This is a genomic window from Enterobacter sp. Cy-643 (genome assembly GCF_011752815.1).
Taxonomy (GTDB): Bacteria; Pseudomonadota; Gammaproteobacteria; order Enterobacterales; family Enterobacteriaceae; genus Cedecea.
This window is the reverse complement of record NZ_VWWV01000001.1, coordinates 511,335-626,677: the sequence shown is the minus strand read 5'-3', so window position 1 is coordinate 626,677 and position 115,343 is coordinate 511,335. Positions and strand designations below refer to the sequence as shown.

General features: G+C 55.9%; 94 protein-coding genes, 2 pseudogenes and 2 riboswitches (1 of these 98 only partly in view). Of the genes and pseudogenes, 43 read left to right on the top strand and 53 right to left on the bottom strand.

Annotation, left to right across the window (positions count from 1 at the left end; translation table 11 throughout):
* Nucleotides 1–289 precede the first annotated feature (289 nt).
* Nucleotides 290–3,622 (top strand): diguanylate cyclase, encoded by a 3,333-nt coding sequence (locus F3J29_RS02870; RefSeq protein WP_166862842.1) that lies wholly within the window; start codon nt 290–292, stop codon nt 3,620–3,622.
* A gap of 111 nt (nt 3,623–3,733) precedes the next feature.
* Here F3J29_RS02870 and F3J29_RS02865 read toward each other — a convergent pair whose 3' ends face one another.
* From F3J29_RS02865 to alkA, 4 genes are all read right to left on the bottom strand, one after another.
* Nucleotides 3,734–5,632, bottom strand: a complete 1,899-nt coding sequence (locus tag F3J29_RS02865; RefSeq protein ID WP_166864892.1) for a polysaccharide biosynthesis protein — start codon at nt 5,630–5,632, stop codon at nt 3,734–3,736.
* A 122-nt stretch (nt 5,633–5,754) separates the two neighbouring features.
* The gene (locus F3J29_RS02860; RefSeq protein WP_166862840.1) at nt 5,755–6,783 is read right to left on the bottom strand and encodes an MraY family glycosyltransferase; all 1,029 of its coding nucleotides are present in this window, start codon (nt 6,781–6,783) and stop codon (nt 5,755–5,757) included.
* Nucleotides 6,783–7,727 (bottom strand): NAD-dependent epimerase/dehydratase family protein, encoded by a 945-nt coding sequence (locus tag F3J29_RS02855; protein WP_166862838.1) that lies wholly within the window; start codon nt 7,725–7,727, stop codon nt 6,783–6,785. The genes F3J29_RS02860 and F3J29_RS02855 overlap by 1 nt, the downstream gene beginning before the upstream one ends.
* Nucleotides 7,728–7,883: 156 nt before the next feature.
* Nucleotides 7,884–8,726: a DNA-3-methyladenine glycosylase 2 gene (gene alkA, locus F3J29_RS02850; RefSeq protein ID WP_166862837.1), complete on the bottom strand. Its 843-nt coding sequence runs from the start codon at nt 8,724–8,726 to the stop codon at nt 7,884–7,886.
* A 161-nt stretch (nt 8,727–8,887) separates the two neighbouring features.
* Between alkA and yegD the strand changes: the two genes are divergently transcribed.
* On the top strand, nt 8,888–10,240 hold the full coding sequence (gene yegD / locus F3J29_RS02845) for a molecular chaperone (protein WP_166862836.1): 1,353 nt from the start codon (nt 8,888–8,890) through the stop codon (nt 10,238–10,240).
* A 47-nt stretch (nt 10,241–10,287) separates the two neighbouring features.
* On the opposite strand, the gene F3J29_RS02840 is transcribed toward yegD, so the two are convergent.
* Nucleotides 10,288–10,584: a helix-turn-helix domain-containing protein gene (locus tag F3J29_RS02840; RefSeq protein ID WP_166862835.1), complete on the bottom strand. Its 297-nt coding sequence runs from the start codon at nt 10,582–10,584 to the stop codon at nt 10,288–10,290.
* Nucleotides 10,568–10,932, bottom strand: a pseudogene (locus F3J29_RS22680) (type II toxin-antitoxin system RelE/ParE family toxin). Before F3J29_RS22680 ends, F3J29_RS02840 begins: the two are co-directional and overlap by 17 nt.
* Nucleotides 10,933–11,205: 273 nt before the next feature.
* On the opposite strand from F3J29_RS22680, the gene F3J29_RS02830 reads away from it, so the two are divergent.
* The 9 genes from F3J29_RS02830 to yegS all read left to right on the top strand — a co-directional run bounded on the left by F3J29_RS02830 (nt 11,206) and on the right by yegS (nt 25,198).
* Entirely contained in the window at nt 11,206–12,459 is a 1,254-nt protein-coding gene (locus tag F3J29_RS02830) for an MdtA/MuxA family multidrug efflux RND transporter periplasmic adaptor subunit (protein WP_166862834.1), read from the top strand.
* Nucleotides 12,459–15,581 (top strand): MdtB/MuxB family multidrug efflux RND transporter permease subunit, encoded by a 3,123-nt coding sequence (locus F3J29_RS02825; RefSeq protein WP_166862833.1) that lies wholly within the window; start codon nt 12,459–12,461, stop codon nt 15,579–15,581. The genes F3J29_RS02830 and F3J29_RS02825 overlap by 1 nt, the downstream gene beginning before the upstream one ends.
* Complete coding sequence (gene mdtC, locus F3J29_RS02820) at nt 15,582–18,665, top strand: multidrug efflux RND transporter permease subunit MdtC (protein WP_166862832.1); 3,084 nt, start codon at nt 15,582–15,584, stop codon at nt 18,663–18,665.
* Entirely contained in the window at nt 18,662–20,077 is a 1,416-nt protein-coding gene (locus F3J29_RS02815) for an MFS transporter (protein WP_166862831.1), read from the top strand. Before mdtC ends, F3J29_RS02815 begins: the two co-directional genes overlap by 4 nt.
* Nucleotides 20,074–21,468 (top strand): envelope stress sensor histidine kinase BaeS, encoded by a 1,395-nt coding sequence (gene baeS / locus F3J29_RS02810; protein ID WP_166862830.1) that lies wholly within the window; start codon nt 20,074–20,076, stop codon nt 21,466–21,468. The genes F3J29_RS02815 and baeS overlap by 4 nt, the downstream gene beginning before the upstream one ends.
* Nucleotides 21,465–22,187, top strand: a complete 723-nt coding sequence (gene baeR, locus F3J29_RS02805; protein ID WP_166862829.1) for an envelope stress response regulator BaeR — start codon at nt 21,465–21,467, stop codon at nt 22,185–22,187. The genes baeS and baeR overlap by 4 nt, the downstream gene beginning before the upstream one ends.
* Before the next feature lie 112 nt (nt 22,188–22,299).
* The gene (locus F3J29_RS02800; protein WP_166862827.1) at nt 22,300–22,557 is read left to right on the top strand and encodes a hypothetical protein; all 258 of its coding nucleotides are present in this window, start codon (nt 22,300–22,302) and stop codon (nt 22,555–22,557) included.
* A 129-nt stretch (nt 22,558–22,686) separates the two neighbouring features.
* Entirely contained in the window at nt 22,687–24,048 is a 1,362-nt protein-coding gene (trhP, locus tag F3J29_RS02795; RefSeq protein ID WP_166862825.1) for a prephenate-dependent tRNA uridine(34) hydroxylase TrhP, read from the top strand.
* A gap of 250 nt (nt 24,049–24,298) precedes the next feature.
* Nucleotides 24,299–25,198: a lipid kinase YegS gene (yegS, locus tag F3J29_RS02790; RefSeq protein WP_166862823.1), complete on the top strand. Its 900-nt coding sequence runs from the start codon at nt 24,299–24,301 to the stop codon at nt 25,196–25,198.
* Between the two features lie 233 nt (nt 25,199–25,431).
* Here yegS and fbaB read toward each other — a convergent pair whose 3' ends face one another.
* Complete coding sequence (fbaB, locus tag F3J29_RS02785; protein ID WP_166862821.1) at nt 25,432–26,484, bottom strand: class I fructose-bisphosphate aldolase; 1,053 nt, start codon at nt 26,482–26,484, stop codon at nt 25,432–25,434.
* 258 nt (nt 26,485–26,742) lie between these two features.
* Here fbaB and F3J29_RS02780 point away from each other — a divergent pair, with 258 nt between their 5' ends.
* From F3J29_RS02780 to F3J29_RS02770, 3 genes are read left to right on the top strand one after another with little or no spacing between them, the layout of a single operon-like run.
* The gene (locus tag F3J29_RS02780) at nt 26,743–28,035 is read left to right on the top strand and encodes a nucleoside permease (RefSeq protein ID WP_166864889.1); all 1,293 of its coding nucleotides are present in this window, start codon (nt 26,743–26,745) and stop codon (nt 28,033–28,035) included.
* Nucleotides 28,036–28,037: 2 nt separating this feature from the next.
* The gene (locus tag F3J29_RS02775; RefSeq protein ID WP_166862819.1) at nt 28,038–29,051 is read left to right on the top strand and encodes an ADP-ribosylglycohydrolase family protein; all 1,014 of its coding nucleotides are present in this window, start codon (nt 28,038–28,040) and stop codon (nt 29,049–29,051) included.
* Nucleotides 29,038–30,018 carry a PfkB family carbohydrate kinase gene (locus F3J29_RS02770; protein WP_166862818.1) on the top strand — a complete coding sequence of 327 codons (981 nt, stop codon included), beginning with the start codon at nt 29,038–29,040 and terminating at the stop codon, nt 30,016–30,018. Before F3J29_RS02775 ends, F3J29_RS02770 begins: the two co-directional genes overlap by 14 nt.
* On the opposite strand, the gene F3J29_RS02765 is transcribed toward F3J29_RS02770, so the two are convergent.
* The 3 genes from F3J29_RS02765 to thiM form a co-directional block, all read right to left on the bottom strand.
* Nucleotides 29,992–30,738: a GntR family transcriptional regulator gene (locus F3J29_RS02765; RefSeq protein ID WP_166862816.1), complete on the bottom strand. Its 747-nt coding sequence runs from the start codon at nt 30,736–30,738 to the stop codon at nt 29,992–29,994. The genes F3J29_RS02770 and F3J29_RS02765 overlap by 27 nt on opposite strands.
* A gap of 86 nt (nt 30,739–30,824) precedes the next feature.
* On the bottom strand, nt 30,825–31,625 hold the full coding sequence (gene thiD, locus F3J29_RS02760) for a bifunctional hydroxymethylpyrimidine kinase/phosphomethylpyrimidine kinase (RefSeq protein WP_166862814.1): 801 nt from the start codon (nt 31,623–31,625) through the stop codon (nt 30,825–30,827).
* Entirely contained in the window at nt 31,622–32,410 is a 789-nt protein-coding gene (gene thiM / locus F3J29_RS02755) for a hydroxyethylthiazole kinase (RefSeq protein WP_166862812.1), read from the bottom strand. The genes thiD and thiM overlap by 4 nt, the downstream gene beginning before the upstream one ends.
* A 38-nt stretch (nt 32,411–32,448) precedes the next feature.
* Nucleotides 32,449–32,545, bottom strand: a riboswitch (TPP riboswitch).
* Between the two features lie 781 nt (nt 32,546–33,326).
* On the opposite strand from thiM, the gene F3J29_RS02750 reads away from it, so the two are divergent.
* The 4 genes from F3J29_RS02750 (at nt 33,327) to lpxO (ending at nt 36,916) form a co-directional block, all read left to right on the top strand.
* The gene (locus tag F3J29_RS02750) at nt 33,327–34,172 is read left to right on the top strand and encodes a DUF3289 family protein (protein WP_166862810.1); all 846 of its coding nucleotides are present in this window, start codon (nt 33,327–33,329) and stop codon (nt 34,170–34,172) included.
* Nucleotides 34,172–34,561, top strand: a complete 390-nt coding sequence (locus tag F3J29_RS02745; RefSeq protein ID WP_205246628.1) for a DUF943 family protein — start codon at nt 34,172–34,174, stop codon at nt 34,559–34,561. The genes F3J29_RS02750 and F3J29_RS02745 overlap by 1 nt, the downstream gene beginning before the upstream one ends.
* Before the next feature lie 287 nt (nt 34,562–34,848).
* On the top strand, nt 34,849–35,874 hold the full coding sequence (locus F3J29_RS02740; RefSeq protein WP_166862808.1) for a YadA C-terminal domain-containing protein: 1,026 nt from the start codon (nt 34,849–34,851) through the stop codon (nt 35,872–35,874).
* A 139-nt stretch (nt 35,875–36,013) separates the two neighbouring features.
* On the top strand, nt 36,014–36,916 hold the full coding sequence (lpxO, locus tag F3J29_RS02735) for a lipid A hydroxylase LpxO (RefSeq protein WP_166862805.1): 903 nt from the start codon (nt 36,014–36,016) through the stop codon (nt 36,914–36,916).
* Nucleotides 36,917–36,981: 65 nt separating this feature from the next.
* Here lpxO and F3J29_RS02730 read toward each other — a convergent pair whose 3' ends face one another.
* Entirely contained in the window at nt 36,982–37,593 is a 612-nt protein-coding gene (locus tag F3J29_RS02730; protein WP_353620529.1) for an FMN-dependent NADH-azoreductase, read from the bottom strand.
* Between the two features lie 254 nt (nt 37,594–37,847).
* Between F3J29_RS02730 and F3J29_RS02725 the strand changes: the two genes are divergently transcribed.
* On the top strand, nt 37,848–38,783 hold the full coding sequence (locus F3J29_RS02725) for a LysR family transcriptional regulator (protein WP_166862802.1): 936 nt from the start codon (nt 37,848–37,850) through the stop codon (nt 38,781–38,783).
* Here the strand turns inward: F3J29_RS02725 and F3J29_RS02720 are convergent.
* Both F3J29_RS02720 and hopBF1 read right to left on the bottom strand, forming a co-directional pair.
* Nucleotides 38,770–39,225, bottom strand: coding sequence for a GNAT family N-acetyltransferase (locus F3J29_RS02720; RefSeq protein ID WP_502706544.1), 456 nt, complete (start codon nt 39,223–39,225; stop codon nt 38,770–38,772). The genes F3J29_RS02725 and F3J29_RS02720 overlap by 14 nt on opposite strands.
* Before the next feature lie 11 nt (nt 39,226–39,236).
* Complete coding sequence (hopBF1, locus tag F3J29_RS02715) at nt 39,237–39,848, bottom strand: T3SS effector protein kinase HopBF1 (RefSeq protein ID WP_166862800.1); 612 nt, start codon at nt 39,846–39,848, stop codon at nt 39,237–39,239.
* Nucleotides 39,849–40,037: 189 nt separating this feature from the next.
* Here hopBF1 and F3J29_RS02710 point away from each other — a divergent pair, with 189 nt between their 5' ends.
* Together F3J29_RS02710 and F3J29_RS02705 are read left to right on the top strand one after the other, a co-directional pair.
* Nucleotides 40,038–41,168, top strand: a complete 1,131-nt coding sequence (locus F3J29_RS02710; protein ID WP_166862798.1) for an ABC transporter substrate-binding protein — start codon at nt 40,038–40,040, stop codon at nt 41,166–41,168.
* Between the two features lie 191 nt (nt 41,169–41,359).
* Nucleotides 41,360–43,492 (top strand): TonB-dependent receptor family protein, encoded by a 2,133-nt coding sequence (locus tag F3J29_RS02705; RefSeq protein ID WP_166862796.1) that lies wholly within the window; start codon nt 41,360–41,362, stop codon nt 43,490–43,492.
* 252 nt (nt 43,493–43,744) lie between these two features.
* Here the strand turns inward: F3J29_RS02705 and F3J29_RS02700 are convergent, their stop codons facing one another.
* Together F3J29_RS02700 and ascF are read right to left on the bottom strand one after the other, a co-directional pair.
* A complete protein-coding gene (locus F3J29_RS02700; protein ID WP_166862795.1) occupies nt 43,745–45,175 on the bottom strand; it encodes a 6-phospho-beta-glucosidase in 1,431 nt (476 codons plus the stop codon).
* Between the two features lie 12 nt (nt 45,176–45,187).
* Complete coding sequence (ascF, locus tag F3J29_RS02695; protein WP_166862793.1) at nt 45,188–46,645, bottom strand: PTS cellobiose/arbutin/salicin transporter subunit IIBC; 1,458 nt, start codon at nt 46,643–46,645, stop codon at nt 45,188–45,190.
* Between the two features lie 192 nt (nt 46,646–46,837).
* Between ascF and F3J29_RS02690 the strand changes: the two genes are divergently transcribed.
* Nucleotides 46,838–47,860 (top strand): LacI family DNA-binding transcriptional regulator, encoded by a 1,023-nt coding sequence (locus F3J29_RS02690; protein WP_166864882.1) that lies wholly within the window; start codon nt 46,838–46,840, stop codon nt 47,858–47,860.
* 39 nt (nt 47,861–47,899) lie between these two features.
* Here the strand turns inward: F3J29_RS02690 and F3J29_RS02685 are convergent, their stop codons facing one another.
* The 3 genes from F3J29_RS02685 to F3J29_RS02675 all read right to left on the bottom strand — a co-directional run bounded on the left by F3J29_RS02685 (nt 47,900) and on the right by F3J29_RS02675 (nt 50,620).
* Nucleotides 47,900–48,316, bottom strand: coding sequence for a GlcG/HbpS family heme-binding protein (locus F3J29_RS02685; protein WP_166862791.1), 417 nt, complete (start codon nt 48,314–48,316; stop codon nt 47,900–47,902).
* A gap of 9 nt (nt 48,317–48,325) precedes the next feature.
* On the bottom strand, nt 48,326–49,549 hold the full coding sequence (locus tag F3J29_RS02680) for an MFS transporter (RefSeq protein ID WP_166862789.1): 1,224 nt from the start codon (nt 49,547–49,549) through the stop codon (nt 48,326–48,328).
* A gap of 69 nt (nt 49,550–49,618) precedes the next feature.
* A complete protein-coding gene (locus F3J29_RS02675) occupies nt 49,619–50,620 on the bottom strand; it encodes an aldo/keto reductase (RefSeq protein ID WP_166862787.1) in 1,002 nt (333 codons plus the stop codon).
* 71 nt (nt 50,621–50,691) lie between these two features.
* Here F3J29_RS02675 and F3J29_RS02670 point away from each other — a divergent pair, with 71 nt between their 5' ends.
* Nucleotides 50,692–51,621 carry a LysR family transcriptional regulator gene (locus F3J29_RS02670; RefSeq protein ID WP_205246627.1) on the top strand — a complete coding sequence of 310 codons (930 nt, stop codon included), beginning with the start codon at nt 50,692–50,694 and terminating at the stop codon, nt 51,619–51,621.
* 176 nt (nt 51,622–51,797) lie between these two features.
* Nucleotides 51,798–52,808, top strand: coding sequence for an alpha/beta hydrolase (locus tag F3J29_RS02665; RefSeq protein ID WP_205246626.1), 1,011 nt, complete (start codon nt 51,798–51,800; stop codon nt 52,806–52,808).
* A 57-nt stretch (nt 52,809–52,865) separates the two neighbouring features.
* Here the strand turns inward: F3J29_RS02665 and F3J29_RS02660 are convergent, their stop codons facing one another.
* On the bottom strand, nt 52,866–53,339 hold the full coding sequence (locus F3J29_RS02660) for a YehS family protein (protein WP_008455188.1): 474 nt from the start codon (nt 53,337–53,339) through the stop codon (nt 52,866–52,868).
* 167 nt (nt 53,340–53,506) lie between these two features.
* Between F3J29_RS02660 and F3J29_RS02655 the strand changes: the two genes are divergently transcribed.
* Nucleotides 53,507–53,932 carry a GNAT family N-acetyltransferase gene (locus F3J29_RS02655; protein WP_166862785.1) on the top strand — a complete coding sequence of 142 codons (426 nt, stop codon included), beginning with the start codon at nt 53,507–53,509 and terminating at the stop codon, nt 53,930–53,932.
* A gap of 73 nt (nt 53,933–54,005) precedes the next feature.
* Here the strand turns inward: F3J29_RS02655 and apbC are convergent, their stop codons facing one another.
* On the bottom strand, nt 54,006–55,118 hold the full coding sequence (apbC, locus tag F3J29_RS02650; protein WP_166862783.1) for an iron-sulfur cluster carrier protein ApbC: 1,113 nt from the start codon (nt 55,116–55,118) through the stop codon (nt 54,006–54,008).
* Between the two features lie 163 nt (nt 55,119–55,281).
* Here apbC and metG point away from each other — a divergent pair, with 163 nt between their 5' ends.
* Nucleotides 55,282–57,318: a methionine--tRNA ligase gene (metG, locus tag F3J29_RS02645; RefSeq protein WP_166862781.1), complete on the top strand. Its 2,037-nt coding sequence runs from the start codon at nt 55,282–55,284 to the stop codon at nt 57,316–57,318.
* 37 nt (nt 57,319–57,355) lie between these two features.
* Here metG and F3J29_RS02640 read toward each other — a convergent pair whose 3' ends face one another.
* Nucleotides 57,356–58,588 carry an MFS transporter gene (locus F3J29_RS02640; protein ID WP_166862779.1) on the bottom strand — a complete coding sequence of 411 codons (1,233 nt, stop codon included), beginning with the start codon at nt 58,586–58,588 and terminating at the stop codon, nt 57,356–57,358.
* Between the two features lie 316 nt (nt 58,589–58,904).
* Here F3J29_RS02640 and F3J29_RS22825 point away from each other — a divergent pair.
* The 3 genes and pseudogenes from F3J29_RS22825 to deoR form a co-directional block, all read left to right on the top strand.
* Nucleotides 58,905–59,039 (top strand): annotated as a pseudogene (locus F3J29_RS22825) (phosphatase PAP2 family protein); the annotation flags it as partial.
* On the top strand, nt 59,036–59,644 hold the full coding sequence (ybjG, locus tag F3J29_RS02630) for an undecaprenyl-diphosphate phosphatase (RefSeq protein ID WP_166862778.1): 609 nt from the start codon (nt 59,036–59,038) through the stop codon (nt 59,642–59,644). The pseudogene F3J29_RS22825 and the gene ybjG, both read left to right, overlap by 4 nt.
* 73 nt (nt 59,645–59,717) lie before the next feature.
* Nucleotides 59,718–60,482 (top strand): DNA-binding transcriptional repressor DeoR, encoded by a 765-nt coding sequence (gene deoR / locus F3J29_RS02625; protein WP_166862776.1) that lies wholly within the window; start codon nt 59,718–59,720, stop codon nt 60,480–60,482.
* A gap of 10 nt (nt 60,483–60,492) precedes the next feature.
* On the opposite strand, the gene dacC is transcribed toward deoR, so the two are convergent.
* Nucleotides 60,493–61,683 carry a serine-type D-Ala-D-Ala carboxypeptidase gene (dacC, locus tag F3J29_RS02620; protein WP_166862774.1) on the bottom strand — a complete coding sequence of 397 codons (1,191 nt, stop codon included), beginning with the start codon at nt 61,681–61,683 and terminating at the stop codon, nt 60,493–60,495.
* 264 nt (nt 61,684–61,947) lie between these two features.
* On the opposite strand from dacC, the gene F3J29_RS02615 reads away from it, so the two are divergent.
* Nucleotides 61,948–62,574 carry a glutathione S-transferase family protein gene (locus F3J29_RS02615; protein WP_166862772.1) on the top strand — a complete coding sequence of 209 codons (627 nt, stop codon included), beginning with the start codon at nt 61,948–61,950 and terminating at the stop codon, nt 62,572–62,574.
* Here the strand turns inward: F3J29_RS02615 and F3J29_RS02610 are convergent.
* Together F3J29_RS02610 and F3J29_RS02605 are read right to left on the bottom strand one after the other, a co-directional pair.
* Nucleotides 62,543–63,697 (bottom strand): PQQ-dependent sugar dehydrogenase, encoded by a 1,155-nt coding sequence (locus F3J29_RS02610; RefSeq protein ID WP_166862770.1) that lies wholly within the window; start codon nt 63,695–63,697, stop codon nt 62,543–62,545. The two genes, F3J29_RS02615 and F3J29_RS02610, sit on opposite strands and share 32 nt — an antisense overlap.
* A gap of 111 nt (nt 63,698–63,808) precedes the next feature.
* A complete protein-coding gene (locus F3J29_RS02605; protein ID WP_166862768.1) occupies nt 63,809–64,192 on the bottom strand; it encodes a biofilm formation regulator BssR in 384 nt (127 codons plus the stop codon).
* 243 nt (nt 64,193–64,435) lie between these two features.
* Here F3J29_RS02605 and rimO point away from each other — a divergent pair, with 243 nt between their 5' ends.
* Nucleotides 64,436–65,761: a 30S ribosomal protein S12 methylthiotransferase RimO gene (gene rimO / locus F3J29_RS02600; protein WP_008455208.1), complete on the top strand. Its 1,326-nt coding sequence runs from the start codon at nt 64,436–64,438 to the stop codon at nt 65,759–65,761.
* Between the two features lie 679 nt (nt 65,762–66,440).
* Here rimO and F3J29_RS02595 read toward each other — a convergent pair.
* From F3J29_RS02595 to F3J29_RS02565, 7 genes are all read right to left on the bottom strand, one after another.
* Nucleotides 66,441–67,181 (bottom strand): MipA/OmpV family protein, encoded by a 741-nt coding sequence (locus tag F3J29_RS02595; RefSeq protein WP_166862766.1) that lies wholly within the window; start codon nt 67,179–67,181, stop codon nt 66,441–66,443.
* 36 nt (nt 67,182–67,217) lie between these two features.
* Nucleotides 67,218–68,129 (bottom strand): glutathione ABC transporter permease GsiD, encoded by a 912-nt coding sequence (gsiD, locus tag F3J29_RS02590; protein WP_166862764.1) that lies wholly within the window; start codon nt 68,127–68,129, stop codon nt 67,218–67,220.
* Between the two features lie 2 nt (nt 68,130–68,131).
* A complete protein-coding gene (gene gsiC / locus F3J29_RS02585; RefSeq protein ID WP_166862762.1) occupies nt 68,132–69,052 on the bottom strand; it encodes a glutathione ABC transporter permease GsiC in 921 nt (306 codons plus the stop codon).
* Between the two features lie 124 nt (nt 69,053–69,176).
* The gene (gene gsiB, locus F3J29_RS02580) at nt 69,177–70,715 is read right to left on the bottom strand and encodes a glutathione ABC transporter substrate-binding protein GsiB (RefSeq protein ID WP_166862760.1); all 1,539 of its coding nucleotides are present in this window, start codon (nt 70,713–70,715) and stop codon (nt 69,177–69,179) included.
* 12 nt (nt 70,716–70,727) lie between these two features.
* Nucleotides 70,728–72,602, bottom strand: coding sequence for a glutathione ABC transporter ATP-binding protein GsiA (gene gsiA, locus F3J29_RS02575; protein WP_166862758.1), 1,875 nt, complete (start codon nt 72,600–72,602; stop codon nt 70,728–70,730).
* Entirely contained in the window at nt 72,602–73,555 is a 954-nt protein-coding gene (gene iaaA, locus F3J29_RS02570) for a beta-aspartyl-peptidase (protein ID WP_166862756.1), read from the bottom strand. The genes gsiA and iaaA overlap by 1 nt, the downstream gene beginning before the upstream one ends.
* 214 nt (nt 73,556–73,769) lie before the next feature.
* Nucleotides 73,770–75,713, bottom strand: a complete 1,944-nt coding sequence (locus F3J29_RS02565) for an autotransporter outer membrane beta-barrel domain-containing protein (RefSeq protein ID WP_502706552.1) — start codon at nt 75,711–75,713, stop codon at nt 73,770–73,772.
* 243 nt (nt 75,714–75,956) lie between these two features.
* Here F3J29_RS02565 and moeA point away from each other — a divergent pair, with 243 nt between their 5' ends.
* The gene (gene moeA / locus F3J29_RS02560; RefSeq protein ID WP_166862752.1) at nt 75,957–77,189 is read left to right on the top strand and encodes a molybdopterin molybdotransferase MoeA; all 1,233 of its coding nucleotides are present in this window, start codon (nt 75,957–75,959) and stop codon (nt 77,187–77,189) included.
* Nucleotide 77,190: 1 nt separating this feature from the next.
* Complete coding sequence (gene moeB / locus F3J29_RS02555; protein ID WP_166862750.1) at nt 77,191–77,937, top strand: molybdopterin-synthase adenylyltransferase MoeB; 747 nt, start codon at nt 77,191–77,193, stop codon at nt 77,935–77,937.
* A 35-nt stretch (nt 77,938–77,972) separates the two neighbouring features.
* On the opposite strand, the gene F3J29_RS02550 is transcribed toward moeB, so the two are convergent.
* Both F3J29_RS02550 and F3J29_RS02545 read right to left on the bottom strand, forming a co-directional pair.
* Nucleotides 77,973–79,019, bottom strand: coding sequence for a magnesium transporter (locus tag F3J29_RS02550; protein WP_205246625.1), 1,047 nt, complete (start codon nt 79,017–79,019; stop codon nt 77,973–77,975).
* Nucleotides 79,020–79,091: 72 nt separating this feature from the next.
* Nucleotides 79,092–79,264, bottom strand: a riboswitch (M-box (ykoK) riboswitch).
* A gap of 91 nt (nt 79,265–79,355) precedes the next feature.
* Complete coding sequence (locus F3J29_RS02545) at nt 79,356–80,426, bottom strand: LacI family DNA-binding transcriptional regulator (RefSeq protein ID WP_166862748.1); 1,071 nt, start codon at nt 80,424–80,426, stop codon at nt 79,356–79,358.
* Nucleotides 80,427–80,721: 295 nt separating this feature from the next.
* On the opposite strand from F3J29_RS02545, the gene F3J29_RS02540 reads away from it, so the two are divergent.
* Nucleotides 80,722–82,023 (top strand): MFS transporter, encoded by a 1,302-nt coding sequence (locus F3J29_RS02540; protein ID WP_166862746.1) that lies wholly within the window; start codon nt 80,722–80,724, stop codon nt 82,021–82,023.
* Nucleotides 82,024–82,037: 14 nt separating this feature from the next.
* The gene (locus F3J29_RS02535) at nt 82,038–84,401 is read left to right on the top strand and encodes a glycoside hydrolase family 31 protein (protein ID WP_166862744.1); all 2,364 of its coding nucleotides are present in this window, start codon (nt 82,038–82,040) and stop codon (nt 84,399–84,401) included.
* Between the two features lie 153 nt (nt 84,402–84,554).
* Here the strand turns inward: F3J29_RS02535 and F3J29_RS02530 are convergent, their stop codons facing one another.
* Entirely contained in the window at nt 84,555–86,150 is a 1,596-nt protein-coding gene (locus tag F3J29_RS02530) for an ABC-F family ATPase (protein ID WP_166862742.1), read from the bottom strand.
* Nucleotides 86,151–86,388: 238 nt separating this feature from the next.
* Between F3J29_RS02530 and ldtB the strand changes: the two genes are divergently transcribed.
* From ldtB to sanA, 5 genes are all read left to right on the top strand, one after another.
* Entirely contained in the window at nt 86,389–87,303 is a 915-nt protein-coding gene (ldtB, locus tag F3J29_RS02525; protein ID WP_039304872.1) for a L,D-transpeptidase, read from the top strand.
* A gap of 170 nt (nt 87,304–87,473) precedes the next feature.
* Nucleotides 87,474–87,875, top strand: a complete 402-nt coding sequence (locus F3J29_RS02520) for a CidA/LrgA family protein (protein ID WP_166862740.1) — start codon at nt 87,474–87,476, stop codon at nt 87,873–87,875.
* Nucleotides 87,872–88,567: a CidB/LrgB family autolysis modulator gene (locus tag F3J29_RS02515; protein ID WP_166862738.1), complete on the top strand. Its 696-nt coding sequence runs from the start codon at nt 87,872–87,874 to the stop codon at nt 88,565–88,567. The genes F3J29_RS02520 and F3J29_RS02515 overlap by 4 nt, the downstream gene beginning before the upstream one ends.
* A 128-nt stretch (nt 88,568–88,695) precedes the next feature.
* Complete coding sequence (gene cdd / locus F3J29_RS02510) at nt 88,696–89,583, top strand: cytidine deaminase (RefSeq protein ID WP_166862737.1); 888 nt, start codon at nt 88,696–88,698, stop codon at nt 89,581–89,583.
* Between the two features lie 131 nt (nt 89,584–89,714).
* Nucleotides 89,715–90,434 carry an outer membrane permeability protein SanA gene (sanA, locus tag F3J29_RS02505; RefSeq protein WP_166862735.1) on the top strand — a complete coding sequence of 240 codons (720 nt, stop codon included), beginning with the start codon at nt 89,715–89,717 and terminating at the stop codon, nt 90,432–90,434.
* Nucleotides 90,435–90,503: 69 nt separating this feature from the next.
* Here sanA and mglC read toward each other — a convergent pair whose 3' ends face one another.
* The 6 genes from mglC to folE all read right to left on the bottom strand — a co-directional run bounded on the left by mglC (nt 90,504) and on the right by folE (nt 97,554).
* Nucleotides 90,504–91,514 carry a galactose/methyl galactoside ABC transporter permease MglC gene (gene mglC / locus F3J29_RS02500; RefSeq protein ID WP_008455248.1) on the bottom strand — a complete coding sequence of 337 codons (1,011 nt, stop codon included), beginning with the start codon at nt 91,512–91,514 and terminating at the stop codon, nt 90,504–90,506.
* A 20-nt stretch (nt 91,515–91,534) separates the two neighbouring features.
* Entirely contained in the window at nt 91,535–93,055 is a 1,521-nt protein-coding gene (mglA, locus tag F3J29_RS02495) for a galactose/methyl galactoside ABC transporter ATP-binding protein MglA (RefSeq protein WP_166862733.1), read from the bottom strand.
* Nucleotides 93,056–93,257: 202 nt separating this feature from the next.
* The gene (gene mglB / locus F3J29_RS02490) at nt 93,258–94,253 is read right to left on the bottom strand and encodes a galactose/glucose ABC transporter substrate-binding protein MglB (RefSeq protein ID WP_008455250.1); all 996 of its coding nucleotides are present in this window, start codon (nt 94,251–94,253) and stop codon (nt 93,258–93,260) included.
* Nucleotides 94,254–94,534: 281 nt separating this feature from the next.
* A complete protein-coding gene (galS, locus tag F3J29_RS02485) occupies nt 94,535–95,590 on the bottom strand; it encodes an HTH-type transcriptional regulator GalS (protein WP_166862731.1) in 1,056 nt (351 codons plus the stop codon).
* A 122-nt stretch (nt 95,591–95,712) separates the two neighbouring features.
* Nucleotides 95,713–96,870, bottom strand: coding sequence for a DUF418 domain-containing protein YeiB (yeiB, locus tag F3J29_RS02480; protein ID WP_166862728.1), 1,158 nt, complete (start codon nt 96,868–96,870; stop codon nt 95,713–95,715).
* Nucleotides 96,871–96,888: 18 nt separating this feature from the next.
* Nucleotides 96,889–97,554, bottom strand: coding sequence for a GTP cyclohydrolase I FolE (gene folE / locus F3J29_RS02475; RefSeq protein WP_061277918.1), 666 nt, complete (start codon nt 97,552–97,554; stop codon nt 96,889–96,891).
* Between the two features lie 238 nt (nt 97,555–97,792).
* Here folE and fghA point away from each other — a divergent pair, with 238 nt between their 5' ends.
* Complete coding sequence (gene fghA / locus F3J29_RS02470; protein ID WP_166862726.1) at nt 97,793–98,629, top strand: S-formylglutathione hydrolase; 837 nt, start codon at nt 97,793–97,795, stop codon at nt 98,627–98,629.
* Nucleotides 98,630–99,298: 669 nt separating this feature from the next.
* Here fghA and cirA read toward each other — a convergent pair.
* The 10 genes from cirA to yieE all read right to left on the bottom strand — a co-directional run bounded on the left by cirA (nt 99,299) and on the right by yieE (nt 110,114).
* Nucleotides 99,299–101,269: a catecholate siderophore receptor CirA gene (gene cirA / locus F3J29_RS02465; protein WP_166862724.1), complete on the bottom strand. Its 1,971-nt coding sequence runs from the start codon at nt 101,267–101,269 to the stop codon at nt 99,299–99,301.
* Between the two features lie 126 nt (nt 101,270–101,395).
* Complete coding sequence (locus tag F3J29_RS02460; protein ID WP_353620527.1) at nt 101,396–102,184, bottom strand: ABC transporter ATP-binding protein; 789 nt, start codon at nt 102,182–102,184, stop codon at nt 101,396–101,398.
* A complete protein-coding gene (locus F3J29_RS02455; RefSeq protein ID WP_008459946.1) occupies nt 102,181–103,257 on the bottom strand; it encodes a FecCD family ABC transporter permease in 1,077 nt (358 codons plus the stop codon). Before F3J29_RS02455 ends, F3J29_RS02460 begins: the two co-directional genes overlap by 4 nt.
* Before the next feature lie 15 nt (nt 103,258–103,272).
* A complete protein-coding gene (locus F3J29_RS02450) occupies nt 103,273–104,388 on the bottom strand; it encodes an ABC transporter substrate-binding protein (protein ID WP_166864871.1) in 1,116 nt (371 codons plus the stop codon).
* A 180-nt stretch (nt 104,389–104,568) separates the two neighbouring features.
* Complete coding sequence (locus F3J29_RS02445; protein WP_008459942.1) at nt 104,569–106,038, bottom strand: amino acid permease; 1,470 nt, start codon at nt 106,036–106,038, stop codon at nt 104,569–104,571.
* Nucleotides 106,039–106,227: 189 nt separating this feature from the next.
* Nucleotides 106,228–106,965: an amino acid ABC transporter ATP-binding protein gene (locus tag F3J29_RS02440; RefSeq protein ID WP_166862719.1), complete on the bottom strand. Its 738-nt coding sequence runs from the start codon at nt 106,963–106,965 to the stop codon at nt 106,228–106,230.
* Entirely contained in the window at nt 106,946–107,602 is a 657-nt protein-coding gene (locus tag F3J29_RS02435; RefSeq protein WP_166862717.1) for an amino acid ABC transporter permease, read from the bottom strand. Before F3J29_RS02435 ends, F3J29_RS02440 begins: the two co-directional genes overlap by 20 nt.
* Nucleotides 107,599–108,267: an amino acid ABC transporter permease gene (locus F3J29_RS02430; RefSeq protein ID WP_166862715.1), complete on the bottom strand. Its 669-nt coding sequence runs from the start codon at nt 108,265–108,267 to the stop codon at nt 107,599–107,601. The genes F3J29_RS02435 and F3J29_RS02430 overlap by 4 nt, the downstream gene beginning before the upstream one ends.
* A 10-nt stretch (nt 108,268–108,277) precedes the next feature.
* Nucleotides 108,278–109,063 carry a transporter substrate-binding domain-containing protein gene (locus F3J29_RS02425; protein ID WP_166864868.1) on the bottom strand — a complete coding sequence of 262 codons (786 nt, stop codon included), beginning with the start codon at nt 109,061–109,063 and terminating at the stop codon, nt 108,278–108,280.
* Between the two features lie 184 nt (nt 109,064–109,247).
* On the bottom strand, nt 109,248–110,114 hold the full coding sequence (gene yieE, locus F3J29_RS02420; protein WP_166862713.1) for a DNA-binding transcriptional regulator YeiE: 867 nt from the start codon (nt 110,112–110,114) through the stop codon (nt 109,248–109,250).
* Nucleotides 110,115–110,239: 125 nt separating this feature from the next.
* On the opposite strand from yieE, the gene F3J29_RS02415 reads away from it, so the two are divergent.
* Nucleotides 110,240–111,289: a YeiH family protein gene (locus F3J29_RS02415; RefSeq protein WP_166862711.1), complete on the top strand. Its 1,050-nt coding sequence runs from the start codon at nt 110,240–110,242 to the stop codon at nt 111,287–111,289.
* 85 nt (nt 111,290–111,374) lie between these two features.
* A complete protein-coding gene (nfo, locus tag F3J29_RS02410) occupies nt 111,375–112,232 on the top strand; it encodes a deoxyribonuclease IV (RefSeq protein WP_166862709.1) in 858 nt (285 codons plus the stop codon).
* 49 nt (nt 112,233–112,281) lie between these two features.
* Here the strand turns inward: nfo and fruA are convergent, their stop codons facing one another.
* The 3 genes in view from fruA to fruB are tightly spaced (at most 16 nt apart) and all read right to left on the bottom strand, a layout consistent with a single transcriptional unit that may run on beyond the window.
* A complete protein-coding gene (fruA, locus tag F3J29_RS02405) occupies nt 112,282–113,970 on the bottom strand; it encodes a PTS fructose transporter subunit IIBC (protein ID WP_166862707.1) in 1,689 nt (562 codons plus the stop codon).
* Between the two features lie 16 nt (nt 113,971–113,986).
* Nucleotides 113,987–114,925, bottom strand: a complete 939-nt coding sequence (gene fruK / locus F3J29_RS02400; protein ID WP_008459923.1) for a 1-phosphofructokinase — start codon at nt 114,923–114,925, stop codon at nt 113,987–113,989.
* Nucleotides 114,925–115,343, bottom strand: partial view of a fused PTS fructose transporter subunit IIA/HPr protein gene (gene fruB, locus F3J29_RS02395; RefSeq protein ID WP_166862705.1) — the end only. It continues 712 nt past the right edge of the window; 419 of the gene's 1,131 nt are visible here — the last part of the coding sequence; its start codon lies beyond the right edge, outside the window — the gene reads right to left on this strand; the stop codon is at nt 114,925–114,927. Before fruB ends, fruK begins: the two co-directional genes overlap by 1 nt.

Below are 115,343 nucleotides of genomic sequence, written 5' to 3'. Positions count from 1 at the left end.
AGGGACAACCGTCGTTTGATACCAGCCTCTTACCCACCGCAATCGTGAAATTACGCGGTAAACAGCCAACAAAGTGACAAAGGCATGACAGCGCGCCATCGCCAGCCAACAGGGCGAAATGGAATTATTTAATTACGTGATTTGACTACGCAATTTCTGACACTCTGTAGGTAAATTCTGACAACCGAGCATAGGAATTGTAAATTGTTTGTACTAGCATAAACCGATTCTTTATTTATATGCATCCGGGTATGGCTCCTGGCGGCAGCGTCCAGGTGGATTTGCGGTAATGATTATAAAAAACAGACAAACAGAAGCCGCCTTCCATCTACCGATTCTGCTGGCTGGCTTGGGGTTACTCAGCTTTGTTTTCACCCTCTACTCCCTGGAGCTGACGCTAAAGGGCACCGAGCTGGTGCCTATCTGGTTTACCACCTCGGTAATGATGGCGGCGTTTTTCCGTTCTCCTCTCCGTCAATGGCCGTTGATTGCCGCCGCCTGTGCGCTGGGCAGCATGGCAGCCAGTGCCGCCGTTTTTCCCTTTACCGGGCTGAATTTCTCGTTAACGGCGATAAACCTGATTGAAGCGCTGCTAGGCGCCCTGCTGTTACGCCGCTTCTTGCCGCGAAAAAATCCCTTACAAAACCTCAATAACTGGGCAAGACTTGCCTTGTGCAGTGCGGCAATTCCTCCGCTGGCAGGCGGCCTGCTAGTGACGCTATTGCCGATACCGGTTGACTCCTCGGCGCTGAAAACCTTCTTTATATGGGTGCTTTCTGAATCCATCGGGGCGCTGGCGCTGATGCCGGCCGGACTGCTGTTTAAACCTTATTATTTGCTCCGTCACCGCAAAGCAGCCCTGCTGTTTGAAACCGTGGCAACCTTCGCCGTCACGCTGGCGCTCAGCTATTTTTCATTAATTTATCTGCCGTGGCCGTTCACTTTTATCATTGTCATTCTGATGTGGAGCGCCATCCGGCTGCCGCGTCTGGAAGCCTTTATTATTTTCCTTGCCACGCTGATGATGGTTTCCGCGATGATAGCCATCGGCAAACTCTCGATGTCAACGCCCCACCCGCGCGTGCTGGAATATGCGCCGTGGCTGCCATTCCTGCTGATTTTGCTGCCGGCAAACGTCATCACAATGGTGATGTACTCCTCCCGCAAAGAGCGCAAACACATCACCGAAAGCGAAACGCGTTTTCGTAACGCCATGGAATACTCGGCTATTGGCATGGCGCTGGTCTCCACCGAAGGCAAATGGCTGCAGGTCAATAAGTCATTATGTAAGTTCCTCGGCTATTCCAGCGAAGAGTTGAGCTGCCTCACCTTCCAGCAAATTACCTGGCCGGAAGATTTGAATCTCGATCTTCAGCAGCTGAGCAAGCTCGAGGCCGGGCACATCAATAGCTATTCAATGGAAAAGCGCTATTACACCAGCGCGGGCAATGTCGTGTGGGCCATGCTCACGGCGTCCGTTGTGCGCCATACCGACGGCACGCCTCTCTACTACATCGCCCAGATTGAAGACATCAATGACCTGAAGCATACCGAATGGATCAACAAGCGGCTGATGGAGCGCATTACGCTTGCCAATGAAGCTGGCGGCATCGGTATCTGGGAGTGGGATCTGACTAACGATGTCATCAGCTGGGACAAGCGGATGTTTGAGCTTTACGACGTGCCGCCGCATACCAAACCTACCTACCAACTCTGGCTGGACAGGCTGGTAAAAGAAGATCTTGTTCACTCGGAAGCGGTCATTCGCGAATCATTAAAAAACCGCGTGCCATTTAAGCTTGAGTTTCGAATCCATGTGAAAGATGGCATCCGCCATATTCGCTCCCTGGCCAACCGCGTATTGAATAAGAACGGCGACGTGGAGCGGCTGCTAGGCATCAATATGGACATGACCGAAGTTAAGCAGCTCAACGAAGCGCTGTACCAGGAAAAAGAGCGGCTGCACATCACGCTGGACTCTATCGGCGAAGCGGTGATTTGTACCGATGTCGACATGAATGTCACCTTTATGAACCCGGTAGCTGAGAAACTCAGCGGCTGGGCGCAGGAAGCGGCCATCGGCCAGCACATTCTGGCGATCCTGCGCATCACCTTCGGCGACAACGGCCCGGTGATGGAAAATATACACAGCGGTGATTTTTCCCGGAGCGCTATAGAGCAGGATGTCGTGCTGCATTGCCGCAACGGCGGCAGCTACGACATCCACTACACCATTACGCCGCTGACCACGCTGGACGGTCAAAGCATTGGCTCCGTGCTGGTCATCCAGGATGTGACTGAGTCCCGGAAAATGCTCAAGCAGCTGAGCTATAGCGCCTCGCACGATAGTCTGACGCACCTGGCTAACCGGGTAAGTTTTGAAAATCACCTGAAGCGTTTACTGCAGGGCGCGATTGAACACCGCCAGCGCCACGCCCTGGTGTTCATCGATCTCGACCGCTTTAAAGCCGTAAACGACTCCGCGGGTCATGCCGCAGGTGATGCTTTGCTAAGGGAACTCGCGGCCATGATGCTAAGTATGCTGCGCACCGGAGATTTCCTTGCCCGCCTGGGCGGCGACGAGTTTGGTTTGCTGCTGCCGGATTGTTCCACTGAAAACGCACGCTATATTTCTGAGCGCATCATTCGCAGCATCAACGACTACCACTTTATGTGGGATGGCCGCCTGCACCGCATCGGCGCCAGCGCCGGGATCACCCACATTGACGGCGATAATGCTATCGCCTCTGAAGTGCTCTCCCAGGCCGATATTGCCTGCTACGCCTCGAAGAACAACGGTCGCGGCCAGGTTACTGTTTATGAGCCGCACCGCCACTACATGGAGCAAGGGCGAGACACCATGCCGCTCGACGAGCAGTGGCAGGTGATCAAAGACAATCCCATTCTGATGATAGCGATGGCGATTGCGCCGCCGCGCATCCCGGAATCCTCCTGTTTCTATCTCCTGACCCTGCGCTTCTGGGGCAATGAAGGGGACGTTATCAACGAACCCGCATTCCGGGCGGGCCTCGCCGACCCGGCACTTCATCATGCGCTGGATCGCCGCGTGTTTAGCGAATTTTTTGACAAGTATGCTGCACAGGTCGCAAGGAAAGGTTTTGGCGTCGCGCTGCCCGTTTCCGGTGCGGGTTTGGTCAGCGATAGCTTTGTCAATGCGCTGCTGGAACAGCTTTCCACAAGCAAAATGCCGGCCCGTCTGCTGCACCTGACGATTCAAAGCAGCGACTTGCTCACCGAACCTCAGCGCGCTTATGCCAGCCTGAAACGGCTGCGTAAAGCCGGTTGTCGCATGGTGCTTAGCCACGTTGGGCGCGATCTGGAGCTGTTTAATACCCTGAGCCATCATTTGTTCGACTACGTGATGTTAGATCCCGATCTGATCCTTAACGTGCACTGTAATCTGATGGACGAAATGATGGTGACGATTGTGCACGGTCATGCCCAACGTATGACGCTGCAAACGATCGCCGGCCCGGCAGATATGCCTCTGGTGATGGATACGCTGTCGGGCATTGGCATCGATTTAATCTATGGGGAAACTATCGCCCAGCCACAGCCGCTGGAGTTGCTGCTGGCTAATAGTTATTTTGGCATTAACTGACCGGCGCCACCCCAATAAAAAAACCCCTGTCCGGCTGACCGATTCAGGGGTTTTTATTTAGCGTCTGCCAGCCAGAACTGGCTTAGTCACCGCTGAGTTCAACTCGTGGCCTTAATTGGGCATATTGCAGGAAGCATTTTTCCATACGATATCGCAAATATCATCGCTAGGATTAAAGCCTGTAGGCGCCTTGAGCAAAATGGAACGAATGGTATCCATGTCATAGCGTCCACAGGCGTCATTCATGTCGGTGAGATAAACGTTAAGCTCCTCCCATGAAAGCTTCACTTCACTGGCGGCCATGATTCGTGGGTGCTGCGTGGTCATCACATTGTCACCAATGAGGAGTTCCTCAAAGAGCTTCTCACCCGGTCTCAATCCGGTGGTTTTAATCTCAATGTCACCCTCCGGATTCGAATCATCACGTAAGGTAAAGCCACTTAAAGAAACCATTCGCTCTGCCAGATCGATGATTTTTACCGGATCGCCCATATCGAGGACAAAAACGTCTCCGCCGTTACCCATAGCACCAGCCTGTATAACCAGCTGCGCGGCCTCTGGAATCGTCATGAAGTAGCGAATAATGTCCGGGTGTGTCAACGTAATTGGCCCCCCTTTAGCTATCTGCTTTTCAAAGAGTGGCACAACAGAACCTGAAGACCCCAGCACATTACCAAATCTCACCATGCTAAAGCAGGTACCTGACTGCTGTACCGCCAATGCCTGCAGCACGAGCTCCGCCATGCGTTTTGTTGCCCCCATAGTGTTGGTCGGGCGAACGGCTTTATCCGTAGAGATCAATACAAATTTCGGGACACCGCAGCGGATTGCTGCCTGCGCACAGGCCAGCGTACCAAAGACGTTATTTCTGACGCCATCGGCAACGTTATACTCAACTAACGGTACGTGTTTATAAGCCGCGGCGTGGTAGATAGTTTCGATACCGAAACTCCCGATAACCCGCTCCAGATGATCCTGGTTTTGCACATTACCCAGCACAGGATAAAGTTTGATCGTCAATCCCTTGCTCTTGATCATCTCAGATAATTCGCGTTCGATAGCGTAAAGCGAAAACTCAGAGATCTCATAGAGAACTAACGCTTTTGGCCCGTTCAGGATAATCTGGCGACAAAGTTCTGAGCCGATGGATCCTCCCGCCCCTGTCACCATGACCGACTTATCATGGATATTCCGGGCAATTAACTCAGGTACAGGCGCCACGGGGTCACGTCCTAACAGGTCGGTAATAGAGACTTTTTTCAGCGTAGCAATGCTGGCTTTCCCTTCCACTAGATCAACCATCCCGGGAATAGAAAGTACCTCACAGGGGAGACCTTCCAGCTTTTTCATCACTTCGCTTTTACGGGAGCGGCTCAAGCTTGGCATGGCCAACAAGATTTTTTTGACCTCGTACTTCTCGACTAACCAGGCCAGCTTTTCAGGCGAGTAAACCGTCACACCATGCATAACGGTTTTTTGTAGACGTGGGTTATCGTCAACAAAAGCAACCGGGTAATACTCAGACGCCTGGCTTAAGGCAGGCAGTAACTGACGACCTGATGCACCTGCGCCGTAGATAATGACCTTGGTTCCCAGTTTTAATCCATGGTTGACCAGCATTCTTAACGCCAGCCTGGAGCCTGTAACCAACAGTAAACCAAAGGAAAAATAGATAAATGGGATGGTGCGAGGCAAATAAATATTTGTATAAAACGCGGTCACAATAAGCAGGATGGACGACGCCACCATACCCATCGCAACCGAAACAAAAACTTTAGCCGTAATATATCGAATAACCGCACGATAGAGGCCAAGTCTGACAAAGAAGCCTAACGTAACCAGAATAATCGACAGAATCAGTAACCAGTGCGGCCCACTTGTCAGAGGTGTCAGGGCATCAATACGCACCCAGAAAGAGAACCAGAAAGCACACAACAGCAGCACAACATCAATTGCCAGCGTAATAATTCTTTTTATCGGTCTTGGTAAAGCAAGCAGAAACGTAAGCATATTTTCAATAGAACAGGACACCTGTCCACCAACCTGTTGTTATAGAGTGAAAATTTTTACTGAGCACCCTCTGGTACAACTAAATATATATCAGTGATGCCCGTAACCCTGCTTTATGGCTGTTAGCCCTTATCCTTTACGCCAGCTCCGCAGCGCCACGCGATAATCACAACCGGAGCCCAGGCTATCGCTAATCCTACCACTCCCGTAATGACACCCGCTGCAATCAACATGGCAAAAGGGGTTAGCCAGATAAGATTGATGCACAGTGCACCAAGAGTGACGGGCTTATGGCTACCATATTTTCTTGCAAGTATCTGGTAGCCATGGCTTGCGTGAGCTTCGTAGACCTTTTTGCCCGCCAGCAAACGGCGCAGTAACGTTAAGGTAGCATCTACGATAAAAACGCCAAGTAAACACATCTCGGCAAGGAAGAGTTTGCTGTCAAGCAGGCCAATATGAAGAGCCAGCAAGCCGATGGTTATTCCCAGAAAGCCACTTCCGGCATCGCCCATGAAAATTTTTGCGTTCGGGAAATTCCAGAAGATAAAACCGAGTGCGGCAGCCCCCAGCAGCAAAACGCTAAGCGATGCGTCTGAACCCAAAGCGTCAGGCACAGCAATCCAGACAATCAGCAGAGATGAAAGGGAAAAAACAATCGCCTCCATGCTCGCCAGCCCATTAATGCCATCCATAAAGTTATAAAGATTCAGCATCCATACCAGATAGACTAATCCGAAAACCATCCCAATCCATCCGGCTGAGAAGGTGTAGCCGAAAAGCTCGATCGCAGGAAAGTTTCCCAGGAAGAAAAGCCCTGCGGCGGCGGCCAGGAAGTGCATCAGTAATCGCCAGCGAGCCGCAATGTGCCCATGGTCGTCAAGAAAACCGACCACCGCGGTAATTCCGCCGGCAACAATCAACGACAACATCGTCGGGTATGAAATGAGCTGAAGGAGGGACAGCGTAATCAACCCAACCATAAGACTGATAACAATGGCCACACCGCCACCACGAGGCGTCGGTACAGAGTGAGAGCTGCGTTGATTCGGTATATCAATAACGTTGTTTTTTAACGCATAAGCTCGCAGGCACCAGGTCAGAATAAATGAGAGAATAAAAACGACTACGGCCACAATTAATGCCTGCATTACTGAGCGTCCTTTGAATAATATTTTGCTGTTTTTTCCATCGTTTCGGAAAGCGTCACGGGTTGCTGCCAACCCAACAGCTCGGAGGCGTAGGAGGCATCAATATCCAGTGAGCCATAGAGCTGCTCATAAATGCTTTGCTTTCCTGTTAGCATCAGTAAAACCTTCAATATAGCTGCTGGAAACCAAAAGACACGAGGAGATTTGTTCATTCCACTCGCGAAGGATCGAACAATATCTTCCGTGGTGGGTTTATCTTTATCGGCGAGAACAAAAAGCTGATTTTTTGAACGAGGATCGTTCAGGCAAGTGGCAATAAAGCTGACAACGTTTTCCAGAGAAACCATGCTTCGCTTGTTTTTTATTCCTTTGAAGGGAAGTGGCAGCCCGCTGGCAACCAGTTTTAACAAACGCCGAATATTTCCTGGTGCATTTTCGCCACAGATAAGCGCCGGACGAATCACCGTAATCGCCATTGGGCCTGAAGAAAATGCTTCGTTCAGCTTTTGCTCAGCTTCAAATTTAGATATCGCATAATCTGAAACAGGCTTAGGTATTGATTTTTCGGTAAATGGCGTATGAGTAGTGGCATTGCCATTTACGCCAATAGAACTGATGAAAATAAAATGGTTGACCCCTGCATTCAACGCGTCGTGAGCAAGCTTTAAGGTTGCATCACAGTTAACCTGCCGAAAAGCAGAGAGTTTATCTGCAGCTGAATCGTTTAAGATATGAGCCCGACCGGCCGTATGCACGACAGCATCACACCCTTCAAGCACCGAGGACCAGTCCGTTGTTGCCGAAATATCGCCGATATCAACCAGTCCGGCAGTATTCTGCGAGCCACGACGCGTTGTGCCGACGACTTCATACCCCAATTCCCTGAGCGTTTTAACTAAACGACTCCCCACGAAACCCGTGGCCCCTGTAACCAGAATTCTCACATTCGACCCTTATAATCCGTTCATCTGAATTAAAAATGAAACTCATTCAGTAATATTAATTTAAATATAAAATTCAGACACCACTTTTATATCGGGATTTTCTTACTAATAAAGGGCGGTTACAAGTTCAAATATCGTAGCATATAATCCGGTGAGTCAGTCTGGCGTCCAGCCATCGCTATACCAGATGTGTAGCAGCGCGTAGGAGCGCCACGGCTGCCAGCGCTCGGCGTAGCGGCGGATCTGTGCAGGTGTCATATCAGGAAAACGCTGTTTAATCAGGTAATCATCCGGCAGGAAAACATCGCTGGCCTGCCAGCCGCGCAGGGCGAAATAGTTGGCGGTCCAGCGCCCGATACCCGGTAATGCTATCAGGGTTTTTATTCCCTGCGCCAAATCATCGGGTAGCTGCAGCGGAAACTGTCCTTTCACGACCTCTCCGGCAAGATGCACGATAGCCTCTGCACGCTTAAGCGACATGCCCAAAGATTTCAGCTGTTGAATATCGCAGTTTGCCAGCGTCCCGGCATCCGGAAACAGATACCAGCCATCGTTATCTGCAAGCGTCTTCCCGTAAGTCTTTACTACTTTGCTGGTCAATTTTGCCGCCATCGTCACGCTGACCAGTTGCCCAAGAATGGCCCGAATGGCCTGTTCGAACGGATCCATACAACCCGGCAGACGCAGGCCGGGCCGGGCTGCCGCCAGCGCGCCCAGGCTGCTTAATACCTGCTGCGGATCCTTGTCCAAATCCAGTAAGTTCTTCACGCGCTGTAAAACGTCGCCTGCCACAGGCTGCAGGCCATCGCTTAGCGTCACATTGAGGCAAAGATTTTTCTCGTCTGGTTCAAGCGTCACCAGCCCGGCATATTCTCCCAGCGCGAAGCTGCGCTGATAGCGACTGGCGGTAACAACTTCCACGCCCTCCACGGCACGTCCCCGTAAAAAGCCGAGGATCCAGGACCAGTCATAGGGCGGTTGATAGCTAAGGGTGTACATAAATAATCCTGAAGAGAATGAGGGCATTAGGCAGACAACACTGCTTATTTAGCATACCGCCAAATGTGGATTTCTGCCTTGCTTTCATATTCAGTTGCCCACGGACCGGCATTCCGCTAAAGTCGCCCCCCTTCTCACTGGCATGGGGATAATCAACGAAAATGAAAATCGGTTTTGACTACGGGACGGCGAACTGCTCGGTCGCCATTATGCGCGACGGAAAACCACAGCTGCTGGAGATGGAGAACGGCTCATCGCTGCTGCCTTCTATGCTCTGTGCACCGACGCGTGAAGCGGTGAGCGAATGGCTCTTCCGTCACCACGAAGTTCCGGCGACGGGAAGTGAGACTCAGGCGCTGCTGCGCCGCGCGGTGAGCTACAACCGCGAAGAAGACATTGACGTGCTGCCCGGCAGCGTAAAGTTCGGCTTAAGTTCGCTCAGCCAGTACATGGAAGACCCGGAAGAGGTGTACTTCGTCAAATCACCGAAATCCTTCCTCGGCGCCACCGGCCTGAAACCTCAGCAGGTTGCGCTGTTTGAAGATCTGGTCTGCGCGATGATGCTGCACATTCGCAAACAGGCGGAGAACCAGCTGGACGGCACTATCGACCAGGCCGTGATTGGCCGGCCAATTAACTTCCAGGGTCTGGGCGGGGAAGAGGCTAACCGGCAGGCTCAGGGGATTCTGGAACGCGCCGCGCAGCGCGCTGGCTTTCGCGACGTGGTGTTTCAGTTTGAACCCGTAGCCGCGGGGCTGGATTTTGAAGCCACGCTGCAGGAAGAAAAACAGGTGCTGGTGGTCGACATTGGCGGCGGCACCACCGACTGCTCGGTGCTGCTGATGGGACCTGACTGGCACCAGCGTCGCGACCGTGAACAAAGCCTGCTCGGCCACAGCGGCTGCCGCGTGGGCGGTAACGATCTGGATATTATGCTGGCATTTAAACAGCTGGCTCCGCTGCTTGGCATGGGCGGCCAGACGGAAAAAGGTATCGCGCTGCCGGTATTACCCTGGTGGAACGCCGTCGCGATTAACGATGTTCCGGCACAAAATGACTTCTACAGCGCGGCGAACGGCCGTTCGCTCAACGAACTGGTACGGGACGCGCGCGAACCGGAAAAGGTGGCGTATCTGCAAAAAGTCTGGCGTCAGCGCCTGAGCTATCGCCTTGTCAGGGCGGCAGAAGAGAGCAAAATTGCGCTGTCCAACAGCCAGCAGGTTTCAGCTTTGCTGCCGTTTATAGCCAAAGACGTCGGCTGCGATATCAGCCAGGAAGCGCTGGAAACCGCTATCAGCCAGCCGCTGCAGCGCATTATGGAGCAAGTCACGCTGGCGATGGACAACAGCGAAGCGAAGCCTGAGGTTATCTACCTGACCGGCGGCAGCGCGCGTTCCCCGCTGCTGCGTCACGCACTCGCCCAGCAGCTGCCTGATATTCCGATTGCCGGAGGCGATGACTTTGGCTCGGTGACCCAGGGGCTGGCCCGCTGGTCAGACGTGGTGTTCAGATAACCGCGTTAAAGTATCACTAAACAAACCGCAGGCCTCCTGCGGTTTTTTTATATCTGAAAGCGCCTCTCCTTTTCGGGAAATTCCAGATGCAGAGAAAGTTTGCCGCCCAGCGCCTCAACATAGCGCTTCAGCGTAAGCACTTTGAGATCGTTACCTCGTTGCTCTATCGCGGCGATTGCTGGCTGGGAAACCCCCATTTTTTGCGCCACTTGTTTTTGAGATAGCCCCTGCTCTTCACGCACCAGCTGCAATCCCGTTTCCAGAATTAAGACTTCGGTCATTGCACGGATCTCGGCCTGCTCATCCGGCGAGAACTCTGCCATCACTTCAGTTAAGGTTTTCATTTTCATTCTCCAGTTCCGCCAGGTGATGTGCAAATTGCGTGTCGGCCACTTTTATCTGTGCCTGATAAAAACGCTTATCGTTCGATTTGTCTCCACCACACAGCACAACGGCTCTGCGATGCGGGTCAAATCAAAAAAGATCCGATAAGGGTTGCCGCGCCATAGCAAACGTAATGCCTTCATATTGGGATAGCGAGATCCCTTTACCGTGTCGGCCTGCGGGCGGCTTAAGGCAGGCCCCCAGAACTCAATATTGCCGAATGCCGCCACAAGCCGTTTGCGGAGCTCTTCAGGCTGAGCCTGATACTAAAAGTAGAAATAGTCGGTAAATATCACGTTCCATGTCATTACTCACCTCATAAACTATAGGTTATATTAAAAATATAAACCACAGTTTATTTTCCATTTCGTGATATGACTACTTTTGGGGCTGAAACTTGCGTAATACCTCGGAAAACGTTGTGCGAAAAAACAGTTTTATTTGGCCACGAAAACATCACTTACTTACTATATGTTGCTAATCTGACAGTACTTCATATTTCCTCCATCATTGCGGGGCTATCCGTTACTAAACTAGTAACATTACGCCTAAAATCGTTTCAGGAAGAGAACACGTCATCTATGAAAGGCACACAGACTTCCCGTTGGTTGTGGATTACAGCCTTTATTCTCGTGGTGATAGCCGCCGTCTGGTTCTGGCGCAGCCATAATGCATCTTCGGGGACTCAGCCCCAGGCTAAAACAGGCCAGACATCAGCCCAGGGCGGCCGACGCGGAATGCGTGGCGGGGCGCTGGCTCCGGTTCAGGCTGCAACGGCAACCAGTGAAGCCGTGCCGCATTACCTAACCGGCCTTGGCACGATCGTCGCGGCCAATACCGTGACGGTGCGTAGCCGCGTTGACGGGCAGCTTCTGGCCATTCATTTCCAGGAAGGCCAGCAGGTGAAAGCCGGTGATTTGCTGGCAGAAATTGACCCAAGCCAGTTTAAAGTCGCGCTGGCTCAGGCCCAGGGGCAGTTGGCTAAGGATCAGGCCACCCTGGCAAACGCTCGCCGCGACCTGGCCCGCTACCAACAGCTGGTAAAAACTAATTTAGTCTCCCGCCAGGATCTCGATACTCAGCTGTCGCTTGTGGAATCCACGCTCGGCACGGTTAAAGCCGATGAAGCAGCCGTGGCCAGCGCTCAGCTGCAGCTTAACTGGAGCCGCGTCACCGCCCCTATCGACGGCCGGGTTGGCCTGAAACAGGTTGATATTGGCAACCAGATTTCCACCGGCGACACCAACGGTATTGTCGTCCTGACGCAAACGCACCCGATTGACCTGGTGTTCACCCTGCCGGAAAACGACATCGCGACGGTGATTAAAGCGCAGAAAGCCGGTGAAACGCTGAGCGTTGAAGCCTGGGACCGCACCAACAGCGTAAAACTCAGCGGCGGTAAACTGCTGAGCCTTGATAACCAAATCGATACCACCACCGGCACCATCAAGCTGAAAGCCCGCTTTGATAATCTGGATGACGCGCTGTTCCCAAATCAGTTTGTGAACGCCCGTATGCTGGTGGACACCCAGCAAAATGCCGTGGTGATCCCAGCCGGTGCATTGCAAATGGGCAACGAAGGCCACTTCGTTTGGGTACTGAACGGCGATAACAAAGTCAGTAAACATCTGGTCACGCCGGGGATTCAGGACAGCCAGAAAGTCGTGATTGCCGCCGGCGTTTCCGCAGGCGATCGCGTGGTGACCGATGGCATTGACCGCCTGACGGAAGGCGCACAGGTTGAGGTTGTCGAACCGCACAGCGCGGCCGACGATAACGCGAAACCTGCCGCTCAGGCGAAACCCGGCCACAAACACAACGGAGCACGCTCCTGATGCAGGTGTTACCTCCTGGCTCCACGGGCGGCCCTTCCCGCCTGTTTATTCTCCGTCCGGTTGCCACCACGCTATTGATGGTGGCAATTCTGCTGGCGGGGATTATTGGCTATCGTTTTCTCCCGGTATCAGCACTACCGGAGGTGGACTACCCTACCATTCAGGTGGTCACGCTCTATCCCGGCGCCAGCCCGGATGTGATTACCTCGGCCATCACTGCCCCGCTCGAACGCCAGTTTGGGCAGATGTCTGGCCTGAAACAAATGTCCTCGCAAAGCGCCGGGGGGGCGTCGGTTATCACCCTTCAGTTTCAGCTGACGCTGGCGCTTGACGTTGCCGAACAGGAAGTGCAGGCGGCCATCAACGCCGCGACCAACCTCCTGCCCACCGACCTGCCAAACCCGCCGGTTTACAGCAAGGTCAACCCGGCGGATCCGCCTATCATGACGCTTGCGGTGACCTCAACCGCCCTGCCGATGACGCAGGTGGAAGATATGGTGGAAACCCGCGTAGCCCAGAAAATCTCCCAGGTTTCTGGCGTGGGCCTGGTCACGCTGGCGGGCGGCCAGCGCCCCGCCGTTCGCGTTAAATTGAACGCGCCGGCGATTGCCGCACTCGGCCTGACTAGCGAAACCATTCGTACCGCCATCACCAACGCCAACGTCAACTCCGCCAAAGGTAGCCTGGATGGCCCTGAACGTGCCGTCACGCTCTCCGCCAACGACCAGATGAAGTCGGCCCAGGAATACCGCGATTTAATCATTGCTTATCAGAACGGTGCGCCAATTCGCCTGGGGGATATCGCTACCGTTGAGCAAGGGGCAGAGAACAGCTGGCTTGGCGCCTGGGCGAACAAGCAGCAGGCCATCGTGATGAACGTCCAGCGCCAGCCTGGGGCCAACATCATTGAGACGGCAGACAGCATCCGCCAGATGCTGCCGACGCTGACCCAAAGCCTGCCGAAGTCGGTCGAAGTGAAACTGCTCAGCGACCGTACCACCAACATTCGCGCCTCCGTGACCGACACCCAGCACGAGCTGATGCTGGCCATTGCTCTGGTGGTGATGATCATTTACCTGTTCCTGCGCAACGTGCCGGCCACCATCATTCCTGCCGTCGCCGTGCCGCTGTCGCTCGTCGGCACATTTGCAGTGATGGTATTCCTTGATTTCTCCATCAATAACCTGACGCTGATGGCGCTGACCATCGCCACTGGGTTCGTGGTAGATGATGCCATCGTGGTGATCGAGAACATTTCTCGCTACATCGAAAAAGGCGAGAAACCGCTTGCCGCCGCGCTAAAAGGTGCCGGAGAAATCGGCTTTACCATTATTTCCCTGACCTTCTCGCTCATTGCGGTGCTCATCCCACTGCTGTTTATGGGCGATATCGTGGGGCGGCTATTCAGGGAGTTTGCGGTCACGCTGGCAATTTCTATTTTAATCTCCGCCGTGGTTTCACTGACGCTGACGCCAATGATGTGCGCCAGAATGCTGAGCCACGAGTCGCTGCGTAAACAGAACCGTTTCTCCCGCGCCAGCGAGAAGATGTTTGATAACATCATTGCCGCCTATGGCCGCCTGCTAAGCAAGGTGCTGAATCATCCGTGGCTAACGCTTAGCGTCGCTTTTGGCACATTAGCGCTCACCATTGTGCTGTGGATATTTATCCCCAAAGGCTTCTTCCCTATTCAGGATAACGGCATCATCCAGGGCACGCTGCAGGCTCCGCAGTCGGTCTCCTTCGCCAGCATGGCTCAGCGCCAGCAGCAGGTGGCCGACGTGATACTGAAAGACCCTGCGGTGGAAAGCCTGACGTCGTTTGTCGGCGTTGACGGCACCAATCCCTCGTTAAACAGCGCCCGCCTGCAAATTAACCTTAAGCCGCTCAGCGACCGTGATGACCGCATCCCGACGGTGATTGACAGATTGCAGCAGAATGTCGCCAGCGTCCCGGGCGTGCAGCTTTATCTGCAGCCGATCCAGGATCTGACCATCGACACCACGGTGAGCCGCACTCAGTACCAGTTCACTCTGCAAGCGACCTCGCTGGACGAACTCAGCACCTGGGTGCCGCAGCTGGAAGACAAGCTTAAAACGCTGCCTCAGCTCGCGGATATCAGCAGTGACTGGCAGGATCAGGGGCTGATGGCCTACGTCAACGTTGACCGCGACAGCGCCAGCCGCCTCGGCATCAACATGTCATCGGTGACCAGCGCCCTGTATAACGCCTTCGGCCAGCGTCTGATTTCAACCATTTACACCCAGGCCAACCAGTATCGCGTGGTACTCGAACATGACACCAGCACCACGCCAGGGCTGAGCGCGCTCGACAACATTCGCCTTACCAGCAGCACCGGCGGCAGCATTCCATTAAGCGCGATTGCAAAGGTGGAGCAGCGCTTTGCCCCGCTGTCGATCAATCACCTCGACCAGTTCCCGTCCACCACGTTCTCCTTTAACGTCCCAGAAGGGAAATCGCTGGGCGACGCGGTGAATGCCATTACCTCGGCGGAAAAAGAGCTGGCGATGCCGTCGGATATCACGACGCAGTTCCAGGGCAGCACTCTCGCCTTCCAGGCCGCGTTGGGCAGTACAATCTGGCTGATTATTGCCTCGGTCGTGGCGATGTATATCGTGCTTGGCGTGCTGTATGAAAGCTTCATTCACCCGATCACCATTCTGTCGACGCTGCCCACGGCGGGCGTTGGCGCGCTGCTTGCGCTGATGCTGGCTGGGGCCGAACTGGACGTTATCGCTATCATCGGCATCATCCTGCTCATTGGTATCGTGAAGAAGAACGCGATCATGATGATCGACTTTGCGCTGGCCGCCGAGCGTGAACAGGGCATGGCCCCTTACGAAGCGATTTACCAGGCCTGTCTGCTGCGTTTCCGTCCGATTCTGATGACCACGCTCGCCGCGCTGCTGGGCGCGCTCCCGCTGATGCTTTCAACCGGCGTTGGCGCAGAGCTTCGGCGCCCGCTGGGTATCGGCATGGTGGGTGGACTGCTGCTCAGCCAGGTGCTGACGCTGTTTACCACGCCGGTGATTTACCTGCTGTTCGACCGGTTGTCGCACTACACGCGTCGTCGCTTCGGCCGACAGCATGAGGAGGCGTAAGTGAAGTTTTTTGCCCTCTTCATTTACCGCCCGGTGGCGACGATTTTATTGACCGTCGCCATTACGCTGTGCGGCGTGCTGGGCTTCCGCCTGCTGCCGGTTGCCCCGCTGCCGCAGGTCGATTTTCCGGTGATCATGGTCAGCGCCTCGCTGCCGGGCGCGTCGCCGGAAACCATGGCGTCGTCCGTGGCCACGCCGCTGGAGCGTTCCCTGAGCCGGATTGCCGGGGTCAACGAAATGACCTCGTCCAGTTCGCTGGGCAGCACCCGCATCATTCTGGAATTTAATTTCGACCGCGACATCAACGGTGCCGCGCGGGACGTGCAGGCGGCGATCAACGCCGCCCAAAGCCTGCTGCCCAGCGGGATGCCTGGGCGGCCAACTTACCGCAAGGCCAACCCGTCCGATGCGCCGATCATGATCCTGACGCTCACCTCCGATACGCTTTCGCAGGGCGAGCTGTATGATTTTGCCTCCACGCAGCTCGCGCAAACCGTCTCGCAAATCGACGGCGTGGGTGATGTAGACGTCGGCGGGAGCTCCCTGCCCGCGGTGCGCGTGGACCTTAATCCTCAGGCACTGTTTAACCAGGGTGTATCGCTGGATGCTGTCCGCACTGCAATCAGCAATGCCAACGTTCGTCGCCCTCTTGGTTCGGTAGAAGACAGCGCGCGTCGCTGGCAAATTCAGACCAACGACGAGCTAAAAAAAGCGGCAAACTATATGCCGCTTATCGTGCATTACAATAACGGTTCGGCTGTGCGGCTTCAGGATGTCGCCAGCGTCACCGACAGCGTGCAGGACGTGCGTAACGCCGGGATGACCAACGCCAAACCTGCCATCCTGCTGATGATTCGCAAGTCGCAGGAAGCAAACATCATCGAAACCGTGGATCGTATTCGCGCCAAAATCCCCGAATTACGAGAAACCATTCCGGCTTCCATCGACCTTCAGGTGGCCCAGGACCGGTCACCGACCATTCGCGCCTCGCTGGCCGAAGTAGAACAATCGCTGGTGATCTCCGTGTCGCTGGTCATTCTGGTGGTATTTCTGTTCCTTCGCTCAGGGCGAGCGACCTTTATTCCGGCGGTGGCCGTGCCGGTGTCGCTGATCGGGACTTTTGCCGCCATGTATTTGTGCGGCTTCAGCCTCAATAACCTGTCGCTAATGGCGCTGACCATCGCCACCGGCTTTGTGGTCGATGACGCCATCGTGGTACTGGAAAATATTTCCCGTCATCTGGAAGCGGGCGTGAAGCCGATGCAGGCGGCGCTTCAGGGCGTGCGGGAAGTGGGCTTTACCGTGCTGTCCATGAGCCTGTCGCTGGTGGCCGTCTTCCTGCCGCTGCTGTTAATGGGCGGACTGCCGGGGCGCTTATTCCGCGAGTTTGCGGTCACGCTTTCGGTCGCTATCGGGATTTCGCTGGTGGTGTCGCTCACGCTCACGCCGATGATGTGTGGCTGGCTGCTGAAAAACCGGCCGCCGGAAAAGAGAAACAAAAACCGTGGATTTGGTCGCCTGCTGATTGCCATGCAGGGCGGCTACGCGCGCTCGCTGAAATGGGTGCTGAACCATACGCGGCTGGTGGGGTTGGTACTTCTCGGTACGATAGCCCTGAGCGTCTGGCTCTACATCGCTATCCCGAAAACCTTCTTCCCGGAGCAGGACACCGGCAGGCTAATGGGCAATATTCAGGCCGATCAGAGCATCTCTTTCCAGGCCATGCGCGGGAAGCTGCAGGACTTTATGAAGATCATCCGTGAAGATCCGGCGGTGGATAACGTCACTGGTTTTACCGGCGGTTCCCGGGTTAACAGCGGCATGATGTTTATCTCACTGAAGCCATTGAGCGAACGCAGTGAAACCGCCCAGCAGGTGATTGACCGGCTGCGCGGCAAGCTCGCAAAAGAACCCGGCGCCAACCTCTACTTAATGGCGGTGCAGGATATTCGCGTTGGTGGCCGTCAGGCGAATGCCAGCTACCAGTACACGCTGCTTTCCGATGAGTTAAGCGCCCTGCGAGAGTGGGAGCCGAAAATCCGTAAAGCGCTGGCGGCGCTGCCGGAACTGGCGGACGTTAACTCCGACCAGCAGGATAACGGCTCGGAGATGGATCTGATTTACGACCGTGAAACCATGTCGCGGCTGGGGATCAGCGTCTCGGATGCCAATAATCTGCTCAACAACGCCTTCGGTCAGCGCCAGATCTCCACCATCTACCAGCCGTTGAACCAGTATAAGGTGGTGATGGAAGTCGACCCGCGCTACACCCAGGACATCAGCTCGCTTAACCAGATGTTTGTGATTAACAGCGAAGGGAAGTCGATCCCCCTCTCCTACTTTGCCAGGTGGCAGCCAGCGAACGCTCCGCTGTCGGTTAACCATCAGGGATTGTCCGCCGCATCAACCATCTCGTTCAACCTGCCTGACGGGGTATCGCTTTCTGAAGCCAGCGACGCCATCGACAGAACCATGACTTCGCTGGGCGTACCGTCCACCGTGCGCGGCAGCTACGCCGGGACGGCACAGGTGTTCCAGCAGACCATGAACTCGCAGGTGATTCTGATTCTGGCGGCCATTGCCACGGTGTATATCGTGCTGGGTATATTGTACGAAAGCTATGTTCACCCGCTGACAATCCTCTCGACGCTGCCCTCTGCGGGCGTCGGGGCGCTGCTGGCGCTGGAACTTTTCAGCGCCCCCTTCAGCCTGATTGCGCTAATCGGTATCATGCTGCTGATAGGTATCGTGAAGAAGAACGCCATCATGATGGTGGACTTCGCGATAGAGGCGCAGCGTAAGGGTGATTTAACGCCGGAAGAGGCAATTTTCCAGGCCTGCCTGCTGCGTTTCCGCCCGATTATGATGACCACGCTGGCCGCGCTGTTTGGCGCGTTACCGCTGGTGCTGACCAGCGGTGATGGTGCAGAACTGCGTCAGCCGCTGGGGATCACCATCGTAGGCGGACTGGTGGTGAGCCAGCTGTTGACGCTTTACACCACGCCGGTGGTTTACCTGTTCTTTGACCGACTGAGATTGCGCTTTAGCCGCAAACCCCGTGAAAGTAAGGCTCTGTCCGTATGACCGATTTGCCCACCGCCGTTCGCTGGCAGTTGTGGATTGTCGCTTTTGGCTTCTTTATGCAGGCGCTGGACACCACGATTGTTAATACCGCCCTTCCCTCAATGGCGCATAGTCTGGGCGTAAGCCCGCTGCACATGCACTCGGTAGTGGTGGCTTACGTGTTAACGGTCGCGGTCATGCTCCCGGCAAGCGGCTGGCTGGCGGACAGAGTGGGCGTTCGCAATATTTTCTTCACGGCGATCGTTCTTTTTACTCTCGGGTCCCTGTTTTGCTCCAACGCCTCAACGCTCAATGAGCTTGTTCTGGCGCGCGTCGTGCAGGGCATTGGCGGCGCCATGATGGTGCCGGTGGGGCGCCTCACGGTAATGAAAATCGTGCCGCGGGCGCAGTATATGGCGGCGATGACCTTCGTGACGATCCCAGGCCAGGTTGGCCCCCTGCTTGGCCCTGCGCTGGGCGGCGTGCTGGTGGAGTACGCGTCATGGCACTGGATTTTCCTGATAAACATTCCGGTCGGCATTGTTGGAGCCATAGCGACCCTGTGGCTGATGCCTAACTACACCATGCAAACCCGTCGCTTTGATATTTCCGGCTTCCTGCTTCTGGCGTTCGGGATGGCGGCGCTGACCATTGCGCTGGACGGGCAAAAGGGCCTGGGTATTTCCAGCGAAACGCTCGGGTTGCTGATCCTCGGGGGGGTTATCGCCATTCTGCTTTATCTCTGGCATGCGCGCGACAACGAAAACGCGCTGTTCAATCTCAATCTGTTCAACACGAAAACCTTTTCGCTTGGCCTGCTGGGCAGTCTGTGCGGACGCATCGGCAGCGGTATGTTGCCGTTTATGACGCCGGTGTTTTTGCAGATTGGGCTCGGATTTTCTCCGCTCCATGCCGGCCTGATGATGGTCCCTATGGTGCTGGGCAGCATGGGCATGAAGCGTATCGTTGTGCAGGTCGTCAACCGCTTCGGCTACCGCAACGTACTGGTCGTCGCCACGCTCGGCCTGGCGCTGATCACGCTGATGTTTATGGGTACGGCCCTGATGGGATGGTTCTGGCTGCTGCCGGTCGTCCTGTTTGTGCAGGGCATGGTCAACTCTATGCGCTTCTCTTCCATGAATACGCTGACGCTAAAAGATCTGCCGGATGACCTCGCCAGCGGCGGCAACAGCATGCTCTCAATGGTCATGCAGCTTTCCATGAGTATTGGCGTGACCGTCGCTGGCCTGCTGCTGGGCATGTTTGGCCACCAGCAACTTCCGGCCGGTGGGGAACAGGCTCACAGTATCTTTATGTACACCTATTTCTGCATGGCGCTGGTCATTGCCCTTCCGGCATTGCTGTTTGCCCGCGTCCCAAATGACCGTTCAGAAAATACGGTAATCAGCCGCCGTAAAAGGAGCGAAACATGAAACTCTGCCGCTCCGGGATCACCGGGAAATTATTCCTCGCCATATTTTCCACCTGTCTGCTGGTGCTGGCCATCATGCACTGGGGCGTGAGATTAAGCTTTGAGCGCGGCTTTATCGACTACATCAAGCGCGGCAATACCCAGCGCATTGAGATGCTGAGTGATGCCCTGGGTGAGCAATATGCGCTTCACGGCAACTGGCGCTTCCTGCGGCACAACGACAGGTTTGTATTTCAGATTTTACGTTCGTTTGAGCGCGACGGTGATGAAGCACACGGCATGCCTCCGCAGGGCTGGCGCACCAAGTTTTGGGTGGTCGATCAAAACTATCAGGTTCTGGTTGGCCCGCGAGAAAAGCTCCCTCCAGACGGGATGCGCAAAGCGATTAACGTCAATGGTCAGGACGTTGGCTGGGTGATTGCCTCCCCCATTGAGCGACTGACCCGCAATACCGACATTAACTTTGACCGCCAGCAGCGGCGCACGAGTTGGATAATCGTTGCCCTGTCCAGTTTGCTGGCGGCGGCGGCCACCTTCCTGCTCGCCCGTGGCCTTTTGGCCCCGGTGAAACGCCTGGTTGATGGTACCCACAAGCTGGCCGCCGGCGATTTCTCCACCCGGGTCGCGGTTGGCAGCCAGGATGAACTGGGGCGACTGGCACAGGACTTTAACCAGCTCGCCAGCACTCTGGAAAAAAATCACAAGATGCGCCGGGCTTACATGGCGGATATCTCTCACGAGCTGCGGACCCCGCTTGCCGTCTTGCGCGGCGAACTGGAGGCCATTCAGGACGGCGTGCGCCAGTTTACGCCGGAGTCCGTCACCTCACTGCAGATGGAAGTCGCCACCCTGACCAAGCTCGTTGACGACCTGCACCAGCTTTCCATGTCCGATGAAGGGGCGCTGGCCTACCAGAAAAAATCGCTGGATATCATCGCGCTGCTGGAGGTGGTTGCCGGGGCATTTCGTTCCCGCTTCGACTCCCGGGGGCTGGCGATACGCCTGGCGCTACCGGAATCCGCTATCATTTTTGGGGACGGAGACCGCCTGATGCAGCTGTTCAATAACCTGTTGGAAAACAGCCTCCGCTATACCGACAGCGGCGGACAGCTGGTGATTAGCGGTAAAATCGTGAATCAGCAGTTTGTAATGAGCTTTGACGACAGCGAGCCCGGCGTCTCGGACGAGCAGCTAGGCCAGCTGTTTGACCGTTTTTACCGTGCGGAAGGATCCCGCAACCGCGCCAGCGGCGGCTCAGGACTTGGCCTGTCTATCTGCCAGAATATTGTGACCGCCCATGGAGGAACGCTAACCGCCTCCCATTCACGCCTTGGCGGCGTTAGTATTACCGTTGAACTTCCTCTGGAAACAGAAACGTCGAGGACACTATGACCGAGCTACCGATTGACGACAGTACGCCCCGTATTTTGATCGTAGAAGATGAACCTAAGCTTGGGCAGTTGCTCATCGACTATCTCCGCGCGGCAAGCTATGCGCCGACTCTCCTGAACCACGGCGATCTGGTGCTGCCGTACGTTCGCCACACGCCGCCGGATCTCATTCTGCTGGATTTGATGCTCCCCGGTACAGACGGCCTGACGCTGTGCAAAGAGATTCGACGTTTCTCCGAAGTGCCCATCGTGATGGTGACCGCGAAAATAGAGGAGATTGACCGCCTGCTGGGGCTGGAAATTGGCGCCGACGACTATATTTGCAAGCCCTACAGTCCGCGCGAGGTCGTCGCCCGCGTGAAAACTATCCTCCGCCGCTGCAAACGCCAGCTGGCCATTTCTGCCGGTTCGGAAGAAAGCCCGCTGGTGATTGATGAAGGCCGCTTCCAGGCCAGCTGGCGCGGTAAACTGCTGGATCTGACCCCCGCAGAGTTCCGTCTGCTAAAAACCCTTTCCCACGAACCGGGCAAGGTGTTCTCACGCGAAATGCTGCTGAATCATCTGTATGACGATTACCGCGTAGTCACCGACCGCACCATCGACAGCCACATTAAAAACCTGCGGCGTAAACTTGAATCGCTGGATATCGATCAGTCGTTTATTCGCGCCGTGTACGGCGTTGGCTACCGCTGGGAGGCGGACGCCGGGCGGGTGATTTAACTCGCCTTCGGGACGACTACTTTTAGTAGACTGCTCAGATAACTAAAAAAACTCTACGATAGAACGTAGGCCGGTCAACGTTGACCGGCGCCTTCCCGTCAAGGAGACCATCGTGGAAAAATATGTTTTCTATAGCAGAGACATTGCCTTCAATATCTACCCGAAGGCATCTCTTGGCGAGGAAGAGAAAAAACAGTTGACCGCTGATGGATTTAAAAAAATTGGCTTTGAGATATCGGCGACGGATGAAGTCGCCGCGCTCGACAAGTTTATCGCGCATTTCAAAGAAAATACCGACGCGCTGAAAGAGTACGCGGAGAATATTGCCTTCGCGTCGCTCCTGTTTGTCGGTATCCCGCTCATCGCCTGAATTCGCAAGACGGTTTACTCCCCAGCCTCACGGCGCTACAATTCCCGCCCTTAAATTGTGGTAATCCACTCGACTTTAGCCGCTTCACCAGGTGGAGCGGTTCTGACCTGTTATCAGACCGAGAACTTCATGTTTAAACCGGAACTCCTCTCCCCGGCGGGAACGCTGAAAAACATGCGTTACGCTTTCGCCTACGGCGCAGACGCCGTCTACGCGGGCCAGCCTCGCTACTCGCTGCGCGTGCGCAATAACGAATTCAACCACGAAAACCTCCAGCTCGGGATCAACGAAGCCCACGCGCTGGGTAAAAAATTCTACGTGGTAGTGAACATTGCCCCGCATAACGCCAAGCTGAAAACCTTTATTCGCGATCTTAAGCCGGTTATCGACATGGGCCCGGATGCGCTGATTATGTCCGATCCAGGGCTTATCATGATGGTGCGCGAGGCGTTCCCGGAGATGGATATTCATCTCTCGGTGCAGGCTAACGCCGTTAACTGGGCGACGGTGAAGTTCTGGAAGCAAATGGGGCTGACGCGCGTCATCCTTTCCCGCGAGCTTTCGCTGGAAGAAATCGCCGAAATCCGCGAACAGGTACCTGAAATGGAGCTGGAGATATTCGTCCACGGCGCGCTGTGCATGGCGTACTCGGGCCGCTGTCTGCTTTCCGGCTATATCAACAAACGCGATCCTAACCAGGGGACCTGCACCAACGCCTGCCGCTGGGAATATAAGGTTCAGGAAGGCAAAGAAGACGACATCGGCAATATCGTCCACGTGCACGAGCCGATTCCGGTACAAAACGTTGAGCCTACGCTGGGCGTCGGTGCGCCAACGGACAAAGTGTTTATGGTGGAAGAAGCCAAACGTCCGGGCGAGTACATGACCGCTTTTGAAGACGAGCACGGCACCTACATCATGAACTCAAAAGATCTGCGCGCCATCGAGCACGTGGAGCGCCTGACCAAAATGGGCGTGCATTCGCTGAAAATCGAGGGCCGCACCAAGTCCTACTACTACTGTGCACGCACCGCGCAGGTGTATCGCCGCGCCATTGACGATGCCGCTGCGGGCAAGCCGTTTGATCCTACGCTGCTGCAAACGCTGGAAGGCCTGGCCCACCGCGGCTATACCGAAGGTTTTCTGCGCCGCCATACCCACGACAGCCACCAGAATTACGAGTATGGTCACTCCATTTCCGAGAGCCAGCAATTTGTGGGCGAGTTTACCGGCGAACGCCGTGGTGACCTGGCTGCCGTGGCGGTGAAAAACAAATTCCTGCTGGGCGACAGCCTGGAAATGATGACCCCACAGGGCAACATCACCTTTACGCTGGAAACGCTGGAAAACGGCAAGGCCCAGCCGATAGAGGTGGCCCCGGGCGACGGGCATACCGTATGGATGCCTGTACCTCAGGAGATAGCGCTGGATTATGCTCTGCTAATGCGCAACCTCTCTGGTCAGACAACCCGTAAACCGCACGCAAACTAGTGAATTTGGGTTATTTTTCGCGCTAAGACCATTCTTAGAAACCGATCACATACGGTTACACAAGATAACGTTATTATACGCAAGCTGAAAAACATAACCCATAAATGCTAGCTGTACCAGGAACCACCTCCTTGGCCTGCGCAATCTCCCTTGCGCAGGCTTTCTTTTTTTCGCTGATTCAGCCAGTTCTTACTCCCCCGAACCAACTTTGCTCTACACTTTGATAATGCTCACTTTTCTGAGGTAAGTCATGGAGAGATCCCCGCATTCATTTTTAATTCTGAACGGCAAAGGTGCCGGAAACCCACAGCTGCGCGAGGCCGTGCATACGCTGCGTGAGGAAGGTTACACCCTGCATATCAGGGTGACCTGGGAAAAAGGTGATGCAGAGCGCTACATCCAGGAAGCTCTGACCCAGGGTGCAGAAACCGTGGTTGCAGGCGGTGGGGACGGCACCATCAATGAGATTGCCACCTGCCTCGCGAAACTTTCGCCGGACAGTCGCCCGGCGCTGGGTATTTTACCGTTAGGGACGGCCAATGACTTCGCCACCAGCGTCGGTATTCCGGAAGACTTTGAAAAAGCGCTGCGCCTCGCGCTGTTCGGCAAAGCCGCCAGTATCGACCTGGTGCAGGTCAACGAAGAAGCCTTCTTCATCAACATGGCGACCGGTGGATTTGGCACGCGCATCACCACCGAAACGCCGGAAAAACTCAAAGCGGCGCTCGGCGGCGTCTCTTACTTTATTCATGGGTTAATGCGCATGGATATGCTGAAACCGGATCGCTGCGATATTCGTGGGGAAGGCTTTAGCTGGCAGGGAGACGCGCTGGTGATTGGCATCGGCAACGGTCGCCAGGCCGGCGGCGGGCAACAGCTTTGCCCGGAGGCGCTGATCAACGACGGGCTGCTTGAGCTGCGGATATTCACCAGTGAAGACCTGTTTCCTGCGCTGCTAACGACGCTGACGCGCCCGGATGAAAACCCGAACATTATTGAAGGGAAATCGGCCTGGTTTGAGATTTCAGCCCCGCACGATATTACCTTTAACCTGGACGGGGAACCGCTGAGCGGACGGCATTTTCGCATTGAAGTGCATCCGAATGCGCTGGCCTGTCGTTTACCGCCTAATTGCCCGCTATTGGGGTAAGCCAGCACGAGGCTGTTTGTTTCCCCTTATCCCTTGGGGAGAGGCAGAAAACAGGTGACAGGGAATATGATTTTCTCTCTCCTCCCAAAAGGGAGAGGGAGTAAAAAAGCACTGGGGAATATTTTATCCTCTCTCCCTTCCAGGGAGAGGGTTAGGGTAATAATGCCACAGTATAAAAATTCGCATAAAAAAGCCCTCATAAAAGAGGGCTTTATAACCTTACTCAACAGAGCTTAAGCGATAGTCACTTTCTCATTCAGATAAACATCCTGCACGGCGTTGATCAGCTTCACGCCCTCGGGCATTGATTTCTTGAACGCTTTGCGCCCCAGAATCAGCCCCATACCGCCCGCACGTTTGTTGATCACCGCCGTACGCACCGCATCGGCCAGGTCAGTTTCACCGCCTGCAGCACCACCAGAGTTGATAAGGCCGGCGCGGCCCATGTAGCAATTAGCCAGCTGGTAGCGCACCAGGTCGATAGGGTTTTCGGTGGTCAGCTTGCTGTAAACTTTTTCGTCGGTGTAGCCAAAGTTTACCGCTTTATAGCCGCCATTATTCTCCGCCATTTTCTGCTTCACGATATCGGCCCCGATGGTCGCCGCCAGGTGGTTCGCCTGGCCGGTTAAGTCGGCGCTGACGTGGTAATCCACCCCGTCTTTTTTAAACGCGGAGTTACGCAGATAGGCCCACAGGACGGTGACCAGGCCTAGCTCATGCGCGCGCTCAAAGGCGGCGGAGATCTCTTCTATCTGGCGGCGGGATTCCGGCGAGCCAAAATAAATCGTGGCCCCGACAGCAACGGCGCCCATGTTGAAGGCCTGCTCAACGCTGGCGTACAACGTCTGGTCATAGGTGGTCGGGTAGCTGAGGGTTTCATTGTGATTAAGCTTCACGAGGAACGGAATGCGGTGGGCATAGCGGCGAGACACCGAAGCCAGCACGCCGTAAGTAGAAGCCACGCAGTTACAGCCCGCCTCGATGGCCAGCTCAACGATGTTTTTCGGATCGAAGTAGAGTGGATTTGCAGCGAAAGAAGCCCCCGCCGAGTGTTCAACGCCCTGGTCGACGGGAAGAATAGAAAGGTAGCCGGTGCCGGCCAGACGCCCGGTGTTGTACAGCGTCTGCATGTTTCGCAGCACCGCCGGCGGGCGATTGTTATCCACCATCACCCTGTCAACGTAGTCCGAGCCGGGCAGATAAAGCTGGTCTGCCGGAATAGTCATACAACGATGCTGTAACAAGCCGTCGGCATCTTTGCCAAGCAACTGCGCAATATCAGTCATAATACGCTCCCGTAAAGGCAGCGAGCCCCCTGCCCGCTGCGCATGAAAAATCCTGTTCTGCCGGGTCTAAAAAACCGGCCGCACTAAGCCTGGTACCGACGGCGTGGATTTGCCAGTTCGAGCGCACTTTTGCCTCCTTTCCAGGAGTAAAGCCAGGTGGCCACCCGGCTATTTTTGCAAGGGCGATCATAGAATCGACGCAAAGGTATTTAAAAGGTATTATTCATTGGTATGGTTAAGGCACACCCTACACCTGTCATGAAGGTCCTGAGCATGAAACGTACAACGATTAGCCTTTCGTTCATGATGTTTATGGAATGGTTTATCTGGGGCGCCTGGTTTGTGCCCCTGTGGCTGTTCCTCAACAAAAGTGGTTTTACAGCCGGAGAAATCGGCTGGTCCTACGCCTGCACCGCCATCGCTGCTATTTTGTCTCCTATCCTGGTCGGCTCGCTGACCGACCGCTTCTTCGCCGCGCAAAAAGTGCTGGCGCTGCTGATGTTTGTTGGTGCCGGACTGATGTATCTTGCCGCTCAGCAAACGGAGTTTGTTTATTTCTTCCCGCTGCTGCTGGCTTACTCGCTCACCTATATGCCAACGATTGCGCTGACCAACAGCATCGCGTTTTCCAACGTCGACGACGTGGAGCGTGATTTCCCGCGTATTCGCGTGATGGGTACCATCGGCTGGATTGCCTCCGGGATAGTGTGTGGCTTCCTGCCGCAGATGCTGGGCTTTAGCGATATCTCTCCGACCAACGTGCCGCTGCTGATCACTGCCATTAGCTCGGTTGTGTTAGGCATGTTCGCGTTCTTCCTGCCGAACACCCCGCCGAAAAGCACCGGCAAGCTCAGCCTGAAGGTGATGCTGGGCCTGGATGCCATCGTTCTGCTGAAGGACAAAAATTTCCTGGTCTTCTTCTTCTGTTCCTTCCTGTTCGCGATGCCGCTGGCGTTTTACTACATCTTCGCCAACGGCTACCTGACCGAAGTCGGGATGCACAACGCCACGGGCTGGATGACGCTCGGCCAGTTCTCAGAAATCTTCTTTATGCTGGCGCTGCCGTTCTTCACTAAGCGCTTTGGTATTAAAAAGGTTCTGCTGCTGGGCTTGATCACCGCCGCCATTCGCTACGGCTTCTTTGTGTACGGCGACGCCTCGCACCTGTTCACCTATGGCCTGCTGTTCCTCGGCATTCTGCTGCACGGCGTGAGCTACGACTTCTACTACGTCACCGCCTACATTTACGTAGACAAGAAGTCCCCGGTGTACATGCGTACGGCCGCGCAGGGGCTGATCACCCTTTGCTGCCAGGGCTTCGGCAGCCTGCTGGGCTACAGCCTCGGCGGAAAAATGATGGAAAAAATGTTTGCTTACCCCTCGCCGGTTAACGGCCAGACCTTTAACTGGGCGGGGATGTGGGGCTTTGGCGCAATAATGATTGCCGTCATCGCCGTGCTGTTCATGGTCTTCTTCCGCGAGTCGGACAAAGAGATTGCTGCCATCGCCGTGACCGGCGATGAATCTGAAAAAGTATTAAAGGAAGCGTAACAATGGAAAATCGTATTCTGGGAGCCTTTTACGGCCAGATGTTAGGTGACGCGATGGGAATGCCGTCCGAACTGTGGCCGCGCTCGCGGGTGAAGGCCCACTTCGGCTGGATAGACAAATTCCTGCCGGGCCCGGCAGAAAACAACGCCGCCTGTTATTTTGCCCGCGCTAAGTTTACCGATGACACCTCAATGGCGCTGGCGCTGGCGGACGCCATCATCGAGCACCACGGGGCTATCAACCCGGACGCCATTGGTCGCCATATTCTGGCGTGGGCAGAAGGGTTTGATGCGTTTAATAAAAACGTGCTCGGCCCGACGTCGAAAATAGCCCTGAATGCGATTAAACAAGGCACGCCGGTAAGCGAGCTGGAAAACAATGGCGTAACCAACGGGGCGGCGATGCGAGCCTCCCCGCTTGGCTGCCTGCTGCCCACGGCCAGTCTCGATGAGTTTGTGGACGAGGTCGCGTTAGCTTCGAGCCCGACGCACAAATCAGATCTGGCCATTGCCGGGGCGGTCGTTATTGCCTGGGCCATTTCCCGCGCTATCGACGGCGCAAGCTGGGCAATAATTTGCGATGAACTGCCGTCCATTGCCCGCCACGCGCAGGAAAAACGCATCACGACGTTTAGTGCTTCCCTCGCGGCACGCCTGGAATTAGCGCTGGGCGTGGCAAGAAAAGCGCGCGGTACAGAATCCGCCATGGAAGATATTTACCAGCTGGTCGGTACCGGTACCAGCACCGTTGAGTCGGTACCGGCGGCGATTGCGATGGTCGAACTGGCGAAAACCGACCCTAACCGCTGCGCCATCCTGTGCGCTAACCTCGGCGGAGACACCGACACCATCGGCGCGATGGCCACGGCTATCTGCGGAGCCCTTAACGGCGTGGAAAGCATCGATCCTGCGCTGAAACAGGAACTGGATGAAGAGAACCAGCTCGACTTCACGTGCTACAGCCGCATTTTTATAGCTTACCGCCAGCAAAGAGAGGCCAGCCATGAAGCCCAATGAGCTGCGGAGCAAACTGCCCCAGCTGCAGGCTCAGCGCCCGGTTTGCGTGCTCGGTTCGGCGGTGATTGACGTCATCGCCGACGCCTACGCCCTCCCGTGGCGCGGCTGCGATATCGAACTGCATCAGCAGGGCGTGAACATTGGCGGCTGCGCGCTGAACATCGCCATCACGCTTTCGCGCCTCGGCATTGACTCGCAGAACGCGCTGCCAATTGGCCAGGGCACCTGGGCCGATATTATTCGCAACAGCCTGGAAAAACAGCACATCCGCAGCGAGATCCACACCGATACGGGAGACAACGGCTGGTGCCTGGCGCTGGTCGAACCCGACGGCGAACGCACCTTTATGTCGTTTCGCGGCGTCGAGCATCAGTGGAATCAGGCCTGGCTTGACGGCCTGACCATCCCGCCAGGTAGCCTGCTCTCGCTCTCTGGCTACCAGCTTGCCGGGCCGGGTGCGGAGCTGCTCGTTGGCTGGCTGGAGTCGCTGCGGGCAATTACCCCGTTCATCGACTTTGGCCCGCGTATTGCAGATATCCCGCAACCTCTGCTGGCGCGGATTATGGCCTGCAAGCCAATTGTTTCGCTCAACCGCCAGGAAGCGGCAATTGTTGCCGAATGGCTTGAGGTGGCGGCAGAAAATATTGAAGCGATTTGCCGCGCATGGCTCGCTCGCTACGGCAGCCCGCTGATTGTGCGTTTAGATAAGGACGGCGCGTGGTTTGCTGACGGCAATGGCATGGGAATCGCTGCGCCCTTCCCGACTGCCGTCGTGGATACCATCGGCGCGGGCGACAGCCACGCGGGCGGCACAATTGCAGGCCTGGCGGCGGGCTGGAGCCTGGAAGAATCGGTCAGCCTCGGCAATGCGGTAGCCAGCTATGTGGTCGGCCACCGGGGCGGGGACTGCGCGCCAAAACTCGCGCAGCTTGAGCAAACCTTACTCCTCGCAGACGAAAACGTATAAATCGCTGCGGCAGTGGCTGATGCTGTACTCAATGGGCCGGTTATGCGGGTCGAACGCCACCTGTTTGATAACCAAAACCGGCACCGGCGTTTCCAGTTTGATGTGCGACTGAAATTCACTGTCCGGCATTCTGGCACTGACCCGGCTGCGCGTGCGCTGCGGAATAATGTTCTGGCTGCGGAAGTAGTCGTACAGCGAAACGCCAATCTCATCCGGGTCGGCAATCAGCCCGGTCGGCACATAAGACTCTTCGATAGACACCGCATCCTCATCCACATAGCGAATGCGCTTCAGCAGAAAAACCTCGCTTTCCGCCGGGATCGCGAGCTGTTCCGCCACGTCTGCCGGGCATTTCACCACGCGTTTGTTCACCCACAGCGTATTTGGCTTTTTACCCCGGAGCACAACCTGCTGTGAAAAGCCCCGGGCCTCTTTCAGCGAATACTCAAACGTCGCGTTAATTTGCGTCCCGTAGCCGCGCGAACGTGTCACTACGCCTTCATCTTCCAGCGCCTGCATCGCCTTGCGCACGGTAATGCGTGACACCCCCGTAAGCTGGCTGAGATCGCGCTCCCCAGGCAGGATATTACCCTGCGGCAACAGGCCCGCGCGCACTGCATCTTTTACCGTTTCGACAAACTTGAGGTACAGAGGAGCGTTATCCGGGGCGGCAAAGCGGTGCCTGAGCTGTTCAACTAACTGGTGATGAGCCTGTTCCATGGTACGCAATTGTCCGGCAGGGAAGATGAAGCCAGTATAGTACCACTGGTACTACGCTGGCGAAAAACTTCTCTCTTAACCGACAGTTACCACCATTCGTGAAAATGATGTACCGGGCCAATGCCGTGCCCAACTTCCAGCGAATCCGCCTGCGCCAGCGCCTTCGATAACCATATTTTTGCTGCAGCCACGGTTTGCGCCCAGCCATCATGGCGAGGACGCAGCGCAGCCAGCGCGGCAGATAAAGTACAGCCGGTGCCGTGGGTGTTTTTTGTCTGTACGCGAGGCGCGGTAAAGCGCTGTACATCGTGACGGGTAAACAGCCAGTCCGGACTTTCTGCATCCTCGAGGTGCCCGCCTTTCATCAGCACAGCTTCGCAGCCCATTGCCAGTAAAGCTTCACCCTGATCGCGCATCTCTTTTTCACTGCGCGCGTGGGGAGCATCCAGCAGCGCTGCCGCTTCCGGAAGATTGGGCGTGATCAGCGCGACATGCGGCAATAGCTTCCGGCGTAGGCTATCCACCGCCGACGGGGCCAGCAGCGGATCGCCGCTTTTCGCCAGCATCACCGTGTCCAGCACGACGTTTGGTGCCTTATAGAACGCCAGCCGCTCTGCCACAGCTTCAACGATATCGGCCTCTGCCAGCATGCCGATTTTTGTGGTGTCGATGCGCACATCGCTCAATACCGAATCCAGCTGCGCCGCCACAAATTCAGGCTCAATGCGATAAACGGACTGCACGCCACGGGTATTTTGCGCCACCAGCGCGGTGATGACGCTAGTGCCGTAAGCGCCGAGCGCGGAGAACGTTTTCAGATCGGCCTGGATCCCCGCCCCGCCGCTTGGATCGGTTCCGGCAATGGTTAAGGCGTTGATACGTTTCATGCCAGTACCTCCGCGTTCAGCAGATAAAGGGCGTCGAGGAAGGCTGGCGTAAAACTGCCCGGCCCACGGCCGGCGGCGATGGCCTGCTCGCCGGCAAGCGACATAAAGCGGCAGGCGCTGGCGACGTTGTCCAGCCTGTGCCCCGGTAAAGCGCAGCACGCAGCAACCACGGCGGAAAGCGCGCAGCCGGTGCCAACGACTCGCGTCATGAGTTCTCCCCCGCCGGTCACGGCAAACGTTCGTTCGCCGTCGGTGACGTAATCAGTTTCGCCGGTTACGGCAACCACCGCGCCGGTTTCGCGCGCCAGCTTTTGCGCCGCCGGGATCGCCGAAAGTGCATCATCGGTGCTGTCTACGCCACGGCCTCCGGCCTGCTCCCCCGCCAGCGCCATGATTTCAGACGCATTGCCGCGAATGGCGGCGGGTTTCAGTTGAATAATTTCGCGAGCAAACCGCGTACGGAAAGCCAAACCACCCACCGCGACAGGGTCGAGCGCCCACGGCGTTCCGGCGCTATTGGCGGCGTGAATCGCGGCCAGCATCGCCACCGCGCGTTCTGACGTCAGGGTGCCGATGTTGATCAGCAGCGCGCTGGCAAGCCCGCTAAACTGCGCCGCTTCTTCGGCTTCAATCACCATCGCCGGAGCAGCCCCAAGCGCCAGAAGCACATTAGCGGTAAAGGTTTGCACTACGTCATTGGTCATGCAGTGAACCAGCGGCGAATGCTGGCGGAGGTGGTGCAAAACGGAGGCGGCGGTTGCGCCGGGTAGCAGGTCAGGTTGCATAACAGTAAGGCTCCTGTCCGGCGTGAAAGAAGGGACGCCGGACAGGCATCTGACTTCCCTACGCTGGCATTATCCAGATCAGGTGGTACGGGTATTTCTCAGCCTTCACAAGGAAGGGCACCCCGAGTCATTTACTACAAAATCAAAAGATTGCGATTAATGCTCCTCATTAATCCCTGTTCTGGATCATGCCAGCGGAAAGCCAAAGCCGCAACCCCCTCAAAAACGGCATGTGCGCCGTATCGCGACTCTCGCTGTATCCCATAGCCAAATGGCAAAAAGGCCGGATTGCTCCAGCCTCGTTCAGTTGCGATTTTCGTTGTTGTTTTTAAATCCGTAGATCTGAATGTGAAGAAGAAAACCGTTTAGCCTCAGAAATTACAAGAATAATATTAAAAATAAATTATTAAATTAATTATATGCATTGACCGTTTTTATAGATAATTATTTAGTTATTGATTTCTATTATTGATCAAAAATTTTTAAATTTTCATTATCAACCAACGGGAACATAACATGCACTCCGAATTCATCGCTGAACCCATAATGAACCTTGTCGAGATTACCCGAAATGACGGGCAAACCGGGCAGTGTCCGATCGTCGATATTAGGTTCAAGAAAATTAATATCGTCAGCGCCAGGATGGGAAAAGTACCTCCAGCTCTGGGCCGTGCCAATGCGCAGATCGGCAACGCAGCCAAAACGCGAGCAGGATCCCGAAGCCCGCATCGTCGGCGTGCTGGCTGCGTTACTGAAACAGTCCTGAGGCGACTGTTTAACCCTCTGCTATATCGTACTTTTTCATTTTCAAAATCAATAAACCGCACAAATTCATTCACCATCTAAATAATTGCACAGATTTTCGCCAGCGCTATTATATCTGTATCAATATTTTTAAGGGAAAGGAACACCCCACATGGCTAATGTTGTATTTCCAAGAAATGTATTTACTACACTTAAATCTTTTAATGATTATAGTGCTAATGACATGCGTTACCGCGATATATCAGAAGACAGATTAAAAAGAGAGTTTGGGTTAACAAACGTATCAAATGTCGTAGACCCTTACACATTAACCAGGCTTACCGCGTTCGATAACTCCCAATCAAGATTTGCAGGCGTATACGGTGGAAAGCATAACTCCGGGACTGTAAGCATTCAAGAATGTGCAAAACTACTTTTTGAAGAAATGCTAAAAAAATCTCTTCCGTATTCTTGTATAGGTCCGTACAAATATTTAATTAATCAAATGCTAAGGCATTTTTATCGTTCATCTGGAACGCCGTTTAATGATGAGCACTTAAATGCTGCATATAGCCATAAATTACACTCTAATTATTCTACAAAAAACACAGTAACTTACATGCGAAAATCTATCGGGTTACTTGTTGATCATCAAAATAAAGGATTCCCTCAAGATAGGTTGAAAGATCTTGAAGCTGCAATTGAAATATCTATTCTTCCTAAGTTCAACTCACCTATACATGATAAGATCAACGGAATGGGGATCACCGTTCATGATGTTTACGCAACAAAAATAGATATAATAAGTTTTGATGTGAACGATTCCGGTTGGAAAGCAAGAGTTAAATTTACAGGGCAAGACCATTTTGGGCTGGATGTTGATGACATAAGAAAGAAAAAATTCAACCAATTCCAGTTTTTTAAAATATGGTTTGTATTACAGCGATTTAGTCGGTTTGGCTTTAAACCATTTTTAACAAATATGGAAGCAGTGATCGACATAGAAGGAAAACGCTGATGCGTATATTTACAATTCTGATCCTGGTAGCCTTATTGGGTTATGGTGGCTATTACGTCTTAGGTAATAGAAATGCGATGATTAAGGGCGCTCATTACAATGGAAGTACTGCCGTAATCCTCGTTGATAGACTGCCGTTCACTGAGTCGGCAAAAATTCATTGGTGGGAACGCAATCAGAACCAGATTAGAGAGCAATATCATATCCCTTCTGGTAAGGCTGGCCCATTTCTTATTTCTGTGTTTGCTTTCAGTGATGGTTATCAGGAAGAAGGAAAAGAAGATCGATTATGCTTTAAGGATGTAAAGCCACCTAAAAACTGTATTGATAAAAATATTATCATGCAGATCTGGCGTGAACGCGATGGCAGCACAAGCTATGACTTTTAGCCGCTCCACGCCCTTCTGCCATCACGCGGCCCACGAGTAACTGCACTTTCAAACGTAAGCGCCTTACCCCTTTTCACCCCGATTGTAACAGCGGTGTGAGCAGCCTGACACCAGCGCAAATAATGAATGTAAACGGCCTGTTTTATCGCTTTTAAACACTCTCCACTAAGAATTTTCTTATGATTTAGATCAAGGATTTGATTGTCACATTTCGGGATAGTTCATCGCCGTTATTAGTGCGCTCAATAATGCATTGGAACGTTCAATTTATTTATGGTGAGAGATAAATGAAATCCTTTAACTTTGGTCAATCAATGGCTCTGGTGTTTGGTATTTTGGTCCTTTCGGCTTCAGCCAGGGCTGATGTGGTAAGCGACTTCTATAATAATATGGTGAATAAATCTATTACCTGGCAGGAAGCAAGAGCCCGTTTTGAAAGTATGGATGCAACGCAGCAGCAGGCTGTACGGGATTACGATCGCGCCCATCAGACAAACTATACCAGCGATTTTGTGACTGGGACGGTGACGACCCCACATATGGACGGGAATCATTCAGTGCCCGTTCCGCCGCATCTCGATGCTCCCCACTCAATCGTCGCCAGCACGCTTACCCCTTCAACGGCGATAATTATGGATCCGGATGTACCGTCCACAGCCGATAAAAGTTCACACCTGGACAGCCCGGTGACAGATGCCGACCGCCAGGCAGCCAAAGACAAAGCGATGATCGAATACGTTCAGTCTCAGGTTAAAAACGGTACTGATGGTAAAAACGGAACAAATGGTATTAACGGTGAAAACGGCGCTGATGGTAAAGATGGAACCAATGGTATTAACGGTCAAAACGGCGCTGATGGTAAAAACGGAACAAATGGCATTAATGGCAAAAATGGCCTGATAACCACCGAAAAGAAACTTGATACGGCAACTCAGGCACACGTATCAACTAACGCTGACAATATCTCTTTAAATACTGAACGCGCAGAAAACAATACGCGCATGATTAAGGATAACAGCCAGGCAATCGGCCAATTAACCAACGCATTTTCTTCATTAAAAGATCAGGTTAACCATAATCAAAAAGAGGCCAATGCGGGTATTTCCGGCGCAATGGCAATGAGCAACATACCGCAAGTTATGAATAATCAAACCGTGGCTATAGGGGCTGGTATTGGCGGCTATGAAGGCGAAAATGCTTTAGCCGTGGGCGCCTCTACGCGTATCGGAAATGCTGTTGTGGTGAAAGCCACCGTCAGTGACGATACAGAAAACAATGTGGGTTACGGCGCGGGGTTATCTGTAGGCTGGTAAGTTGTCAGGGCAACATTTACTTCGCTAAAACCGCTGCTAAGCTCTATTTCATTCAGCGCCTTTTTCAACGGCGCTTTTTGGGCAGTCGGGGCTTTGGCCCGGCAGGGAATGAGCAAAAACACAGTGGTCAGATAACAATATGAAATATATTATTTTACTCATCATTATTATTTCAGTGGTCTATGTGCATTATCGCGGCAAGATTCGCTTTCGTTTCTGGCGGCAGCTGTCGGACCATTCCACGTTTACCGCCCCACTTAACGGTTTTATGTATCTTTTCTCCAGGGTGCCGAATACGCCCTACTTAACGCCGGAAACCTTTCCCGAGCTGACAACGCTGCGGGAAAACTGGGAAGTGATTCGCGACGAGGGTATTCACCTGCAAAAGCTGGAGCAGATAAAAGCCGCGGAAAAATTTAATGACGCAGGCTTTAACTCCTTCTTTAAAACAGGCTGGAAGCGCTTTTATTTGAAATGGTATGAAAACGCCCACCCGTCGGCCAGCATACTGTGCCCGAAGACAACCGAACTGCTGCGCACCATGCCGTCCATCAAGGCCGCGATGTTCGCCACCCTGCCCGACGGCAGCCGCCTGCCGAGGCACCGGGATCCGTACGCCGGCTCGCTGCGTTTCCACCTGGGACTTGCGACCCCGAATGACGATCGCTGCTTTATTGAAGTGGACGGGAAGCGCTACAGCTGGCGCGACGGCGAAGGAGTCCTGTTCGATGAAACCTTTATTCACTATGCGGAAAACACCAGCGGCGAAAATCGCCTGATTCTGTTCTGCGACGTGGAAAGACCGATGCGCTACCGCTGGGCTCAGGCGGTTAACCACTGGCTGGGACGCAACCTGATGAGCGCCGCGTCGGCACCTAACGATGAAAACGACCGCATCGGTGGGATCAACCGCGCTTTCCGCTACATCTATCAGATTCGTATCGTCGGCAAGAAGTTAAAAAGCTGGAATAAAACGGTGTATTACATCGTGAAATGGATCCTGTTTGGCGGGATTGCCGTGCTTATCTGGCGGGCGTTTTAGTTCACCTCCGCGAAATAAACGAGCCTTTGCAGTCATAGCCAGGGCTCGTTATCCGTTATCCGTAATCAGGCCAGTGACGCAATCTGGTTTTTCGCATCGGCGAGTGCGGCGCTTTTCGCTTCGTCGCCACGGCTCAGGTTTTCTGCGCGAATAATGGTCACATCTGTCAGGCCAATAAAGCCCAGCACCGCTTTCAGATAGGATTCCTGATGCTCCAGGAATGCCGCCGGGCTATCGCCGGTGTACTGGCCGCCGCGCGAAGAAGCGATAAACACCTTTTTGCCTTTTGGCAGCAGGCCTTCCGGGCCGTTTGCGCCGTACTGGAAAGTGCGCCCGGCCACGCATACGCGGTCGATCCACGCCTTCAGCTGGGATGGAATAGAGAAGTTGTACATCGGCACACCAATAACAATCACGTCCGCAGCGAACAGATCGTCAATAAACGCCCCACCGGCCGCAAGGTCTGCGCCCAGCTCAGCGTCGGTCACTTCCGCGCCCTGGAAAGCGGCAATGTGTTTGTCTGACAGGTGCTGTGCCGGGGACTGAACCAGGTCCCGGTAAATCACGGTGGCGCCAGGATGCAGCGTTTTCTGGCGGGCGACAATATCAGCCGACAGCTGGCGGCTGACGGAATAACCGCCCAGAACACTGGTATCAATATGCAGAATAGTCGACATCGTTTTAGCCTCTGAAATGGAGTCTGATTTAGGAGATAAGCGCGTTAAGAGTTTTTTGAAAGCCGTTAACATAGGTGTGCTCAATCTTTAGGTTCGCTGAACATGGCAGCCACTATGCCATCGCCTCACTTACCCGAACAGCCGTTATATTTCGATGTAATCCATCGCCATGCCCGATACATCATCGCCAATGACAAAGCCATGCCGAAGGGCTATATTGCGCTTCACCTCCTCACTGCCGGGCTGGAATCACAATGCTGGACGGTATTTCACTGGACCAACTTCGTACGTTTATTGCCGCCGTCGACGAAGGCAGCTTCTCCGCGGCCGCTCGCAAAATGTACCGCGCCCAGTCGGTGATCAGCGATTTGATTAAGGGGCTTGAAGCCCAGATAGGCGTGCAGCTGTTCGACCGTTCAGGCCGCTACCCAAAGCTAACGCCGGAAGGTGAAGTGCTGCTGATCGACGCCCGCTGCATTGTTTCTGGTGTTGATTTTATGAAGGCGCGAGCACGCGGCATGTCGTCGGGGCTGGAATCGGAACTTTCGGTGGTGGTGGACGTATTCTTCCCGCTGGAGGCGATGACTTCGGCGGCCAAAGCCTTCCGCGAACAGTTTCCAGGCACGCCGCTGCGTCTGTTTGTAGAGGCGCTGGGTGGCGGCTACAAACCGGTGCTTAACGGCAGCGCGGGGATTGGCATTCTGGGCTCGCTGCCGGATATGCCGGCCTCGCTGACCGGGGAGCGTCTGACCGGCGTTTCTCTGGTGATGGTGGCCGCCCCCGACCATCCGCTGGCGCAGTTCGAAGGCATCATTCCAAAATCCGAACTGACCAGACACGTTCAGCTGGTGCTGACCGACCGCTCAGAGCTTTCCAAAGGAAAAGAGTTTGGCGTGATGTCGCCTTCGACCTGGCGGCTGGGCGATCTGCTGGCCAAACACGCCTTTTTGCTCGACGGTCTCGGCTGGGGCAGCATGCCTTCACACGTTGTCGACCGGGATATTCGCGAGGGACGGCTGGTGCGGCTAAATATTGAGGACGTCCCGCCAGACGGACTCGCGCTGCCGATGTATGGCGTCTACCCAATAGCCTCCCCGCCCGGCCCGGCCGGACGCTGGCTGATTGAGCGGCTTAAAAACCTCTGCCCGGCAAAACTGGCCGCCAGTTCGCCCAAAACTAGCGGCGAGTAAGCAACCGGTGAGTCACCCTCTCCTCACCGGAAACGGCCTGAAACCCGGCGGCCTCATAAAAACGAAAGGCGTGTTCGGGAGCATGGGTGTTATAAAAATCAAACCAGTGGTCTGCGCCGGCAAGCAGAGCCTGCAGCAGTTGCTGCCCTGCTCCTTTTCCCCGCCAGGCCGGGCTAAGGTACAGGTGTCGAATACGCCCCGCGCGTTTGTCTGCTGAAAACGGGTCGCGATTAAGCCCGCCAATACCGACCAGTTCCTCACGGGCAAAGACACCCAGTAGTTTTTCTCCGGGCAAGTCAAAACGGTTTTCTCCGCTAAGCCAGTTGGCTTCAAGCCGGCGCAGCATATTGTAATGTTCCTCAACGCTTTGTGCTTTGAGTGAGGCAAAGCCTTTGTTATCTGGCGTCACCAACATTATTCGTAGCACGTTTACCCCTCCCATTAAGCTCGCTATTAGTCGCTATCAATATCCAGCAGATTATTCAAAGCATGCGCCCGTAGCTCGTTAACTTTACTGATGCTTTTATCCGGCGAGGAGCGAATCACATCGCGCGGATCGTTAATCAGCACGCGGCCATGGCTGTCGACTAAGAATTGCAGATCGTCGATATGCAATTCATGATTTTTCAGCTTGTTAATAATGGCGTTACAGTCGGCCAGGACGTTTTGATTGAATTTCTTATCGTCCGGCAGGCTTTTCTTATTATTCACGATATCTTCGGAATCAAAAGCGTTGTGAATGTAGTCTTTCTCCACGCCCACGTGACCGCCATGTTTAATCAATGCATGAGCGTCCACCACGGGAAAACCGAGATGCTTAAGCTGTTTGGTCGTTTCCAGCTCTTTTAAAGCGTACTGCTCCGCTGAAATGGTGCCGGTGGTGCCGGGTCTGAACAGGCACAGGCACTTGCGCGGATCCTGTCGTGAGTGAAAAACATCTTTTTGACTGCCTGCGCCAATTTTCTGCCCCAGCGACGGTACATCCTGAAACGCCGTGGCCGGTGCCTGGATATTCGAAGTATGTAAGTGCCGCCCCTGGGCGGCATTATTTGAAACGCTATACATAATGGACTCTCCTGTGCGGTTCAACACCGCGATTTAGTAAAGCCCTTGAGTGGCCAAAGCAGACGACAGGTTCCCGTCAGCCTCGCCCTGGCATCTTTCGTAACCAGAAAAATTCCCGCGTCCCCATTCCAAACGCTATGAGATCGATTATCATTCCCTTCCTAAATTTTCCCGTTCTGAAGGTCATCCATGTTCACAGTGTTTACCGCCAAAGCTCGCTGGCTGCTCGCCGCCGTTGCCCTGCTGAGCTTCGCCGCCCAGGCCGCCCCGATTGTTGTTACCGACGTAGCGGGCCGGGAAGTGACGCTGCCCCATCCGGCAAAGCGCGTGATGCTGGCCGATGCGCGCGCCTTGCTGGCGCTGAATATTATTCACCCGAAGGATCCGCTGGAAAACATCATTGCCTGGGATAACTCGCTGAAGACCAAAGCGCCCGATCTGGCGGACGCCTATGCGCGAAAATTCCCGCAGGTAAGCAAAATCACGATGTTTGAAAATCCGTACTACACGGATTTCAGCGTTGAAAAAGCGGTCACCTTACAGCCGGATCTGATTATTTTTGACATCGGCGTGCTGGCCAAACTGAAGAACAGCGGCGTGCTGAGCCAGCTGGAAAAAGTGGGTATTCCGGTGCTGATTATCGACTTCCGCCAGCAGCCGCTGACCAACACCCTGCCCAGCATTGAGCTACTGGGCAAAGTGTTTGATGAGCAGAAAAACGCAGACGCCTTTATTCAGCACTACCAGCAGCGGATGAACCTGGTGCGCGAGCGCGTGGCCACGCTGAAACCAGAACAGCGGCCAAGCGTGTTTATTGAGCGCGCGGCGGGCATTCGCGGGGATGAATGCTGCCAGACCTTCGGCAAGGGCAGCTATGGCCAGTTTATTGATACCGCCGGCGGGAACAATATTGGCAGCAAGCTGTTCCCTGAAATGAGCGGCCAGGTGAATACCGAGCAGGTTATCACCAGCAACCCGGACTTTTATCTGATGACCGGTGCCGACTGGAACCGCGGTAATCGTTCGCCAAAAGCCGTGCCGCTGGGCTATATGGCCGATAAAACCGTGGCCGAGCAGAAGCTCAAAGGGCTGATGAACCGTACCGGCATTAACGTGCTCACGGCGGTGAAAGAGAAGCGCGTGATGGCGATTTACCATCAATTCTACGACTCTCCGCTGAACTACATTGCGGTGGAAACCATCGCTAAATTCCTGCACCCGGATTTGTTCAAGGACATCGATCCACAGGCCGACATCGAGCAGGCTCACAGGCAGTTCACCGCCCTGGATTACAGCGGCGTGTTCTGGGTTACCCCTTAACAGCCTGAATGCCTGGTCTGTTCATCTTTACGGCCGAGCGGTCATCCAACCGCTCGGTTTTTTTTTGCTTACTTTTCGCCTAATCCCGAATTATTCCGCAACAAAACTATTTACTTGAAAATAATTATCATTAAGATTGTCATTTCCAAAAAAACTCATAACAACAACCCCATAATTCTATAGGAATGATGATGCGCCCCCTTTTTCGTGTCTCTCTCCTGGCAAGCGCGATAGCATTTGCGCTGCCAGCGCTCGCCGCTGATAACACACAAACAGATAAAGCTCCCGCAGATAAAAAAGCTGACGACATTACCGTCGTCGGCAACTGGCTGGATAATCCGGATACCAGCACCGTGCTGCTTAACCACCCCGGCGCACGCTCGATCGTGACAGATCAGCAGCTTCGTGAGCAAGGTTCAGAGACGCTAGCCGATGCGCTAAAAGGCATTCCGGGCGTGCAGGTGCGTGACAACAACGGCACCGGCGGCAGCGACATTTCCCTTAACGTTGGCGTGCGCGGCCTGACTTCTCGCCTGTCCCCACGTTCAACCATCCTGATGGACGGCGTGCCGCTCGCGGTTGCCCCTTACGGCCAGCCACAGCTTTCCATGGCGCCGCTGGGCATGGGCAACATTCAGTCCGTGGACGTAGTTCGCGGCGGCGGCGCGGTGCGTTATGGGCCGCAAAACGTTGGCGGCGTGATTAACTTTGTCACCCGCGACATTCCAAAAGAGTTTGGCGGCACCGTCAGCGCGCAGACCCAGGGCGCCAGCCACGGCGGCCTGAAAACGCTGACCAGCGCGTCCGTGGGCGGCACGGCTGATAACGGCTTTGGTGCAGAACTGCTTTACTCCGGCCTGCACGGCCAGGGCTACCGTGAAAGCAACGACAATACCGACATCGACGATTTCATGCTGAAGACCAAGTACAACTTCACCGATCGCGATGAGCTGCAGGCTAACTTCCACTATTACGAAGCCCAGTCAGGTATGCCAGGCGGCCTGACGACCGCCCAGTATGCGAAAGATCCATTCCAGTCGGACCGCCGCTGGGACAGCTTTGAAGGCCGCCGCAAGGACATGTCCTTCAAATACAAGCACACAGAAGACGATAAAAAGCTGGAGGTGCTGACCTACTTCACCGACAGCTACCGCAGCAGCGATCTGGAGTATTTCAAGGGCAGCAAACGAACCCTGAACTCAGCACCTCGCAACTACTCCACCTGGGCGATTGAGCCAACCTATTCTCAGCTGTTCCGCTTCTGGGATATGTCTCATGAAGTCACCCTGGGCTACCGCTACCTGAACGAAACGTCGGACGAGAAAGGTTACCGCACGCCAACAGCGTATGATCCTGCGACAACCTTCACCAAACCGGACATGACCGAGTACTACCAGCACAGCTCGGGCGGTACTGCAGCGAACGCTTTCTATATTGATGATGCCATCAACGTCAGCGACTGGACGATTACGCCGGGTCTGCGCTATGAAAGCATCAAAACGCACACCAGCGACGCCTTCCAGAACATCGATCGCGAGAAGACCTACAGCCAGCCGCTGCCTTCTATCAGCGTGATGTACCATATGTCTGATGCCTGGAAACTGTTCGCCAATGCCAGCACCTCCTTCGGCAGCATGCAGTACTTCCAGCTGACCCGCGGCGGCAGCGGCAATCAGCCGGCAGCCGGCCTGACCCCGGAAAAAGCGCATACCTATGAGTTCGGTACCCGTTATGACGATACCGCGCTGAAGGCTGAAGCGACGCTGTTCTACATCGACTTCGACGATCAGCTGCAGTACATCAACAACATTGTGGGCTGGACGAACCTCGGTGCAACCAAACACCAGGGCCTTGAACTGGCGCTGAATTACGATCTGAGTGAAGTCAACCGCGCGCTGGACGGCGTGAGCGTATACACCACGTACACCTACACCAAAGCCACCAGTGATAAAGGTGACTTCGCCGGGAAAGATCTGCCGTTCTACTCTCGCCAGGTTTACACCGTGGGCACCCGCTACGCGACCGGCAACTGGGTATGGAATCTGGACAGTTTTGCGCAGTCTAAACAGAGCTCCCCGGGTACCGGACCGAACTACATCACCGACGAAAGCGCGGACGGGCAGTTTGGTAATATCGCAGGCTATATGGTGTGGAATATGCGCGGCGAGTACGACTTTGGGCCGTCGCTGTCTCACCTGAAGCTGGGTGCCGGGATTAAAAACCTGTTCGATCAGCGTTATTACACGCGTTCGAATGACAATAACTCCGGGAAATACGTAGGCGAGCCGCGTACCTTCTTCGTGCAGGGTTCTCTGGCGTTCTGATAACGACCCTCACCCTAACCCTCTCCCTAAAAGGGAGAGGGGATAAAACGGTATTTCCCCCCAACCTTCTGGGGAGGGAGAGGGGAAAAAGCGTTGGTTCTTTGATTTTTCTCCCTCGCCCCTCTGGGGAATGGGATAAAACGTTAATTCTTAGTTTTTTCTCCCTCGCCCCTCTGGGGAATGGGATAAAACGTTGATTCTTAGTTTTTTCTCCCTCGCCCCTCTGGGGAGAGGGCCGGGGTGAGGGGAAAATTACGCCAGATCCCCGCCGTTGCTGGCAATCACCTTCTTATACCAGTAGAACGACTTCTTCGGCGTGCGGGACAGCGTTCCCTGCCCTTCATCATCACGATCGACATACACAAAGCCGTAGCGTTTACTCATCTCACCGGTTGACGCTGACACCAGGTCAATGCAGCCCCACGAGGTGTAGCCCATGACCGGAATACCGTCCTCAATTGCCTCACCCATGGCTTTAATGTGTTCCCGCAGATAGCTGATGCGGTAGTCATCATTGATTTCCCCGTCGGCATTCACCTCGTCCTTCGCGCCCAGCCCGTTCTCTACCAGGAACAGCGGTTTCTGGTAGCGGTCGTACATCATGTTCATGGTGATGCGCAGGCCGAGCGGGTCGATGCCCCAGCCCCACTGGCTGAAAGTAATATGCGGGTTCTTGAGCGATTTAATGATGTTAGCCGGGTTGGTATTGCCCTCGTTCATGTCTGCCGAAGCACAGCGCGAGGCGTAATAGCTGAAGGAGACAAAATCGACGGTATTCTTGAGGATTTCGTCGTCGCCGGGCTCGGTGACAATCTGAATCCCTTTCTCCCGGAACATCCGCGCCGCGTAAGCGGGATAAGCGCCGCGCGCCTGCACGTCAATAAAGAACAGGTTCTCGCGATCTTTCTCCAGCGCCGCCCAAACGTCCTCCGGCTTGCAGCTGTACGGATAAAAGTTCCCCCCCGCCAGCATGCAGCCGACCTGATTTGACGGGTTAACCTGGTGAGCGATTTTAGTGACCAGCGCGCTGGCAACCAGCTCGTGGTGCGCGGCCTGGTACATCACCTGTTCTTTGTTATCGCCTGCTTCAAAGACCAGCCCCGCGCCAGAGAACGGGCTGTGCAACATAATGTTGATTTCATTGAAGGTAAGCCAGTATTTCACCAGGCCGTCGAACGCCTCAAAGCAGGTGCGCGCGTAGCGGCTGAAAAACGCCACCATTTTACGGTTGCGCCATGAGCCGTATTCCTGCACGAGGTGCATCGGCACATCGAAGTGACACAGCGTCACCAGCGGTTCGATGTTGTATTTCTTGCACTCGGCAAACAGGTCGCGGTAGAACGCGATCCCTTCCGGGTTCGGCGTCGTTTCATCCCCTTTGGGGAAGATACGGCTCCACGCAATGGAGGTTCGGAAAACGGTGAAGCCCATGTCTGCCAGCAGCGCGATGTCGTCTTTATAGCGATGGTAAAAATCTATGGCCTCGTGGCTCGGGTAAAATTCATCGTCGCGCAGCGCAAACCGCTTTTCCACCCCGAGCTTTACCCCAAGGCGGTTGTCGCCATGGGGAATCGTATCGACGGTGCTTAACCCCTTGCCGCCGGCCTGGTACGCGCCCTCAGCCTGATTAGCTGCGATAGCGCCGCCCCACAAAAATCCTTTTGGAAAAACTGTCTCAGCCATAATTACCTCTGCTTAAAGTGTTTTTACTGCATTATCTGGTCGTACAAATGCCGTGCTGCTGCCCTGCTCTTCGGCTTTCGCCTCCTCAACGGGAATATCGTCAAAGCCGAGAATAAGCGTAGTAATAAACGACAGCACCACGGCCAGAATCATCACCGCCCCCACCCAAACGATGCTCATCGGGTTGGCGGGATCGAAGAACTGCACGCTGGTGAATAGCCCCGGTGAAGCCATAGAATGGCTGGCCAGCCCGCCGATACCGGCGACGGCACCGCAAATAAAACCGCTGATAAGGCAGGCAACCAGCGGGCGTTTCAGCCGCACCGCGACGCCGTAAAGCGCAGGCTCTGAAATGCCAGCCACGATTGCTGACGCTGCGGCAGCAAGCGCGGTCTGACGCAGTTCAGGGTTTTTCGTTCGCCAGGCGACGGCCAAAGAAGATCCACCGAGGGACAGGTTAGCGCCAATTTCCGACGGCATAACCATGCCTTCTTTGCCTGTTTCGGCGATGGTCTGGATAATCGTTGGCGTAAACACGCGGTGCATGCCGGTCATCACCAGCAGCGGCCAGATAGCCCCCATGATGGCGACGGAAAGCCAGCCCAGATAACCGTGCACGGTGTACACCAGCGAGGAGATCCCGCTGCCAATCCAGATACCTAACGGCCCAATCAGTAAAATCGCTATCGGCGCGGAAACCAGCACAATCAGCATCGGCTTGAGGAAGTTTTTGGTCACTGCTGGCGTAATGCGATCCACGCCTTTTTCGATGTACGACAGCAGCCAGGTCATCACCAGCGCGGGGATCACGGTGTAGGTGTATTTCACGGCGGTGACGGGTATGCCCATAAAATCAACCGCCTGCCCCTGGGCCGCCTTCGCCATCAGGTCAATAAAGGCCGGATGTACCAGCACCCCGGCGATAGCAATCGCCAGCGACATATTGGTTTTAAATTTCACGGCGGCGGAAGCCGCCACCATCACCGGCAGGAAGAAGAAAGCGCCGTCGCCGATGAGGTTAAGAATGGTCAGCGTCGAGGAGGTCGTTTCAAATAGCCCGGTCATCGCGAGGATCATTGCCAGTAACTTCACCATCGAGCCGCCGATAATCGCCGGGATAAGCGGCGACATAGTGCCAATCAGCGCATCCAGGATGCCCGCGCCGATGCGTTTCAGGGTCAGTTTGCCCTTTGCCGCCTGCGGCCTGTCTCCTGCCCCTTCGGGGAGATGTTTGAGCACTTCGGCGTAGGCCTGAGATACCGTGTTGCCGATAATGACCTGGCACTGCTGGTCGTTTTTCACCACGCCCAGCACGCCGGAAATGGCCTTCAGCCTGGCACTGTCCACCCTTGCATCGTCCTGTAATACAAAGCGCAGCCGCGTCATGCAGTGGGTTACCGCCACCACGTTTTCCGCGCCGCCTAAAGCCTCAACAATCTGTCGGGATACTGCCTCGTACTTGTTAGCCATGAGGTGAAACTCTCTTGTTATGATTTCGTAGGTAACCGGTTCCACATAATCATGTGTAGTTAAAAATAAGATAACAATAACTATTTTTATGAAGATCTATTTTTGTGATTCACATCGAAATACAGGTCACGCTGCGCCTGGGCCATGAAAGGTGTAAAATGGTCAGAAATGACGAACTTACGAGAAGCCTTTATGTCGACGATGCAGGAAGTGGCGAAAAAAGCAGGCGTATCAAAGGCGACCGTTTCGCGCGTGTTGTCGGGCAAGGGCTACGTGAGCGAGTCCACTAAAACACAGGTGTACCAGGCCATTCAGGAAACGGGGTATCGCCCCAATCTGCTGGCACGCAATCTGGCAACCAGCAAATCAGGCTACATCGGCCTGGTGGTGACCAACACGCTGTACAGCGGGAACTATTTTAGCGAATTGCTTTCCCAGGCCGCGCTAAAGCTGGAAGCCAGCGGACGGCAGCTGATTCTGGTCGACGGCAAACACAGCGCCCAGGAAGAGCAGGCCGCCGTTCAGTTTCTGCTCGATTTGCACTGCGACGCGGTGATCATTTACCCGCGTTTTTTAAGCGTGGATGAGATGGATGCGCTGATTGAGCAGCATAAGCAGCCGATCATGGTGATGAACCGCAAGCTGCGTAAACACCAGAGCCACTGCATTTGCTGCGATCACACAGGCTCCAGCTTCAGGGCCACGCGCTACCTGATTGACCAGGGCCACCGAGACATCGCCTTTATCACCGGCGTCCTCGACTCCCCCACGGCGAGAGAGCGCCTGTCGGGCTACCGCGAAGCGCTGGAGCAGGCCGGGCTGCCGGTCCGGGATGAGCTTATCGCCACCGGAAAATGGACGCCCGCCAGCGGTTCTGCCGCCGTAGAAACGCTGCTTTCAGCGAAACAGGATTTTAGCGCCCTGGTCGCCAGTAACGATGACATGGCTATCGGCGCCATTAGCAGACTCGGTCAGGCAGGTCTGTCGGTACCGCACGATGTGTCGGTTATTGGCTTTGATAATGTCCCGACCGGGGCTTTTCTCTCCCCACCGCTGTCGAGCGTGAAAGAGCCGGTGAGCGAGATGATCCATGAGGTCATCAACCGCCTGACGGCGATGCTGGACGGCGGCTATTTCTCGCGGGATAACGTGTACAGTTCGGAGATGATCGTGCGGGATTCTGTGACGAAAGGGCCACATTTTCAGCCAAAATAAGGCAAAAGAAAGGGAGCGAATTTCGCTCCCTTTCTGTCATTAAACGCGTATGCCGAACACCGTTTCCACGGCAAAGGCAGCAATTTGCCCGTCCTGCTCTTTCGTGGCACCCGAAACCCCAATCGCGCCAACAACTACGCCCTCAGCGTTGCGCAGCGGGATACCGCCATCAATGCCGACCAGCCCACCGTTACTGTTTTCCAGCGAATACGCCGGACCGTTCGGGTGCAAATTAACGCCGACGTCTTCGCTATTGGCCTGGAACAGCACAGCCGTGCGGGCTTTGCGCATGGCGATATCAATGGTGGCCAGAAATGTCCCGTCCATGCGGGCAAAGGCCGTTAAATGGCCGCCGCTGTCCAGCACCACCACGGAAACCGGTGGAAATCTGTGGGTCTCCACCGCCGTTTTTACGCTGGCGATCAGCGCTTCTGCAAGAACTAAACTGACTGTCACGATAAAACCTCAATGCGCTAACGGCGGATGTTTTTTGGCGTCAATAACTGCCCAGGTGTGGATCAACAGGCCGAAGACCGCCAGAATTGCCCCTACCCAGCCGGTGGACTCCCAGCCAAAGCCGGCGGAAATAGTCACCCCGCCAAGCCAGGCGCCTAACGCGTTGGCGATGTTGAACGCCGAGTGGTTCATCGCCGCCGCCATAGTTTGCGCGTCCCCGGCGACGTCCATCAGGCGAATTTGCAGCACCGAAGAAAGCGACACCATTGTGCCAACCAGCATGACGGTGACCGCGCCCAGCCACGGGTAGTGCGAGGTGTAAACGTACGCGCTGAGCACCAGAATCGCCCAAATCAGCAGCAGCCGGACGGTTTTCTCCAGCCCGCGATCCGCCAGACGACCGCCGACGATATTGCCGACAATCATGCCCAGGCCGAACATCGACAGGATCACCGGGATCATCCCTACCGACTGATGCGCCAGCTCCAGCATGGTGGGCTTCACGTAGCTGAAGACGGAGAACATTCCGCCGCTGCCAATCGCGCCAATGGCCAACGTCAGCAGTACCTGCTTGCGGGTCAGCGCGGTCAGTTCGCGTAAAGGACTGGCGTCTTTATCTCCGGCATGCCAGGGCACCCAGGCCCGAACCAGAATTAGCGTCAATACCGCCAGGCCACCGACGATGGCAAACGCGCTGCGCCAGCCGAACAGTTGCCCAATGGCCGCCACCGCTGGCACGCCGAGTAAGTTGGCTATCGTCAGGCCAAGCAGCACCATCGACACCGCCTGCGCCCGCTTCGAACGCTCAACAAGGCTCGCCGCCAGCAGAGCCGCGACGCCGAAGAACGTCCCGTGCGGGAAACCAGCCAGGAAACGCGCCAGCATCATTGAGTAGTAGCCGGGAGCAAAGGCGCTCAACAGGTTGCCCACGGCAAACATCGCCATCAGGGCAATCAGAAAATCGCGCCGCGCCATGCGGGCGCCCAGCACCGCCAGCAGCGGAGCCCCGACCACCACGCCCAGCGCATAAATGCTGATCAGGTGGCCCGCGGAGGGAATCGAAACGTGCAGCCCGTTTGCGGCATCCGGCAGCAATCCCATGATAACGAATTCGCCGGTGCCTATGGCAAAGCCGCCCATGCCGAGGGCGAACAGCGCTTTTAGCAGCCCCACTCGCGACAGGGAAACCGTCTCAGCCCTCTGTTCAAGGGCTTGTTCATTAAGTGATGACATAGTTTTTTGACTTGTGCAGGTGAACAACAAAATACGCCCCGGCGCGGTTCGCCGGGGTGCGAGAGAAAACTAAAGCGTTGTTTTGCGGTGCGGAGGTGCCATAAATTCAGCCCCAAGCGGGATGCTAATATGACTGGCTAAAATGCGATCAATATCGCATTTATCTTCCTCGGTTAACGTCCAGCCGGAAACGTCTTCCACCCCGTTGAGCTGTTCAGGCCGGCGGGCGCCCCACAGCGCGATGGTTGGGCCAGCATCCAGCACCCAGCGCAGCGCCAGGGCCATCACGCTCTTGCCGTAGCGCTCTTCGGCCAACGCTTTCAACGCGTCGACTGCGGCCAAATATTGCGCAAAACGCGGCGGCTGGAATTTCGGATCAAAGCTGCGCAGGTCGCCTTCGCCAAACGCGGTTTCCGGCGTCATGCGGCCAGACAGCAGGCCACGGCAAATTGCGCCATAGGCCAGCACCACCATCTGATGGTATTTCGCATAGGGCAGTAAATCTGTTTCCGTCGCCCCGCGTTCAAACAGGTTAAGCGGCGGCTGCATCGTTGCCAGCGGCGCGGCGCTGCGGAATCTGTCCATCTGCGCGGGCGAATAGTTGCTGACGCCGAGCGCGCGGAATTTCCCCTGCTGATGCAGCGTTTCCAGCACGCGCGCAGTTTCGTCTATCGCCACTAAATCGTCCGGCCAGTGTACCTGATACAGGTCAATGTAATCCGTTTGCAGGCGACGAAGTGAGTCTTCAATTTCCTGACGAATGCGCTGCGGCGTGGAATTACGCGTGACCCGTCCGGCGTCGTCCCAGTCCAGCGCCACTTTGGTGGCAATAATCGCTTTGTCCCGGCGGCCCACCAGCGCTTTGCCCACCACCTCTTCGGAATGCCCAAAGCCGTACACCGGCGCGGTATCGATAAGGTTGATGCCGCGCTCCAGCGCCTCGTGCAGCGTCGCTATCGACTGCCCGTCGTTGCTGCCGCCCCACATGCTGCCGCCAATGGCCCACGTGCCCAGGCCGATACGGCTGACGGGCTCAGAGATGCCCGCGATGTGAATTGTTTCGATTGCCATGATTTCCCCCTGTCTGTTCTGTGAACCGATTGTAACTCATGTTAAGTTGAATTAATTTCAACGAACCCTTGATGACAGAGGCCCCTTTTATGCCCGCTCCGGTCCGTGGCGAACTCGCCGATCTCAACGTTTTTTTGACCATCTGCCGCCGGAAAAGCTTCCGGCTTGCCGCCTCTGAGCTGGGCGTGTCTACCTCTGCGCTAAGCCACACGATGCGCGGGCTGGAGGAGCGACTTGGAGTGCGCCTGCTCAACCGCACCAGCCGCTCCGTTGTGCCTACCGACGCCGGGGAAGCGCTGCTTGGGCATCTGGAAACCGGGTTTTCCCATATCCGTATGGCGCTTGATGAGCTGGATCATTACCGCGAATCCCCGGTCGGACGGCTGCGGATCAATATCCCGCGAGATGCAGCCCAACTGCTGTTTGCGCCGGTGCTGGCGAAATTTATGGCTATGTATCCCCGGCTGCAGATGGAGATTACCGTCGATAACACGCTGGTTGATATTATCGGCAGCGGCTACGACGCAGGAATTCGCTACGGAGAGAGTGTCCCAAAAGACATGATTGCGATGCCGGTGACGCGCAAGCTTAGGTGGATAGTGGTCGCCTCGCCGCAGTATTTAAGCCATACCGCACACCTTCCGCTGAGCCACCCGGACGATCTCTTCCAGCACCAGTGCATCCGAATGCGGCTCGGCAACGGCACGCTCTACAAATGGGAGCTTAACCGGGGCAAAGAGGCGCTGGCATTGGATGTGCCCGGCTCGCTGATCCTCAATGAAAGCGAAATGATCATTGATACCGCCCTGAACGGCTTCGGGCTGGCTTATTGCCTGGATGTGCGAGTGCGGCCGCTGCTGGAAAGCGGGCAGCTGGTGCAGGTTATTCCGGAATGGGTGTGTGAAGATGAACCGATGGTGATGTATTACCCCAGCCGCAGACAGCTCCATCCAGGCTTGCGGAGACTTATCGAGATGATGAGAGATGCCTCGCTGTACTGACGGCCCGTAAAATATTTAATATTAATAATCAATTAGTTAGTTATACAATTAAATATCTTGATATCAAATCGCTTGCAATAACATTGTGCGCTATTTAAATTCACTCCCAACAACATCGAAACACGACAAGCCGCAATCAATTAAATAGCACACTATACAATCGCAAAGGAGATAAAATGTCACGTTCTTTACTCATCGCCATGACGTTAACCGCTTCCGGCCTGACCTCTGCTTTGGCCGCCGACGCGCCGACTCCGACGGTCGGCGTGAGTAAATTTCTCGCCGTTTTAAACAGCGGCGGCGGCAAACCCATCGAGCAACTATCACCCCAGGCCGCTCGTCAGGTACTGATCGACGCCCAAAAAGGGGGCAAGCTTCCCGCCGCTGATATCGCTGAAAAGACAATTACCGTGGAGGGGAAGCCGCTGACGCTCACCATCGTTAAGCCGAAAAATGCCAGCGGTACGCTGCCGGTGTTTATGTTCTTCCACGGCGGCGGCTGGGTGCTGGGCGACTTCCAGACTCATGAACGCCTGGTGCGCGATTTAGTCTCTGAGTCAGGGGCTGCCGCGGTGTTCGTGAACTACACGCCGTCCCCGGAGGCCCATTTCCCTGTGGCCATCAACCAGGCCTATGAAGCGACCCGCTGGGTGGCGGAACACGGGAACGAGATTGGCGTCGACGGCAGTCGCCTTGCGCTGGCCGGTAACAGCGTGGGCGGGAACATGGTTGCCGCCGTAGCCCTGCAGGCCAAAGCGCAGCATACCCCGGCGATTCGCTACCAGGTCATGCTGTGGCCGGTGACCGACGCGCGCTTTGATACCGGTTCTTACACCCAGTTCTCAAACGGCTATTTCCTCAGCAAGAACATGATGAAATGGTTCTGGGATAACTACACCACGAAAGAGAGCGACCGTCGCAATATTCTGGCTTCACCGCTGGAGGCCAGCCATGAGCAGCTGAAAGGCCTGCCGCCAGCCTTGATTCAAACGGCGGAGCTTGACGTGCTGCGTGATGAAGGCGAAGCGTTTGGCCGGAAGCTCGACGAAGCTGGCGTGCCGGTGACCGTGACCCGCTACAACGGCATGATCCACGATTACGGTTTATTAAACGCGATCGGCGATGAACCTACCGTACGTACCGCCATTGCGCAGGCTGCAGGGGAGTTACGTGCTCATCTGAACTGAGTTCGGGGCTGTTTTGAAGGGGGATAACGGCGGTTATCCCCTTTTTGTCTCTAAGGGCTATTCCGCTTTCGCCGGCTTCAGGCGCTGGGTCAGGCCACGCAGGAAGTAGCGCAGGAACTGATCGCCGCACTCGCGGTAGTTTTTATGATCCGGGTTGCGCATCATGGCGGTAATTTCCGGCATAGAAATGCGGAACTGCTGGGCGGTCAGGATCTCCAGCACGTCGTCAGATTTCAGCTCAAAGGCGATACGCAGTTTTTTCAGAATAATGTTGTTGGTCATCCGGCGCTCAAGCTTCGGCTCTGGCTTGCTTTCGTCTTTGCCGCGTTTGAAGTAGATCAGACCGTTAAGAAAGTTCGCCATGATCAGATCCGGGCAGGCTTTAAAGCCCTCTTCGTCCTCTTTCTTCAGCCACGGAACGATCTGTTCCGCGGGGACGTCGGTGCCGGTCAGAGCAAGGATCTTAACGATTCCATCGTTATTCAGGTTCAGCATGTAGCGAACGCTTAGCAGTACATCATTATTCAACATGGGACAATCTCAGGGCCAAAAGCGGGCAGTATATAGAGAAGCGCACGCGTTGTAACAAAAACCGCGCGGATTTGTCCGCCAGCGCTAAATTTACCGGCGGTGAATTGGCACTCTTCAGGCTTAAGGGTAGACTCAATGGGCTAACTTTCATCCTAAAAGGCAATCATTTGATCCTACGACTTTGGCAAGAATCCGACCGTCCTTTCTTACGTACCCTTTACCTTCACGCCCGCCGCAAGGCCTGGCCCTGGCTCGACGGCAGCGCCTGGCAGCTCGAAGACTTTGACAGCGCCACTCAGGATGAACGCATCTGGGTAGCAGAAGATAACGGCCACCGCATCGGCTTCGCTTCCGTCTGGGTGCAGGATAACTTCCTGCATAACCTGTTCGTCAGCCCGGAACATCAGGGAACGGGCGCGGGAAAGGCGCTGCTGAAGAAAGTGCAGAGTGAATTTACCGGCACGGGTTCGCTAAAGTGCCTGGCAAAAAATGAACATGCGGTTGAGTTTTATCGCCGTAACGGCTGGCATATTGAGGCGCCGGGAGACGGGCCGGACGGTGAATACTATTTAATGCATTTTGTATTGGGGTAGCCGCCTCATTTCCTGAAAATAATCCCTCTTTCCCCCTCTCCCAGAGGGAGAGGGGGAAAACTGCGGCTAACGTTTACACCGCTCTGAAGGCGATCTCGCTTGGAATCACATCCCCGTTCCAGTAAAGCTGAGCCGCCACGCGCCCCGCCAGGTCGCGGTAGAGCGTAGTGATGTCGCTTTCCGGGCGATTAATGACCGTCGGCTTACCGACGTCGAGGTCTTCACGCAGGGTGATGTGCAGCGGCAGCTGACCCAGCAGCGTGGTGTGATATTGCTGTGCCAGTTTCTCCGCGCCGCCGGTGCCGAAAATCGGCTCCTGGTGACCGCAGTTGCTGCAAATATGAATACTCATATTCTCAACAATGCCCACCACCGGCACCTCAACTTTCTCGAACATCACGATCCCTTTGCGGGCGTCGATCAGCGCGATGTCCTGAGGCGTCGTCACAACCATCGCCCCGGTGACCGGAATGTTTTGCGCCAGCGTCAGCTGGATGTCACCGGTGCCCGGCGGCATGTCAATCACCAGGTAGTCCAGATCCGGCCACAGCGTTTCCTGCAGCATTTGCATCAGCGCTTTGCTGGCCATCGGACCGCGCCACACCATAGCGTTTTCGTCGGTCACGAGGTAACCGATCGAGTTAGTCGCCAGGCCGTGCGCCACGATCGGCGCCATGTGTTTGCCGTCCGGGGACGTTGGGCGCTCGTGTTCGGCACCCAGCATGGTTGGGATCGACGGGCCGTAAATGTCGGCATCGAGAATGCCCACTTTGGCCCCTTCGGCCGCCAGCGCCAGCGCCATATTTACCGCGGTAGTCGATTTACCCACCCCGCCTTTGCCGGAGCTGACGGCAATAATGTTTTTGACGCCGTTAATGCCGGGCTGGTTTTTCACCCGCTTAAGCGTGGCAATGTGATGGCTTAGCTTCCAGTCCACCGCCTTCGCGCCGGTGATCCGCAGCAGGTCAGCGCTGCAGGTCTCTTTTAAGGCATCAAACCCGCTTTGCCAGGCGAACGGCATCTGCAGTTCAACGTGTAGCGTGTCGTCAAGCATGGCGACATGGTGCAGCGCTTTCAGGGCGGTAAGGTTGTGTTTCAAGGTAGGGTGCTGAAAATTAGCCAGGGTCCCGGCGACCATCGCGCGAAGCTGTTCCGGGGACTTGCTGGACGGGGATTGCGAATTCATCCCGACTCCTTATGTTTTTATCGGACATTGCAATCCGCTAAGCATACCAGAAACCACGCCGCCTATTCATGTGCGGTTATTGCGGGCTTTGGGGTTACTAAACAATTGCCAATCCGGTAATATCAAGTCCCCTTTTTTAAAATCAGAAGATGCAATTCCCACTATGACTCAACCCGCGAAGAAAATATTGGTAACGTGCGCCCTGCCGTACGCAAACGGCTCAATCCACCTCGGTCACATGCTGGAGCATATTCAGGCTGATGTCTGGGTCCGTTACCAACGAATGCGCGGCAACGAGGTTAACTTCATCTGCGCAGACGACGCCCACGGCACGCCTATCATGCTGAAAGCGCAGCAGCTGGGTATCACCCCAGAGCAGATGATTGCCGAAATGAGTCAGGAGCATCAGACTGATTTTGCAGGCTTTAACATCAGCTATGATAACTATCACTCTACCCACAGCGACGAAAACCGCGCGCTGTCGGAGCTGATTTATGGCCGCCTGAAAGAAAACGGTTTTATTAAAAACCGCACTATCTCTCAGCTCTACGATCCGGAAAAAGGCATGTTCCTGCCGGACCGTTTTGTCAAAGGCACCTGCCCGAAATGTAAAGCCCCGGATCAGTACGGCGATAACTGCGAAGTGTGCGGCTCCACCTACAGCCCAACTGAGCTTATCGATCCAAAATCCGTGGTGTCCGGCGCGACGCCTGAAATGCGTGATTCCGAGCACTTCTTCTTTGACCTGCCGTCGTTCAGCGAAATGCTGCAGGCGTGGACCCGCAGCGGCGCGCTGCAGGAGCAGGTGGCCAACAAGATGCAGGAGTGGTTCGAGTCCGGTCTGCAGCAGTGGGATATCTCCCGCGATGCGCCTTACTTCGGCTTCGAAATTCCGAATGCACCGGGCAAATACTTCTACGTCTGGCTGGATGCGCCTATCGGCTACATGGGTTCCTTTAAGAACCTGTGCGACAAGCGCGGCGACACCACCAGCTTCGACGAATACTGGAAGAAAGATTCCACCACCGAGCTGTATCACTTCATCGGCAAAGACATCGTTTATTTCCACAGCCTGTTCTGGCCGGCCATGCTGGAAGGCAGTCACTTCCGCAAGCCAACCAACCTGTTTGTTCACGGCTATGTAACGGTCAACGGCGCGAAGATGTCCAAGTCTCGCGGCACCTTTATCAAAGCCAGCACCTGGCTGAATCACTTTGATGCCGACAGCCTGCGTTATTATTACACCGCGAAGCTTTCTTCCCGCATCGACGATATCGACCTTAACCTGGAAGACTTCGTGCAGCGCGTGAACAGCGACATCGTCAACAAAGTGGTTAACCTGGCGTCCCGTAACGCCGGCTTCATCGCCAAGCGTTTTGACGGCATGCTGGCCGCAGAGATTGCCGATGCAGAGCTGTACAAAACCTTCACCGACGCGGCAGAAAGCATCGGCGAAGCGTGGGACAGCCGCGAATTTGGCCGTGCAATCCGCGAAATCATGGCGCTGGCGGATATCGCTAACCGCTACGTGGACGAGCAGGCACCGTGGGTTGTGGCTAAGCAGGAAGGCCGCGATGCCGACCTGCAGGCTATCTGTACCATGGGCCTGAATATGTTCCGCGTACTGATGACCTGGCTTAAGCCGGTTCTGCCGTCGCTCACCGAGCGTACAGAAGCCTTCCTGAATGCTGAACTGAGCTGGGACAGCATCGCTACGCCGCTGCTGAACCACAAGGTAAACAGCTTCAAGGCGCTGTATAACCGTATTGAAACGAAACAGGTGGAAGCGCTGGTGGAAGCGTCTAAAGAAGAAGTGAAAGCGCTGAATGCGGCGCCGGTAACCGGCCCGCTGGCGGACGATCCGATTCAGGAGACCATCACCTTTGATGACTTCGCGAAAGTGGATATGCGCATCGCGCTGATTGAGAAAGCAGAATTCGTGGACGGCTCCGACAAGCTGCTGCGCCTGACGCTGGATCTCGGCGGCGAGAAACGTAACGTCTTCTCCGGCATTCGTACCGCTTACCCGGATCCTTCTCAGCTGGAAGGTCGTCTGACCGTGATGGTGGCCAACCTCGCTCCACGTAAGATGCGCTTTGGCGTGTCTGAGGGGATGGTGATGGCCGCAGGTCCTGGCGGGAAAGATATCTTCCTGCTGAGCCCGGACAGCGGTGCTCAGCCCGGCATGGCGGTTAAGTGACCGATAAAAAACCCCGGAAATCCGGGGTTTTTTCTTATTAGGCGTCTCTCGCCTGACCGACAGTTTTGTCCTTCAGGAACAACACCATCAGCCCAAGCCAAACCACTCCGCCCAGCAGGTTAAACAGGCTGAACAGACCGTTGCCGCCGAACTGGTAGGCGTGCTTGCTCAGCTCAATACCGACGGTAAAGATCAGCATTTGCAGCATGCCCATCGCCGCCGACACCGTGCCTTTACTCATCTCGCTGGCGAACAGCGTCAGGCGCACCAGGCCCGCATTCGCCAGGCCGATGCCAAAGGCGTACAGACTCAGGCCAGCGGTCATCCACAAATAAGCATGAGAAGAAACCACCGTAGCCACTGCCGCCACAATCAGGCCCGGCACAATCCACCAGCCGCCCATGATGATCAGGCTGCGCACGCTGCGCCGGGACGTCAGCTTCGCCAGGACCAGGTTACCGAGGATCAGCGCGCCGAAGATGGGCACCTGCAGCAGGCCGTATTCATAGCTGCTGAGATTCTCCCCGCTGATGATGATCACCGGCGACTGGGCAATCCACGCCAGCAGCGGCAGGCTGACAAAGCCCGTCGCCAGCGCGCCCGAGACAAAACGCAGGTTTTTCAGCACCAGCTTGTAGTCACGCCCAAGCTCTTTCAGCGAAAGCTTTTCGCCAAGGCGGGTCGCCGTTTCCGGCATCGCCTTGTGCAGCCCAAAGAAAGAGATGGCCGCCAGCAGCGCAAACAGCACAAACATCGTTTCCCACGGAGCCACGTGGATCCACGCCGCACCTACCAGCGGCCCAAGCAGCGGCGCGATGAGCGCCACGTTCGCCATCAGCGCGGTTATCTTGATGCAAACCGCCTCTTCGAACGACTCCTGAATAGCGGCGTAGCCCACGGCGCCAATAAAGCACAGGCTGACGCCCTGCAGGAATCGCAGGAAGGTGAACTGCTGAATATCCTGGGCCAGCAGCGTCGCGAGGCAGGTGACAATAAACCAGACCACACCGGTCAACATTACCGGGCGGCGGCCAATACGGTCAGACAGCGGCCCCAGCAGCCACTGCAGGAACATCCCGCCCGCCAGATAAGCCGTCATTGAGGTCGGCACCCATTCCACGCCCGCCTGGAACTGATCCACCACGGCCAGCATCCCCGGCTGGATCATGTCATTGCCGATATAAGTTGAGAATTCGTAGAGCACCAGACAAAGCGGGAACAGCAGTGCCTGACGGCCTAACGATTTGTTAGCTATCGTATTATGTTGCATTAGAAACTCAGAAGATAAAGAAACGCGCAGAGTGTATTCAATTGCCCGTGCCAGCGGTAGTCAACGGCTGACAAATAGCACGGGGTGTAAATCCGCGCATATCATACCTCAATTCTATTAAGGATTTCTTAATCTGTGATGAATATTCTGCTGCCATGAATTTAAGGTCGGCACTCTCTTAGGAGAGACAAGATGAAATATTTTCCTAAACCAACGGTAAATAAGACAAAACTGCTTTACCGTCTGCCGCCCTACTTCTATCTTTTCCCGCTTTGCATCCTGATAATACGGGCTGCCATTTTTCGCTGGTTTTCCGGGAGAAGGCCAGATGATGCGCGGGGCACACTTTTTCAGCCACAACCTGTGGACAGGTTGCTGGGTATGGTTAACCCGGGTGGTGCTTTACGGCGCGATGTCCACCTGGTCAGTTAAAGCACAGGACAAGTTATGATGGAAACGCTCAACCAGAATCTGTTTTTGCTCATTAATGCTACCCCGTCCTCGCCGGAGTGGATGATAAAAATGGCGATTTTCTTCGCCCGGGATCTTATAAGCATCGTCCCGCTGCTGATCGTCGCGCTCTGGCTGTGGGGCCAGCATAAACAGATGCCGGCCCAGCGCCAGGTGGTGATCAAAACCGGCATGGCGCTGGTGATTAGCGTGGCGCTGTCGTGGGTCATTGGGCAGTTGTTCCCGCATCCGCGTCCTTTTGTGGTCGGACTTGGCTACAACTTCCTGCACCACGCGCCGGATGACTCTTTCCCAAGCGACCACGGCACGGTGATCTTCACCTTTGCTCTGGCATTTTTGTGCTGGCACCGCATCTGGTCCGGCGTAATGCTGTTTGCGATCGGCTGCGCTATTGCCTGGTCCCGCGTCTACCTCGGCGTTCACTGGCCGCTGGATATGCTCGGCGGCCTGCTGGTCGGCATGAGCGCCTGTCTGTTGTCGCAGGTAGTCTGGAACCTGAGCGGGCCACAAATCCACCAGCGCCTGCATCAGATTTACCGCTACTGTTTCGCGCTGCCCATCCGCAAAGGCTGGGTACGTGACTAAGCGGTTCTCCGCAGGTAAGATGCGTTAACTAAAGCCCTGCCTTAGCGGGGCTTTTTAATGCTCAGAGGACGCTATGGAAACCCGCCGTGACGAGCGCATTAACCGCCTTGTACAGGCGCTGAAGCGCAGCGATAAAATTCATCTCAAAGAAGCCGCTCAGCTGTTGGGCGTCTCCGAAATGACCATCCGCCGCGATATTAACAGCGAGCCGGGTCAGGTTGTTTTGCTGGGCGGATATGTGGTGCTGGAGCCCCGGAGCGCCGGGGCCAGCTACTACCTGTTGAGCGATGAAAAAACGCGTCAGGTGGAAGAGAAACGTCATGCCGCCAGGCTCGCCGCGCAGCATGTTCGCCCGCGCCAGACTGTGTTCTTCGACTGCGGCACCACCACGCCTTACATTATTGACGCCCTTGACGACGATCTGCCTTTCACAGGCCTGTGTTATTCCCTCAACACCTTTCTGGCACTCCAGGAAAAACCCCACTGCCGGGTGATTTTAAGCGGCGGCGAGTTTCACGCCAGCAATGCGATATTTAATCCGATTAACTTCCAGGAGTGTCTGGGGAATATCTGCCCGGATATCGCCTTTTTATCCGCTGCCGGCGTCCACCCGCGCTACGGCGCAACCTGCTTTAATTTGAATGAGCTGGCGGTGAAGCATTGGGCGCTGAGCATGGCCCAGCGTAATATTCTGGTGGTGGATGACACCAAGTTTGGCAAGGTTCGCGCCGCCTGCATGGGGCCGCTGACGGCGTTTGATACGATTATTACCAACCGGCCTCCCGCCGCGGAGTTTATAGACTTTGCCGCGGCGGAAAATCTGACGCTAACGTGGTAGTGGTAGTCGCTTAAGAGAACCAGCTCCCGAACCAACCGTGGAGCTTCATCAGCACAAAGTCCCACATGCGGCTGAAGAAACCGCCCTCTTCAACCGGCTCCATCACCAGCAGCGGACGCTGTTCAATGGATTTGCCGTTAAGCTGGAAGTCGATAGTGCCGACGGCCTGGCCCTTTTTCAGCGGCGCCGTTAGCTGAGGTTCATTCAGCGTAAAGCTGGCTTTCAGGTTTTTCAGCTGACCGCGAGGAATGGTCACCGAGCCGCCTTCACCGGCGCCAAGATTGACTTCGCTCTTATCGCCAAACCAGACGCGCTGGGTCACGAAAGTCGCGTCAGGCTTGATTGGCGTGACGGTTTCGAAGAAACGGAAGCCCCAGGTCAGCAGCTTTTCGCTCTCGTTAAAGCGAATGCGATCGGTTTTCGTGCCCAGCACGACGGAAATCAGGCGCATATCGCCGGAGGTTGCCGAAGCGACAAGGTTATAGCCCGCGCCCTCGGTGGTGCCGGTCTTCATACCATCAACGTTAAGATTAGAGCTCCACAGCAGGCGGTTGCGGTTCGGCTGCTTGATATTGTTAAAGGTGAACTCTTTCTCTTTATGCACCGCGTACTCATCCGGCACGTCGTGGATCAGCGCCTGCCCCAGCAGCGCCATGTCGCGCGCGGTGCTGTACTGCCCCGGAGCATCCAGGCCGTGAACGGTTTTAAAGGTGGTGTTGGTAAGCTTGAGCTTCTGCGCGTAGTTGTTCATCAGGCTGACAAACGAGTCCTGGCTGCCCGCCACATAGTCGGCAATCGCAATGCTGGCGTCGTTCCCGGACTGAATAATGACGCCTTTGTTGAGATCTTCCACCGAGACTTTATCGCCTGGTTTCAGGAACATCAGTGAAGAACCGCGCAGCACCGGGTTACCGGTGGCCCAGGCATCTTTCCCGATAGTGACCATATCCGTCAGGTGAATCTTACCTGCCTTCAGCGCCTGCCCTACCACATAGCTGGTCATCAGCTTGGTCAGACTTGCCGGATCGAGCTTTTCGTCGGCATTTCCTTCCGCCAGCACCTTCCCGCTGGCGTAATCCATCAAAATCCAGGCTCTGGCATCGACCTGGGGCGCATCTGCGGTCTGCTCAGCGCTCAGCGCAGGAGCCGCTAGCAGCAGCAGGGTTGTCCCTGCGAGTAAACCACGTAGTGTTACAGGCATTTGCAAGCTCTTCATAAAACCACCTGAGTATCCATTCTTAAAAAATTCACGGTGCGCACCGCCACCCAAAAGTCAGGATGTGAGTAATAACGCACGAATCCACTTAAAGAAACATAGAGTTGGTAAAGTTTTTTAAGTTTATTCGATATCTGCACGAGTTGCCGCCGTCGCGCCATTTTTTTTAGCTTCGGTTGAGAAACAGTGGTGTTTTCGTGACCGGAGCCGGGCATACTCGATGTCCACCTGCAAAAAAAAGGAACCACCATGATTACCGTTTGGGGCAGAGATAACTCGACCAATGTGAAGAAAGTGCTGTGGTGTCTGGAAGAGCTACAACTGCCGTACCGCTCCGTGCCCGCGGGCGGGAAATTTGGCCTGACGCATGATGCCGAATACCTGGCGATGAACCCGAATGGCCTGGTGCCGTGCATTCACGACGACGCACACGGGCTGACGCTGTGGGAATCCAACACCATCGTGCGCTACCTGGCGGCTGAATATGGTCGCGATTCGCTGTGGGTAAATGCCCCGGCAGAGCGTGCCAAAGGCGAAAAATGGATGGACTGGTCCGCCACGGCGGTTGCGGGTCCCTACCGTGGCGTGTACGCCAGCCTGGTCCGAACCCCACCGGAAGAGCGCGATCGCAAGCTGATTGAGCAAAGCATTGTGGCCTGCAACAAGCTGTTTGCCATTGCGGATGCGGAACTGGCAAAACAGCCGTGGCTGGGTGGCGAAGCCTTTGGCCTGGGCGACCTCGCCTTTGGCCCGCAAATCTACAGCCTGCTCAACCTTGATATTCCGTGGGATGCAGCGCCAAACCTTCAGCGCTGGTATCAGCAGCTGACCCAGCGCCCGGCGTTCAAGAAAATTGTGATGATCCCCCTGACCTGATTGAGCTTTCCTTCGGGCTGATTTTTAGCAGCTCGCCGTCTGATTCGTCGGTCAGGACATACAGATAGCCGTCCGGGCCGACGCGCACATCGCGAATACGCTTTTTACGATCCCCCAGCAGCAGCCGTTCGTCCGTCACCTTGTCACCATCCAACGTCAGTTCAATCAGATTCTTTTCTTTGAGCGCGCCGATAAACAGCTTGCCTTTCCACTGCGGGAAAGTGTCACCCGAATAAAATGCCATGCCGCTTATCGCCGGAGAGACTTGCCAGTAATGCGCCGGTTGCTCGGTACCTTCAGCTTCTCCCCCTTTGGCTTCCGGGATCTTAAGCCCGCTGTAATTAATGCCCCAGGTCGCCAGCGGCCAGCCGTAGTTTTTCCCTGCGGCCGGGATATTAATTTCATCGCCACCTTTCGGCCCGTGCTCGTTTAACCACAGTTCGCCGTTGGCCGGATTAATGGCTAATCCCTGCGGGTTACGATGCCCATAGGACCAAATTTCAGGCCGGACGCCTGGTTTGCCTATAAACGGGTTGTCCTGCGGAACGGAACCATCGGTATTCAGCCGCACCACTTTACCCTGCAGCTTATCGAGATCCTGAGCCGTAGCGCGCTCGTTGTTTTCCCCCAGCGCGATAAATAGGTGGCCTTTCCCGTCAAACGCCATGCGTCCGCCGAAATGGTTACCGGTGGAGAGCTTTGGCGCCTGGCGGAACACTACCTTAAAGTTTTCCAGCCGTTTCAGATCCTGACTTAACGTCCCATATCCGACGGCAGTACCGGCTTTGTTGTCGCTGCCGCCTTCGGCAAAGCTAAGCCACACGCGGCGGCTGCTGGCGAAATCCGGGGCCAGCACAACGTCCAGTAAACCACCCTGACCGTGGGCCCAGACTACAGGCACACCGCTAATGGGCGCGGATAACCCCTTGCCCTGCTGCCACAGATGCAGTTCTCCGCCGCGCAGGGTAATCAACATTCCCTGGTTATCAGGTAAAAAATCCAGCGCCCACGGGTGAGGCAGGTCGGTTTGCAGAACTTCAACGTTGGTTTTAGCGGCCAGAGCATAAGAGGCAGAGAGAAGTAGCGCGGCGGCAATCAGCGTGCGGGACGGGAACGGCGGCATGGCAATCTCCTGGTTTTGGCTATCCGTTAAGGGTAGCCGCCGCAGACAAGCCAGCGCCCGGTTTTACATAACATTAAGAACGGGGAGCCTGACTGACTCCCCGCGCGCGGGTCAGGCTTCGACGGCCTTCCCGCGTTCTGCCAGCGCATTCAGGCTCCGGGTGAGCTGCATCAGGCTGGTTTCAAGCTTTGCCGCATCAACTGCAATGTATTGTGGGCAGTCTTTGCGCCCGCTCATCAGGCAAAGTGCGGCGGATGAACACGCCTCAACGGCATGGCGAAAATCATCTTTTTCAGCGTCGGCCAGGCTCGCCTGCAGCACAAAGGCAGCATCGCGGCTCCGGTGACAGACATCAAGCAAGCGGGTCCGCAGCTGTTCGCTTTCACTGACAGACATGTACCCTTTGGCCTTTCTCAACGCCAGGTAGGCGGCGATCTCTACCTTCGCGGCCTGCAGCTTTTGCAGCAGGTCGTGTTTGAGCGTACGTCCGGACATAGCGCATCCTCCTCGTGGGCTACCGATTAACCCACAGGTAAAGTATGGTCAAAGGATGATAATTCGCGGCTAATATCTTTCGCATTTGATGCTGTTTATCGGGTAAGTGGGAGTATGCGGGGGTTAAACCGCAGCGGAATAACTCACCCGCAATGCAAACCGCAATTCTCCAGTACAAATTCCCGCCCAACCTCTGTAGAATCCCTGCCCTAATCCTTCTAATAATTGAACACTTTTTAAGCTATGAGCAATGTGACCCAACAACCCCGCATCGGGTTTGTCTCCCTCGGCTGCCCGAAAAACCTCGTGGACTCCGAACGCATCCTGACTGAACTGCGCACCGAAGGTTATGACGTGGTGCCAAGCTATGACGACGCCGACATGGTCATCGTCAACACCTGCGGCTTTATCGACAGCGCCGTACAGGAATCGCTGGAAGCCATCGGTGAAGCGCTGAACGAAAACGGTAAGGTGATTGTCACCGGTTGCCTGGGCGCAAAAGAAGATCAGATCCGGGAAGTGCATCCGAAGGTGCTGGAGATCACCGGCCCACACAGCTATGAACAGGTTCTGCAGCACGTTCACCACTACGTGCCAAAACCGCAGCACAACCCGTTCCTGAGCCTGGTGCCGGAACAGGGCGTGAAGTTGACGCCGCGTCACTACGCGTATCTGAAAATTTCCGAAGGCTGCAACCATCGCTGCACCTTCTGCATTATCCCGTCCATGCGTGGCGATCTGGACAGCCGCCCAATCGGCGACGTGCTGGCAGAGGCAAAACGTCTGGTTGAAGCGGGCGTGAAAGAGCTGCTGGTGATCTCTCAGGACACCTCCGCGTACGGCGTGGACGTTAAGCACCGCACCGGGTTCTGGAACGGCGCTCCGGTAAAAACCAGCATGGTTAGCCTGTGCGAGCAGTTGGCTAAACTGGGCGTCTGGACTCGCCTGCACTACGTTTACCCATATCCACACGTTGACGATGTGATCCCACTGATGGCGGAAGGCAAGATTCTGCCGTACCTCGATATCCCGCTGCAGCACGCCAGCCCGCGCATTCTGAAGCTGATGAAGCGCCCAGGCTCTGCGGATCGTCAGCTGCAGCGCATCAAGCAGTGGCGTGAAATCTGCCCGGACCTGACCCTGCGTTCGACCTTTATCGTCGGCTTCCCGGGTGAAACCGAAGAAGACTTCGAGATGCTGCTCGACTTCCTGAAGGAAGCGCGCCTGGATCGCGTCGGCTGCTTCAAATACAGCCCGGTTGATGGCGCAACCGCCAACGAGCTGCCGGATCAGGTACCGGAAGAAGTAAAAGAAGAGCGCTGGAACCGCTTTATGCAGCTGCAGCAGAAAATCTCTGCCGAGCGCCTGCAGGAAAAAGTGGGCCGCGAGATTCTGGTCATGGTTGATGAAGTGGACGAAGAAGGCGCCATCGGCCGCAGCATGGCGGATGCCCCAGAAATCGACGGCGCGGTTTACCTGAATGGCGAAACGAAGCTGAAGCCAGGCGACGTTGTCCGCGTGAAAGTTGAAAACGCGGATGAGTACGATCTGTGGGGTTCAGTGGTTTAGTTTGCCCGTCCTGCATAACAAAGGGCTCTTTGTGAGATCGGTGAATATTCCGTTCACTTCCAGCCCTGTTTTATATGTAACCCGGCATAGGTGAACGTCTTAGGGGAGTCACCGTCACTCCCCTAAGAACCCGGACTCCCGGCCAAATAAATCGACCGCGTGAGCGGCAAACCTCCGTTTTATCTCCCAGTCCCAGGTCGGCAGAGATGCGTTCCCGACGCTCTCAGCCTCCGGCCGTTCCCGACGTCCGGATCCTGGCCAGTCGGAGAGAAAACAGAGGCGATTTAAGCCGGAACCGAGCCTCGCTTTTAACCCGCAGCCACACGGGACGTTAACGTTGCTGAAAGTTCCACAGCCACGCCCTTGTTCCCGGCTCTCAGCGCCCCCGGTGATGACCCAACTCAGGCGGGGTTGAGCTGTCGGGAACAGCGAAAGAGAGCGATCGTCGGGAACGCATCGCGAACGACCCCGAATGTTTGGGTGATAGCCGGTGGGTTTACCGCTTCAGCGGCGATGAGCTTGCCGGGCGCCGGGGGTTGTCAGGGGGCATGGCGTAACGCCACCTGACACGTTCACCGGTTCAGTAGCTACATGTAAAGATGGACTTGAAGTGAACGGAACCTTATCCAGCCCTTCAGAAAGAGTTTTTTTAAATACGAAATCACCATTGAACACACGCCTAAAACGTGTAACTCACCCCCACCGTTAACTCCCGCAGGTTATTCTTATTCACCATTGGGCTGTCGCTGATGGTACTCGGATAAAAACGCTGGGTGAACTGCGCCCAGGTGTTCCATAGCGGTGTCCATGCGTAGTTCATTGCCAGCTGTGCGTAAGGCACAATACTGCCCTGTGGACGCCATGCTGCAAGGCCCGTTCTCGCCGACTCTTTCTCTGAAACACCGTAGTAATAGCGCGTGTTTTGCGCATTCGAGAAGTCCATTCCGACCTCAGGCACCAGCGTGAAGTCTCCCCACTGCGCCATTGCAATATAGGCCGTATTTGCCGTTAGGCCGTTGCTGACGCCCAGCGTGTCGCCCGCAATTGTCGCGCTGAACGCGCCTATCGGCGTGGTGTATTGCATCGTCATGCCGCCCATCATCGTACTATGGCGATTATTCAGCCCCCGCAGCGCGGGAGTCTGCCCGGTATCTGCCTGATACAGGGTATCGTAGTAATACACTTTAGCGCGCAGCAGCAGCGTGTCGGTATTGATGAAGTTATAGCCCGCTTCGGTGCCGTCGAGGTACCAGGTTTTGCCGTCGTAGCCGACGTAGGGCAGCGCCCAGCGAAGCTGGTGCCGGGTTTGGTAAGGGGTTTGATACAGGCCCCCCTGCGCGCCAAGCGACCAGTTGGCCGCCGGGCAGGCAGTGGCAATCAGCAACGGGCTTAGCAGAAGTGCCCCGGTTATCTTTCTCATTTCTTCACTCCAGGGCAACGAATCTACTGCCTCAGCTTAGCCTTTAATTTTAGGATCCAGCGCGTCCCGTAGCCCATCCCCCAGCAAGTTGAACGCCAGCACGGTCAAAAAGATGGCAAGACTCGGGAAAATAGCCACATGCGGGGCAATCACCATATCCGCCCTCGCCTCGTTCAACATAGCGCCCCACTCCGGCGTAGGTGGCTGAGCCCCGAGGCCGAGAAATGACAGGCTTGCGGCGGAAATAATCGAGGTCCCGATGCGCATCGTGAAATACACCACAATCGACGAAACGGTTCCCGGCAGAATATGCCGGAAGATGATAGTCGCATCCGGGGCACCAATGCTACGAGCAGACTCAATAAAAGTTTGCTGTTTCAGCACCAGCGTGTTGCCGCGCACCAGGCGGGCAAAGGCCGGAATACTGAAAATCGCCACCGCAATAATCACGTTGGTCATCCCACTGCCCATCACCGCCACAACCGCAATTGCCAGCAAAATACCGGGGAAGGCGAACAGCACGTCGCAGATTCGCATGATAATGCGGTCCCACCAACCTTCGTAATAGCCCGCCAGCAGGCCAAAGAAGGTGCCAATCAACGCCCCAATCAGCACCGAAAAGACCCCGGCGGCCAGCGAGATTTGCGCCCCGACCAGCACACGACTAAAAATATCCCGCCCGAGCGAATCAACGCCAAACCAGTGCAGCATCGACGGGCCGTCGTTTAGCCGGTCGTAATCGAAATAATTTTCTGCATCAAAAGGGGCAATCCATGGGGCAATAAGCGCAATCACTATCAGCAAAAGCACAAACAGCCCGGCGGTAATAGCCACGGGCTGCTGGCGAAAACGCCGCAGAAACTCACTCCACGGGGTGCGAATTTGCCCGGCACGAACCACCGGCATCGCGTTGACTATGGCCTGGCGTCGCCAGTTTAAAAGTCGCATCCTTATTTGTACCTGATGGCCGGGTTAATGGCGGCATACAGCAGATCCACCACTAAGTTGATCACAATAAACTCCAGCGAAAACAGCAGAACCTCGGCCTGAATCACCGGGTAATCGCGCATCTCCACCGAATCCACCAGCAGGCGCCCTAATCCCGGCCAGTTAAACACTTTTTCCACCACAATAGAGCCACCAAGCAGGAAACCGAACTGCAGCCCCATCATGGTGACCACCGGGATCATGGCGTTTCGCAGGCCGTGTTTAACCACGATCAGCGTTTCGCTCACGCCTTTCGCCCTGGCGGTACGCATGTAATCTTCGTGCAGCACATCCACAAACGACGCGCGGGTGAATCTCGCCATGACCGCCGCAACCGCCGCTCCAAGGGTAATGGACGGCAGAATGTAATGCTGCCAGCTGTCGGCCCCCACCGTGGGCAGCCAGCCCAGTTCAACCGAGAAAACCTGCATCAGCAGCATCCCCAGCGCGAAGGCCGGGAAAGAAATACCGGACACGGCAATGGTCATGCTCAGGCGATCCGGCCAGCGATTGCGCCACACGGCAGCGACGATCCCGGTGGCAAGGCCAAACAAAGTCGCCCATGCCATGCTGGTCAGCGTCAGCCACAGCGTGGGCATAAAGCGGCTGGCGATCTCTTCGGACACGGGGCGGCGCGAAACCAGCGAAGTGCCAAAGTCACCCTGCACGACATGAGTAATGTAATGCAGGAACTGCCGCCACAGCGGTTGATCCAGCCCCAGCTGTTTGCGCACCAGTTCGATGACCGTGGCATCAGCTTCCGGCCCGGCAATCAGGCGCGCCGGGTCGCCGGGCAGCAGATGCACAAACAGGAATACCAGCACCGCCACGATGAACAGCGTTGGGATCAGGCCTAAAAGGCGTTTGAGGAAATAGTTAAACATCGCAGCCCCTCACCCTAACCCTCTCCCCAGAGGGGAGAGGGAATCAAGAGACAAGGCACCAACAGGCTTAGCTTTCCCCCCTCTCCCTTTTAGGGAGAGGGCCGGGGTGAGGGTCATCATCACGCTACTTCAGATCCGCATTATCAAAACTAAACCCGGTATCCGGCATCACGTAGAACCCGGTAAGATTTTTGCTGTGGGCAGAAACCAGTTTTTCCACCACCAGCGGCACCCACGGAGACTCTTTCCAGATAATATCCTGCGCGTCTTTATACAGCTTCGCTTTCTCATCAGGTTGAGTGGTTTTCAGCGCATCGGTCAGATCTTTGTCGACCTGTTGATTACTGTAAAACGCGGTGTTAAACAGCGTTGGCGGCCAGTTCTGGGAAGCAAACAGCGGCGACAGCGCCCAGTCAGCTTCGCCGGTTGACGCCGACCAGCCGGTGTAGAACATTCTTACGCCGCTCTCTTTCTGCCCTTTGGCTTCCACTTCTGCCGCACGCTGCCCGGCGTCCATCGCCGTCACTTTCACCTTGATACCCACCTGCGCCAGCTGCTGCTGGGTAAACTGCAGCACTTTCTGCGCGGTGCTGTGGTTGTGGGAGGACCAGAGCGTGGTTTCAAAGCCGTTCGGGAAGCCCGCTTCTTTCAGCAGCGCTTTCGCTTTAGCCGGATCGTAAGGCCAGGGCTTGAATTTCTCGGCATAGGCAAGCGACGGCGGCACCACGCCTTCTGCTGGCGTAGCGAAGCCGGAGAACGCCACTTTCACCAGCGCCTGGCGGTTAATCGCATAGTTGATGGCTTCGCGGACTTTCGGGTTATCAAACGGTTTTTGGGTGACGTTCATGCTGATGTAGCGCTGCATGATCGACGGCGAGGCAACCAGCTCAAGCTTGCTGTTTTTCTCCAGCACACCGGCCTGCTCGTAAGGGATCGGGAACGCGAACTGCGCTTCACCGGTTTGCAGCATCGCCGCACGGGTATTGTTATCCACGACCGGGCGCCAGGTAATGCTGTCCAGCTTCGGCAGGCCTTGCTGCCAGTAACCGGCGAATTTCTTCACCTTCACAAAATCGGTCTGGTTCCAGGTATCCAGCTGATACGGGCCGGTACCCACCGGATGGAAGCCGATATCTTTGCCGTATTTTTGCAGCGCAGCCGGGGAGATCATCGCCGTGGCCGGGTGGGCCAGAATATTGATGAACGCCGAGAACGGCTCTTTTAAGGTAATTTTCACCGTGGAAGGATCGACCACTTCCGTTTTGGCAATGGTTTTATACAGGTTGTAGCGCTTGAGGTGGTTGTCCGGGTTGCTGGCGCGATCGAGGTTCGCTTTTACCGCATCGGCATTGAAGTCCGTGCCGTCCTGGAACTTCACGCCAGTGCGCAGCTTGATGGTGTACACCAGACCGTCGTCAGACACTTTGTAGCTTTCGGCCAGCACGTTCTGCAGTTTCATGTCTTTATCAAGCCCGAACAGCCCCTGATAGAACGATTTGGCCACCGCCTGGGACAGCGTGTCATTCGCGTCGTAGGGATCGAGCGTGGTGAAGTTTGAGGCCACCGCTACGACGACATCTTTAGCAGCGAAAGCGGGCGTGGCGATAACGGCGGAGGCAAGTCCCGCCGCCAGCAGCCATTTTTGCGTTGTGTTAGCTGTCATTATTGTTTTCCTTTATAGGCGATTTTCACTGCTGCCGATGGGGTGACGAGCGACAAAATGCCCCGGCCCCACCGCAACCAGCGGTGCTACGTGCGGTTCATCCCCCAGGCTGCGTGTGGCACTGGGGATCTCGTCAGACACTAAAACAGGCTTGCGTCCCTTGCGGGTTGGGTCAGCCACCGGTACCGCCGCCATAAGTTTGCGGGTGTACGGATGCTGTGGGTTTTCAAACACGGCGCGGCGCGGGCCAATTTCCACTATCTGGCCCAGATACATGACCGCCACGCGATGGCTGATGCGTTCCACGACGGCCATGTCGTGGGAAATAAACAGAAAAGCGATGCCAAATTCGCGCTGCAGGTCGAGCAGCAGGTTAACGATTTGCGCCCGAATCGACACATCCAGCGCCGAGACGGACTCGTCGGCAATCACCACCTTCGGGTTCAGCGCCAGCGCGCGGGCAATACAAACCCTCTGCCGCTGGCCGCCGGAGAACTCATGCGGGTAACGCCACGCGTGCTCGGGCTGTAAACCGACTCGCTCAAGCAGCCAGGCGACGCGCCGCTGGGCCTCTTCTTTAGGCATCGCCTGATGCACCAGCAGCGGCTCCATAATGGAGTAGCCGACGGTCTGGCGCGGATCCAGCGAGGCATACGGATCCTGGAAAATAAACTGAATGTCTTTGCGGACGTGCTGCAGCTCGCCGTTGGGCAAATTATCAATACGCTGACCGTTAAAGGTGATGGTGCCGCCCTGGGTTTCCACCAGCCGCAGCAGCGAGCGCCCGGTGGTCGATTTACCACAGCCGGACTCGCCCACCAGCGCCAGCGTTTCGCCGGGCAATAAATCAAAACTCACCTTTTCAACGGCGTGAACCTGGCGCGTCACCCGGTTGAATATTCCGCTACGCAGCGGGAAGCGAGTCACCAGATCGCGAACTTCCAGCACCGGCTTCGCGCCGGAAGGAATCGTATCCTGCTCGGTTTCTGGCGCTTGCTGATTCGGTTGGCCTGGGACTATCAGCGGGAATTTACGCGGTAAATCACTGCCATTCATGGCGCCAAGGCGCGGAACGGCAGCTAACAAAGCCTGGGTGTAGGCGTGCTGTGGATTCTGGAATATTTGCTCCACGGTGCCGGTTTCAACCGCTTCGCCCCGGTACATCACCAGCACCCGGTCGGCGATGTCCGCCACCACGCCCATATCGTGGGTGATAAAAATGACGCCCATCTGCATTTCATCCTGCAGAACGCGAATAAGCTGCAGGATTTGTGCCTGAATAGTCACGTCGAGGGCAGTTGTTGGCTCATCGGCAATCAGCACCGCCGGGCGGCAGGAGAGCGCCATGGCAATCATCACTCGCTGGCGCATACCGCCGGAAAGCTGGTGCGGATAGCGGTTCAGGATGGCCTGTGCCTCAGGAATACGCACGCGTTCGAGCATGCGCTTCGCTTCTGCCAGCGCTGCGCGGCCATCCAGCTTTTGATGTAAACGGATGGATTCAGCGATTTGCTCGCCCACGGTGAACACCGGATTAAGCGAGGTCATTGGCTCCTGGAAAATCATGGCCACATCCGCCCCGCGCACGCGACGCATCTGGGCATTGCTCAGTTCGGGCAGGTTCAGCACCTCTTTATTACGCCGACGCAGCAGCAGCTTGTCGCAGCTAACCTGCCCGCCGCCCTGCTCCAGCAGGCGCATCAGCGCCATCGCAGTGACCGACTTCCCGGAACCCGACTCACCCACGATAGCCAACGTTTCACCCCGATTAAGGGTCAGCGTCAGGTGACGCACCGCGTCAGTAACCTGCTGCTGTTGGCGAAAGCGAATATTGAGGTCGCTAACGGCAAGCACCTGCTCGTCCGGTAGCTCATGACTGTGCGGCATTAACTCTCCTGGTCACGATAAATTCCTACGTTCGGGGCATCGCCGACAAAGCCAAAGCCACGGTACATCCCCTCGCTGTTAAACGGCAGCGCGACGTTCCCCTGATTGTCGATGGCAATCATGCCGCCGCTGCCGCCCAGCGCGGGCAGTTTCTCCATCACCACGCGGTCCACCGCCTGCTGCAGACTCAGTCCGGCATACTCCATCAGCGCCGCAATATCGTAGGCCGCCAGCGTGCGGATAAATACTTCGCCCGTGCCGGTGCAGGACACGGCCACGTTGGCGTTATTGGCATAGCAGCCGGCGCCGACTAAGGGAGAATCCCCTACCCGGCCCGGCAGTTTATTGGTCATTCCGCCGGTGGACGTTGCCGCCGCCAGATTCCCCTGTTTATCGAGCGCCACTGCGCCTACCGTACCAAATTTTTTATCGGCATCAATCGGCTCAGCCCCGTCATGATCCAGCCACGTTTGCTGACTTTCACGGGCGCGCAGCAGTTGCTGATAGCGTTCTTCGGTCGAAAAGAGCGTGGCTTCGACCGGCTCAAGCCCGTTCTGCGCGGCGAAACGCTCCGCCCCTTCGCCAATCATCAGCACGTGCGGGCTATTTTCCAGCACGAGTCTTGCCGCCAGGACAGGGTTGCGAATATGGCTCACGCCCGCCACCGCTCCGGCATTCAGGCTGTTGCCGTCCATCACGCAGGCGTCCAGCTCATGTTTACCTTCACGGGTGAACACCGATCCTATCCCGGCGTTGAACAGCGGGCATTCTTCGAGCAGACGCACCGCCTCGGTCACCGCGTCCAGCGCGCTGCCGCCGCGTTCAAGGATCTGCTGCCCGGCTTCGACAATACCGGAGAGTGCGCGAATAAATTGCAGCTCTTTTTCAGGCGTGAGGTGGGCGCGGGTCAGAGCTCCGGCCCCGCCATGAATAGCGATAACGGCTTTGGTCATTCGGCATTGCCTGTAGAAAGTGATATCCGGCAGCGTTTTTTCTATAAATATCAGAATCGTTGCCAAACATTGATACGATTTTTGAATATAGAAAGACGTAAAAGTGTTGTAAAGAAAATTGACTTTACTCTATGAGCCTTTTGCCGCCCCGGCGGGAAGGAGAAATAGCGGCCAATCACACCAAAGCCGCTATTTCTTTGGTAATAACAAAATCTTAGAACTTCGCGCTGATCCCCACGTTGTAGCTGGTCTGGTTCCCGTCGCTTAAGCCTGCCGTTTGTGCCACCGCCGCGAATGCGGACACGGTATTTGAGAGCGGCATATCTGCCCCGATGGCGATATCGGCCCAGTTTTTATCCAGCTGTTCACCACTGCGGCTGAAGGTCAGCGCCGTGGATTTTAGGCCGCCGTTCGCCCGATAGCTGTCATCGCCGAACTGATGGCGATAGCTTGCCTGCGCCCAGGGATTAATGACGCCCAGCTTCGTGTCCACGCGCCAGCCCGCGCTGCCGATTTGCGAATGGCCGTTCTGGTCGCCGAAACGCATAGCCGTGCTGCTGCTGCCGGTTTCGCTGTAGCCGTTTACGTGGCTGTAATCCCAGGCGTACTGCAGCACCGGCCCCGTGGTTAGCCAGGTCGTGACGGGGATATCGTAGCCAGCCGTCAATCGCGCGCCATACAGCCTGCCGTCTGTGTCGCCTTTTTCCGTGCGGGTAAGCTGCCCCAGGGTGATATCGCGCTGAATATTGGTGAAGTCGGCAGAGAGATAATGCACGTCCCCGTTCAGCCAGGCCTGGCCCGCGCGAAGCTGGCCAAAGAGCGCCGCCTGAAAACCTCGGGTATCGTAGCGGTAGCCGTCGTCCGGGCGCTGATTGTCCAGCGAACCGGCGATCAGCCCGCCCAGCACCACGTTTTCGTTCAGCTGATAGTCGAGGCCGACGGTCAGGTTATTGGTGTTACCTTTACCATCACCGGTTTCGCGATTGCCGCTGTACCGCTGGTAGCCGCCGCTGTAGCCGCCAAACACGCCCAGCGAACCTGCGGCGTTATCGCCCTGGCGCAGCTGCTGATAGCGGCTGTCGAGCGTGGCCCGGCTGCCGCGCACCATTGCCTGCGTGCCCTGGTTCAGGCGAGTGACCTGGACGGGCGCGACGATAATCGACTCAATGTACTGGGCAATGATGCTGTGAACCTGCGGGCTCGGGTGGAAATGATCGGCAAACAGATAATCCTGCGCGGCGTTAAATCCCGGCGTAGAGCTGGTGCAGTCGGTCGCCGCCACGCCCGGCGGGCAGGCCATCCCGGCGGTGTTTGTCAGACCGAAGGCCTGAGGGTTAGCCAGAATCTCCTGGAAGACGCCGTTGATATCCGCCCGGGCGATATTCCCCCCGTGCTGCAACAGGGCCTGATCTTCGGCGCTGTTGTAGAACGTGGTAAGCAACGCGGCCTGCTGCACGGCCCGATCGTAGGCGGCTATCAGCTGCGCGGCGACCCCTTGCTGAACAAGCGGATTGGCACTGACAACGGCAGCCGCCGCCTGCAGCGCCTGATGAATCGCCTGCTGACGACTCGCCAGATCGGGCGTTTGTGCCGCATCCAAAGACGCATAGGCAGCCTGAATCGCAGGCGTGGCCGCCGCGCCCAGCCCGGCGCTGAGTACCAGTTCCATTAGCGTTGGTGTGGCGCCGATATTCGGAACGTTCGGCACCACCACCAGCCCGGCGCCCGCATCAAGCAAAGCCCCCACCTGAGCGGCAGCGTTGGCTGCGCTGTTGGCCGCGATCCCCTGCGCCAGCGCCGGCTGAGTGGCCGCGGCGGCAAGATCGTTGCCACCAATCCAGTGAATGTATAAGCCGTTGCCATCCGCCCGCCCGCCGGTCTGGCTCAGGTAGCGCTGAACCTGGCTTTGCGTATTATCGGCCGGATTAAGCGCGGGCACAGCGGTGCCCCCGCCTGCGGCATAGTTGCTCCCACCTTCGCGGGAAGGCGTCAGCGTCAGGCCATAATGTGCGGCGAGCTGCTCGTCATAGAGCTTGTTCTGGCTACTGTTCCAGGTCCACCGCCCGTTGTTGCCGGTATCGCTGAGGCTGTCGCCAAAAACGGTGAGGGAGTCAAAGGCAAATGCAGATGAGGTGAAGCCCACAGCGGCGGCCAGCATACTGAATTTGAATGCTTTTTGTTTGCTTATCATCAGTTCTTCCTTGCAAGGTTTTTTATTAGCCACAATGACTATAGCCAATGGCGGTTGACGCGCAGGTCGAGCGTAAAGAAGAAACGTGACAACGTGATGTAACGCATGTCCGACCACGCCTGAAAGGTTTTTACCGATCCCGGGCATGCCGTCAGGCGGCGTTTTCTGCCATACTAGGCCCTTATTTTGCCCCTGCCCCAGGAGTCATGAATGGAATTTACCGCCGGGCTGATCCCGCTTGAAACCGCACTTGAACAGATGCTGTCCCGTATTCATCCGCTGTCCGAAACAGAAACCCTGCCGCTGCTGCTGGCCACGGGCCGCGTCACGGCAGCCCCGGTGATCTCGCCGCTGGATGTCCCCGGTTTTGATAACTCAGCGATGGACGGCTACGCGGTGCGGCTGACGGATATCAAAGCCGGGGGCGCGCTGCCCGTCGCCGGGAAAGCGTTTGCCGGACAACCTTTTAGCGGTGAATGGCCAGCGGGCACCTGCGTGCGCATCATGACCGGCGCGCCGATCCCTGCCGGAGCTGAAGCCGTTGTGATGCAGGAAGAGACGGAAGTCACCGAAAGCGGCGTGCGTTTTAACGCCGCCGTAAAGAACGGCCAGAATATTCGCCGTCGCGGCGAGGATATCCATCAGGGCGCCAGCGTACTGGCCGCAGGCGTGAAGCTGACCGCCGCCGAACTGCCGCTGATTGCCTCTCTGGGCATCCCGGAAGTTAAGGTCTACCGCAGAGTACGTGCGGCGGTGTTCTCCACCGGCGACGAACTTCAGCTTCCGGGTCAGCCTCTGGCCGAAGGCCAAATCTACGATACCAACCGCCTGGCGGTGCATATCATGCTGGAGCAGCTGGGCTGCGAAGTGATTGATCTCGGCATCGTTCGGGACGACCAGGCGGCCCTTCGCGCGGTGTTTAACGAAGCGGACAGCCGGGCGGATGTGGTGATAAGCAGCGGCGGCGTTTCCGTAGGCGAAGCCGATTACACCAAACAAATTCTCGAAGAGCTGGGTGAGGTGGGCTTCTGGAAGCTGGCTATCAAACCCGGTAAGCCGTTTGCCTTTGGACGCCTGAAAAACAGCTGGTTCTGCGGTCTGCCGGGCAACCCGGTTTCCGCCGCCCTGACGTTTTATCAGCTCGTGCAGCCGCTGCTGGCGAAGCTAAGTGGGCAAATCGCCAGCCCTCTGCCGCCGCGCATGCGCGTTCGCACCGTCGGCAAGCTGAAGAAATCCCCTGGCCGCCTCGACTTCCAGCGCGGCATTCTGCGCCGCAATGAACAGGGTGATCTGGAGGTGTTAAGCACCGGACATCAGGGATCGCATATTTTCAGCTCCTTTAGCCAGGCCAACTGTTTTGTGGTGCTGGAGCGCGAACGCGGCAACGTAGAGGCCGGTGAATGGGTTGAGGTCGAACCGTTTAATCCGCTGTTCGGAGGCTGAAATGATCGAGCTTAGCGACGAGGAAATGCTGCGCTACAACCGCCAGATTGTGCTGCGCGGCTTTGACTTTGAGGGCCAGGAAAAGCTGAAAGCTTCGCGAGTGCTCATCGTCGGACTGGGCGGGCTGGGCTGCGCGGCGGCACAGTATCTGGCGGCCGCGGGCGTGGGCCAGCTCACGCTGCTCGATTTCGATACCGTTTCGCTCTCAAACCTCCAGCGGCAAACGCTGCACAGCGATGCCACAATTGGCAAACCGAAGGTGGATTCCGCGCGGGATTCGCTGGCGGCGATGAATCCGCATATCCAACTCGACACCGTCAATGCGATGCTCGAATACCCTCAGCTTTCCGGGCTAATCGCCCGCCACGATGTGGTGCTGGACTGCACGGATAACGTGGCAATACGCAACCAGCTCAATCGCGGCTGCCATCAGCATAAGATCCCGCTGGTGTCCGGGGCGGCCATTCGCATGGAAGGCCAGATTAGCGTCTTCACCTATCGGGATGATGAACCTTGCTACCGCTGCCTGAGCCGTCTGTTTGGCGAAAGTACGCTGAGCTGCGTGGAGGCTGGCGTTATGGCGCCGCTGGTGGGGATTATCGGCTCGCTGGAAGCCATGGAGGCCATCAAGCTGCTGGCAAACTACGGCACCCCGGCGACCGGGAAGATTGTGCTTTACGACGCCATGTCCTGCCAGTTCAGAGAGATGAAGCTGGCGCGTAACCCGCAGTGCGAAGTTTGCGGATAGAAACATAAACGGGGATATTGCTATCCCCGTGATTTTTAGACCGCCAGATCGGTGAGCATCACTTTGGCGATTTCGAAGTAAATCAGCAGCCCGGTTCCGTCGATTAAGGTCGTGATAAACGGCGCCGACACCACGGCCGGATCGATATTCACCTTACGCAGCAGCATCGGAATAATGGATGAAACAATCGCGCTCCAGACGGTGATGGCGATGAGCGTCAGGCTGACCACCATCATCACTTCCATACCCACGCCCAGCATCCAGGCCCGAATAAACCCGGCGGTGCCAATGGTTAAGGCAATGAGCACCGAAGCCGAAATCTCCTTGCGCAAAATAGCGCCCAAATCCTTTAGCCCCACTTCGCCGAGCGCCATCGCCCTGACCAGCGTCGAGGTAATTTGTGTGCCGGTATTGCCGCCGGTGCCTATCAGTAGCGGGATAAAGAATGCCAGCGCAATCGCGGCTTCAAGCTGATCTTCAAACGATTTAATCACCGAGCTGGTGTAAGCCTCGGCCACAAACAGCAGCAGCAGCCAGACCGATCTTTTACGCCACAGCGTAAAGACGCTGCTTTGCAGATAGGGGGTTTCCAGCGGCGACGATGCGCCCTGCAGCTGGCTGTCGAGCGTGTTTTCGTCCTCAAGCAGCTGAGCGATTTCCTGCGGGCCCAGCACGCCTTTCAGCTTACCGTAGCTCAATACAGGGATATAGTTTGCGCCCGCCTTTTTAATGTCCACGCAGGCTTCATGCCGCGTTTTTTCCGGCGTTAATGAGAACGCCACGGGCCGCATCAGGTCACTGAGTAGCGCCTCTTTGTCGGCCTGCAGCAGCGATTTCACCGGCACGAGGCCAAACAGATGAGCATCGTCGTCCACCACAAATATCTGCGACGGGATCTGCTCATTTTTAATGCCCGAACAGAACAACGCCTGCGCATCCTGCACCGAAGTGCCCGGCGGTAAAGCGATGTAATCCTGGCTCAGGTAAGCCAGCACGGTGTTTTGTGAGTCTGAGGATGGCAGTTTGACGGACACGGCCAGTGAAGCGCGGGAGTGCGCTGAGGTATTAGTTGAAAAGGTCATGATTTTTCCCCGGTTACTGTTTTAAAAATAAACAGTCCTCATCCTGGGGCGAAGCAAGATATGAGAGTGCTGACGCTATCTCCATGTCTCGGTTTTAGCACTGCACAACGTATCCCCTAAAGCGGGGGAAGTTACCTGGGGTTATACCTTCGCTCGATATAACCTGTCCTAATCTTGGGCGTCTCTCGACGTCGTCAGATCAGCAACCTATGTTTGTACAGGAGCCTCGCCTAACGAGATACTGCAAGTCTTCCGCGGCCTATAGTAGGGATTTAAACGTCGGGCGCAAGGCAAAGAGCCTGCGCTGTTTAGGGTTTATTTATGCTTTTTTTCTGCTCAGTCGTAGAGTTTATCGCTGGTTACCGCCGGGCCTCCTTTTCCCGTTCCCATTCGCCGCACTGAGGCCTGCACCTTCAGCATACCGGCCAGGAGAATATTCACCACCGGCGCTTCCGGGCGCATCAGGCGCCGCTGCAGCAGCTGAACCGCCTCCTCACCGAGTTCATCCCTGGGAACATGAACCGAGGTTAAAGGCACATCATGAATTTCGGCCAGGTTAAAGCCGTCGATGCTCATCACCGACATGTCCTGCGGCACGCGCACTCCTGCTTTTTGTAGGGCGCTAACGGCGCCTGCTGCCATAAAGTCACCGCCGACTAGCAGCGCGCTTGGCCACGCCGGCCGGGGCGTAGCAGCCAAATAGCCGCTGATTAAAGCTTCACTCTCTTTGGCACCGAAGCTTTGGGCGATTAACAAATGCCGGGTTTCATCAAACGACAAATTACGGCAATCCCACGCATCCCGAATGCCGGCCAGGCGCTGTTCCATGGTGTAGCGACGCAGGCACATCAACGTCAGCACCCCTTTATGCCCCATATCGAACAGATAGTTTGCGGCAAAGCGACCGGTCATCAGGTGATCCGGCGCCACGCCTGAAAGACGCATTTTGCGATCCTGACAGTTGATTAACACGCAGGGCTTGCCCAGATCCGCCGCCAGATCGTGAATATGCGTATCATCAATCCCCAACAGAATGGCCGCTTCGGTTTCCGGCTCGTTCATCTTGCTGAGAAACAGCCCGGTATCGCTGTCATTCTCTTCCAGCGCGCAGAAACGCAGCCTGGCGTCGTGGGGCACCAGCGCCTTGCCGATCCCCTGCATCACCCGATAGTAAAAAACGTCCAGCCGCTCATCAAACGCCCGGCGAGGCGCAAAGACCACCAGACTGTTGACCAATAATCTGCCGGCGGCAATGCCCTGCAATACCCCCTTCGCTTTGGCGCAGGCCAGCACCTGCTGACGAGCCGATTCGCTGGTGTTCCCCTTGCCCGCCAGCACGCGGGAAACGGTGCTTATCGACAGCCCCGTTTGTGCGGCAATTTCGGTGATTTTTAGCGTTTTACTCATTTTGTGATCGACGCCCGTTTGTGAAATGAAAAAATTTTCATCGCTGCAGATACGCCATAGTGCCGGAGATTTAGCGTTATTTCTCCGCGTCGGATCGAGGTAGTGAAAATATTTGCAGAAATTGCGCTATTGGTTGGCTGATAACTCAATTACGCTCCGATTTGTTGACCAATAAAGTTATCGATTAAAAAGACAATCAAATTAAAAACATATAAATCAATAAATTAAATCATATTCATCGCCAAAAACAGTGGCATACCAATTCTGCTTATTACCCTACAAGGTGGAGTGAACTATGAGTCATGGCATCGACCAACCGATAACCGCCGTTAAGACAGGACGCGTTTTCCGGCATCTGCGCTGGTGGGTTCTGGTTCTGTTCTTACTTGGCGTTACCGTGAACTACATCACGCGTAATGCGCTGGGGATCCTGGCGCCTGAGCTGAAAACGTCTCTCGGGATTACCACCGAGCAATACTCCTGGATAGTCGGCGCTTTTCAGCTGGCCTATACCCTGTTCCAGCCCCTCTGCGGCTGGCTGATAGACGTGATTGGTCTGAAAATCGGCTTTCTGATCTGCGCCAGCATCTGGGCGGTGATGTGCATGCTCCATGCCGGCGCAGGAAGCTGGCTACAGCTGGCAATTTTGCGCTTTATGATGGGCGGAGCCGAGGCCGCAGCTACGCCCGCCAACGCCAAAACGCTGGGAGAATGGTTCCCGAAAAAAGAGCGCCCGATTGCCGCAGGCTGGGCAGGAGTGGGCTTTTCCATCGGCGCAATGCTGGCTCCGCCGATTATCTATTTTGCCCACAGTTTTTTTGGCTGGCAGGGTGCGTTTATGTTCAGCGGCGCGCTGGCGCTGGGATGGGTCGTACTGTGGTGGCTGTTTTACCACAACCCGGAGCAGCACCCGAACCTGAGCAAGGAAGAGCTGGCGTTTATCAAGCAGGATAACGAGCCGCCCGCCGTGAAACTGCCGTTTTTCACCGCCCTGAAAACCGTCTCCAAAAATAAACGTTTTTACGGCATTGCGATTCCGGCCTTTATGGCAGAGCCCGCCTGGGCGGTGCTGAGCTTCTGGGTTCCGCTTTATCTGGCTAACGAACGCGGCATGGACCTCAAACAGATTGCTATGTTCGCCTGGCTGCCGTTCCTCGCTGCCGATATCGGCAGCATTGCCAGCGGCTATCTGACCAAAGTTTACGTCCGTATTTTTGGCTGCTCGCGCACCAATTCCGTGGTGGCGAGTTCGGTGACCGGCGCTTTCCTGATGCTTTCTCTGGCGCTGGTCGCCGTCACCAAAGATCCCTGGATTGCCATCCTGCTTATCTCCATCGGCGGCTTCGGGCACCAGATTATCTCCTGCATGCTCAGCGCGCTGGTGGTGGACTCGTTTGATAAAGGCCAGATGGCCACCGTCAACGGCATGCGCGGTTCGGCGGCCTGGATTGCCAGCTTTATCTTCTCCCTGGTCATCGGCGTGACCGCCGACAAGATTGGCTTCAACCCGCTGTTTATCGCCATGGGCTTTTTTGATCTGATCGGCGCGGTGTTCCTGGTGGCGTTTATCGCCGAACGCCGCACAAAACGCACCTGAATGGATGGTCTCTCATGAAAACACTTAAGAACTGGACGCTCGCCGGCCAGAATGACAGCCAGGTTATCCTGACCCTCGACGGCAAGCATTCGCTGCACCTGTATGTGCTGGAAGATAAGCTGTTTCGCGTGCTGATCAAGCGGCAGCATAGCCTGGCGTTGGATCGCACCTGGAGCATTGCCCCGCAGCAGGATGTTCCGTGGCAGGGGCGCGACCGCGAAAGCCTCGCCGGGTTTACCCTGCCCGGCTTCACGCTGGAACAGCAGGCTGATTGCCTGATTATCAGTACCGAGAGCCTGCGCGTGACCGTGCACCAGCCGCTTTATCTGGCGTGGGAATACAAATCCGTTCAGGGCGAATGGCTGCCCCTCGCCTGCGATCGCCCCACCAGCGCCTATCAGCTTAACGCCCACGGCGATGGCGTGGCCCACTATCAGCGGCGCTTTGCCGGGGAGCGCTTTTACGGGCTGGGTGAGAAAGCCGGGCCGCTTAACCGCACCGGCAGGCGCTATGAGATGCGTAATCTGGACGCAATGGGCTATAACGCGGTGTCGACCGACCCGCTTTACAAGCATATTCCCTTCACTATTACGTGCCGGGACGACGTGAGCTTTGGCCTGTTCTATGACAACCTGAGCAGCTGCTGGCTGGATCTGGGCAACGAGATAGACAACTATCATCTGGCCTACCGCCGCTGGCAGGCCGAAGCCGGTGACCTGGACTATTACCTGTTTCTCGGCCCGCGCGTGCTGGACGTCACCAAAGCCTTCGTGCGCCTGACCGGAAAAACCTTCTTCGGGCCAAAATGGAGCCTTGGCTACAGTGGCTCAACGATGCATTACACCGACGCGCCCGACGCCCAAAATCAGCTGATGCACTTTATCCGGCTGAGCCAACAGCACGCGATTCCGTGCGACTCTTTCCAGCTGTCGTCGGGCTACACCTCCATCAATAACAAACGCTACGTGTTTAACTGGAATTATGAAAAAGTGCCGCAGCCAAAGGTGATGAGCGAGGCGTTTATGGCGGCGGGTATCCGTCTTGCGGCCAACATCAAGCCTTGTCTGCTGCAGGATCATCCGCGTTATGAGGAGGTTGCCACGGCCGGGCTGTTTATCAAAGATTCGGAATCCGATGCGCCAGAACGCTCCAGCTTCTGGGACGATGAAGGCTCTCATCTGGACTTCACCAACCCGGCCACGGTGACGTGGTGGCAGGCTGGCGTCACCACGCAGCTGCTGGAAATGGGTATTGGCTCCACCTGGAATGACAACAACGAATACGAAGTGTGGGACGGGGAAGCGCGCTGCCACGGTTTTGGCCAACCGATAGCCATCAAACATATTCGCCCGGTCATGCCGCTGCTGATGATGCGAGCCTCAATGGAGGCTCAGCAGAAATTCGCCCCGGACAAGCGCCCGTATCTGATTTCCCGCTCCGGCTGCGCCGGGATGCAGCGCTACGTTCAGACATGGAGCGGTGACAATCGCACCAGCTGGGATACGCTACGCTATAACACACGAATGGGCGTCGGCATGAGCCTGTCCGGCCTGTTTAACGTCGGGCATGACGTCGGCGGTTTTTCAGGCGATAAACCTGACGCCGAGCTTTTCGTGCGCTGGGTTCAGAACGGCGTGATGCACCCGCGCTTTACCATCCATTCATGGAATGATGACCATACCGTGAACGAGCCCTGGATGTATCCGGCGGTCACGCCGGCCATCCGCAGCGCCATTGAGCTGCGCTATCGCCTGCTGCCCTATTTCTACACGCTGCTGTGGCAGGCGCATGCGGATGACGAACCCATGCTGCGGCCGACCTTCCTTGACCATGAACATGACGTGAAAACCTTTGACGAATGCGATGAGTTCCTGCTGGGCCGGGATCTTCTGGTGGCAAGCGTGGTCGAGCCGGGACAGCGCGAGCGCGCTTTATGGCTGCCGGCCAATGAGCACGGCTGGTACGATTATGACAGCGGCCAGTGGTTTAGCGGCGGCCAGACCATCACCCTGCCCGCCCCGCTTGAGCGTTTGCCATTGCTGGTTCGCGCCGGTGCGGCGCTGCCCCACAGCGAGCGCATCAGCTACGTTTCCCCACAGGACGATACCGTTCGTCAGCTGAAAATTTACCCGCTGCAGGGCGCTGGGGTTTCCCACGGCATGCTGTTTGAGGATGACGGAGAATCCTGGGGTTATAGAGACGGTAACGCGCTCTGGCTTAGCTGGGAAATAACCTGTTCGGCTGAAGCAATTAACGTGGTCTTTAGCCGTAAGGGGGATTATTTGCCCGCGTGGCGCGAGATTAGGCTGTCTTTGCCTGAGGGAGAAAAACGTCGACTGCTGGTGAACGGCGTGGAATGTGAGGTGTGGGGGCTATAGTTGCCCCTCACCCCGACCCTCTCCCCAAAGGGGCGAGGGAGAAAAAATATGAGGTTTACCCCCTCAGCTGTAACGCGGGGGAAAACCGCAGGAGGTAAATACTTCAATCTGTCCCCTCTCCCTTCCAGGGAGAGGGTTAAGGTGAGGGTGAAATTACCCGTCGATCCCTTTGCTGCGCAGGTAATCTTCGTAGCCACCGGTGAAGTCAATCACGCGCTCTGGGGTAATTTCCAGTACGCGGGTTGCCAGCGAGCTAACAAACTCACGGTCGTGGGAAACGAAAATCAGCGTCCCTTGATACATCTCCAGCGCCATGTTCAGCGACTCGATGGATTCCATATCCAGGTGGTTCGTCGGTTCGTCCATGATCAGGATGTTGGGTTTTTCCATCATCAGCTTGCCGAACAGCATACGGCCCTTCTCGCCCCCGGAGAGGACTTTAGCTGGCTTTTTAATATCGTCCTGGCTGAACAGCAGACGGCCCAGAATGCTGCGCACCGCCTGCTCGTCGTCGCCTTCCTGCTTCCACTGGCTCATCCAGTCGAACACGGTCAGATCGTTTTCGAACTCGTATTCATGATCCTGAGCGTAGTAGCCAATCTGAGCATTTTCAGACCACTTCACGCTGCCGTTCTCCGGGGTCAGTTCGCCGACCAGGGTTTTCAGCATAGTGGATTTACCCACGCCGTTGGCGCCCAGAATGGCAATCTTTTCGCCCACTTCCAGCAGCAGGTTGAAGTTTTTAAACAGCGGGCCGTTCTCAAACCCTTTAGTCACGGCTTCAACTTCAAGGGCGTTACGGAACAGTTTCTTATCCTGCTCGAAGCGAATGAACGGGTTCTGACGGCTGGACGCCTTCACTTCATCCAGCTTGATTTTATCAATCTGACGGGCGCGGGAGGTGGCCTGGCGAGATTTGGATGCGTTGGCGCTGAAGCGGCTAACGAAGGATTGCAGATCCGCAATCTGCGCTTTCTTCTTCGCGTTGTCCGCCAGCAGGCGCTCACGAGCCTGAGTTGCCGCCGTCATATACTCGTCGTAGTTGCCCGGATAAACGCGCAGCTCGCCGTAGTCCAGATCGGCCATGTGGGTGCAGACCATGTTCAGGAAGTGACGGTCGTGCGAAATGATGATCATGGTGCTGTCACGTTCGTTCAGCGTCTGCTCCAGCCAGCGGATGGTGTCGATGTCCAGGTTGTTCGTTGGTTCGTCGAGCAGCAGGATGTCCGGGTTAGAGAACAGCGCCTGCGCCAACAGCACGCGCAGTTTCCAGCCTGGAGCGACTTCGCTCATCGGGCCATAGTGCTGCTCCAGCGGAATACCCACGCCCAGCAGCAATTCACCGGCACGCGCTTCTGCGGTGTAGCCGTCCATCTCGCCGTATTTCACTTCGAGGTCGGCAACTTTGTAACCGTCTTCTTCGCTCATGTCCGGCAGAGCGTAAATGCGGTCACGTTCCTGCTTCACTTCCCACAGCTCGCCGTGCCCCATGATAACGGTGTCGAGTACGGTGAATTTTTCGAAGGCGAACTGATCCTGACGCAGCTTACCGATACGCTCGTTTGGGTCGAGAGAAACGTTGCCAAGCGTTGGCTCTAAGTCCCCGCCGAGGATTTTCATGAACGTAGATTTGCCGCTTCCGTTCGCGCCAATCAGGCCGTAACGGTTGCCGCCGCCAAATTTAACGGAGATGTTTTCGAACAGCGGTTTGCTGCCAAACTGCATGGTAACGTTGCTGGATACAAGCACTGGTATGTCCTGGAGAAATAAGTTGTCGAGATTTTGGAATGTGATTTCGGCCACATTATGCCATAACTATGATAAAGGGTCGCCCCGCATCTTCACCGTACAATAGTTAATCAGTGTGAAAAAATTGTGATTTCATCCACATCTGATTTCCCAGATGAATGTAATGCACATATAATGCGCGGCTGAATCGTCCATGAACACTCACTAGCTGGCCCGTCTGGCATAACACTCGCATAACATGACTATGAAATTACGCTCGCTTTTACTGGCTTTTGTGGCTGTCGCGTCTTTCTCTGCTTCCGCCGTGACCTATCCGTTACCCACTAACGGCAGCCGCCTGGTTGGTGAAAACCAGGTTATCACTATTCCTGAAGGCAGCACCGCGCCGCTGGAAGAGTATGCCGCACAGTACCAGATGGGTCTGTCTAACATGCTGGAAGCTAACCCAGGCATTGACCCGTACCTGCCAAAAGCCGGTACCATCCTGAACATCCCTCAGCAGCTGATCCTGCCGGATACCGTGCATGAAGGGATTGTGATCAACAGCGCCGAAATGCGCCTGTACTATTACCCGAAAGGCACCAACACAGTGATCGTGCTGCCAATCGGTATCGGCCAGCTGGGGAAAGATACCCCGATCAACTGGACCACCAAGGTAGAGCGTAAGAAAAATGGTCCAACCTGGACCCCGACGGCAAAAATGCACGCGGAATACGCCGCAGCCGGTACGCCGCTGCCGGCCGTTGTTCCCGCTGGCCCGGACAACCCAATGGGCCTGTACGCGCTGTATATCGGTAACCTGTATGCGATTCACGGCACCAACGCCAACTTCGGTATCGGCCTGCGCGTAAGCCACGGCTGCGTGCGTCTGCGTAACGAAGACATCAAGTTCCTGTTCGACAACGTGCCGGTTGGCACCCGCGTTCAGTTCATTGATGAGCCGGTAAAAGCCACCACCGAGCCAGACGGCAGCCGTTACATCGAAGTTCACAACCCGCTTTCCACCACCGAAGCGCAGTTCAACTCCGATGAAATCGTGCCGATTAAACTGACCAGCAGCGTTCAGCAGGTAACCGCTCAGTCCGACGTTGACACCACCGTTGTTGACCAGGCGATTCAGAACCGTTCCGGGATGCCGGTTCGTCTAAACTAAGTCCAGCAGTTTGCAAAATAGCGGCCTCCGGGCCGCTTTTTTATTGCCCGAAATCCGCCCTACAACCTTCACGCAGGGAATGTTTGTTATGCTGATAATTCATGATGTGATGGATAGCACAATTTTGAGTTTAATTGTATGATGAATGCGTTTCTTAAAGGGTAACCTCCATGCGTAACTCGTTCACGATAATCTGGCAGTATCTTCGCGCTTTTATCTTAATTTACCTGTGCTTATACGCCGGTATTTTTGTCGCCTCTTTACTGCCTATCGTCATTCCCGGCAGCATTATCGGCATGCTGATTTTGTTTGTGCTGCTGTCGCTGCAGATCCTCCCGGCAAAGTGGGTAAAACCCAGCTGCCATTTGCTGATTCGCTATATGGCCCTGCTGTTCGTGCCCATTGGCGTGGGCGTGATGCAGTATTACGACGTGCTGAAAGCCCAGTTTGGTCCGGTGGTGGTGTCCTGTTTGATCAGTACGCTGGTGGTGCTGGTTATCGTGAGCTGGAGCTCGCATCTGGTGCACGGCGAAAGAAAAGTGATTGGTGAAGGCGAGGCAGAGAAAAAATGATGCACTTTATATGGTGGTCTTTACCGTTAACGCTGCTGGTGTTTTTTGCCGCCCGCAAACTGGCCGCCCGGTTGAAATCCCCGCTGCTGAACCCGCTGCTGGTTTGCATGGTGGTGATCATTCCCTTTTTGCTGGTAACCGGCATTCCCTACGACCACTACTTTAAAGGCAGCGAAGTGCTTAACGACCTGCTGCAGCCGGCGGTTGTCGCGCTGGCCTTCCCGCTTTATGAGCAAATTCACCAGATCCGCGCCCGCTGGAAATCCATTATTACCATCTGCTTTATTGGCAGCATGGTGGCGATGTCCACCGGCACATCAATTGCGTTATTGATGGGCGCGTCTCCGGAAATCGCTGCCTCCGTACTGCCGAAATCCGTCACTACGCCGATTGCAATGGCGGTTGGCGGCGGCATTGGCGGTATTCCGGCTATCAGCGCCGTCTGCGTAATCTTCGTCGGTATTCTTGGCGCCGTGTTTGGCCACACGCTGCTGAACATGATGCGCATCAAGACCAAGGCCTCGCGCGGGCTGGCGATGGGCACGGCTTCACATGCGCTGGGCACGGCGCGCTGCGCGGAGCTGGACTTCCAGGAAGGCGCTTTCAGCTCGCTGGCGCTGGTGATTTGCGGGGTCATGACCTCGCTTATCGCCCCATTTTTATTCCCGGTGCTGCTGAAACTATTCGGCTAAAACTTGCGAGAGATCGCGCAATTTCATTTTTGCTTTCATAAGTTGCACAAACAATTAGAAGTAGATCACATATTTGGCCTGTACAGATCCGTAAACTACGTTTCCGTTACCTTTGATGAGGCTTTAACATGCGTTCACGTTTTGATGCCGCCGTTGTGCAACTTCCTTCCGCACTGCAAACCGCTTTGCAGCCCCTGCTTGCAGACGACCACTTCCCGGCGATGTTTACCGCAGCCGAAGTTGAAGCGCTCCAACATCAAACCGGGCTGGGTGATGAAGACCTGGCTTTCGCTCTGCTGCCGCTGGCCGCCGCCTGCGCCCGCGCAGACCTCTCTCATTTTAACGTCGGCGCCGTCGCGCGAGGCGTCAGCGGGAACCTCTATTTTGGCGGTAACATGGAGTTTCTGGGTGCCACCATGCAGCAAACCGTGCACGCCGAACAAAGCGCCATTACCCACGCGTGGATGCGCGGCGAAAAGGGTCTGGTTGATATCACGGTCAACTACACTCCCTGCGGCCACTGCCGTCAGTTTATGAATGAACTGAACAGCGGCACCGCGCTGCGCATTCATTTGCCTGGCCGCAAGCCTTCCACTCTGGGCGAATATCTGCCAGATGCCTTTGGCCCACGCGACCTGGAGATCAAAACGCTGCTGCTGGACGAAGAGAATCATGGCTTCGCGTTGCAGGGGGATGCCCTGACACAGGCGGCAATTGCTGCCGCTAACCGCAGCCACGCGCCCTACAGCAAAGCCCCGGCAGGCGTTGCGCTGGAAATGCTCGACGGGAAAATCTTCACCGGCTGCTATGCGGAAAACGCCGCGTTCAATCCTTCCCTGCCGCCGCTGCAGGCCGCGCTGAACCTGCTTTCTCTGAATGGCTACGACTATCCGCAGATTAAACGCGCCGTGCTGGCAGAAAAATTCAATGCGCCGCTGCTGCAGTGGGATGCCACCTCCGCCACGCTGAAAGCGCTGGGCTGTGAAGCCGTTGAGCGCGTTAACATTGCTCAATAATTCTCCGTTGCGGGTGTACCCACACTCGCATTGTTGAAATTTGCCCCAACTGAACCCGCGTTTCTTGCTCTTGAGGGCCGGGTAAAGTAGCCTTGGATAAAATTTCACCCCGCGAATGAGTCTGCAAGTTCATGTTGAAGCGCGTGTTTTACAGCCTGCTTATTGTTATCGGCTTAATGCTGGCAGCAGCGCTCGGGCTCGATCGCTGGATCAGCTGGAAAACAGCGCCCTACGTCTACGATGAACTGCAAGACTTACCTTACCGACAGGTGGGTGTGGTGCTCGGCACCGCCAAATATTACCGCACCGGCGTCATCAATCAGTATTATCTGTACCGCATTCAGGGCGCGCTGAACGCCTATAACAGCGGCAAGGTCAACTATCTGCTGCTGAGCGGCGATAACGCGCAGCAAAGCTACAACGAGCCGATGACCATGCGCAAAGACCTGATCGCCGGCGGGGTTGATCCGGCAGATATCGTGCTGGACTATGCAGGCTTCCGCACGCTGGATTCCATTGTCCGCACCCGTAAAGTCTTTGATACCAACGATTTCATCATTATCACCCAACGCTTCCACTGCGAGCGTGCGCTGTTCATCGCCCTGCATATGGGCATTCAGGCGCAGTGCTACGCGGTACCTTCCCCCAAAAATATGCTGACCGTGCGTACCCGAGAATTTGCCGCTCGCCTGGGCGCATTAGCCGATCTCTATCTCTTCAAGCGCGAGCCACGTTTCCTTGGCCCGTTAGTCCCTATTCCATCACAGCAGGAAGTCCCGGAGAACGCGCAGGCCTATCCGGCCGTCACGCCGGAACAGCTGTTAGAGATTCAGAGAAAAGAGAAGAAGTGATATCTGCTTTTTGCTGAGCAAAAAAAAGCCCGCACACTGTCTGGCGGGCTTTTTTGCAAACTGCGGAGGTTATTTCTTGCGCGCGTACTTCAGGGAGTCGAGCGCCACGGCGAAGATAATAATGCCGCCCTTGATGATGTACTGCCAGTAAGGGTTCACGCCGATATAGGTCAGGCCGTAGTTGATCACCGTGAAGATAATTACCCCGGTGACCACGCCGACAACCGTCCCCACCCCGCCGCTGAATGACACGCCGCCCACCACGCACGCCGCAATCGCATCCAGTTCGTACATAAAGCCGAGGTTGTTGGTGGCCGAGCCGATACGGCCTGCTTCCAGCATCCCGCCAAAGGCATAGAACACGCCGGACAGGGCATAAATCATGATCAGGTTCAGCGCCACGTTAACGCCGGATACTTTCGCCGCTTCCGGGTTGCCGCCGATAGCGAAGATGTTTTTGCCGAAGCGGGTTTTGTTCCACAGCACCCAGACGAACAGCACCGCAAACAGGGCGTAGAACGTGATGTACGACAGGCGGAAGCTGCCCAGCGCGATAAAGCCCTGCGTGAAGGTAGAGAAGTGTGAGTCAAAACCGGAAATCGGCGACGCGCCTACGAAGTCGTAGTACAGGGAGTTAATCCCGTACACGATGATCATGGTTCCCAGGGTGGTGATAAACGGCGTCACGTTCAGGTAGGCAATAATAATGCCGTTCACCAGACCAATGACCGCGCCCACGGCACAGACTATCAGCAGCACCAGCGGAATCGGCATGGTGTGCATGTCCGGGAACACCTTGTTGACGTTATCCATCGATTGCAAAAGCGTCGCCGCCACAACCGCCGCCAGCCCAACCTGGCGCCCGGCGGAAAGGTCAGTCCCCTGAGTGACAATCAACCCGGCCACGCCCAGCGCGATTATAATGCGCACCGAGGACTGGGTCAGGATGTTACTCAGGTTAAGCAAACTCAAGAAAGTCGGATCCTGGAAAATAATGATTGCCAGCAGCACCAGCAGCACCACGTAGATGCCGCCCTCTTTGAGATAAGTTAGAAAACTCTTCTTATTTAACGCACTCATTTTTAATAGCCCCTAAATCATCACAGGTGCACAGACGCAAGACGGAGGATTTCGTTCTGCGTTGTTGTTTTGGTGTCTACAATTCCGGCCACGAGCCCGTTGCTCATCACCAGAATACGGTCTGTAATCCCTAACAATTCCGGCATCTCGGACGAAATGATAATGATCCCTTTTCCTTTTTTGGCCAGTTCGGCAATCAGCTGATAAATCTCAAACTTAGCGCCAACGTCAATGCCGCGCGTCGGCTCATCCAGCATCAGGATTTCCGGTTGAGTGAGCAGCCAGCGGCCAATGATGACTTTTTGCTGGTTGCCGCCGGACAGCGAGCCGATAGAGGTACGGTGCCCCGGCGTTTTCACGCGCATGGAGTCGATAACCCACTGGGTATCGCTTTTCATACGCGTGTTATCCAGCAGACCGACTTTGTTTTTGTAGTTACGAATATTGGAAATGAGTGAGTTAAAACCGATGTCCAGGTAAGCGTAGATCCCGGTCGAGCGGCGCTCTTCGGTCACCAGCGCAAAACCGTGATTGATCGCTTCGTTCGCGCTGCTGTTATTAATCTTTTTGCCGTGTAGCGTAATGGTTCCGCCAGACTTCTCGCGAATACCAAACAGCGTTTCCACAATGTCGGTACGCTTCGCGCCGACAAGGCCCGCAATGCCGAGGATTTCCCCTTTATGTAGATCAAAGGAGATATCGCGAATAGAAGGCTGGCGCAGCGAGGTCAGGTTGCGTACTTCGAGGATAACTTCGCCCGGCACGTTAGATTTGTCCGGGAAGCGCTGGTTCAGGGAACGCCCCACCATCATGGCGATGATTTTGTCCATATCCAGCCCTTCCAGCGGCTGGGTGGCAATCCACTGCCCGTCGCGCAAAATCGTAATTTCATCGCACAGCTGGAATATTTCTTCCATTTTATGGGAGATATAAACTATTCCGCAGCCGCGATCTTTTAATTTGCGAATAATTTTAAAGAGATGATTAACTTCTTTTTCCGTCAGGGACGACGTTGGCTCATCCATAATAACGATTTTGGCGTTATAGGAAAAAGCCTTGGCGATTTCAATCATCTGCATTTGGGAAACGGACAGCGTACCGACGCGCGCTCGCGGGTCGATATCAATATCCAGCTCATCAAATATCTCTTTGGTGTCGCGGTACATTTTATCCTGATCGACAAACACGCCTTTGGTCGGGTAGCGCCCAAGCCACATGTTGTCCATCACGGTGCGCTGCAGAACCAAGTTAAGCTCCTGATGCACCATAGAAATACCGTTTTCCAGCGCCTCTTTCGTGCTGCTGAAATTCACCTCTTTTCCCTGGAAAAGAATACTGCCGGAATCTTTGCTGTAGATCCCAAAAAGGCATTTCAATAATGTCGATTTGCCCGCACCGTTTTCACCCATCAGGGCGTGAATAGAGTGTGGCCGCACTTTTAAATTAACATTATCCAGTGCCTTAACGCCGGGGAAGGATTTATTAATGCCGGTCATTTCCAGCAAAAACTCCGTCGGCGTAGCTGAGTTATTGTCGACCATAATTATACCTGTGTCGCTGAGTAACCTGCCTGAAGCCGGGCGCAGGTATCTGCGCCCGTGTACAACAAGAAAACGTTATACCCTAAATAATTCGAGTTGCAGGCAGGCAACAAGCTCGAGGATCCCCAGACGCTTACATCAAGTAAGCAACTGGGGTGAGCGAGTGCAGTTCACGCCCTGCGGCTCGAAGTATGACGGGTATTTATTTGCCGATGAACTGTGCGAGATTATCTTTATCCACGCCTACGTAAGGTACGCGTACGATTTTGTTCTCAATTTTCCAGTTAGTGCCTTCGGCGGCAGGTTTACCGTCGGCCAGGTTTTTCGCCAGATCAAAGGTCGCTTTTGCCTGGTTGTTGGCGTCGTTCAGCACGGTACCGGCCATCGCACCGGATTTCACCAGCGCCAGGGCTTCCGGCAGGGCATCTACGCCAAACACTGGAATAGAGGATTTGTTGTGGGCTTTCAGCGCTTCTACCGCACCCATTGCCATCGCATCGTTGTTGGCGATAACCACTTCGATTTTGTTAGCATTCGGGCCAGAGAGCCAGGCGTCCATTTTGTCTTTAGCCTGAGCGGTATCCCACATCGCGGTATCCAGCTGCAGCTGCTGAGTTTTCAGACCTTTGTCGTTCAGCTCTTTGATAACGTAGGTGGTACGCGCTTCGGCATCCGGGTGGCCCGGTTCGCCTTTCAGCAGCACGAACTGGATCTGGCCGTCTTTGTTCAGGTCCCAGGCCGGGTTAGCCGCCCAGTGTTTAGCAATCAGGTCGCCCTGGATGATACCGGACTCTTTGGAGTCGGTCCCGACGTAGTAAGCTTTGTCGTAGCTATCCAGCGCTTTGCGGGAAGGTTCTTTGTTGAAGAACACCACCGGCACGTTTTGCGCGCGCGCTTTTTCGATAACGGTGCCCGCTGCGGCCGGGTCAACCAGGTTGATGGCCAGCGCTTTAACGCCTTTTGCCAGCAGCACGTCGATCTGATCGTTCTGTTTAGACTGGTCGTTCTGGGAGTCGTTCATCAGCAGCTGTACGTCTGGCGACGCTTTAGCATCTTTCTCGATGGCCTTACGAACCACTGACATGAAGTTGTCGTCGTATTTATAAATGGTCACACCAATACGGTCAGCGGCGTTCGCTGCGGCACCAAACAGCATGCAGGACATCACGGCGGACAGGGTCAAAACCTTCTTATTCATGGTATCTCCGGTTTTTATTTTGCAGGGTAGTTCACGTTCGAAACCAGGCAGGACAGTAAGGTTAAAAAAGTTACTGAATGCCGAAGTTATCCTAAAAAAATTGCACTTCCGTGTTCGGTAACAATCCAATACTGCGTTTTTATGAGAGCTTATGGCTTTATCACGATGCTAAAAGTGAGTAGTCACCGTTACATAGTGTTTCAGCTGATAAAACGCTGACATAATAGACAGCACAATGTTAATTAACTGTGAATTTACTCACAGATTGAAACCGGTTACATCTAACTCTTTGGCAGCGGAGTGATCGACGCCACATTTTGCTTCATCGCCACCGAGTGACGGCGAACTAAAGTCGGCATAAAACAGTGCGTTACATCACGATCCAGCTGGCCGGCGGCCCCCTGTAACGCCAGTTCGGTCGCTAAACGCGCCATAGACACCACCGGATAGCGCACGGTTGTTAGCTGCGGGTCGGTATAACGGGCAATAGGAATATCGTCGAAGCCGATGATGGATACATGCTGCGGCACGGCAATGCCGTTGTCTTTCAGCGCCGTTAGCGCGCCGGCGGCCATACTGTCGTTATAGGAAAAGACCGCGCTAAGCTGCAGGTTACGGCCCAGCAGCTCAACCATTGCGGCTTCTCCGCCCTGCATATCCGGCGAGCCCATACCGACCCAGCCCTCCGGCGGCACGATCCCCTGCTCCGCCAGCGCCTGCAGCCAGCCCTGATGCCGCTGGTCGTTGTCTTCGATCTGATGGCTGGAAGCCAAATAGCCGATACGCGAATGGCCCTGGTTAAGCAGCATCCGCGTGGCCATCACCGCCCCGCTGACGTTATCCAGGCAAACACAGCGGTGGGCGTAGCCGGGCACCAGGCGATTGATCAGCACCATGCCGGGAACCTGTTCCAGAAAAGTAGCCAGCTCTTCGTCGCTGAGCGCCTTGGCGTGCACAATCAGCGCGCTGCAGCGCTGACGGATCAGCACCTCAATGGCATGCCGCTCTTTGTCTTCCTGGTGGTAACTGTTACCGATCAGCAAATATTTATTGTGCTGCTGGGCAACGACATCCACGGCTTTGACCAACGCCCCGAAGAAAGGATCGGAGACGTCCATCACGACCACGCCGATGGTGTCGCTCACCTGAGTGGCCAGCGCCTGCGCATTGGCGTTTGGACGGTAGCCCAGCTCAGCAACCGCCTGCATGACGTTTTCGCGCGTTTCCGGGCTGACCAGCACGCTGTTATTTAATACTCGGGATACTGTCGCTACTGAAACCCCGGCGATACGGGCAACGTCACGAATGGTAATCGGCGTTGGGGGAGTCGGTCTCATAGGTGCACCCTGTTTTAGGCAAGGTGGCTATTTTGCGGTGAGTGGGGGGGCGTCCGGCGTGAAGTCGATCACAGTGATGAAAGCGGTTACATACAATTCGTTAACCTTTGTGACGAATATCATTATCTCTGTGCTTTGCGTAAGGCATTCCCTGAAGCGCGGGCGGTTAGCTGCCGCCACAGCCACTCCACCGGCCCCTGGCGGAAATAGCGCAGCCAGAATACCGACAGCAGAATGTTCACCGCCCATACCGCAGGCACAAAAGCCAGCAGCGAGAGACGGTCAAATTTCATATATAAACCAAAGCGATAGAACAAGGTTGTGCAGAGAATTGTTTGCAGCAGGTAATTGGTCAGCGCCATGCGACCGACGCAGGCAATCCAGCCCACCAGCCGGAAGCGGGACAGCTGCGGCCAAAAGCCCCAGGCCAGCGCGGCATAGCCAATAGCCTGAAACGGCGCGCTCAGCTCACGTGGGGCCTGTAACAGCAACGCACACCAGCGGTAATCCCACTTCAGGTGCCACTGGGCCAAAATTGCCGGCAGATTAATGGCCATGCCGAGGGCGATCAAAATGCCGCCGGTTCGCCGGTAATGCTTCAGGCTAAACTCCCCTTTCAGCCAGCCGCTGCGCATCAGTGCCGCACCAATCAGCATCATGCCTGCCAGCTGCCAGCCGTATTGCGCGCCCAGCGCCACCAGGTTCGAAGAGAGTAAATCGGCGCGGTTACTGATAGCTTCCACGCCGCCACCAAGCTTCCACCACCGCTCATATTGCAGGTTGGCGGCATCCGGTACCCAGGAGCGGTTAACGCCGTCACCTGAAATCACGCCCAGCAGCAACAGCACGCCGATGCCGATGAGGTACAGCACGACGCCGGTATTAAACAGCTGCTTTTGCCCCGTGGCGTCACGAATCAACCGCCAGCACACTAGCCCGGTCAGGCCGTAAGCCAGCAGGATGTCGCCGTCCCACAGCAGCAACGCATGCATAAAACCCAGTAACACAAGCAGCGTCAGCCGCGACTGGATCCAGCGTGAGCCGCGAGCCAGCAGCATTTGCAGGCCCGCCCCAAACAGGAGCGCAAAAAGCGTGAGGAATTTAACTTCGGCAAACAGATCCATCCCCGCCCAGGTCCAGGCGTCGCGGGAGGTTATCTCGCCATACCAGGCCGGATTGAGATAAGCCGCCTTCGGCAGGCCAAAGGCGACAATATTGAGCAGCAGAATGCCCAGAATGGCGGTACCGCGGACGAAGTCCAGGGTGACATTTCTCTCCACGGATACCTGCCTGGGGAATTAATTGTGGCGTACTGCGCGCAGGAACTCCTGACGCGTATTCTGGCTGGACTTAAACAGGCCGCCGAGCGAGGTGGTGGTGGTCGCGCTGGTGGCGTCTTTTACCCCACGCGCTTTCACGCAGTAATGCACCGCATCAATCGACACCGCGACGTTATTGGTGCCCAGCAGCGTTTGCAGCGCAATCAGAATCTGCTGGGTCAGACGTTCCTGAACCTGCGGGCGCTGGGCAAAGAACTGCACGATGCGGTTAATCTTGGACAGGCCAATGACGGTATCTTTCGGGATATACGCCACGGTGGCTTTACCGTCGATAGTCACGAAGTGATGTTCACAGGTGCTGGTCAGGGTGATATCACGCACGGTGACCATTTCATCCACCTTCATTTTGTTTTCAATGACGGTGATTTTCGGGAAATTGGCGTAATCCAGGCCGGAGAAAATCTCATCGACATACATTTTGGCGATGCGATGCGGGGTTTCCATCAGGCTGTCGTCACTCAAATCGAGATTAAGCAGCTGCATGATTTCCGTCATATGGGCGGCAATCTGGCTTTTACGGGTTTCATTATCCAGTTCACGTAACGGCGGACGCAGCGGCGTTTCCAGACCGCGCGCAAGCAGCGCCTCATGAACCAGGGCGGCTTCTTTTGAGAGTGATGACATGCTGTTTTCTCCTGCAGGTGTGGCTGACCTCTGCCCTTCATGGGGCAAAGTGTCCGCTTATTGTGCGGCAGCACGTGCTTAGAATCCAGTAGTGCCGGGCATAATTATTGAAATCGAAAATACCGTTCATTGCCTGAGCGGGCGAGAACAATACCGTTGCGGCCATAATGCGGGATGGCTAGACTCAGGTGAAGTGAAAGTTGTTCATAAGTCTTGAAAATAGATAAGGATCCTCTGGATGGAATTACTGGAAGAACACCGATGTTTCGAAGGCTGGCAGCAGCGCTGGCGCCACGCGTCCACCGTGCTTAACTGCCCAATGACGTTCAGTATTTTTCTCCCACCGCCGGCAAGCGCTACGCCACCGCCGGTGGTTTACTGGCTTTCAGGGCTAACCTGTAACGATGAAAACTTCACGACCAAAGCGGGCGCGCAGCGCGTTGCAGCAGAGCTTGGCATTGTGTTGGTCATGCCGGACACCAGCCCGAGGGGAGAAGCAGTCCCTAACGACGCGGGCTACGATCTGGGCCAGGGCGCAGGCTTTTATCTCAATGCGACGCAGCAGCCGTGGGCCACGCACTTCCGCATGTACGATTACCTGCGCGATGAGTTGCCGCAGCTGATTGCGGATAACTTTAGCGTCAGCGAAAAAGCGTCAATCTTCGGCCACTCGATGGGCGGGCACGGCGCGTTGATCATGGCGCTGAAAAACCCAGGACGCTTCCGCTCGGTATCAGCTTTTGCACCCATCGTTAATCCAACCCGCGTGCCGTGGGGGCAAAAAGCCTTCAGAGCCTATTTGGGTGAAGATGAATCGTTGTGGCAAGAGTGGGACAGCTGCTGCCTGCTGGGTAAAGCATTGCCGTCGGCGCAGTTACCGACGCTTATCGATCAGGGAGATGACGATCAGTTCCTCGCCGACCAGCTAAGACCAGAAGAGTTTGAAAAAGTCGCGCTGGAAAAGGGCTGGCCGCTGACGCTGCGCATTCAGCCGGGCTGCGACCATAGTTACTATTTCATTGCGACGTTTGTAGAGGATCATTTGCGTTTTCACGCGGAGTATTTGCGGGGATAGGGAGTACCCTCTCCCCTTAATTTTAATGATGAGTAATCTGTTACTCCGCTATTTTCCGTTCACCCATAGATCGATTTTCCCTGCACGTTCAGAGCACGGTGAACGTGTCAGGGAGATAACGCCATCTCCCTGACAACCCTGGCGCCCGGCGAGCGCATCGCCGCTGAAGCGGTAAACCCACCGGCTATCACCCAAACATTCGGGGTCGTTCGCGATGCGTTCCCGACGATCGCTCTCTTTCGCTGTTCCCGACAGCTCAACCCCGCCTGAGTTGGGTCATCACCGGGGGCGATGAGAGCCGGGGACAAGGGCGTGGCTGTGAGACTTGCCGCAACGTTAACGTTCCGTGTGGCTGCGGGTATAAAGCGAGGCACTGTTCCGGCTTAAATCGCCTCCGTTTTCTCTCCGACTGGCCAGGGTCCGGGCGTCGGGAACGGCCGGAGGCTGAGAGCGTCGGGAACGCATCTCAGCCGACCCAGGACTGGGAGATAAAACGGAGGTCTGCCGCTTCAGCGGTCGATTTATTTCGCCGGGAGTCCGGGGTCTCGGGGGAGCGACGGTGGCTCCCCCGAGTCGTTCACGGTCTCTGTGATAACATATAAAACAGAGCTGGAAGTGAACGGAACTTCGATCGGCTCTTTTGAAAGAGCAGACAAAGCTATCTCCCGCTTAGAAACTATAATCCAGCGCCATAAAGTAACGACGACCGTCTTCGTTATAGCTGTAGATATCACGATTCAAGTCTTTGTCGCCGAGGTTCAGAACCCCTGCCCGCACCTTCACGTTCTTAGTCGCTTTCCAGGCTCCGCCGGTGTTCCACACGATGTAGCCGCCGGGCGTTTTATCCGTCGCGGATACCGCACGCTGCTTGCCGGTGTAGTTCGCCGACACATAGAACGACCAGTCTTCCAGCGGCGCCCAGTCAACGGTGCCGTTGGCGGTGTGGAACGACTGCTGCTGCAGCGGTTTATTGCCGCCGTTGCTCAGATCGCGTCCGTCGTTATAGGTGTAGTTCAGCGACAGCTTCCACTGGTCGTTAAACGGTATTTTTAGCTCGGTTTCTACGCCGCGGATGCGCGCTTTGTTCACGTTGTAATAGCGGAAGATCGGGTTACCGCTCTTATCAAAGCCCACAAAGTTTGAGTAAGACGGTGCCACACTACGGTTCGCGGTACGCTGAATATCAATCATATCCTCAACGTTGTTCTGGAAAGCGGTCACGCTGCCGCTCACGCCGTCCAGAATGCCCTCATCCCCGGCGTAGTACAGGCCCAGCTCAAAGCTTTCGCTGGTTTCCGGCTTCAGGTCAGGGCTGCCGACAATCTGGCAGGCGCCACGGCAGGATTTACTGGTCCAGTCCGGGCTAAGCTGCAGCAGAGAAGGCGCTTTGAAGGCCGTGGCCCAGCCACCTTTGACGGTGACGGTATCGGTCGCGTTATAAACGAGATAGGCCCGCGGGCTCCAGTGGTCGCCGTAGGTTTCATGGTCATCCATACGAATGCCGGTGGTCAGCGCCAGCGGCTCGAAGATGCGCCATTCGTCTTCAATAAACAGGGCGTACTGGCTGGCTGACGTTTTCGAGCTATTACCGCCGGTAATATTCACCGGATCGCTCAGCTTGTCGTGCCGCCACTCCCCGCCAAAGGTCAGGAACTGATTGATGTCGCTGAGCGGCAGCACCAGCTTGCCGTCGAGGCTGTTGTTGCGCGAAGTGATCGCCCCGCTGTTGCCCGGATTCAGGTTATCAATTTTATCGCCGTAGAAACGCAGTTCGGTGTTACCGAAGCCCCAGCGCCCGTTATGGCCGAGGGAATAATCCTGACGTTCGATGCGATTCTTATCCAGCGAGTCAGATTCCCTGTCCTGGCGGTCAAAGCCGTAGCCTACGGTGACATCCTGATTTTCAGCCGGCGTCCAGGCAAACTCGGTGCTGGCATTGCGAGAAGTGAAACCTTCAATCTGCGGCGTCAGGCCGCTGGCGTTGGTCGTTGACGCCTGTTGACCGTCCTTCTGGCGCTTGCCCAGGCTGCCATAGACTTTTACGCCCAGCACGTCGTCAATCAGCGGGCCGCTGGTAAAGAAGTTGCCGTTCCAGGTGTCGCCGCGATCGCGGTGTTCTTGCACCGTGGAATCTACGGTGAAGGTGCCGTGCCAGGTTTTGCCGACTTTGCGGGTGATAATGTTCACCACGCCGCCAAGGGCATCAGAACCATAAAGGGAGGACATCGGCCCGCGCACCACTTCGATGCGCTCAATGGCATCCGCGGGGATCCAGTTCAGGTCAAAGTCGTTATGGCGGAATACCGCATTGCGGGAGTTGACTCGTTTGCCGTCCACCAGAATCAGAGTGTAGCTGCTGTCCAGGCCGCGCAGGCTGACGCCCCGGCGGTTATCCCCTTCGTTGGTCAACTGGACGCCGGGCACGTTCTGCAGCACATCCTTCAGGTTGTTAACCGGTTTTTTTTGCAGTTCGTCCCGGGTGATGACGCTGATGCTGGCGGGCGCATCTTTGAGGTTTTGTTCGGTGGCAGACGCGGTGACAACGAGGGTTTCTTCGCGATCGTCGGCGATGACGGGGAAAGCCAGACCGAGTACAGATGCGCAAAGTCCTCCCCGGACAATGGGATTCAACCTTAACATTTCTTTCTCTCCATGAGGTGAATTACAAACGAAACAACCGTTTAGCGCTCACATTGCACTATGCGCCAGCGGCTACATTGGCCGCCGGCTGCATACTGTGTTCCTTAGTATTCCTGAAATGCGTTGTTATACGGTGGGCGTTTCCACCAGGCCATCGATAAGCACCTGGGCAACACCCTGTGAACAGCGTTCAATGCGCCCCTTCACACCGTAAACCTGGGCCAGGCTGCGCGGAGTAATCACTGCCTCCGGCTCGCCGCTGGCAACCAGTTTGCCGTCGCGCAGCATGAGGACATGCTCGCTATGGCGTAAAGCAATATTGATGTCGTGCACCACGACAACGGTGACGATATTTCGCTCGCGGGTTTCGCGGGCGACCAGATCCATGACGTGGAACTGATAATTCAAATCCAGCGCGCTCAGCGGTTCATCAAGCAGCAGCAGGGACGGGCGGCGAATCAAAGACTGCGCGAGACCCACCAGCTGTTTTTGACCGCCGGAAAGCTGATCCAGGTAGCTCAACGCCAGGTGCGAGATCCCCAACTGTTTCAGCAGTTCCATGACCTGCGCCTCGCTTTCGGCGCTGTGACGGCCACCGGACGCGCGCTGGGCCACGATAATGGACTCCAGCACGTGGAGATGGACGCCCTGCGGCAGCGACTGAGGCAGATAAACCACTTTCTCGGCGCGTTTGGCGAATGGCAAAGCCATCAGGTCTTCACCGTCGAGATACAGCTGCCCTTCGGCACGGTTCAGGCCCGCCAGCGAGCGCAGCAAAGTGGATTTACCGCAGCCGTTCGGCCCCAGCAGCACGGTGATTTTGCCGCGCGGCAGCGTTGGTACGCTGAGGTCTTCGATGATTTTACGCTTCGGGTAACCGGCGTTGAATGCATCAATCTTTAAGCCCTGCATCACACGTTCCCCTTATGGCGCAAAATAATACTCAGGAAGAACGGCACGCCCACCAGCGAGGTGACAATCCCCACCGGAATAATGACGCCAGGGATAATGTTTTTAGAGGCGACCGACGCCAGCGAAAGCACCAAAGCACCGACCAGTACGCTGCCCGGGAGATAGAAACGATGATCTTCGCCAAACAGCATACGGGCGATGTGCGGTGCCACCAGGCCGATAAAGCCGATGGGGCCGACAAACGCCACGGACAGCGCGGACAAAATACTGATGCGCAGCAACGTACCTAAACGCAGACGCTTTACGTCAATGCCAAAACTGACGGCGCGATCTTCGCCTAAGCGCAGCGCGGTCAGCTTCCAGGAACTCAGCATAGAAATCGGCATGATGATGGCGAAGGCCAGCAGCAGCACGCCGAGCTTGTCCCAGGAAGCGCGCGCCAGACTGCCCATCGTCCAGAACACCAGCCCCTGCAGGGTGTCTTCGCTGGCGATAAACTGCAGCATCGACACAAGGGCGTTAAAGGTGAACACCAGCGCGATACCAAACAGCACCACGCCGGAACTCGCCACGCGGGTCCAGCGGGTAATGGCGTCCAGCATCAGCGCGGCAAACAGCGCAAAGACGAAGGCGTTAGCAGAGATAAACCACTGATCGGGCACCCCAGGAATACCGATGCCGAGGATAATTGCCAGCGCGGCACCAAATGCCGCGGCGGAGGAAACGCCAAGGGTAAACGGGCTGGCCAGCGGGTTATTGAGGATGGTTTGCATCTCCGCCCCCGCCAGGCCCAGCGCCATGCCGACCAGCAGCGCCATCAGCGCATAAGGCAGACGAATGTCCCACACGATCACCCGAGTGCCGGCGTTAGCGCTGGCCGGGTCAATCAGAGTCTGCCACAGCGTATCCAGCGGCAGCCCGGAAGGGCCAAGGGTAAAGTCCAGCAGCAGCGAGGCGAAAATCGCAATGACCAACGCCCCCATCAGCAAATAGCGGTGGCGTAGCACCTGCTGGTAGCGCCCCATAATGGTGGCAGGCTGCGCCTCGTTTGGCATTGGATCGGTGGTGGCACTCATTAAGTCTTACCTTCGTTACTTCTTAAGATCGGTCCAGTACGTTCCCGTAGGCTCGACCGCCAGGAACTGTTTATAAAGTTGCTGCATTGTCTGTTCCGGGTTCACCTCAGCAAACTGCTGCGGATGGAACCAGGTCGCCATCGCCTGAATCGCGAGAATGTTGTACGGCGAATTGTAGAAATTATGCCATACGCCATAGGCGCGCCCTTCTTTGACCGCCGTTAGCTGGTCAATGCCTTTACGCTCCAGCACGCTCTTCAGGCTGGCCTGCGCTTCGGCTTGAGTAGCCTGAGCGCCAAGCACTACGCCCGGAGAGGTTGAGCCAGGCGCTTTACCGCCGCTGGCGATATAAACCTGCGGATCGGCGGCAAGCACTTTCTCCAGGTTCACCGTGCCCAGCGCGCCCGGCAGCAGGTTTTTGGCAATATTCGTGCCGCCCGCCAGGTCGATGAAGTCGCCCATGTTACCTTTGCCCGCCGAACCGCAGCACTCTTCCATTGCCGCCGCACGCAGTTCGATAAACACCGATGGCTTCTCTTTTTCCGCCATCTTGCCGGTGACGTCGGTAATTTTTTTCAGGTTAGCTTCATAAAAGGCGATGTAATCATCGGCCTGTTTCTCGCGATGCAACACTTTGCCCAGCACGCGCATGCTCGGCAAGGTATTTTTCAGCGGCGAGGTACGAAAATCGACAAACACCACCGGAACACCCGCTTTCTCCAGCTGAGAAACCAGCTCGCTGTGGCGGCCTGGCCCGTGGCCAGAGAGGCCAAAAATCGCCACGTCCGGATGCAAAGTCAGCACTTTTTCCGGGCTGACGCTGTCGGCGGTGGTACTACCAATCAGCGGAATATCATCAATTTTCGGGAATTTCGCTTTATATTCCGCGTAAGTCTGCGTATCTAACTTACGGAAATCGCCCTGCCAGCCGACGATACGGTCAATCGGCTTTTGCCCTTCCAGCAGCGCCAGGGCATAAAACAGCCGCCCTTCCCCCAGCAAAATGCGGTCAACCTTCTGCGGGATGGTGACTTCACGCCCGACGATATCGGTCACCGTGGCGGCCAGGGCAGAATGCAAACCGGCGGCGGTTAATGCCAGAGCCAGACAAATATTCTTGAATTTAATCATACGCTTCACGCTAACGCTCCTTCGTTCCTTAAAGAATGGCGTTAACGATAAAGCAAATGATAATGGTTATCAATTTAATTGTTCTCTACTATAACCTGAAGGAATTATTGCTGGCGAGAGCGAAATAAAAAAGGGCGCGATGATCGCGCCCTTTAAAGAGTAACTTATTGTTGCTAAGGCTTATTTCTCACGAAATTTCGGGAATTCCATTTCGCTGTAGCGCACGAAGCGGCTGCCCTTCGTTATCTTGTAGCCAAACCAGATAGCCAGGAACAGCGGGATGCCGATGTAGGTCGCCGCCACGCCGCCCCAGTCAATGGTATCCGACAGGAACGCTTCATAGTTTTGGCCCAGCGTGATGATCAGGCACAGCACGAACGCGAAAATCGGCCCAATAGGGAAGAAGCCCGAGCGGTACGGCAGGTCGTTAATGTCGTTGCCCTGCAGCACGTAGCCGCGACGGAAGCGGTAGTGGCTGATGGCAATCCCGAGCCAGGCAATAAAGCCGGTCATTCCCGAGGTGTTCAGCAGCCAGAGGTAAACGGTCTGGTTGCCAAACATAGAGGTCAGGAAGCAGAGCGCGGCAATAACGGTGGTGGCATACAGTGCGTTCCGCGGCACGCCGCCTTTTGACAGCTTCGAGAAAATACGCGGCGCTTTGCCGTCGCAGGCCAGGGTGTAAAGCATGCGCGTGGAAGCATACATGCCTGAGTTACCCGCCGACAGCACCGCCGTCAGGATCACGGCGTTCATGACCGCCGCCGCAGACAGCAGGCCCGCATGCTGGAACACCAGAGTGAACGGGCTGACGCTGATGTCCTTCACGTCATTGCGCAGCAGGCTTGGATCGGTATAAGGAATGATCAGGCTGACAATCAGAATCGCGAACACGTAGAACAGCAGGATACGCCAGAACACCTGACGCACGGCGCGAGGAATGTTTTTCTCCGGATCGGCGGACTCCCCGGCGGCAATCCCGATAAGCTCTGTGCCCTGGAAAGAGAAGCCGACGATCATCGCCACGCCGATCATTGCGGCAAAGCCCCCGGCAAACGGCGCATCGCCGGTTGTCCAGTTGCTCCAGCCTACCGGCTGCGCCCCTTTGAAAATACCCACGATCATCATCACACCCACAATGATGAAGATGATGACGGTGGTCACTTTTATCAGCGAGAACCAGTATTCCGCTTCACCGAAGCCCTTTACGGAGATCCAGTTCAGCAGGAACATTATGCCCAGGAATAACGCACTCCAGATCCAGCCCGGTGTGTCCGGGAACCAGTAATTCATCACCAGCTGTGCGGCCACGAGGTCAACGGCGATAGTCACCGCCCAGTTGTACCAGTAGTTCCAGCCGAGCGCGAAGCCGAAGCCGTCTTCGACATATTTCTGGCCGTAGGTCGCGAAAGAGCCGGACACCGGCATAAATGCCGCCAGTTCGCCCAGACTGGTCATCAGGAAGTACACCATCAGGCCAATCAGCATATAAGAGAGCAGCGCCCCGCCCGGTCCAGCCTGAGAAATTGTTGCCCCAGAGGCAACGAAAAGCCCCGTGCCGATGGATCCGCCGATGGCGATCATCGTCAGGTGGCGCGCCTTTAATTCGCGGCGTAAGCCAGGCGCTTCTGTCGTTTTATCTTGTGAAACCATAGGAAATTGTTGCCTATCCAAAAAATGAGGCAAGATTGTAACAAAACGTCTTTGTTCAGATAGCAGAAATCCCGGGTTATAAGAGAGCTTCATGATCGCCCGGCGATTATTAGCAAGTCACTTATCAGGCCGATAAATTGAGGGGAATTAAAAAACCGCCGGGGCAATGCCCTGCCCGGCGATAAAAGATTAGCCTAGTCCGCGCACGGACGAAATAAACTGCTGCAGCTCTTGAGTCCGGGGATTGGCGAAGAACGACTTGCTCTCCCCCTGCTCCCACACTTTGCCCTGGTGCATAAACACCACGCGGTCGCCGACTTCCCGGGCAAAGTTCATTTCATGGGTGACCAGAATAAGCGTCATGCCCTCTGCCGCAAGCCGTTCGAGCACTTTCAGCACTTCCCCCACTAACTCCGGGTCAAGCGCCGAGGTGATTTCATCGCACAGCAAGACTTTAGGGTTCATCGCCAGCGCCCTGGCAATGGCCACGCGCTGCTGCTGGCCGCCGGACAGGTTAGCCGGGTAGTAATCCACCCGCTCCCCCAGGCCGACTTTGTTGAGCATCTCCAGCCCCAGCTCGCGGCATTCGGCAGCGCTTTTATTCAGTACCCGACGCGGCGCCAGCATCACGTTTTCCAGCGCGGTCATGTGCGGGAATAGGTTAAAGTTCTGAAACACCATACCCACGGAACGGCTGATTTCACGCGCCTGAGACTCACGGTCGGTAATGGTCATCCCGCCCAGCTTGATACTGCCGTCCTGGTAGCCTTCGAGTCCGTTCATGCAGCGCAGCAGCGTACTTTTGCCAGAACCGCTGCGGCCGATAATCGACACCACTTCTCCCATGTCGATATCAAGACTCACGCCCTTCAGGACGTGATTGTCGCCATAATATTTCTGTACATCATTAATGGTGATGAGCGGCATTAAATTTTTTCTCCAGGTAGCGGCTGTAGCGAGACAGCGGGTAGCAAAGTAAGAAATAGCCAAGCGCCACCAGGGCAAAGACTTTAAACGGCTCAAACGTCACGTTATTCAACATGGTGCCGGCTTTGGTCAGCTCGACGAAACCGATGATCGAGGCCAGGGCCGTGCCCTTAATAACCTGCACCGAAAACCCGACCGTAGGCGCCACGGCGATACGCATAGCCTGTGGGGCAATGACCCGGCACAGCGTCTGCCCGAAGCTCAAACCGAGACAGCGGCAGGCTTCCCACTGGCCTTTCGGCAAAGCACGGATACTGCCGTACCAAATATCCAGCAGAAATGCGCTGGTAAACAGCGTCAGCGCAAGCGTGGCCGCCGTCCAGGGGCTGACGTCAATGCCAAACAGCGCAATCCCGAAGAAAGCGAGGAACAATTGCATCAGCAGCGGCGTACCCTGAAACAGCGCAACATAAGCGCTGATGAAGCGTTTGGGCCATGTCCAGCGGCTCATGCGCAGCAGTAATAGAGGCAACGTCACCAGAGTGCCGCAGAAAAACGCAATCAGCGACAGCAGCACCGTCCAGCGGGCCGCCAGCAGCAGGTTGCGCACGATATCCCAGTCGGTAAACATCATCATCCGACATCCCTCCCCAACCATTTCCGCCCTGCCGCCAGCAGCAGTTGACGCATCATTAACGACAGCACCAGATACATTACGGTCGTCACCAGATAGACCTCGAAGCTGAGGAAGGTACGCGACTGAATGAGGCTGGCCGCAAAGGTCAGATCTTCACAGGACACCTGAGACACCACGGAAGAGCCCAGCATCACGATGATGCACTGGCTGACCAGCGACGGATAAATGCGCTTCAGCGACGGCGGCAGCACCACGCGTATAAAGGTCTGGCTGCGGCTTAACCCCAGCACGCGAGCGGCTTCCCACTGCCCTTTCGGCGTCACCTGAATACCCGCGCGAATAATCTCGGTGCTGTAAGCTCCTAAATTAATCAGCATCGCGATAAGCGCCGCTTCCCCGGCGTTAAGCTTTAGCCCCAGCGCCGGGAGCCCAAAGACAATAAAGAACAGCTGCACCACGAACGGCGTGTTGCGAATCAGCTCCACGTAGCCGCCCCACGCCAGGCTTAACAGCCCCGGCTTTCCGCTGCGAATGGCCGCCCCGGTAATGCCGATGGCAACGCCACCGACCGTCGCCATAAAAGTGAGTCCCAGCGTCACCCACAGGCCGGAAAGTAGCTCCGGCCAGTAAGGCAGCAGACCGGCAAAATCAAGTTGCGTGGTCATGCCCGGCTCCTCAAGCGCCGAGGTTGGCAGGCAGCGGCGCCTGCATCCATTTCTGCGACAGAGTGTTGAGCGTATTGTCCTTCAGCGCCTCGCCAATCAGCTCGTCCACCTTCGCTTTCAGCGCAGGTTCATTCTTTTTCAGCCCGATGTAGCAAGGCGAGTCCTTAAGCATAAATTTGCTGACCGGCGCTTTGGCTGGGCTCTGGCGGGCAATCGCCGCCACAACCAGGTTCCCGGTGGCGATGTACTGCACCTGGCCTGAAAGATAGGCGGAGATGGTGGTGTTATTGTCTTCGTAGCGCTTTACGTCGGCGTCTTTCGGCGCGAGGTCAGTTAACACCATGTCCTCTACTGCGCCACGGGTCACGCCAATGGTTTTCCCGCTGAGCGCTTTAGCATCGGTCACTGCGCCATCTTTCGGCCCGAATACGCCGAGGAAGAACGGGGCGTAAGCGCGGCTAAAATCGATAACTTTTTCACGTTCGGCGTTCTTGCCGAGGCTGGAAATGACCAGGTCAACTTTGTCCGTCTGCAGATACGGCACGCGGTTCGCGCTGGTGACCGGCACCAGCTGTAGCTTGACCTTCAGACCTTTCGCCAGGTAAGCCGCCATATCAATGTCATAGCCCTGAGGTTTCAGGTCAGCGTTCACCGAACCAAAAGGCGGGAAATCCTGCGGAACCGCCACGCGCAGCACGCCGCGTTTTTCAATATCCTGCAGCTGATCGGCCATCACCGCTCCGGCCTGAGCCAGCAGCACCGTTGCGCCAACTAAAGAGAACAACCATTTTTTCATCGTCATGTGCAGCCTCGTCGCCTGATTGAAACAAAAGATTCTTTGAATTCAATTTTGCAACTAATGTGCCAACGCAGATCAATCGAGAGGATTGCAGCTGCATCACGGTGAAAAAGAAGTTAACGGGAAGGTGATTGCCTCGCAGCCACACCCCAATCAGGTGCAGCTGCAAGATTTTGGTGCATTATGCTTCACAGTAGCGCAGGAAACGCAGCAGCGCGTTAGAGATATGTTTCTGGCGATGGTGGATCCGGTACAGCGTCCGCACCAGACGAGGGAGGGGAATAGCCACTTCAACCAATGAGCCGCTCTCCAGCTGCTCGGCAATCACCCGGCGAGACAGGCAGCTGATGCCCAGCCCGTGGCGCACCGCATGTTTGATCGCCTCGGAATTGCCCAGCTCCATGCCCAGCTGAAACTCTGGCAGGTGCGAAAGCAATAAATAGTCGACGATTTCTCGGGTGCCGGAGCCACGCTCACGCAGGATCCACGGCTGCCTGGCCAGGCTTTCCAGCGTCACCGGCTGGTGCACCAGCGGGTTGCCCGGCGAAGCAAAGACCACCAGCTCATCGTCGAGCCACGGCTCGGTCACCAGCTCAGCCATATGGCAAGGTCCTTCTATCAGGCCAATGTCCACACGAAAATCTGCCACCGCGTTAATAACGTCCTGGCTGTTGCCGACGCTGAGCTCCAGCGGCAGCTTCGGAAAATCGCGGCGATAGCGGGCAATCATCTCCGGCAGAATGTAGTTGCCAATAGTGCTGCTGGCATACACGCGGATCGCGCCGTTATCTTCCCGGAACAGCTGTTCTATTTCACCGGCCTGCTCCAGCAGCCCCACAACTCGCGGGTAAAGCAGCCTGCCGTGTTCATTGACCACGAGGCGCTTCCCCACGCGGTCAAAGAGCTGAACCCCAAGCTGACCTTCAAGATCGGCAAGCGCGGCGCTGACCGCCGACTGAGAGAGGGACAGCATCTGGGAGGCTTGCGTGGTCGAACCGCTTTTAAGCACTTCAGCAAAGACTTCCAGCTGCCGCAGCGTGATATGCATAAGAGAGATTTCCTGTGGTGGCAGCGCGTCGCTTACCACTTATAAAGATTAATTATAAATATATAATCAATTTTATTTTTATGCCAGCCAGGCGTAGCCTTTTCGCTAAGACAGAGGAGAAGGTTATGACAGCACTCACCGTACAAGCTCACCGCCACACGCTGTGGCACTTTTTACCGGGGCTGGCGCTTTCCGCCGCCATTACCGGCCTGGCGTTATGGCTTGGCAATATTCCAGCGGTGGCCGGCGTCGGCCTTAGCGCCCTGACGCTCGCCATCCTTTGCGGTATGATAATCGGCAACACCGTGTACCCCAGAATCTGGCAGCAATGCGACGGCGGCGTGCTGTTCGCCAAGCAGCACCTTCTGCGCCTCGGCATTATTCTGTATGGTTTCCGCCTGACGTTTTCGCAAATTGCCGACGTTGGCGTGAGTGGCCTGGTGATTGACGTGCTGACGCTGTGCAGCACCTTCGCTCTCGCCTGCTGGCTCGGCCAGAAAGTGTTTGGCCTGGACAGACAAACCAGCTGGCTGATTGGTGCGGGCAGCAGTATTTGCGGCGCGGCGGCGGTACTTGCCACCGAACCCGTGGTGAAAGCCGAAGCCAGTAAAGTCACCGTGGCCGTCGCCACCGTGGTTATCTTCGGGACGCTGGCTATCTTTATCTACCCGATGATCTATCCGTTCGTCAGCCACTGGTTTACGCCGGAAGCCTTCGGGATCTACACCGGGTCAACGATGCACGAAGTTGCCCAGGTCGTTGCCGCAGGCCACGCCATTAGCCCGGAAACGGAAAATGCGGCGGTTATTGCCAAAATGCTGCGCGTGATGATGCTCGCCCCATTCCTGATTTTCCTGGCCGCCCGCGTTAAATCTCTGGCGCCGGCCGGGGCGGCGCAAACGGGTAAAATTACCATCCCGTGGTTTGCGATACTGTTTATTGGCGTGGCGATTTTCAACTCCTTCCACTTCCTGCCACAGGGCCTGGTGAACGTGCTGGTCACGCTGGATACCTTCCTGCTGGCCGTGGCGATGGCGGCTCTGGGCCTGACAACCCACGTTAGCGCCCTGAAAAAAGCCGGGGTTCGCCCGCTCCTTATGGCGCTGGTGCTGTTTATCTGGCTGATTGTCGGCGGCGCGGCCATTAACCTGGCAATTCATCACCTGTTAGCATAATTCAATACGGAAAAAAGCCTCCTGACCCGCTATCATGACGGATTACCGATAGCGGGTTTGCCCGTCAAGAAACAGGAGAAGACAGATGAAGTTTATTGGAGCGCACGTTAGCGCCTCGGGCGGCCTGGAAAACGCCGCCATCCGCGCCCACGAACTGGAAGCCACCGCTTTTGCCCTGTTCACCAAGAATCAACGCCAGTGGCGCGCCGCGCCGCTGACCAGCGAAGTTATCGACAACTTTAAGAACGCCTGCGAAAAATACCATTATGGCCCAGGCCAAATCCTTCCCCACGACAGTTACCTGATCAACCTCGGCCACCCGGTTGAGGACGCGCTTGAAAAATCCCGCGAGGCATTCATCGACGAAATGGTGCGCTGCCAGCAACTGGGGCTGACGCTATTGAATTTCCATCCGGGCAGCCACCTGAAGCAGATCCCGGAAGAGGAATGCCTGAAGCGCATTGCGGAGTCGATTAACATTGCGCTGGAGAAGTCCGAAGGCGTGACCGCCGTGATTGAAAACACCGCCGGCCAGGGCAGCAACCTTGGTTTCCGCTTTGAGCATCTCGCGGCAATTATTGACGGCGTGGACGATAAATCCCGCGTTGGCGTCTGCATCGACACCTGCCATGCGTTTGCCGCCGGGTACGATCTACGCACGGAAGCTGACTGCGAAAAAACCTTTAGCGAGTTTGAGCGTATTGTCGGCTTCAAATACCTGCGTGGGATGCACCTTAACGATGCAAAAAGTGAGTTCGGCAGCCGCGTTGACCGCCACAACAGCCTCGGCCTCGGGAATATCGGCCACACGCCGTTTAGCTGGATCATGCGTGACGCCCGTTTCGACGGCATTCCGTTAATCCTGGAAACCACCAACCCGGATATCTGGGCCGAAGAGATTGCCTGGCTCAAGGCACAGCAGCACGAGGAAGCGACGGCTTAGAAAGAAAAACGCCCCGCATTAGCGAGGCGTTTTTTAGCCGGGCGGGAGATTAAGCGACCTTCGCCGCCAGCTCCGCTTCCGGACGCTTGAGGAAGGCGTAGGACAGGCCTGCCACCAGAGTACCGGCCACAATCGCCAGCAGGTAGCCCAACACCGGGGTAATGGCGCCAGGGATTAGCAGGACAAACAGGCCGCCGTGCGGGGCCATCAGCTTCGCGCCAACCGCCATGGACAGCGCCCCGGTTAACGCCCCGCCGATGATGCAGCAAGGCAGCACGCGCATCGGGTCACGGGCGGCAAACGGAATCGCCCCTTCGGTAATAAAGCACAGCCCAAGCACCAGCGCCGCTTTGCCGCCTTCCTGCTGCGCCTTATCAAACTTACGGCGAGCAACCAGCGTAGCCAGGCCCAGCGCCAGCGGTGGCACCATACCCGCGGCCATAATCGCCGCCATCGGCGCGTAGGTCTGGGTACTGAGCAAACCGACACCAAAGGCATAAGCTGCTTTGTTCACCGGGCCGCCCATGTCGGTACACATCATCCCACCCAGAATAGCCCCCAGCAGAACCGCGTTCGCGGTGCCCATGGTTTGCAGCCAGTGGGTCAGACCCGCCAGAATTTTAGCCACCGGGGTGCCAATCAGGTAGATCATCGCCAGGCCAACAACCAGGCTTGAGAACAGCGGAATGATCAGGATAGGTTTCAGCGCTTCCATGCTCGGCGGCAGCTTCAGCTTCGAGCTAATCAGTTTCGCGATGTAGCCCGCCAGGAAACCGGCGATGATACCACCGATAAAACCTGAGCCAGTGCTAACGGCCAGCATGCCGCCGATAAGACCCGGCGTCAGGCCCGGACGGTCCGCAATCGAGAAGGCAATGTACCCCGCCAAAACCGGCACCATCAGCGCAAACGCAGAGCCACCGCCGATTTGCATCAGCGCCGCGGCAAGCGTGCCAGGTTCCTTAAAGGCAGTGATACCGAAGGCAAAGGAGAGGGCAATACACAGGCCGCCCGCAACCACCATCGGCAGCATGTAAGACACGCCCGTCAGCAGGTGACGATACGCCCCGGCACTTTCTTTTTTGCCGGATTCCTGCGCCACGCTGGCTTTACCTGCGGCTTCGTAAGGTTTGGCCTCAACCAGCGCTTTATCAAGCTCCTGGGCCGTTTTCTTCAGCGCCAGGCCCGTAGACGTGCGGTACATCGGCTTCCCGGCAAATTTAGCCAGATCCACTTCAATATCCGCCGCCACAATAACCAGATCCGCCTCGGCCACTTCTTCAGGGGTAATGGCGTTTCCTGCGCCGACGGAGCCACGGGTTTCTACCTTCACCCACCAGCCGCGCTTTTTCGCTTCAGTTTCGATGGCTTCCGCCGCCATAAAGGTATGTGCCACGCCGGTTGGGCAAGCGGTGACGGCAACAATACGCTTCGGCCCTTTTGCTGGCACAGGTGCGGAAGCTATCGGGGCAGTGTACGTATGTGCCTTACCTTTCGCTTCGCTCAGGAACAGCTCAGGATGCTGAACCGCGCGATCGATATCGCCCAGGAACACCTTTTTGCCGTTCAGCGAGGTATCAGCAGGAATGGCGTTGCCAACCACAATCGCCAGTTCGGCATCGTTCGGATTATCAATAATGTCGAGATGCGCTTTTGGCGCTGCGGCACCGAGCAGCGTCTTCGCGAGATACGCGCGCGCCTGCCCAAGTCCCGGCTCAATAATTAACAGCGTTTTCATTGCCTGTCTCCTGCTGTCAGTGGAAAGGTTTCAGGTCGACACGAGCCATCATGGCGGCCAGCTGTGTACGATCGGTAATGCCTACGTTGCTCTGGCTAACGGCCAGGGCCGCAACGGCGGTAGCAAGGCGCAGCGTATGTTCGCTGGACTCGCGCATCAGCAGGCCATAAATCAGGCCGCCGACCATGGAATCCCCTGCGCCAACGGTACTCACAACTTCACAGGTTGGTGGTTTAGCAATCCATTCCCCTGAAGCGTTAACCCACAGCGCACCTTCCGCGCCGAGAGAAATCACCACATGCGCAATCCCCTGCTCGCGCAGCGCATGTGCCGCCTCAATCACATCCTTCAGTTCGGGCAGCTTGCGACCGGCCCAAATTTCCAGCTCACGACGGTTCGGTTTGACCAGCCACGGTGCCGCTTTCAAACCGGCAACCAGCGCTTCGCGGCTGCTGTCGAAAATGATGCACGGACACTGGCTGCGCAGGCGCGTCATCCAGTCGGTGAACGCTTCCGGAGAAACGCCCGCCGGCAGGCTGCCGCTGACGCAAACCATGTCGAACTGGCCCAGCCAGCTCAGGGAGTCCGCCACAAAGCGCTCCCAGTCCGCACCGGTGACTTCAAAACCAGAAAAGTTCAGGTCGGTAACTTCCCCGTCTTTTTCGGTCAGCTTAACGTTGATGCGGGTGCGGCCCTGTACAACCTGGAAGCGATTGGCTATTCCCAGCTCGCTGAACAACTGCTGGAAACCGTCCTGGTTGTCTTTGCCGAGGAATCCGCCCACGGTCACGTCAATGCCAAGATCTTTAAGCACTTTAGCTACGTTGATGCCCTTGCCCGCGGCATGCAGACCGGTGGTGCGCACCAGGTTCACTTCTCCACGTTCGATTTCCGGGCAAAAGCCCACCAGGTCATAGGCCGGGTTTAGGGTGATCGTCGCTACACGTCTGGTCATTACGCGCCCTCCCCCAGTCCTTCAGAGATCGCTTCGCCAATCGCCTTCAGCGCCTGTTCAGCATCTTCACCCTGCGCGGTAAAGCGCAGTCGGTGGCCTTTTTTCACACCCAGAGCAACAACTTTCATCAGGCTACGTCCATTTGCCGGTTTCCCGGATCCATCAAGGTTTGTCACGGTAATTTCGCTATTGAATTGTTTTATCGTGTTGACCAGCGCCGTACCCGGCCGGGCGTGCAGACCGTGTTCATTACGCACGGTAAATTCGGCGCTCAGCGCTTCTTCTGCCGGGGCATCATCGCTAGTCAGCAGCGTCAGCAGTGCCGGCGCATCTGCGCTTAAAAGCCTGTCGGCACGGTTGCTAATCAGCATGTCGCTCAGACGGTTTAGCACCTGTAAAGGCTGCTCGTCGGCAACCG

What these genes read in the sequence shown, in the direction of transcription:
- metG (WP_166862781.1), top strand. Translation starts at nt 55,282, where the DNA reads ATGACTCAACCCGCGAAGAAAATATTGGTAACGTGCGCCCTGCCGTAC.
- F3J29_RS02870 (WP_166862842.1), top strand. Translation starts at nt 290, where the DNA reads ATGATTATAAAAAACAGACAAACAGAAGCCGCCTTCCATCTACCGATT.
- F3J29_RS02535 (WP_166862744.1), top strand. Translation starts at nt 82,038, where the DNA reads ATGAAAACACTTAAGAACTGGACGCTCGCCGGCCAGAATGACAGCCAG.
- folE (WP_061277918.1), bottom strand. Translation starts at nt 97,554, where the DNA reads ATGTCATCACTCTCAAAAGAAGCCGCCCTGGTTCATGAGGCGCTGCTT.
- F3J29_RS02540 (WP_166862746.1), top strand. Translation starts at nt 80,722, where the DNA reads ATGAGTCATGGCATCGACCAACCGATAACCGCCGTTAAGACAGGACGC.
- cirA (WP_166862724.1), bottom strand. Translation starts at nt 101,269, where the DNA reads ATGTTAAGGTTGAATCCCATTGTCCGGGGAGGACTTTGCGCATCTGTA.
- F3J29_RS02815 (WP_166862831.1), top strand. Translation starts at nt 18,662, where the DNA reads ATGACCGATTTGCCCACCGCCGTTCGCTGGCAGTTGTGGATTGTCGCT.
- F3J29_RS02450 (WP_166864871.1), bottom strand. Translation starts at nt 104,388, where the DNA reads ATGATTAAATTCAAGAATATTTGTCTGGCTCTGGCATTAACCGCCGCC.
- yegD (WP_166862836.1), top strand. Translation starts at nt 8,888, where the DNA reads ATGAAAATCGGTTTTGACTACGGGACGGCGAACTGCTCGGTCGCCATT.
- lpxO (WP_166862805.1), top strand. Translation starts at nt 36,014, where the DNA reads ATGAAATATATTATTTTACTCATCATTATTATTTCAGTGGTCTATGTG.
- F3J29_RS02660 (WP_008455188.1), bottom strand. Translation starts at nt 53,339, where the DNA reads ATGTTGAATAATGATGTACTGCTAAGCGTTCGCTACATGCTGAACCTG.
- F3J29_RS02610 (WP_166862770.1), bottom strand. Translation starts at nt 63,697, where the DNA reads ATGCCGCCGTTCCCGTCCCGCACGCTGATTGCCGCCGCGCTACTTCTC.
- F3J29_RS02640 (WP_166862779.1), bottom strand. Translation starts at nt 58,588, where the DNA reads ATGCAACATAATACGATAGCTAACAAATCGTTAGGCCGTCAGGCACTG.
- F3J29_RS02865 (WP_166864892.1), bottom strand. Translation starts at nt 5,632, where the DNA reads ATGCTTACGTTTCTGCTTGCTTTACCAAGACCGATAAAAAGAATTATT.
- moeB (WP_166862750.1), top strand. Translation starts at nt 77,191, where the DNA reads ATGATCGAGCTTAGCGACGAGGAAATGCTGCGCTACAACCGCCAGATT.
- trhP (WP_166862825.1), top strand. Translation starts at nt 22,687, where the DNA reads ATGTTTAAACCGGAACTCCTCTCCCCGGCGGGAACGCTGAAAAACATG.
- F3J29_RS02740 (WP_166862808.1), top strand. Translation starts at nt 34,849, where the DNA reads ATGAAATCCTTTAACTTTGGTCAATCAATGGCTCTGGTGTTTGGTATT.
- F3J29_RS02765 (WP_166862816.1), bottom strand. Translation starts at nt 30,738, where the DNA reads ATGGAACAGGCTCATCACCAGTTAGTTGAACAGCTCAGGCACCGCTTT.
- F3J29_RS02605 (WP_166862768.1), bottom strand. Translation starts at nt 64,192, where the DNA reads ATGTCCGGACGTACGCTCAAACACGACCTGCTGCAAAAGCTGCAGGCC.
- F3J29_RS02670 (WP_205246627.1), top strand. Translation starts at nt 50,692, where the DNA reads ATGACAGAGGCCCCTTTTATGCCCGCTCCGGTCCGTGGCGAACTCGCC.
- F3J29_RS02665 (WP_205246626.1), top strand. Translation starts at nt 51,798, where the DNA reads ATGTCACGTTCTTTACTCATCGCCATGACGTTAACCGCTTCCGGCCTG.
- F3J29_RS02550 (WP_205246625.1), bottom strand. Translation starts at nt 79,019, where the DNA reads ATGACCTTTTCAACTAATACCTCAGCGCACTCCCGCGCTTCACTGGCC.
- gsiA (WP_166862758.1), bottom strand. Translation starts at nt 72,602, where the DNA reads ATGCCGCACAGTCATGAGCTACCGGACGAGCAGGTGCTTGCCGTTAGC.
- gsiC (WP_166862762.1), bottom strand. Translation starts at nt 69,052, where the DNA reads ATGTTTAACTATTTCCTCAAACGCCTTTTAGGCCTGATCCCAACGCTG.
- baeS (WP_166862830.1), top strand. Translation starts at nt 20,074, where the DNA reads ATGAAACTCTGCCGCTCCGGGATCACCGGGAAATTATTCCTCGCCATA.
- fbaB (WP_166862821.1), bottom strand. Translation starts at nt 26,484, where the DNA reads ATGACTGATATTGCGCAGTTGCTTGGCAAAGATGCCGACGGCTTGTTA.
- baeR (WP_166862829.1), top strand. Translation starts at nt 21,465, where the DNA reads ATGACCGAGCTACCGATTGACGACAGTACGCCCCGTATTTTGATCGTA.
- F3J29_RS02690 (WP_166864882.1), top strand. Translation starts at nt 46,838, where the DNA reads ATGTCGACGATGCAGGAAGTGGCGAAAAAAGCAGGCGTATCAAAGGCG.
- F3J29_RS02730 (WP_353620529.1), bottom strand. Translation starts at nt 37,593, where the DNA reads ATGTCGACTATTCTGCATATTGATACCAGTGTTCTGGGCGGTTATTCC.
- F3J29_RS02615 (WP_166862772.1), top strand. Translation starts at nt 61,948, where the DNA reads ATGATTACCGTTTGGGGCAGAGATAACTCGACCAATGTGAAGAAAGTG.
- apbC (WP_166862783.1), bottom strand. Translation starts at nt 55,118, where the DNA reads ATGAATTCGCAATCCCCGTCCAGCAAGTCCCCGGAACAGCTTCGCGCG.
- F3J29_RS02840 (WP_166862835.1), bottom strand. Translation starts at nt 10,584, where the DNA reads ATGAAAACCTTAACTGAAGTGATGGCAGAGTTCTCGCCGGATGAGCAG.
- thiD (WP_166862814.1), bottom strand. Translation starts at nt 31,625, where the DNA reads ATGAAACGTATCAACGCCTTAACCATTGCCGGAACCGATCCAAGCGGC.
- F3J29_RS02445 (WP_008459942.1), bottom strand. Translation starts at nt 106,038, where the DNA reads ATGGTTTCACAAGATAAAACGACAGAAGCGCCTGGCTTACGCCGCGAA.
- F3J29_RS02745 (WP_205246628.1), top strand. Translation starts at nt 34,172, where the DNA reads ATGCGTATATTTACAATTCTGATCCTGGTAGCCTTATTGGGTTATGGT.
- ldtB (WP_039304872.1), top strand. Translation starts at nt 86,389, where the DNA reads ATGACTATGAAATTACGCTCGCTTTTACTGGCTTTTGTGGCTGTCGCG.
- F3J29_RS02520 (WP_166862740.1), top strand. Translation starts at nt 87,474, where the DNA reads ATGCGTAACTCGTTCACGATAATCTGGCAGTATCTTCGCGCTTTTATC.
- fghA (WP_166862726.1), top strand. Translation starts at nt 97,793, where the DNA reads ATGGAATTACTGGAAGAACACCGATGTTTCGAAGGCTGGCAGCAGCGC.
- F3J29_RS02775 (WP_166862819.1), top strand. Translation starts at nt 28,038, where the DNA reads ATGGAAAATCGTATTCTGGGAGCCTTTTACGGCCAGATGTTAGGTGAC.
- hopBF1 (WP_166862800.1), bottom strand. Translation starts at nt 39,848, where the DNA reads ATGTATAGCGTTTCAAATAATGCCGCCCAGGGGCGGCACTTACATACT.
- dacC (WP_166862774.1), bottom strand. Translation starts at nt 61,683, where the DNA reads ATGCCTGTAACACTACGTGGTTTACTCGCAGGGACAACCCTGCTGCTG.
- F3J29_RS02565 (WP_502706552.1), bottom strand. Translation starts at nt 75,713, where the DNA reads ATGCTGGCCGCCGCTGTGGGCTTCACCTCATCTGCATTTGCCTTTGAC.
- cdd (WP_166862737.1), top strand. Translation starts at nt 88,696, where the DNA reads ATGCGTTCACGTTTTGATGCCGCCGTTGTGCAACTTCCTTCCGCACTG.
- F3J29_RS02545 (WP_166862748.1), bottom strand. Translation starts at nt 80,426, where the DNA reads ATGAGTAAAACGCTAAAAATCACCGAAATTGCCGCACAAACGGGGCTG.
- F3J29_RS02725 (WP_166862802.1), top strand. Translation starts at nt 37,848, where the DNA reads ATGCTGGACGGTATTTCACTGGACCAACTTCGTACGTTTATTGCCGCC.
- gsiD (WP_166862764.1), bottom strand. Translation starts at nt 68,129, where the DNA reads ATGCGACTTTTAAACTGGCGACGCCAGGCCATAGTCAACGCGATGCCG.
- thiM (WP_166862812.1), bottom strand. Translation starts at nt 32,410, where the DNA reads ATGCAACCTGACCTGCTACCCGGCGCAACCGCCGCCTCCGTTTTGCAC.
- nfo (WP_166862709.1), top strand. Translation starts at nt 111,375, where the DNA reads ATGAAGTTTATTGGAGCGCACGTTAGCGCCTCGGGCGGCCTGGAAAAC.
- F3J29_RS02705 (WP_166862796.1), top strand. Translation starts at nt 41,360, where the DNA reads ATGCGCCCCCTTTTTCGTGTCTCTCTCCTGGCAAGCGCGATAGCATTT.
- rimO (WP_008455208.1), top strand. Translation starts at nt 64,436, where the DNA reads ATGAGCAATGTGACCCAACAACCCCGCATCGGGTTTGTCTCCCTCGGC.
- F3J29_RS02825 (WP_166862833.1), top strand. Translation starts at nt 12,459, where the DNA reads ATGCAGGTGTTACCTCCTGGCTCCACGGGCGGCCCTTCCCGCCTGTTT.
- iaaA (WP_166862756.1), bottom strand. Translation starts at nt 73,555, where the DNA reads ATGACCAAAGCCGTTATCGCTATTCATGGCGGGGCCGGAGCTCTGACC.
- F3J29_RS02415 (WP_166862711.1), top strand. Translation starts at nt 110,240, where the DNA reads ATGACAGCACTCACCGTACAAGCTCACCGCCACACGCTGTGGCACTTT.
- moeA (WP_166862752.1), top strand. Translation starts at nt 75,957, where the DNA reads ATGGAATTTACCGCCGGGCTGATCCCGCTTGAAACCGCACTTGAACAG.
- F3J29_RS02455 (WP_008459946.1), bottom strand. Translation starts at nt 103,257, where the DNA reads ATGAGTGCCACCACCGATCCAATGCCAAACGAGGCGCAGCCTGCCACC.
- F3J29_RS02700 (WP_166862795.1), bottom strand. Translation starts at nt 45,175, where the DNA reads ATGGCTGAGACAGTTTTTCCAAAAGGATTTTTGTGGGGCGGCGCTATC.
- F3J29_RS02770 (WP_166862818.1), top strand. Translation starts at nt 29,038, where the DNA reads ATGAAGCCCAATGAGCTGCGGAGCAAACTGCCCCAGCTGCAGGCTCAG.
- F3J29_RS02780 (WP_166864889.1), top strand. Translation starts at nt 26,743, where the DNA reads ATGAAGGTCCTGAGCATGAAACGTACAACGATTAGCCTTTCGTTCATG.
- yegS (WP_166862823.1), top strand. Translation starts at nt 24,299, where the DNA reads ATGGAGAGATCCCCGCATTCATTTTTAATTCTGAACGGCAAAGGTGCC.
- F3J29_RS02435 (WP_166862717.1), bottom strand. Translation starts at nt 107,602, where the DNA reads ATGATGATGTTTACCGACTGGGATATCGTGCGCAACCTGCTGCTGGCG.
- fruK (WP_008459923.1), bottom strand. Translation starts at nt 114,925, where the DNA reads ATGACCAGACGTGTAGCGACGATCACCCTAAACCCGGCCTATGACCTG.
- F3J29_RS02680 (WP_166862789.1), bottom strand. Translation starts at nt 49,549, where the DNA reads ATGTCATCACTTAATGAACAAGCCCTTGAACAGAGGGCTGAGACGGTT.
- galS (WP_166862731.1), bottom strand. Translation starts at nt 95,590, where the DNA reads ATGAGACCGACTCCCCCAACGCCGATTACCATTCGTGACGTTGCCCGT.
- yieE (WP_166862713.1), bottom strand. Translation starts at nt 110,114, where the DNA reads ATGCATATCACGCTGCGGCAGCTGGAAGTCTTTGCTGAAGTGCTTAAA.
- sanA (WP_166862735.1), top strand. Translation starts at nt 89,715, where the DNA reads ATGTTGAAGCGCGTGTTTTACAGCCTGCTTATTGTTATCGGCTTAATG.
- F3J29_RS02440 (WP_166862719.1), bottom strand. Translation starts at nt 106,965, where the DNA reads ATGCCGCTCATCACCATTAATGATGTACAGAAATATTATGGCGACAAT.
- F3J29_RS02430 (WP_166862715.1), bottom strand. Translation starts at nt 108,267, where the DNA reads ATGACCACGCAACTTGATTTTGCCGGTCTGCTGCCTTACTGGCCGGAG.
- F3J29_RS02860 (WP_166862840.1), bottom strand. Translation starts at nt 6,783, where the DNA reads ATGCAGGCATTAATTGTGGCCGTAGTCGTTTTTATTCTCTCATTTATT.
- deoR (WP_166862776.1), top strand. Translation starts at nt 59,718, where the DNA reads ATGGAAACCCGCCGTGACGAGCGCATTAACCGCCTTGTACAGGCGCTG.
- F3J29_RS02750 (WP_166862810.1), top strand. Translation starts at nt 33,327, where the DNA reads ATGGCTAATGTTGTATTTCCAAGAAATGTATTTACTACACTTAAATCT.
- F3J29_RS02515 (WP_166862738.1), top strand. Translation starts at nt 87,872, where the DNA reads ATGATGCACTTTATATGGTGGTCTTTACCGTTAACGCTGCTGGTGTTT.
- mglB (WP_008455250.1), bottom strand. Translation starts at nt 94,253, where the DNA reads ATGAATAAGAAGGTTTTGACCCTGTCCGCCGTGATGTCCTGCATGCTG.
- ascF (WP_166862793.1), bottom strand. Translation starts at nt 46,645, where the DNA reads ATGGCTAACAAGTACGAGGCAGTATCCCGACAGATTGTTGAGGCTTTA.
- mglC (WP_008455248.1), bottom strand. Translation starts at nt 91,514, where the DNA reads ATGAGTGCGTTAAATAAGAAGAGTTTTCTAACTTATCTCAAAGAGGGC.
- F3J29_RS02675 (WP_166862787.1), bottom strand. Translation starts at nt 50,620, where the DNA reads ATGGCAATCGAAACAATTCACATCGCGGGCATCTCTGAGCCCGTCAGC.
- F3J29_RS02710 (WP_166862798.1), top strand. Translation starts at nt 40,038, where the DNA reads ATGTTCACAGTGTTTACCGCCAAAGCTCGCTGGCTGCTCGCCGCCGTT.
- alkA (WP_166862837.1), bottom strand. Translation starts at nt 8,726, where the DNA reads ATGTACACCCTTAGCTATCAACCGCCCTATGACTGGTCCTGGATCCTC.
- F3J29_RS02425 (WP_166864868.1), bottom strand. Translation starts at nt 109,063, where the DNA reads ATGAAAAAATGGTTGTTCTCTTTAGTTGGCGCAACGGTGCTGCTGGCT.
- F3J29_RS02830 (WP_166862834.1), top strand. Translation starts at nt 11,206, where the DNA reads ATGAAAGGCACACAGACTTCCCGTTGGTTGTGGATTACAGCCTTTATT.
- F3J29_RS02720 (WP_502706544.1), bottom strand. Translation starts at nt 39,225, where the DNA reads ATGGGAGGGGTAAACGTGCTACGAATAATGTTGGTGACGCCAGATAAC.
- ybjG (WP_166862778.1), top strand. Translation starts at nt 59,036, where the DNA reads ATGATGGAAACGCTCAACCAGAATCTGTTTTTGCTCATTAATGCTACC.
- gsiB (WP_166862760.1), bottom strand. Translation starts at nt 70,715, where the DNA reads ATGACAGCTAACACAACGCAAAAATGGCTGCTGGCGGCGGGACTTGCC.
- mglA (WP_166862733.1), bottom strand. Translation starts at nt 93,055, where the DNA reads ATGGTCGACAATAACTCAGCTACGCCGACGGAGTTTTTGCTGGAAATG.
- F3J29_RS02595 (WP_166862766.1), bottom strand. Translation starts at nt 67,181, where the DNA reads ATGAGAAAGATAACCGGGGCACTTCTGCTAAGCCCGTTGCTGATTGCC.
- fruA (WP_166862707.1), bottom strand. Translation starts at nt 113,970, where the DNA reads ATGAAAACGCTGTTAATTATTGAGCCGGGACTTGGGCAGGCGCGCGCG.